General features: G+C 71.3%; 114 protein-coding genes, 1 tRNA gene, 1 other RNA gene and 1 pseudogene (1 of these 117 running past the window's edge). 50 read left to right on the top strand and 67 right to left on the bottom strand.

Annotated elements, in window-relative coordinates; genetic code table 11:
• The 3 genes from GUI43_RS10940 to GUI43_RS10930 form a co-directional block, all read right to left on the bottom strand.
• A protein-coding gene (locus GUI43_RS10940; RefSeq protein WP_112698728.1) for a glycoside hydrolase family 15 protein crosses the window boundary here: on the bottom strand, positions 1-1,626 show its 5' portion. It extends 174 nt beyond the left edge of the window; only the first 1,626 of its 1,800 coding nucleotides appear in the window; its start codon is at positions 1,624-1,626; the stop codon falls past the left edge of the window.
• A 42-nt stretch (positions 1,627-1,668) separates the two neighbouring features.
• Positions 1,669-2,061, bottom strand: a complete 393-nt coding sequence (locus tag GUI43_RS10935) for a cupin domain-containing protein (protein ID WP_091397116.1) — start codon at positions 2,059-2,061, stop codon at positions 1,669-1,671.
• 247 nt (positions 2,062-2,308) lie between these two features.
• The gene (locus tag GUI43_RS10930; protein WP_112698727.1) at positions 2,309-3,187 is read right to left on the bottom strand and encodes a sulfotransferase domain-containing protein; all 879 of its coding nucleotides are present in this window, start codon (positions 3,185-3,187) and stop codon (positions 2,309-2,311) included.
• A gap of 91 nt (positions 3,188-3,278) precedes the next feature.
• Here GUI43_RS10930 and GUI43_RS10925 point away from each other — a divergent pair, with 91 nt between their 5' ends.
• Positions 3,279-4,349, top strand: a complete 1,071-nt coding sequence (locus GUI43_RS10925; RefSeq protein ID WP_181541735.1) for a beta family protein — start codon at positions 3,279-3,281, stop codon at positions 4,347-4,349.
• A gap of 8 nt (positions 4,350-4,357) precedes the next feature.
• Here GUI43_RS10925 and GUI43_RS10920 read toward each other — a convergent pair whose 3' ends face one another.
• Entirely contained in the window at positions 4,358-4,639 is a 282-nt protein-coding gene (locus tag GUI43_RS10920) for an adhesin (RefSeq protein WP_091393621.1), read from the bottom strand.
• A gap of 192 nt (positions 4,640-4,831) precedes the next feature.
• Positions 4,832-5,890: an NAD(P)-binding domain-containing protein gene (locus tag GUI43_RS10915; RefSeq protein WP_249037715.1), complete on the bottom strand. Its 1,059-nt coding sequence runs from the start codon at positions 5,888-5,890 to the stop codon at positions 4,832-4,834.
• Between the two features lie 124 nt (positions 5,891-6,014).
• On the opposite strand from GUI43_RS10915, the gene GUI43_RS10910 reads away from it, so the two are divergent.
• Both GUI43_RS10910 and dacB read left to right on the top strand, forming a co-directional pair.
• Positions 6,015-6,731 (top strand): MIP/aquaporin family protein, encoded by a 717-nt coding sequence (locus GUI43_RS10910; RefSeq protein ID WP_112601802.1) that lies wholly within the window; start codon positions 6,015-6,017, stop codon positions 6,729-6,731.
• Positions 6,732-6,797: 66 nt separating this feature from the next.
• Entirely contained in the window at positions 6,798-8,381 is a 1,584-nt protein-coding gene (gene dacB / locus GUI43_RS10905; protein ID WP_112582256.1) for a D-alanyl-D-alanine carboxypeptidase/D-alanyl-D-alanine endopeptidase, read from the top strand.
• Positions 8,382-8,426: 45 nt separating this feature from the next.
• Here dacB and GUI43_RS10900 read toward each other — a convergent pair whose 3' ends face one another.
• The 3 genes from GUI43_RS10900 to GUI43_RS10890 all read right to left on the bottom strand — a co-directional run bounded on the left by GUI43_RS10900 (position 8,427) and on the right by GUI43_RS10890 (position 10,610).
• Entirely contained in the window at positions 8,427-8,756 is a 330-nt protein-coding gene (locus GUI43_RS10900; protein ID WP_030331319.1) for a hypothetical protein, read from the bottom strand.
• A gap of 117 nt (positions 8,757-8,873) precedes the next feature.
• Positions 8,874-9,734 (bottom strand): hypothetical protein, encoded by an 861-nt coding sequence (locus GUI43_RS10895; protein WP_249037714.1) that lies wholly within the window; start codon positions 9,732-9,734, stop codon positions 8,874-8,876.
• A 282-nt stretch (positions 9,735-10,016) separates the two neighbouring features.
• Complete coding sequence (locus GUI43_RS10890) at positions 10,017-10,610, bottom strand: pentapeptide repeat-containing protein (protein ID WP_112582257.1); 594 nt, start codon at positions 10,608-10,610, stop codon at positions 10,017-10,019.
• Positions 10,611-10,706: 96 nt separating this feature from the next.
• Here GUI43_RS10890 and GUI43_RS10885 point away from each other — a divergent pair, with 96 nt between their 5' ends.
• Together GUI43_RS10885 and GUI43_RS10880 are read left to right on the top strand one after the other, a co-directional pair.
• Entirely contained in the window at positions 10,707-11,939 is a 1,233-nt protein-coding gene (locus tag GUI43_RS10885) for a serine hydrolase domain-containing protein (RefSeq protein WP_112698726.1), read from the top strand.
• A gap of 52 nt (positions 11,940-11,991) precedes the next feature.
• Complete coding sequence (locus GUI43_RS10880; protein ID WP_112698725.1) at positions 11,992-12,633, top strand: NAD(P)-dependent oxidoreductase; 642 nt, start codon at positions 11,992-11,994, stop codon at positions 12,631-12,633.
• 23 nt (positions 12,634-12,656) lie between these two features.
• On the opposite strand, the gene GUI43_RS10875 is transcribed toward GUI43_RS10880, so the two are convergent.
• Both GUI43_RS10875 and GUI43_RS10870 read right to left on the bottom strand, forming a co-directional pair.
• The gene (locus GUI43_RS10875) at positions 12,657-13,121 is read right to left on the bottom strand and encodes a PPOX class F420-dependent oxidoreductase (RefSeq protein ID WP_112582263.1); all 465 of its coding nucleotides are present in this window, start codon (positions 13,119-13,121) and stop codon (positions 12,657-12,659) included.
• Between the two features lie 42 nt (positions 13,122-13,163).
• Entirely contained in the window at positions 13,164-13,802 is a 639-nt protein-coding gene (locus tag GUI43_RS10870; RefSeq protein WP_091393643.1) for a DUF6642 family protein, read from the bottom strand.
• A gap of 305 nt (positions 13,803-14,107) precedes the next feature.
• Between GUI43_RS10870 and GUI43_RS10865 the strand changes: the two genes are divergently transcribed.
• Positions 14,108-14,887 (top strand): D-Ala-D-Ala carboxypeptidase family metallohydrolase, encoded by a 780-nt coding sequence (locus GUI43_RS10865; RefSeq protein WP_112582264.1) that lies wholly within the window; start codon positions 14,108-14,110, stop codon positions 14,885-14,887.
• Between the two features lie 103 nt (positions 14,888-14,990).
• On the opposite strand, the gene GUI43_RS10860 is transcribed toward GUI43_RS10865, so the two are convergent.
• From GUI43_RS10860 to GUI43_RS10845, 4 genes are all read right to left on the bottom strand, one after another.
• The gene (locus GUI43_RS10860) at positions 14,991-15,344 is read right to left on the bottom strand and encodes a hypothetical protein (RefSeq protein WP_225855057.1); all 354 of its coding nucleotides are present in this window, start codon (positions 15,342-15,344) and stop codon (positions 14,991-14,993) included.
• Between the two features lie 145 nt (positions 15,345-15,489).
• A complete protein-coding gene (locus GUI43_RS10855; protein WP_283016229.1) occupies positions 15,490-16,914 on the bottom strand; it encodes an ATP-binding protein in 1,425 nt (474 codons plus the stop codon).
• A gap of 96 nt (positions 16,915-17,010) precedes the next feature.
• Positions 17,011-17,742 (bottom strand): response regulator transcription factor, encoded by a 732-nt coding sequence (locus GUI43_RS10850; RefSeq protein WP_112698723.1) that lies wholly within the window; start codon positions 17,740-17,742, stop codon positions 17,011-17,013.
• Positions 17,721-18,974 carry a sensor histidine kinase gene (locus GUI43_RS10845; protein ID WP_112601807.1) on the bottom strand — a complete coding sequence of 418 codons (1,254 nt, stop codon included), beginning with the start codon at positions 18,972-18,974 and terminating at the stop codon, positions 17,721-17,723. The genes GUI43_RS10850 and GUI43_RS10845 overlap by 22 nt, the downstream gene beginning before the upstream one ends.
• 132 nt (positions 18,975-19,106) lie before the next feature.
• Between GUI43_RS10845 and GUI43_RS10840 the strand changes: the two genes are divergently transcribed.
• Genes GUI43_RS10840 through GUI43_RS10825 form a run of 4 tightly spaced genes read left to right on the top strand, consistent with a single transcriptional unit; the run spans position 19,107 to position 22,145 of the window.
• Complete coding sequence (locus GUI43_RS10840) at positions 19,107-20,003, top strand: ABC transporter ATP-binding protein (RefSeq protein ID WP_091397128.1); 897 nt, start codon at positions 19,107-19,109, stop codon at positions 20,001-20,003.
• Positions 20,000-20,797: an ABC transporter permease gene (locus tag GUI43_RS10835; RefSeq protein WP_112582272.1), complete on the top strand. Its 798-nt coding sequence runs from the start codon at positions 20,000-20,002 to the stop codon at positions 20,795-20,797. The genes GUI43_RS10840 and GUI43_RS10835 overlap by 4 nt, the downstream gene beginning before the upstream one ends.
• A gap of 2 nt (positions 20,798-20,799) precedes the next feature.
• Positions 20,800-21,549: a YqeB family protein gene (locus tag GUI43_RS10830; RefSeq protein WP_112698722.1), complete on the top strand. Its 750-nt coding sequence runs from the start codon at positions 20,800-20,802 to the stop codon at positions 21,547-21,549.
• Positions 21,550-21,581: 32 nt separating this feature from the next.
• Positions 21,582-22,145: an SOUL family heme-binding protein gene (locus GUI43_RS10825; protein ID WP_112601809.1), complete on the top strand. Its 564-nt coding sequence runs from the start codon at positions 21,582-21,584 to the stop codon at positions 22,143-22,145.
• A 1-nt stretch (position 22,146) separates the two neighbouring features.
• Here GUI43_RS10825 and GUI43_RS10820 read toward each other — a convergent pair whose 3' ends face one another.
• Genes GUI43_RS10820 through GUI43_RS10810 form a run of 3 tightly spaced genes read right to left on the bottom strand, consistent with a single transcriptional unit; the run spans position 22,147 to position 26,366 of the window.
• Positions 22,147-23,157: a hypothetical protein gene (locus GUI43_RS10820; protein ID WP_112698721.1), complete on the bottom strand. Its 1,011-nt coding sequence runs from the start codon at positions 23,155-23,157 to the stop codon at positions 22,147-22,149.
• A 42-nt stretch (positions 23,158-23,199) separates the two neighbouring features.
• Positions 23,200-25,623: an FtsX-like permease family protein gene (locus tag GUI43_RS10815; protein ID WP_249037713.1), complete on the bottom strand. Its 2,424-nt coding sequence runs from the start codon at positions 25,621-25,623 to the stop codon at positions 23,200-23,202.
• Entirely contained in the window at positions 25,617-26,366 is a 750-nt protein-coding gene (locus GUI43_RS10810; RefSeq protein WP_167457660.1) for an ABC transporter ATP-binding protein, read from the bottom strand. Before GUI43_RS10810 ends, GUI43_RS10815 begins: the two co-directional genes overlap by 7 nt.
• Before the next feature lie 169 nt (positions 26,367-26,535).
• Here GUI43_RS10810 and GUI43_RS10805 point away from each other — a divergent pair, with 169 nt between their 5' ends.
• Genes GUI43_RS10805 through GUI43_RS10795 form a run of 3 tightly spaced genes read left to right on the top strand, consistent with a single transcriptional unit; the run spans position 26,536 to position 28,926 of the window.
• Entirely contained in the window at positions 26,536-27,693 is a 1,158-nt protein-coding gene (locus tag GUI43_RS10805) for a sensor histidine kinase (protein ID WP_225855059.1), read from the top strand.
• Positions 27,690-28,358: a response regulator gene (locus tag GUI43_RS10800; protein WP_112582280.1), complete on the top strand. Its 669-nt coding sequence runs from the start codon at positions 27,690-27,692 to the stop codon at positions 28,356-28,358. Before GUI43_RS10805 ends, GUI43_RS10800 begins: the two co-directional genes overlap by 4 nt.
• Positions 28,359-28,386: 28 nt before the next feature.
• Positions 28,387-28,926, top strand: coding sequence for a DUF1697 domain-containing protein (locus GUI43_RS10795; RefSeq protein WP_112698719.1), 540 nt, complete (start codon positions 28,387-28,389; stop codon positions 28,924-28,926).
• Between the two features lie 43 nt (positions 28,927-28,969).
• On the opposite strand, the gene GUI43_RS10790 is transcribed toward GUI43_RS10795, so the two are convergent.
• Together GUI43_RS10790 and GUI43_RS10785 are read right to left on the bottom strand one after the other, a co-directional pair.
• Positions 28,970-29,947, bottom strand: a complete 978-nt coding sequence (locus tag GUI43_RS10790) for an MBL fold metallo-hydrolase (protein ID WP_112582284.1) — start codon at positions 29,945-29,947, stop codon at positions 28,970-28,972.
• Positions 29,948-30,101: 154 nt separating this feature from the next.
• On the bottom strand, positions 30,102-31,025 hold the full coding sequence (locus GUI43_RS10785) for a serine hydrolase (RefSeq protein ID WP_112698718.1): 924 nt from the start codon (positions 31,023-31,025) through the stop codon (positions 30,102-30,104).
• A 52-nt stretch (positions 31,026-31,077) separates the two neighbouring features.
• Between GUI43_RS10785 and GUI43_RS10780 the strand changes: the two genes are divergently transcribed.
• The 3 genes from GUI43_RS10780 to GUI43_RS10770 all read left to right on the top strand — a co-directional run bounded on the left by GUI43_RS10780 (position 31,078) and on the right by GUI43_RS10770 (position 33,766).
• The gene (locus GUI43_RS10780) at positions 31,078-32,043 is read left to right on the top strand and encodes a LysR family transcriptional regulator (protein ID WP_112582287.1); all 966 of its coding nucleotides are present in this window, start codon (positions 31,078-31,080) and stop codon (positions 32,041-32,043) included.
• A 97-nt stretch (positions 32,044-32,140) separates the two neighbouring features.
• Positions 32,141-32,992 (top strand): aldo/keto reductase, encoded by an 852-nt coding sequence (locus tag GUI43_RS10775; protein WP_225855060.1) that lies wholly within the window; start codon positions 32,141-32,143, stop codon positions 32,990-32,992.
• A gap of 78 nt (positions 32,993-33,070) precedes the next feature.
• Positions 33,071-33,766: a hypothetical protein gene (locus tag GUI43_RS10770; protein ID WP_112582290.1), complete on the top strand. Its 696-nt coding sequence runs from the start codon at positions 33,071-33,073 to the stop codon at positions 33,764-33,766.
• 78 nt (positions 33,767-33,844) lie between these two features.
• Here the strand turns inward: GUI43_RS10770 and GUI43_RS10765 are convergent, their stop codons facing one another.
• Positions 33,845-34,375, bottom strand: coding sequence for a nuclear transport factor 2 family protein (locus GUI43_RS10765; protein ID WP_170158706.1), 531 nt, complete (start codon positions 34,373-34,375; stop codon positions 33,845-33,847).
• Positions 34,376-34,505: 130 nt separating this feature from the next.
• Between GUI43_RS10765 and GUI43_RS10760 the strand changes: the two genes are divergently transcribed.
• On the top strand, positions 34,506-35,513 hold the full coding sequence (locus GUI43_RS10760; RefSeq protein WP_112698715.1) for an ArsR/SmtB family transcription factor: 1,008 nt from the start codon (positions 34,506-34,508) through the stop codon (positions 35,511-35,513).
• Here the strand turns inward: GUI43_RS10760 and GUI43_RS10755 are convergent.
• Positions 35,471-36,313, bottom strand: a complete 843-nt coding sequence (locus GUI43_RS10755) for a helix-turn-helix transcriptional regulator (RefSeq protein WP_112698714.1) — start codon at positions 36,311-36,313, stop codon at positions 35,471-35,473. The genes GUI43_RS10760 and GUI43_RS10755 overlap by 43 nt on opposite strands.
• Positions 36,314-36,415: 102 nt before the next feature.
• Here GUI43_RS10755 and GUI43_RS10750 point away from each other — a divergent pair, with 102 nt between their 5' ends.
• Positions 36,416-37,168 (top strand): SDR family oxidoreductase, encoded by a 753-nt coding sequence (locus GUI43_RS10750; RefSeq protein WP_112698713.1) that lies wholly within the window; start codon positions 36,416-36,418, stop codon positions 37,166-37,168.
• An 82-nt stretch (positions 37,169-37,250) separates the two neighbouring features.
• Positions 37,251-38,237: an aldo/keto reductase gene (locus tag GUI43_RS10745; protein WP_112680430.1), complete on the top strand. Its 987-nt coding sequence runs from the start codon at positions 37,251-37,253 to the stop codon at positions 38,235-38,237.
• Between the two features lie 25 nt (positions 38,238-38,262).
• Here GUI43_RS10745 and GUI43_RS10740 read toward each other — a convergent pair whose 3' ends face one another.
• Positions 38,263-38,778 (bottom strand): GNAT family N-acetyltransferase, encoded by a 516-nt coding sequence (locus GUI43_RS10740; RefSeq protein WP_112698712.1) that lies wholly within the window; start codon positions 38,776-38,778, stop codon positions 38,263-38,265.
• A gap of 130 nt (positions 38,779-38,908) precedes the next feature.
• Between GUI43_RS10740 and GUI43_RS10735 the strand changes: the two genes are divergently transcribed.
• Genes GUI43_RS10735 through GUI43_RS10725 form a run of 3 tightly spaced genes read left to right on the top strand, consistent with a single transcriptional unit; the run spans position 38,909 to position 41,358 of the window.
• Positions 38,909-39,463 (top strand): NADPH-dependent FMN reductase, encoded by a 555-nt coding sequence (locus tag GUI43_RS10735; protein ID WP_112698711.1) that lies wholly within the window; start codon positions 38,909-38,911, stop codon positions 39,461-39,463.
• 27 nt (positions 39,464-39,490) lie between these two features.
• Positions 39,491-40,504 carry an ATP-binding cassette domain-containing protein gene (locus GUI43_RS10730; protein ID WP_112582301.1) on the top strand — a complete coding sequence of 338 codons (1,014 nt, stop codon included), beginning with the start codon at positions 39,491-39,493 and terminating at the stop codon, positions 40,502-40,504.
• Positions 40,501-41,358 carry an ABC transporter permease gene (locus GUI43_RS10725; RefSeq protein ID WP_112582303.1) on the top strand — a complete coding sequence of 286 codons (858 nt, stop codon included), beginning with the start codon at positions 40,501-40,503 and terminating at the stop codon, positions 41,356-41,358. Before GUI43_RS10730 ends, GUI43_RS10725 begins: the two co-directional genes overlap by 4 nt.
• A gap of 82 nt (positions 41,359-41,440) precedes the next feature.
• Here GUI43_RS10725 and GUI43_RS10720 read toward each other — a convergent pair whose 3' ends face one another.
• Positions 41,441-42,346 carry an AraC family transcriptional regulator gene (locus GUI43_RS10720; protein WP_112698710.1) on the bottom strand — a complete coding sequence of 302 codons (906 nt, stop codon included), beginning with the start codon at positions 42,344-42,346 and terminating at the stop codon, positions 41,441-41,443.
• A 157-nt stretch (positions 42,347-42,503) separates the two neighbouring features.
• Between GUI43_RS10720 and GUI43_RS10715 the strand changes: the two genes are divergently transcribed.
• Positions 42,504-42,809 carry a putative quinol monooxygenase gene (locus tag GUI43_RS10715; RefSeq protein WP_088946385.1) on the top strand — a complete coding sequence of 102 codons (306 nt, stop codon included), beginning with the start codon at positions 42,504-42,506 and terminating at the stop codon, positions 42,807-42,809.
• 49 nt (positions 42,810-42,858) lie between these two features.
• A complete protein-coding gene (locus GUI43_RS10710) occupies positions 42,859-43,827 on the top strand; it encodes an alpha/beta hydrolase (RefSeq protein ID WP_112698709.1) in 969 nt (322 codons plus the stop codon).
• A gap of 50 nt (positions 43,828-43,877) precedes the next feature.
• On the opposite strand, the gene GUI43_RS10705 is transcribed toward GUI43_RS10710, so the two are convergent.
• A complete protein-coding gene (locus GUI43_RS10705) occupies positions 43,878-47,225 on the bottom strand; it encodes an ATP-binding protein (RefSeq protein ID WP_112698708.1) in 3,348 nt (1,115 codons plus the stop codon).
• Positions 47,226-47,394: 169 nt separating this feature from the next.
• Here GUI43_RS10705 and GUI43_RS10700 point away from each other — a divergent pair, with 169 nt between their 5' ends.
• Positions 47,395-47,847, top strand: a complete 453-nt coding sequence (locus GUI43_RS10700) for a helix-turn-helix domain-containing protein (protein WP_112582309.1) — start codon at positions 47,395-47,397, stop codon at positions 47,845-47,847.
• Positions 47,840-48,208, top strand: a complete 369-nt coding sequence (locus GUI43_RS10695) for a DUF4180 domain-containing protein (protein WP_112582310.1) — start codon at positions 47,840-47,842, stop codon at positions 48,206-48,208. The genes GUI43_RS10700 and GUI43_RS10695 overlap by 8 nt, the downstream gene beginning before the upstream one ends.
• 5 nt (positions 48,209-48,213) lie before the next feature.
• Here GUI43_RS10695 and GUI43_RS10690 read toward each other — a convergent pair whose 3' ends face one another.
• Positions 48,214-48,792: an 8-oxoguanine DNA glycosylase OGG fold protein gene (locus GUI43_RS10690; protein ID WP_146765890.1), complete on the bottom strand. Its 579-nt coding sequence runs from the start codon at positions 48,790-48,792 to the stop codon at positions 48,214-48,216.
• On the opposite strand from GUI43_RS10690, the gene GUI43_RS10685 reads away from it, so the two are divergent.
• Both GUI43_RS10685 and GUI43_RS33465 read left to right on the top strand, forming a co-directional pair.
• Positions 48,791-49,861 carry a YwqG family protein gene (locus tag GUI43_RS10685; protein WP_146765889.1) on the top strand — a complete coding sequence of 357 codons (1,071 nt, stop codon included), beginning with the start codon at positions 48,791-48,793 and terminating at the stop codon, positions 49,859-49,861. The genes GUI43_RS10690 and GUI43_RS10685 overlap by 2 nt on opposite strands.
• Positions 49,862-49,939: 78 nt before the next feature.
• Positions 49,940-50,161, top strand: coding sequence for a hypothetical protein (locus GUI43_RS33465; RefSeq protein ID WP_030331398.1), 222 nt, complete (start codon positions 49,940-49,942; stop codon positions 50,159-50,161).
• Positions 50,162-50,226: 65 nt separating this feature from the next.
• Here the strand turns inward: GUI43_RS33465 and GUI43_RS10680 are convergent, their stop codons facing one another.
• On the bottom strand, positions 50,227-51,132 hold the full coding sequence (locus GUI43_RS10680) for a hypothetical protein (protein WP_146765888.1): 906 nt from the start codon (positions 51,130-51,132) through the stop codon (positions 50,227-50,229).
• A 206-nt stretch (positions 51,133-51,338) separates the two neighbouring features.
• On the opposite strand from GUI43_RS10680, the gene GUI43_RS10675 reads away from it, so the two are divergent.
• Positions 51,339-52,223: a cellulose binding domain-containing protein gene (locus tag GUI43_RS10675; RefSeq protein ID WP_112698704.1), complete on the top strand. Its 885-nt coding sequence runs from the start codon at positions 51,339-51,341 to the stop codon at positions 52,221-52,223.
• 76 nt (positions 52,224-52,299) lie between these two features.
• The gene (locus GUI43_RS10670; RefSeq protein ID WP_146765887.1) at positions 52,300-53,775 is read left to right on the top strand and encodes a peptidase M16 family protein; all 1,476 of its coding nucleotides are present in this window, start codon (positions 52,300-52,302) and stop codon (positions 53,773-53,775) included.
• A 68-nt stretch (positions 53,776-53,843) separates the two neighbouring features.
• On the opposite strand, the gene GUI43_RS10665 is transcribed toward GUI43_RS10670, so the two are convergent.
• Positions 53,844-54,947: an FAD-binding oxidoreductase gene (locus GUI43_RS10665; RefSeq protein WP_249037712.1), complete on the bottom strand. Its 1,104-nt coding sequence runs from the start codon at positions 54,945-54,947 to the stop codon at positions 53,844-53,846.
• Between the two features lie 219 nt (positions 54,948-55,166).
• On the opposite strand from GUI43_RS10665, the gene GUI43_RS10660 reads away from it, so the two are divergent.
• The 4 genes from GUI43_RS10660 (at position 55,167) to GUI43_RS10645 (ending at position 61,214) form a co-directional block, all read left to right on the top strand.
• Complete coding sequence (locus GUI43_RS10660; RefSeq protein ID WP_112698701.1) at positions 55,167-55,685, top strand: flavoprotein; 519 nt, start codon at positions 55,167-55,169, stop codon at positions 55,683-55,685.
• Positions 55,686-55,769: 84 nt separating this feature from the next.
• A complete protein-coding gene (locus tag GUI43_RS35210; RefSeq protein WP_502322460.1) occupies positions 55,770-57,326 on the top strand; it encodes a helix-turn-helix domain-containing protein in 1,557 nt (518 codons plus the stop codon).
• Complete coding sequence (locus tag GUI43_RS10650) at positions 57,323-57,883, top strand: GNAT family N-acetyltransferase (protein ID WP_112582317.1); 561 nt, start codon at positions 57,323-57,325, stop codon at positions 57,881-57,883. The genes GUI43_RS35210 and GUI43_RS10650 overlap by 4 nt, the downstream gene beginning before the upstream one ends.
• Before the next feature lie 247 nt (positions 57,884-58,130).
• Complete coding sequence (locus tag GUI43_RS10645) at positions 58,131-61,214, top strand: DEAD/DEAH box helicase (RefSeq protein ID WP_112698700.1); 3,084 nt, start codon at positions 58,131-58,133, stop codon at positions 61,212-61,214.
• A 59-nt stretch (positions 61,215-61,273) separates the two neighbouring features.
• Here GUI43_RS10645 and GUI43_RS10640 read toward each other — a convergent pair whose 3' ends face one another.
• From GUI43_RS10640 to GUI43_RS10630, 3 genes are all read right to left on the bottom strand, one after another.
• Positions 61,274-62,038 carry an alpha/beta fold hydrolase gene (locus tag GUI43_RS10640; RefSeq protein ID WP_112698699.1) on the bottom strand — a complete coding sequence of 255 codons (765 nt, stop codon included), beginning with the start codon at positions 62,036-62,038 and terminating at the stop codon, positions 61,274-61,276.
• A gap of 83 nt (positions 62,039-62,121) precedes the next feature.
• Positions 62,122-62,421, bottom strand: coding sequence for a helix-turn-helix domain-containing protein (locus GUI43_RS10635; protein WP_112582320.1), 300 nt, complete (start codon positions 62,419-62,421; stop codon positions 62,122-62,124).
• On the bottom strand, positions 62,418-62,756 hold the full coding sequence (locus GUI43_RS10630; protein ID WP_205780040.1) for a type II toxin-antitoxin system RelE/ParE family toxin: 339 nt from the start codon (positions 62,754-62,756) through the stop codon (positions 62,418-62,420). Before GUI43_RS10630 ends, GUI43_RS10635 begins: the two co-directional genes overlap by 4 nt.
• Positions 62,757-62,923: 167 nt before the next feature.
• On the opposite strand from GUI43_RS10630, the gene GUI43_RS10625 reads away from it, so the two are divergent.
• Positions 62,924-63,352: a VOC family protein gene (locus GUI43_RS10625; RefSeq protein WP_112698698.1), complete on the top strand. Its 429-nt coding sequence runs from the start codon at positions 62,924-62,926 to the stop codon at positions 63,350-63,352.
• A 31-nt stretch (positions 63,353-63,383) separates the two neighbouring features.
• Here GUI43_RS10625 and GUI43_RS10620 read toward each other — a convergent pair whose 3' ends face one another.
• On the bottom strand, positions 63,384-64,595 hold the full coding sequence (locus GUI43_RS10620; RefSeq protein WP_146765886.1) for a hypothetical protein: 1,212 nt from the start codon (positions 64,593-64,595) through the stop codon (positions 63,384-63,386).
• Positions 64,596-64,748: 153 nt separating this feature from the next.
• Between GUI43_RS10620 and GUI43_RS10615 the strand changes: the two genes are divergently transcribed.
• Entirely contained in the window at positions 64,749-65,447 is a 699-nt protein-coding gene (locus GUI43_RS10615; protein ID WP_112698696.1) for a hypothetical protein, read from the top strand.
• A gap of 71 nt (positions 65,448-65,518) precedes the next feature.
• Here GUI43_RS10615 and GUI43_RS10610 read toward each other — a convergent pair whose 3' ends face one another.
• From GUI43_RS10610 to GUI43_RS10600, 3 genes are all read right to left on the bottom strand, one after another.
• Complete coding sequence (locus GUI43_RS10610; protein WP_112698695.1) at positions 65,519-66,649, bottom strand: epoxide hydrolase family protein; 1,131 nt, start codon at positions 66,647-66,649, stop codon at positions 65,519-65,521.
• 129 nt (positions 66,650-66,778) lie between these two features.
• On the bottom strand, positions 66,779-67,306 hold the full coding sequence (locus tag GUI43_RS10605) for a WapI family immunity protein (protein ID WP_112582327.1): 528 nt from the start codon (positions 67,304-67,306) through the stop codon (positions 66,779-66,781).
• Between the two features lie 45 nt (positions 67,307-67,351).
• On the bottom strand, positions 67,352-68,503 hold the full coding sequence (locus GUI43_RS10600) for a DUF3761 domain-containing protein (protein WP_112698694.1): 1,152 nt from the start codon (positions 68,501-68,503) through the stop codon (positions 67,352-67,354).
• A 133-nt stretch (positions 68,504-68,636) separates the two neighbouring features.
• Between GUI43_RS10600 and GUI43_RS10595 the strand changes: the two genes are divergently transcribed.
• Positions 68,637-70,214 (top strand): gluconokinase, encoded by a 1,578-nt coding sequence (locus GUI43_RS10595; RefSeq protein ID WP_249037711.1) that lies wholly within the window; start codon positions 68,637-68,639, stop codon positions 70,212-70,214.
• Between the two features lie 21 nt (positions 70,215-70,235).
• On the opposite strand, the gene GUI43_RS10590 is transcribed toward GUI43_RS10595, so the two are convergent.
• Positions 70,236-70,568: a putative quinol monooxygenase gene (locus tag GUI43_RS10590; protein ID WP_181518477.1), complete on the bottom strand. Its 333-nt coding sequence runs from the start codon at positions 70,566-70,568 to the stop codon at positions 70,236-70,238.
• A gap of 104 nt (positions 70,569-70,672) precedes the next feature.
• Here GUI43_RS10590 and GUI43_RS10585 point away from each other — a divergent pair, with 104 nt between their 5' ends.
• The gene (locus tag GUI43_RS10585) at positions 70,673-72,040 is read left to right on the top strand and encodes a serine hydrolase (protein ID WP_146765885.1); all 1,368 of its coding nucleotides are present in this window, start codon (positions 70,673-70,675) and stop codon (positions 72,038-72,040) included.
• Positions 72,041-72,047: 7 nt separating this feature from the next.
• Here GUI43_RS10585 and GUI43_RS10580 read toward each other — a convergent pair whose 3' ends face one another.
• The 4 genes from GUI43_RS10580 to GUI43_RS10565 form a co-directional block, all read right to left on the bottom strand.
• The gene (locus GUI43_RS10580; protein ID WP_146765884.1) at positions 72,048-72,818 is read right to left on the bottom strand and encodes a hypothetical protein; all 771 of its coding nucleotides are present in this window, start codon (positions 72,816-72,818) and stop codon (positions 72,048-72,050) included.
• 53 nt (positions 72,819-72,871) lie between these two features.
• Positions 72,872-73,630 carry a MerR family transcriptional regulator gene (locus GUI43_RS10575; RefSeq protein ID WP_112698691.1) on the bottom strand — a complete coding sequence of 253 codons (759 nt, stop codon included), beginning with the start codon at positions 73,628-73,630 and terminating at the stop codon, positions 72,872-72,874.
• A 50-nt stretch (positions 73,631-73,680) separates the two neighbouring features.
• Positions 73,681-75,936, bottom strand: a complete 2,256-nt coding sequence (locus GUI43_RS10570; RefSeq protein ID WP_181518479.1) for a putative bifunctional diguanylate cyclase/phosphodiesterase — start codon at positions 75,934-75,936, stop codon at positions 73,681-73,683.
• 316 nt (positions 75,937-76,252) lie between these two features.
• Entirely contained in the window at positions 76,253-76,486 is a 234-nt protein-coding gene (locus GUI43_RS10565) for a zinc-ribbon domain-containing protein (RefSeq protein ID WP_112582338.1), read from the bottom strand.
• A gap of 105 nt (positions 76,487-76,591) precedes the next feature.
• Here GUI43_RS10565 and GUI43_RS10560 point away from each other — a divergent pair, with 105 nt between their 5' ends.
• Together GUI43_RS10560 and GUI43_RS10555 are read left to right on the top strand one after the other, a co-directional pair.
• Positions 76,592-76,957 (top strand): type II toxin-antitoxin system RelE/ParE family toxin, encoded by a 366-nt coding sequence (locus tag GUI43_RS10560; RefSeq protein WP_112582340.1) that lies wholly within the window; start codon positions 76,592-76,594, stop codon positions 76,955-76,957.
• Positions 76,954-77,271, top strand: coding sequence for a helix-turn-helix domain-containing protein (locus GUI43_RS10555; RefSeq protein ID WP_112582342.1), 318 nt, complete (start codon positions 76,954-76,956; stop codon positions 77,269-77,271). The genes GUI43_RS10560 and GUI43_RS10555 overlap by 4 nt, the downstream gene beginning before the upstream one ends.
• A gap of 106 nt (positions 77,272-77,377) precedes the next feature.
• Here GUI43_RS10555 and GUI43_RS10550 read toward each other — a convergent pair whose 3' ends face one another.
• The 4 genes from GUI43_RS10550 to GUI43_RS10535 all read right to left on the bottom strand — a co-directional run bounded on the left by GUI43_RS10550 (position 77,378) and on the right by GUI43_RS10535 (position 81,636).
• Positions 77,378-78,247, bottom strand: a complete 870-nt coding sequence (locus GUI43_RS10550) for an SRPBCC family protein (protein ID WP_112698690.1) — start codon at positions 78,245-78,247, stop codon at positions 77,378-77,380.
• A complete protein-coding gene (locus GUI43_RS10545; RefSeq protein WP_030490876.1) occupies positions 78,240-78,797 on the bottom strand; it encodes a winged helix-turn-helix domain-containing protein in 558 nt (185 codons plus the stop codon). The genes GUI43_RS10550 and GUI43_RS10545 overlap by 8 nt, the downstream gene beginning before the upstream one ends.
• Positions 78,798-78,898: 101 nt before the next feature.
• Complete coding sequence (locus tag GUI43_RS10540; RefSeq protein ID WP_112582345.1) at positions 78,899-80,242, bottom strand: class I SAM-dependent methyltransferase; 1,344 nt, start codon at positions 80,240-80,242, stop codon at positions 78,899-78,901.
• Positions 80,239-81,636, bottom strand: coding sequence for an FAD-binding oxidoreductase (locus tag GUI43_RS10535; protein WP_112582346.1), 1,398 nt, complete (start codon positions 81,634-81,636; stop codon positions 80,239-80,241). Before GUI43_RS10535 ends, GUI43_RS10540 begins: the two co-directional genes overlap by 4 nt.
• A 93-nt stretch (positions 81,637-81,729) precedes the next feature.
• On the opposite strand from GUI43_RS10535, the gene GUI43_RS10530 reads away from it, so the two are divergent.
• Positions 81,730-82,200, top strand: a complete 471-nt coding sequence (locus GUI43_RS10530; RefSeq protein ID WP_181541348.1) for an aminoacyl-tRNA deacylase — start codon at positions 81,730-81,732, stop codon at positions 82,198-82,200.
• Positions 82,201-82,264: 64 nt separating this feature from the next.
• Complete coding sequence (locus GUI43_RS10525) at positions 82,265-82,978, top strand: RICIN domain-containing protein (RefSeq protein ID WP_112698689.1); 714 nt, start codon at positions 82,265-82,267, stop codon at positions 82,976-82,978.
• Positions 82,979-82,997: 19 nt separating this feature from the next.
• Here the strand turns inward: GUI43_RS10525 and GUI43_RS10520 are convergent, their stop codons facing one another.
• Entirely contained in the window at positions 82,998-84,353 is a 1,356-nt protein-coding gene (locus GUI43_RS10520; protein WP_373861180.1) for an MFS transporter, read from the bottom strand.
• 19 nt (positions 84,354-84,372) lie between these two features.
• Here GUI43_RS10520 and GUI43_RS10515 point away from each other — a divergent pair, with 19 nt between their 5' ends.
• Positions 84,373-85,362 carry a GlxA family transcriptional regulator gene (locus GUI43_RS10515; protein WP_428842205.1) on the top strand — a complete coding sequence of 330 codons (990 nt, stop codon included), beginning with the start codon at positions 84,373-84,375 and terminating at the stop codon, positions 85,360-85,362.
• Between the two features lie 231 nt (positions 85,363-85,593).
• On the opposite strand, the gene GUI43_RS10510 is transcribed toward GUI43_RS10515, so the two are convergent.
• The 8 genes from GUI43_RS10510 to GUI43_RS10475 form a co-directional block, all read right to left on the bottom strand.
• The gene (locus tag GUI43_RS10510; RefSeq protein ID WP_112601852.1) at positions 85,594-86,058 is read right to left on the bottom strand and encodes a hypothetical protein; all 465 of its coding nucleotides are present in this window, start codon (positions 86,056-86,058) and stop codon (positions 85,594-85,596) included.
• Between the two features lie 28 nt (positions 86,059-86,086).
• Entirely contained in the window at positions 86,087-88,039 is a 1,953-nt protein-coding gene (locus GUI43_RS10505) for a VWA domain-containing protein (RefSeq protein WP_112698686.1), read from the bottom strand.
• 2 nt (positions 88,040-88,041) lie between these two features.
• On the bottom strand, positions 88,042-89,502 hold the full coding sequence (locus GUI43_RS10500; protein WP_112698685.1) for a magnesium chelatase ATPase subunit I: 1,461 nt from the start codon (positions 89,500-89,502) through the stop codon (positions 88,042-88,044).
• A gap of 55 nt (positions 89,503-89,557) precedes the next feature.
• Positions 89,558-90,634 (bottom strand): hypothetical protein, encoded by a 1,077-nt coding sequence (locus GUI43_RS10495; protein WP_112698684.1) that lies wholly within the window; start codon positions 90,632-90,634, stop codon positions 89,558-89,560.
• A 76-nt stretch (positions 90,635-90,710) separates the two neighbouring features.
• Entirely contained in the window at positions 90,711-91,361 is a 651-nt protein-coding gene (locus tag GUI43_RS10490) for a response regulator transcription factor (RefSeq protein WP_112582359.1), read from the bottom strand.
• Positions 91,358-92,602, bottom strand: coding sequence for a sensor histidine kinase (locus GUI43_RS10485; protein WP_112698752.1), 1,245 nt, complete (start codon positions 92,600-92,602; stop codon positions 91,358-91,360). Before GUI43_RS10485 ends, GUI43_RS10490 begins: the two co-directional genes overlap by 4 nt.
• Before the next feature lie 54 nt (positions 92,603-92,656).
• Positions 92,657-93,163: a hemerythrin domain-containing protein gene (locus GUI43_RS10480; protein WP_112698683.1), complete on the bottom strand. Its 507-nt coding sequence runs from the start codon at positions 93,161-93,163 to the stop codon at positions 92,657-92,659.
• Positions 93,160-94,140, bottom strand: a complete 981-nt coding sequence (locus GUI43_RS10475) for an aldo/keto reductase (RefSeq protein WP_112698682.1) — start codon at positions 94,138-94,140, stop codon at positions 93,160-93,162. Before GUI43_RS10475 ends, GUI43_RS10480 begins: the two co-directional genes overlap by 4 nt.
• A gap of 70 nt (positions 94,141-94,210) precedes the next feature.
• Here GUI43_RS10475 and mgrA point away from each other — a divergent pair, with 70 nt between their 5' ends.
• On the top strand, positions 94,211-95,206 hold the full coding sequence (gene mgrA, locus GUI43_RS10470; protein WP_112698681.1) for an L-glyceraldehyde 3-phosphate reductase: 996 nt from the start codon (positions 94,211-94,213) through the stop codon (positions 95,204-95,206).
• A gap of 27 nt (positions 95,207-95,233) precedes the next feature.
• On the opposite strand, the gene GUI43_RS10465 is transcribed toward mgrA, so the two are convergent.
• Positions 95,234-96,157 (bottom strand): lytic polysaccharide monooxygenase auxiliary activity family 9 protein, encoded by a 924-nt coding sequence (locus GUI43_RS10465; RefSeq protein WP_112698680.1) that lies wholly within the window; start codon positions 96,155-96,157, stop codon positions 95,234-95,236.
• Positions 96,158-96,281: 124 nt separating this feature from the next.
• Here GUI43_RS10465 and GUI43_RS10460 point away from each other — a divergent pair, with 124 nt between their 5' ends.
• Positions 96,282-96,404, top strand: coding sequence for a 50S ribosomal protein L36 (locus tag GUI43_RS10460; RefSeq protein WP_030490864.1), 123 nt, complete (start codon positions 96,282-96,284; stop codon positions 96,402-96,404).
• 134 nt (positions 96,405-96,538) lie between these two features.
• Positions 96,539-96,799 (top strand): YciI family protein, encoded by a 261-nt coding sequence (locus tag GUI43_RS10455; RefSeq protein ID WP_112698679.1) that lies wholly within the window; start codon positions 96,539-96,541, stop codon positions 96,797-96,799.
• Positions 96,800-96,849: 50 nt separating this feature from the next.
• Here GUI43_RS10455 and GUI43_RS33820 read toward each other — a convergent pair whose 3' ends face one another.
• From GUI43_RS33820 to GUI43_RS10440, 3 genes are all read right to left on the bottom strand, one after another.
• A complete protein-coding gene (locus tag GUI43_RS33820; protein WP_279636249.1) occupies positions 96,850-97,119 on the bottom strand; it encodes an SdpI family protein in 270 nt (89 codons plus the stop codon).
• 158 nt (positions 97,120-97,277) lie between these two features.
• Positions 97,278-97,350, bottom strand: a tRNA-Ala gene (locus GUI43_RS10445).
• 88 nt (positions 97,351-97,438) lie between these two features.
• Entirely contained in the window at positions 97,439-98,029 is a 591-nt protein-coding gene (locus GUI43_RS10440; RefSeq protein ID WP_112582369.1) for a YqgE/AlgH family protein, read from the bottom strand.
• Positions 98,030-98,351: 322 nt separating this feature from the next.
• Between GUI43_RS10440 and mdlC the strand changes: the two genes are divergently transcribed.
• Positions 98,352-99,947, top strand: a complete 1,596-nt coding sequence (gene mdlC / locus GUI43_RS10435; RefSeq protein WP_112698751.1) for a benzoylformate decarboxylase — start codon at positions 98,352-98,354, stop codon at positions 99,945-99,947.
• Positions 99,948-99,953: 6 nt separating this feature from the next.
• On the opposite strand, the gene GUI43_RS10430 is transcribed toward mdlC, so the two are convergent.
• From GUI43_RS10430 to pruA, 10 genes are all read right to left on the bottom strand, one after another.
• Positions 99,954-100,907, bottom strand: coding sequence for a hypothetical protein (locus GUI43_RS10430; RefSeq protein ID WP_112698678.1), 954 nt, complete (start codon positions 100,905-100,907; stop codon positions 99,954-99,956).
• A gap of 45 nt (positions 100,908-100,952) precedes the next feature.
• Positions 100,953-101,462, bottom strand: a complete 510-nt coding sequence (locus tag GUI43_RS10425; protein ID WP_112582374.1) for a hypothetical protein — start codon at positions 101,460-101,462, stop codon at positions 100,953-100,955.
• Positions 101,463-101,635: 173 nt separating this feature from the next.
• A complete protein-coding gene (locus GUI43_RS10420; protein ID WP_112698677.1) occupies positions 101,636-102,313 on the bottom strand; it encodes a hypothetical protein in 678 nt (225 codons plus the stop codon).
• Positions 102,314-102,382: 69 nt separating this feature from the next.
• Positions 102,383-102,758: a transfer-messenger RNA gene (ssrA, locus tag GUI43_RS10415) on the bottom strand.
• Between the two features lie 104 nt (positions 102,759-102,862).
• Positions 102,863-103,342 (bottom strand): SsrA-binding protein SmpB, encoded by a 480-nt coding sequence (smpB, locus tag GUI43_RS10410; protein WP_112582503.1) that lies wholly within the window; start codon positions 103,340-103,342, stop codon positions 102,863-102,865.
• A gap of 149 nt (positions 103,343-103,491) precedes the next feature.
• Complete coding sequence (gene ftsX, locus GUI43_RS10405; RefSeq protein ID WP_112582377.1) at positions 103,492-104,367, bottom strand: permease-like cell division protein FtsX; 876 nt, start codon at positions 104,365-104,367, stop codon at positions 103,492-103,494.
• A gap of 67 nt (positions 104,368-104,434) precedes the next feature.
• Positions 104,435-105,115: a cell division ATP-binding protein FtsE gene (ftsE, locus tag GUI43_RS10400; RefSeq protein ID WP_030331491.1), complete on the bottom strand. Its 681-nt coding sequence runs from the start codon at positions 105,113-105,115 to the stop codon at positions 104,435-104,437.
• A gap of 118 nt (positions 105,116-105,233) precedes the next feature.
• On the bottom strand, positions 105,234-106,355 hold the full coding sequence (prfB, locus tag GUI43_RS10395) for a peptide chain release factor 2 (RefSeq protein WP_091393964.1): 1,122 nt from the start codon (positions 106,353-106,355) through the stop codon (positions 105,234-105,236).
• 64 nt (positions 106,356-106,419) lie between these two features.
• A complete protein-coding gene (locus tag GUI43_RS10390) occupies positions 106,420-106,935 on the bottom strand; it encodes a PadR family transcriptional regulator (RefSeq protein WP_091393967.1) in 516 nt (171 codons plus the stop codon).
• Between the two features lie 178 nt (positions 106,936-107,113).
• Complete coding sequence (gene pruA, locus GUI43_RS10385; RefSeq protein WP_112601859.1) at positions 107,114-108,742, bottom strand: L-glutamate gamma-semialdehyde dehydrogenase; 1,629 nt, start codon at positions 108,740-108,742, stop codon at positions 107,114-107,116.
• Between the two features lie 291 nt (positions 108,743-109,033).
• On the opposite strand from pruA, the gene GUI43_RS10380 reads away from it, so the two are divergent.
• Complete coding sequence (locus GUI43_RS10380; RefSeq protein WP_249037710.1) at positions 109,034-110,161, top strand: hypothetical protein; 1,128 nt, start codon at positions 109,034-109,036, stop codon at positions 110,159-110,161.
• Positions 110,162-110,290: 129 nt separating this feature from the next.
• Here GUI43_RS10380 and GUI43_RS10375 read toward each other — a convergent pair whose 3' ends face one another.
• Positions 110,291-110,800, bottom strand: coding sequence for a DUF6912 family protein (locus tag GUI43_RS10375; RefSeq protein WP_112582380.1), 510 nt, complete (start codon positions 110,798-110,800; stop codon positions 110,291-110,293).
• A gap of 215 nt (positions 110,801-111,015) precedes the next feature.
• Between GUI43_RS10375 and GUI43_RS10370 the strand changes: the two genes are divergently transcribed.
• Positions 111,016-111,243: a helix-turn-helix domain-containing protein gene (locus GUI43_RS10370; RefSeq protein WP_112582381.1), complete on the top strand. Its 228-nt coding sequence runs from the start codon at positions 111,016-111,018 to the stop codon at positions 111,241-111,243.
• A gap of 172 nt (positions 111,244-111,415) precedes the next feature.
• A pseudogene (locus GUI43_RS10365) lies at positions 111,416-111,548 on the top strand (erythromycin esterase family protein); the annotation flags it as partial.

Raw genomic sequence — 111,548 nt, 5'->3', positions numbered from 1 at the left:
CTGCTCACCCGTCATCACCAGGCACTCCACCAGCCAGAACGAGCACAGCAGGAATCCGGCCCCGTCGGTCGTCCAACGCCGCAGCAGGCCGTCCTCGGTGCCCAGCTCGCGCTCGACCATCGCGATGGTCGAGCGCATCCGTGGGTCGGTGGCCGGCAGGAAGTGCGTGACCGGCAGGGCGAGCACCGAGGCGTCCAGCTCCGCCGAGCCGAACGCGCCGGTGAACGCCCCGATCCGGTCGTTCCACCCCTCGCGCAGCACGGTGTCGCTGATCTCGTCGCGTACCCGGGCCCAGCGACGGGGGTCGGCCCGATCACCGAGCCGGTCGGCGAGGCCCACCGCCCGGTCCATTGTCAACCAGCAGGACACCTTGGACGAGACGTAGTGGCGCTCCTCGTCGCGGGTCTCCCAGATCCCCCGGTCCGGCAGGTGCCACGTCGCCGCCACCTGCTCGGTCAGGCCGAGCACCATCTCCCGCAGCTCGTCCTCGAACCGCGCGCCCAGGTAGTCGCGCAGCCGCCACACCGCCGACATCACCTCACCCGGCACGTCGAGCTGCCGCTGCCGCCAGGCGTCGTTGCCGACCCGCACGGGTCGACTGTCGCGGTAACCGCGCAGGTGGGTGCAGTGGTGCTCGGAGAGGTCGCGCTCACCCTCCAGCCCGAAGAGCACCGGCACGGGCTCATCGCCGAACCGGCCGATCGAGCGGGTCGCCCAGGCGAACAGCCGGGACGTCTCGTCGGGGCAGGCCGCCACCCAGAGAGCCCGCATCGTCAACGAGAAGTCCCGCAGCCACGAGTAGCGGTAGTCGTAGTTCCGGTCGCCGCCGATCTGCTCCGGCAGCGATGAGGTCAACGCGGCGGCGACCGCGCCACTGCGGGCGTACGTGAGGCCGGTCAGGACCGTCGAGCTGTGTTTGACGAGTTCGGGGTAGCGGCCGGAGTACCCGTGCGTCTCCCGGAACGCCTGCCACGCCTGCGTCGTCTCGGCGAGCGTGGTCAGCGGGTCCATCCGGGCCGGCGGGTCGCCGTACGCCTCGCCGAACGCGAGGTCCATCCCGACCACCTGACCGGCGGAGACCTCGAACTCGTGGGTCACCCGGTCGGTGCCCGCCCGCAGGTGCAGACCCCCGGCGCGCAACATCAGCACCACCGGGCCGGCACCGGCCAGCACCCCGCCGTCCGGCTGCTCGTGCAGGTACGGCGTGAGCAGGCCGTACTCCGGGCGGGGTGCGAAGTCCAACGCCATCCGTACCCGCCCGGAAAGCCCCTCGACCACCCGGATCAACACGGCGGGTGAGTTCTTGCCCAGCTCGTGGGCGCGTGCGCCGACCTCGGCGGCCAGCGCGTCGGTGACCGCCACGCTGCCGTGTCGGGTGTGGTGCACCGTCCGCAGCACCAACGTGTCCGGCAGGTACGCGCGCTCCACCCGGTGACCCGGCCCGCCGACCCCGACCGGCGCCAGCCGGAAGTGGCCGGCTCCCGGGTCGAGCAACCGCGCGAACACGGACGCCCCGTCGAACCGGTTCGGGCACCACCAGTCGACCGAGCCGTCCTTGCCGACCAGGGCGCCCGAACGAGAGTCCGAGAGAAACCCGTAGTCGGAAATCTGCGGCTGCTGCTCCACCCGCCGGGGGTACCCGCATCGGCCCGGATCAGGCCGTACGCATCACTCGGTCGGTGGCTCGTCCTCGCCCGCCGCCTCGGCCGCGTCGGCCTCTTCCTTGGTCTTGTGCACGGCCTTGTCGGCGTGCTCCGGCGGCCCGTAGACCGTGTACAGCACCAGCGGGTTGGGACCGGTGTTGACGAAGTTGTGCTTGGTGCCCGCCGGCACCACAACCAGGTCGCCCGCGACGACCTTCCGCTTCGCGCCAGCGACCCGCGCCTCGCCGACGCCGCTCACGAAGGTGAGGATCTGGTCGATGTCCTCGTGCACCTCCTCGCCGATCTCCCCATCGGCGGGGATGGTCATGATGACCAGCTGGGTGTGCTCACCGGTCCACAGCACGCGCCGGAAATCCGGGCTCTTCTCGGCGACAGTCGCGATAGTGAAATGCTCCATGTCCACGCTCATACCCCGTCCGGCGGCGCGTCACGCCGGGACTGGCGAATGGTGCAATTCCCCACGGCTGGCGGGTTTGGATCCACGCGGACCGGGGATCGACAACGCTGACCGGCGCGAACGGCCGGTCGAGCCAGGTCCCCGCCGGCGTACCGCCGAACGGCTGCGGTGGTGGGAGACGGCCAGAGCACGGCGACGTTCCGACCACTGTCGAAACGGCGCCGTGCGCTCTTGTCCGCCTGGGGGCCTAGCGGTGCAGCCAGCTGAGCAGGTCGGGCGGCGCCAGCGCCGCGACCCGTTGCTGGTAGCGGGCGAGACCCGCCTCGTCCAGCAGGTCACGTCCCTGACCCGAGCCTCCCCGGCGAAAGAACGCCTGCCGGTCACGCAGCACGCCGAGCGTGTCCGGTGCGAGCCGGTCGGCACGCTCCCGCATTCGACCGAAGGTGGCGGCCTCAACCAACTCCGGCCCTGGGCTCGGGAGTTGCCACCGGTCGGCCAGCCGGCGCATCTCACCAGCCAGATCGGCCAGCAGGTCGTCGTAGTGCACCAGCTCGACGTTCGGCTCGTGCCGGCGGGCCCACGCGTCGTTCAGGTGCATCAACACCCCGGGCAGCGAATCCAGCTCGACGCGGGGGTCCACCTCCCGGTCGACCCAGCTCAGCAACCACTCCCGCACCGGAGGCCGCTCTCGGGGTGGCCCGGCCGGGGCGGGTTGGCCGGTCAACTCGGCGATGCGCGCCCGGTCCAGGTTGGCGCTCTGGTGGTAGAGGGAGACCGCCATGTCCAGCGGGTGCCGGGCCACCACCACGTAGTGCGCCCGGGGGTCGAGCGGCACCCCGTCCAGCGGGGTGTGCGTCTTGATGAACCGCCGGTGTGGCTGGGCGGCCAGCCGGTCGTACACCGCGGCCTGCGGCTCGCCCAACCAGTCCAGCCACGGCGACAGCACGGTCAGCGGCGCCGGCAACTCCGGGGTGCCCAGCACCAGGAGCGCACAGATCATCTGCATCCAGGTGGTGCCGCTCTTCGACCGGGTGCTGATCACGATGTCGCCGTCACGGAACGGGAAACCGGTCCACCGCGCGCTGTCCTCTTCGTCGGATTGGTAACGGTGAATTGGCGTGGGCATCGGTGGATGGTAGTCGCCGAACCGACAGTGCAGCAGCCGAATTCCGGCTTACATTCCTGGGGGATGTGCGTATGCCTGGCTAGATTGAACTATGGTGCCCGCGCACGGGGGCCGGGCGGCGGCACCGGTCTACCGCCCCATCCTCGCCAGCCGACGAGGCGAGCTTGAGGCCCTGAGCCACCTCGATCCCGCGTACGCCGCACTGGTCGCCCCGATCCTGGAGATCGGCGCTATCGGTCGGTCCACGATGGACGCTGTTCGCCGGTTGCCATCCGGGCTGCTGCCCGCAATCGACGTCAGCGCACTGCCCGACATCCCCGAGGCGGAGCTGACCCGTTGGGGCGTACCGGTGGTGCCGGTGATCGGGCTCTCCGAGAGCGACCACCGGCTGGTCGCGCACGGCGCTGCGGCGCGGGCGTACGGCCGGCGCGCGCTCATCCGGCTGCGGGCCGGCCAGGACCGGGCCGGGCCGGACGCGAGCACCACCGCTGTGGAACGGATCTGGCGGTTCACCGGCCTCGCCCCGGAGGAGTGCGACCTGCTGGTGGACGCGGGAGACGTCTGCTGCCCGGCGGACGTGCGGACCGCCGAGCCCCGGGTACGCCACCTGCTGGACTGGGCGCGCCGGCACGCCTGGCGGTCGGTGACGGTGGCGGCGGGCGGTATGCCGCCGACGCTGTCCCGGTTGCCCATCGACGAGCCGGTCCAGCTGGAGCGTTGGGACTGGCAACTGTGGCGACGTCTGGCCGACGCCGGGGTCGACTACGGCGACTACGGCGTCCACCCGGCCGGGCCGGGCACCGGTGACCCTGGCGACCGGTTGCCGACCGTGCGCTACACCGACGACGGCAGCTGGTGGGTCTACCGCTGGGCGCGACGCGGCGGCCGGGGCGACGACCGGTTCGCCGACCTGTGTCGCACGCTGGTGTCGGCACCGCACTGGCCGACCACGGGTGCGGCCTTCTCGTGGGGTGACCATGAGCTGCTGCGCCGGGCCCGCCGGGGTGCCGGGGCCGGCTCGACCGCCAACTGGGCGGCGTGGAGCACCTCGCACCACCTGGCCCACGTGCTCGCCACGCTGTTGCATCCGGCCGGCGACGGCGCGCCGCGGTGGCACCCCGGGCAGGGGCCACCACCGCAGCGGGGACGATCGCTGCGGTGAAGCCGGATCTACTGCTTCTCGGTGAAGCCGAACTGGATGATGCCCTCGTCGTCGACGGTGGCGTCCACCGACGCGTCGCCGAGCAGCTCGGCGGCGTCCTCGTCCAGGAAGATCCGGGCGCCCTGGTTGTCGACCACCCGATCGCCCTGTACCGGTTCGGGCACCAGCTCGACGGTGAGCGAGCCCGCCTCGGTGTCGGCGGCGATACGTACACCGCCGTCCTGGGCGACGTCCTGTTGGTTGGCGAGGTCACGGATGACGAGCACGGCGTTATCGGTCATGGTGAGCATTGATGGAACTCCTCGTGGATTCTCGGCTCGCGGTCGGATACCGCGCGGACCGGACAGTCGGCCCGCGTACGAGCACACGTGGGAGGCGACAGAGGGGCGAACGGTCATCGCCGTCGCATCGAATCGGGGCAGCTGACGGCCCCGTCACTCCCACCGTGCCCGCTGGCGGGCCATCCGTCAAATAGAGCCAGGTCAGTGGAGAGCGGGGGCCGGCGCCAGCCAGGCGCGAATCTCGTTGACCGCCGCGCGACCGGCCCGGTTGGCCCCGATCGTGCTGGCCGAGGGGCCATACCCGACCAGGTGAACCCGCGCGTCGGCGACCACCCGGGTGCCGTCCATCGTGATACCGCCGCCGGGCGCGCGCAGCCCCAGCGGGGCGAGGTGGTCGATGGCCGCCCGGAAGCCGGTGCACCACAGGATCACGTCCGCCGGTACGGACCTCCCGTCCGTCCAGGCCACCCCGTCGGGCGTGATCCGGTCGAACATGGGTAGCCGGTCGAGGACGCCGCGCTCGCGCAGTCGGCGTACCTCCGGGGTGACCGGAAGACCGGTCACGCCCACCACACTGCCCGGCGGTCGGCCGGCCCGGACCGCCTGGTCCACCCGGGCCACAGCGGCCCGACCCAGTTCGGGGCCGAACTCCTCGTCGTTGAACGTCGGCGGCCGGCGGGTCACCCAGGTGGTGGTCGCCGCGACGGTGGAGACCTCGCCGAGCAGTTGCACGGCCGAGGTGCCGCCGCCGACCACCACCACGCGAAGGCCGCTGAACTCGGCCGGCCCTCGGTAGTCGGCGGTGTGCAACTGGCGTCCCCGGAACGTCGACCGGCCCGGGTAGTGCGGCCAGAACGGTCGGGTCCAGGTGCCGGTGGCGTTGATCAAGGCGCGGGCGGTCCAGGTGCCCCGGTCGGTGTGCACATCCAGCCGGCCGTCGGGGCGGGAGCGCACCGCCCGGACCCGCACCGGCCGCCGCACCGGCAGGTCGAAGGCCCTCTCGTACGCGGCGAAGTAGGCGCGGACCTGCTCGGAAGCCGGGCGCTGCGGGTCGGTGGGCGGGAGCGGCAGCCCGGGCAGGTCGTGGAAGCCGTGCACCCGGTCGAAGACCAGCGTCGGCCAGCGGTGCTGCCAGGCACCGCCGGGAGCCTTGTCGGCGTCGAGGATGACGAAGCCGCTGCCGGGCGCGAAGCGGGTGCGGTGCAGGTGATAGCCGGCGCTCAGGCCGGCCTGCCCGGCGCCGATTACCACGACGTCCACGGAGTGGGTGTCCACGTGTGCTGCAACGCCCCGGATGTCACCGCTGTGCCCGCCCTCGACCGTCGCGCCGATCACAGCCGGCCATTCCGACGTCGACCACCTGACCTGCACCTACGCTGAGTGAATGAGCGACTTCCGTCGGTACGCGGGCGAGTTCCTCGGCACCCTGCTGCTGGTGTTCTTCGGGGTGGGCAGCGCGGTCGCGGCACGGGTCCAGGGCGGCGTGGTGGTGGTGGCGCTGGCCTTCGGGTTCGTGATGGTGGCCCTCGTCTACACGATCGGCCCGCTCTCCGGCAGCCACGTCAACCCAGCGGTGACGCTCGGTGTGCTGCTCTCCGGCAAGATTTCGGTGCTCGGGGCGGTGGCGTACTGGATCGCGCAGTTCCTCGGCGCGACCGTCGCGGGCTTCGTGCTCTGGGCGCTCACCCGATGGGGTGACGTAGCGGACCAGACCGGGGCCCTGGGCACGAACGGTTACGGCGCGCACATCAACCGGGGCGGCGCGGCCGTGCTGGAAGTCGTGCTGACCTTCCTCTTCGTGCTGGTCGTGCTGGTGGTGACCAGTCGGAGCGAAAATCCGGGCACAGCCGGGCTGGCCATCGGGTTGGCCCTGGCCGTGACCCAACTGGTGGGCGTGACGCTGACCGGCGCGGCGGTCAATCCGGCCCGCGCGTTCGGTCCGGCGGTCTTCGAGGGCGGCGTGGCGCTCCGGCAGCTCTGGGTGTTCATCGTCTTCCCGCTGCTCGGCGGGGCGCTCGCCGCGTTGGTCGCACCACTGGTGATGGGGGCGCAGCGGCACTACTGGGGTGGCCACGAGAAGACGGTCGGCGGGCCGAAGTAGCCCAGACGGCAATATCTTTCGCCTGAGGGCCTTCTCCGGCGAATATCTCCGTGACAGCATCAGCAGATGCATCGCCGTCACTTTCCCCGGGCCCTCGCACTGCTCGCGCTGGTCGCCACCGCGGCCACCGCCGCCGCGCCCGGTGCCACGGCCGAGTCGCCCACCCCCGCGACGACCCAGCTGCGTGCCACCATCGACACGATCCTCGCCGACACCCGGTTGGCCGGCGCGCAGGCGTCGGTGGTCGTGGTCGACACCAGCACGGGACAGACGCTCTACGACCGCAACGGTGACCGCCGGCTGGTTCCGGCGTCCAACACCAAGCTGCTGACCTCGACGGCCGCCCTTGAGCTGCTCGGCCCGGGTCACCGTTTCAGCACCGACGTACGGGCCAGCGGCAAGCGCCGTGCGGGCCTGCTCTCCGGCAATCTCTACCTGCGCGGCGGGGGCGACCCGACCATGCTCGCCACCGACTACGACGCGCTCGCCGCGCAGGTCGCCGCCGACGGCGTGCGAGTGGTCACCGGAAACCTGGTCGCCGACGACACCCGTTACGACCGCACCCGGCTCGGCCCCGACTGGACCTGGGACGACGAGCCCTACTACTACGCCGCGCAGGTCTCCGCACTGACCGTCGCCCCGGACACCGACTACGACGCGGGCACCGTGATCGTGCACGCCGCACCGGCCGACCGGGCCGGCGCCCCGCCGGTGGTCACCACCACCCCCGCCACCGGGTACGTCCACGTCGACAACCGCGCCCAGACGGTCAGCGACGGCGAGACCTCGATCTCGATCGAGCGCGAGCACGGCGGCAACACCGTCGTGGTGACCGGTCAGATCGCCGTCGGCGACGAGCCCGCCAGCGACTGGGTCACCGTCTGGGAACCCACCGGCTACGCGGCCGACGTGTTCCGGGCGGCGCTGCACCGACACGGCATCCGGGTGCTCGGCCGGACCGTGCTCGGCCAGCCCACCCCGGAGACGGCCCAGCCGGTGGCGCGCCACGACTCGATGAGCCTGGGCGAGCTGATGACGCCGTTCCTGAAGTTGTCCAACAACGGGCACGCCGAGGTGTTGACCAAGGAGATCGGTCGGGTGCTCTCCGGCTCGGGCACCTGGACGGCCGGTCTCACCGCGATCAGCGAGTATGTCGCCGACACCGGAATGGACACCGGGAGACTCCGCCAGCGTGACGGCTCAGGGCTGTCCCGGCGCAACCTGATCCCGGCGACGGAATTCGTCGACCTGCTGAGCGCCGTTCGCGCCGAACCATGGTTCGCGACCTGGTACGCGGCGCTGCCGATCGCCGGTCAGCCCGAGCGGTTCGTCGGCGGCACCCTGCGCAGCCGAATGGCCGGCACACCGGCCGCGGGCAACGTGCACGCCAAGACCGGCAGCCTGACCGGTGTCTCCGGGCTCTCCGGCTACGTCACCAGCGCCGATGGTCGACTGCTGGCGTTCTCCATCCTGCTGAACAACTACCTCACGGCGTCGGTGAAGTCGCTCGAGGACCAGATCGCTGTGGCGTTGGCCGGCTTCCGCGAGGGTGGTGCGTCGACAGCACGGGTGGCCCGGCCGGCGGTGCCGGAGACGCCGCGCACCCCGGAGGGCGTCGAGTGCTCCTGGGTCAAACCGATCACCTGCTGAGCGACGGCCGGGAGGCGCGAACGCGCCTCCCGGCCCAGCGAGCGCTCAGGCCGGACGGTCCGGTGGGGGGACCACCGCCGTCGGGTCACCACGTTCGATGAGCGCGGCGATCTCAGCGGCCCGCAGCCCGCGCAACGCCAGCACCCGGGTGCCCCAGCGGTGCAGGCGGCACGGGTGCGGGCTGGCATCGTTACGGCAGACCACACCCCCGGACCACCGTCGGGGGGCGTGCACCACCACCGCCCGTACGGCGAACTGGGTGTCCTCGCCCGTCACGTACGGCGGCAGGGGGATGTCGCGAAGAACCTCCCCGGACGCTTCACCGGTGCCGGACGAAGCGGCACGACGGACGCGGTGGGCGGTGCTGCTACTCATCTCCGCTGCCTCCACACTGGATGGTCGGATGGGGACAGCAAAAAGTTACGACGCAATCGACGGTCCGCGACGGACAAACTGTCCCGCTGGCCGAACGCGCAGCGATCAGTCAGTCAGTCAACGCACCGTCACGGCCTGGAGGCCGACGTTGCCGCAGTGCGACGTGAAGACCTTCTCGACGGTCCAGCTCAGCAGCAGCCGGGCACCCTTCGGCACTGTGAAGCGGATGGTGAACCGGGCACTCTGACTGGTGTAGGGGTCTTCCAGTCGGGCGGTGCTGGCGGGCCCGCCGGTGGACAGCCGCGCTTCCAGTCGCCCCCGAGCCATCCATATGCCACCGTAGAGCTCGACGGTGCGCGGCTCACCACTGCCGGCGACGGCGAGGCTGAACCCGTTCCCGGCACCGCAGGCGTAGACGCCGTTGGAGCTGCCGCTTGTCGACCGCTCCGGCGTGCCGTCGGTCCAGCGCACGTACTCCTGGTTGCCGTCCCAACCGACCCGCCGGCCTGGGCCACCCCCGTCGATGATCTCGCCGGAGCCGGAGCGCTTTCGGTTCATCGACCCGCCGCCGCGCTCCCCCCAGTGCACCCAGTCCCGGGCGCCAACAGCGGTGAGGTTGACGATCGCGGGCATCTCGCCCCGGCTCACCGTCAGCGACGGCGGACCGGGCTTAGCCGGCGGCGGGGCAGGCGTGCTGGCCGACGGCGTCGGGTCCGGCGAGGGTGGGCGCTGGCGCGGACGCAGGCCGGGCGTCGCCGGCCCCGCCTCGCCGGTGCGCCCGTCGGCGGCCGGGAAACCGGGGGAACGGGCGGCACCGGCGGGCACGCCGCCCGGACCACGCGCCTGGTCGTCGTCCGGCGCCGGACCGGGCCTGGTGGCGAGGTACGAGATCAACACAACCAGGCAGACGAGTACGGCGGCTCCCTCCACCGCCCAGCGCCGCCGCTGTCGGGCGCGGCGCAACACCCTGCGGGTCACCCCGGCGGTAATGGCGCGCGGACGGTGCTTCGGCGGCCCGTCGCCAGCCCTCGAACCAGCCCGCGTGCGGTCTTCGTCCGCCACCGACCCCTCCAACTCCGCCGCCCGGCCGTTTTGCACCGCCGAGGACCACACCATCCACTGTGGGCAGTTTCACGTTTACCCGGGCGTGGACGACACGCTAGATCCGGACTACCGGACGTGTCCAGCCCACAATGGGACGCTGTCGGACAACCCGGCCCGCCCGGACGGGCACTTCGGCAGACCAGGAGCGCCTTCGGGTCAGCCGATCCGGAAGCCGAGCAGTTGCGCGACGACCACGGCCTGCTCGACGTCGATCACGGCGCCGGCCCGTTCGACGACCGTCGGGTCCAGCGCGGTGAGATCGCTGCCCCGCAGGTCGGCGCCGCCGAGCCGGACATTGGTCAACTGCGCCCCGGAAAGATCGACACCGGTGACCGTAGCACCGGTGAGGTTGGCCCTGGTGAGGTCCACCTCGCGCATGCGCACCCCGGTCAGCCGGACGCCACGCAGGTCGGCACCGGGCAACGCGACGAAGGACCAGTCACCGCCGTCCACCGTCAAGGGGCGCAGATCGCACTCGCTGAAGGTGCTGCCGACCAGCTTGCAGCCGGTGAACTCGGCCTCGAAGAAGTTGCACCGCCGAAAGACGCAACGGGTGAAGGCGGAGTCGACATGTCGGGAGGCGTTGAACGCCACGTTGCCGAACGTGCACCCGGTGAAGACAGCGCCCCTGCTCACCGCCTCGGTCAGGTCCACCCCGAAGAACTCGCAACCCACGAAGTGCCGATCGGTCAGCTCCTCGCCGTACCAGTCCTCGTTGCGGAAGGTCACGTCCTCGGTCAACTCCGGCATCCGGCCAGGCTAGTGGGCGCCGCCGGCAGCCGACGGCCGGCAGGCCGGCGGCGGCCCCCTTCCGGTGGCGGTGTACCGGCGAGTACGTTCGGCGTCGTGAGTGTGGCTCGGAGCAAGGACCCGGATCAGATCGGTTTCGACACTGCGCGGCTCGCGCGGATCGACGAGCACTTCGGCCGGTACGTCGACGACGGCCGGCTGGCCGGCTGGCAGGTGGTGGTCACCCGTCGTGGAGAGGTGGCGCACTCCTCGACGTACGGGCTGCGCGACCGGGAGTCGGGCGCACCGGTCGAGGCCGACACCCTGTGGCGGATCTACTCGATGACCAAGCCGGTCACCTCGGTCGCGGCGATGATGCTGTGGGAGGAGGGCCGGTTCGAGCTGACCGACGAGATCAGCCGCTGGCTGCCCGAGTTCGCCGACCTGCGGGTCTACTCCAAGGGGTCGGCGCTCAAGCCGTACACGGTGCCGGCGGTCGAGCCGATCCGGGTCTGGCACCTGCTCACCCACACGGCCGGCCTGACGTACGGCTTCATGCAGACCTCGGTGGTCGACGGCCTCTACCGGGCCGCCGGCTACGACCTGTACCCGCCGGCGGACGTCGACCTGGCCGGCGCCTGCGCGGCCTTCGGCGAGCTGCCGCTGCTGTTTCAGCCCGGCTCGGCGTGGGGCTACTCCGTCGCCACCGACGTGCTGGGCCGACTCGTCGAGGTGATCTCCGGGCAGAGCCTCGACGCGTTCTTCGCCGACCGGATCTTCGGCCCACTCGGCATGACCGACACCCGCTGGTGGGTGGAGGGCGACGAGGCCGAGCGGCTGGCCGCGCTCTACGTACCGGAACCGCGCGGCGGCCGGGCCGTCCGCTACGACAGCCTGGGGTCGCTCGCCTTCAGCAAGCCGACGCTGCTCTCCGGCGGTGGTGGTCTGATCTCCAGCGCCGCCGACTACCACCGATTCACGCAGGTGCTGCTGCGCGGCGGCGAGCTGGACGGCGTCCGGGTACTCGGGCCGCGCACTGTGCGGTTCATGACCCGCAACCACCTGCCCGGCGGTCAGGACCTGGGCACCCTGTCCACCGGCGGCTTCGCCGAGACCACCCTGGACGGGATCGGCTTCGGCCTCGGCTTCGCGGTGGTCGACGACCCGATCCCCAGTCGGGTGCCGAGCAGCGTCGGGGAGTACTACTGGGGTGGGGTGGCCAGCACCGCGTTCTGGGTCGACCCGGCCGAGGAGATCACCGCGCTGCTGTTCACGCAGCTGATGCCGTCGAGCACCTACCCGCTCCGCTCTCAGCTGCGCCAGCTCGTCTACGCCGCCCTGATCGACTGACGGGATCGTCGTTCCACCAACCGTGAGCTGGCCCAGTCCCTAGCCTGAGCTGGTGAGCACCATCGTCGTGTTTGGCGCGGGCGGCACCGCCGGTTCGCGGGTCGTTTCCGAGGCGGTCGACCGGGGGCACCGGGTGATCGCCGCCGTCCGCCGCCCGGAGGCCACCTCGTACCTACCGGCCGGGGTGCGGACGGTCACCGGCGACGCGACCAGCGAGCGGAGTGTCCGGGAGTTGGCGCCGGACGCCGACGCGCTGGTCGTGGCGATCGGCGGCGGCGAGCGCGAGCTGTGGCGGAACGCGGCGGAGAACCTGGTGAGCACGCTGCGCGGGATGCCGGCCGCACCGCGGATCATCCACCTGGGCGGCGGGTCCACCCTGCTCACCCCGGGCGGCACCCGCATTCTCGACGAACCGGACTTCCCGGCGGAGTACCGGGAATCGGCGCTGGGGCAGGCGGACGCGCTGGACTACTACCGCACGGCGGCCGACGGGGTGAGCTGGACGTATGTCTCGCCACCCCCGCTGGAGTTCCACCCCGGCGCTCGCACCGGGCACTACCGCACCGGCACCGACCAGCCGGTCACCGATGCTCAGGGCCGCTCGGTGCTCACCTATGAGGACCTGGCGGTGGCGATCATCGACGAGATCGAGCAGCCGCGACACCCGAACGCCCGCTTCACCGCCGCGTACTGACCCGGCTGCGGGGCCAGCCGCGGTCAGTCGGCGAGGCGGGCCGGGAAACCACCGGTGGCAATCGGACCCCAGGCGTCGATGGTGACCCGGATCAGCGACTTGCCCTGACGCACCATGGCCGCCCGGTAGTCGTCCCAGTCCGGGTGCTCGCCCGAGATGCTGCGGAAGTATTCGACCAGGGGCTCCAGTGCCTCGGGCAGGTCGAGCACCTCGGCGGTGCCGTCGATCTGCACCCAGGGGCCGTTCCAGTCGTCGCTGAGCACGCAGGCCGAGACCCGGGGGTCGCGGCGGAGGTTGCTCACCTTGGCCCGCTCGGGGTAGGTGGAGACGACCAGCCGCCCCTGCCCGTCGACCCCTGCGGAGACCGGGGAGGACTGCGGTCGCCCGTCGGCGCGGGTGGTCATCAGCACGACGCGGTGCCGCGGCCGGAGGAAGTCGAGCAGGCCGTCCCGGTCGACCCGGGTGTTCCTTGCGATGCTGCGTGCCATTCCCCGTTCCTACCAGGGTGCGGGCGCAGCGGCGGCGGCGGGTCAGCGGGGTCGGGCCGCGGCGCGGTGCACCGCCTGGGTGGGCACCCGCGGGCGGCCGGACGGACGCCAGGCCCGACCGTTGGCGTAGATCACCCGAAAGCCGAGGTACGACGCGAGCGGAGCCCAGTGGGCGGAGCCCATCCGCAGCTCGGCGGCATTGTGTCGCTGGCCGTTGGCGAGCACGTCGAGGAGCACGGTTTCGAAGGCCGCCGATTCGACCCAGTCGACTTCCCGGGTGAAACCGCAGATCAGAGCGGCTCCGGTGACCTCCAGGAACTCGCGCAGCACCGCGTCCGAGGCGCGCAGCACCGAGCAGCTGCCGAAATAGAGTCGCCGCCCCTCCGCGCGGCCAGCCATCAGCTCGGCCACCTCGTTCAACTCCACCGACTGCCAGTCGGTCAGGCAGAGCCGGCTCGGCTCACCGTGCATGGCGAAGAAGCCGACCCGGTGGTCGGCGTACTGCTTGAGCAGCCAACGGTCCAGGAAGTAGAACAACTCGTCGCGGGTGGCCGCGTCCTTGTGGATGAAGCGGATCTTGCCCAGCCGCTCCAGCAGCTCCAGCGTGGGCAGCACCGAGCCCCGCTCGTTGAGGTCACGGTGCCACTGACCCTCGACACAGAAGACGCCACCGCGTGCCACGCGCACCTCCGCCAGTCCGCCGCCCCGCAGCTGACGTTACCGGCCGCCATCGCCCCGGGAACATCACCCTCCGTGTGGCAGATTGCGACGTTCGGTGCCCTTGACCGCAGCCGGGGTGATCGGACGGAAATGGCTGTTTCGCAAATCAGCCGAATTCCCAGCCAATACCCAGGGACAGCAGATTGTGAGCACGATTCTCGTTAACCACCTCCAACGGCACTGATCAGTGCGAGGGTGGAAATCACGGGACTTCTCGGTCGATGTCCTGGTGCCACCCCATTCGCTCTCCTATCGGGAGGACTTCTGTGCGCGTAAACACCTTGAAGCGGGTCGCTGTCGCATTCGCCCTGGCACTGCCCGGGGCCGCAATCGCCACGGTGATCGCCGCACCGGCGGCGTACGCGGACGGCTGTTACACCTGGAACCGCACCCTGAGCCAGGGGCGCTCCGGCGACGACGTCCGCCAGTTGCAGATCCGGGTCGCCGGGTGGGCCGGTTACCGGGACATCGTGGAGAACGACGGCCGCTACGGGCCGAAGACCGCCGCCGCGGTCAAGCGGTTCCAGCAGGCGTACGGGCTGCGCGCCGACGGCATCGCCGGCCCACAGACCTTCGCCAAGCTGTACCAACTCCAGGACAACGACTGCACGCCCGCACACTTCACCTACGGCGAGCTGGACAACGGTTGCGGCGGGAGCGGGTGGAGCGGCGGCCCGCTGTCGGCGAACCAGACCAAGCAGAACGCGTTGCGCACCATGTGGAAGCTGGAGGCGCTGCGCAAGGGCCTCGGTGACAAGCCGCTCTACGTGTCGAGTGGGTTCCGCAGTCGCGCCTGCAACAACCAGGTCGGCGGCGCGTCCGACAGCCAACACCTGTACGGCAACGCGGCCGACGTGACCTCACGGACGTCCTCGCTGTGCCAGGTCGCCCGCGGTGCCCGTAACAACGGCTTCAGTGGGATCTACGGGCCGGGCTACCCCGACCACGACGACCACGTGCACGTCGACTCGCGTCGGGAGAACAACAGCGACGACAGCTCGAACACGACGAGCTGGTCCGCCCCGGACTGCGGGGTTGGCAACTGAGCCCACCCGCTCAGAGCGACGTCGGCCCGACGCGGAGGGGGAATCTTCGCGCCGGGCCGACGTCGTGTCGCCCCGGGTCGGATGGGCGGAGGGGGTAGCGCGCTCAGCTCGCCCGGGGCCAGCGCGGCGCGGTGACGGGGGGAGTCACCGGCCGGCCAGCAGCGGTGGGCCGTACCCCCTGGGGGACGACTCGCGCGGCCTGTTGCCGCGACGGCCCGGTCGCCGTGAACGGGAACGGCACGTGCACAAACGGATTGCCATGCCGGATCAACGCCTCGATCTGCCGCTCGTTGAGCCCGTGTGTCTCCAACACCCGACGCCCCCAGCGGTGCAGCCGGCACGGGTAGGAGGCGCCGTCGTTGCGGCACAGCGGCCCGGTGGGCCACTCCTCGGCGGTGTGCACGACCACCGCCCGGACCGCGAGCCGGACATCCTCCGGGGTCAGTGGTGCCGGCATTGGCACCTCACCCAGTACCTGATCGATGGGATCCGTCGACTGCTCACCAACTCGCACGGCAGGCCTCCCGCAGTTCGGCAGCGGTACGGCGGACCTACCGCACCGACATCCTCGGCCATGGGTACGGCGGACACCGGACGAAAGTTCAATTCCGGTACGCGGTAAGCAGATCCTCCGCCGACAGCACCCGGATGCCGTCGACGGCAGTGCCGCTGCGCGACACGGCGACGACCGGCACCGATTCGTCGGCGCCGGGAAGCTGGGACCGGTGCAGGAGCAGTCGGCCCAGGTCATGCGCGTCAAAGGGTCGGTTCTCCTGCCACTTGACCGATCCGACGAAGCTGATGCTCCGAGCGACGGGCGCACGGTCGGCGCCGACTATGTCGATCTCCGGGTCGTTGGTCCGGGTCCAGTAGCCGCCGATCGTCGCCGCCTCCGCCGGTAGATGGTCACTGGGCAGCCGGCGCAGCGCCTCCCGGACGACAGGTTCGATGGCTCGCCCTCGCCAGGACGTCCACGACCGGTCGATCCGGTCCAGGGTCAGGTCGCCCCGCCCCCGCTCGATCTCGGAGAGGTGCGGCCCCAGGAACGACAACCAGAAACGCAGGTACGGATCGGCCACCGAGTACCGGGTCTCCCGCGACGGCTTGGTCGACAGCGGAACGGTGACCTCCACGGCCCGTTTCTGGGTCAGCAGGCGCAGGGCGCGGTTGAGGGACGCCTGCGGAAGATCCCCTGCCGCGCGGGAGATCAGCGAGAAGGTCCGCTCACCGGAGCCGATGGCCCGCAGCACCAGCCCCGCCTGGGACTGGGGCGGGAACTCCGCCGCCAGTGCCCGCTCGCCGCTGACCAGCAGGGCAGAGGTCGGATCCCGTACCGCGTCGGTCAGATACTCGTGGACCGACGCACCGGTCGGCCACTCGTCGAGGATCAGCGGCAAACCGCCGGACACCAGGTAGGCGTCGAACGCGTCGGCGGCGGACAGGCCGAGCATGTCGCTGACGTCGGCCGGGCTCAGCGGCGGAATGACCATCTCCGTGGCTCGCTGGTGGAACGGCCGGCCGTAGTCGTTGAGGGCTTCCATCATGGCCAGGTCCGATCCGACGCAGATCAGGAGAACCGGTCGACGGGACAACTCGCGATCGAAGACCTTCTGCAACGTTCCCTCGAAACCCGGGTCGCCCGCGATGAGGTACGGCATCTCGTCCAGGACGACGACGCTCGGCCGGTCGGACGGCAGCGCGGCGGCGAGCAGGGTCAGCGCGGCGTCCCAGGTCTGTGGTTGCTGCTCCCGAAGGATCTGCGCACCCGGCAGTGTCGAGGCGGCCGCCTCCTCCACGAAGAGGGCGAGCTCGGCTGCGACGGTCGGCTGCGCCGAGGCGGTGAAGAAGAGGTACGGCACCTCGGCCCGCTCCACGAACTCCTCGACCAGTCGGGACTTGCCCACCCGCCGCCGACCGCGCATGAGAAGGGCCCGCCCAGGCCGACCAGCACGGCCGCCCCGTCGCACCCGAGAAAGCATGGCGCCCAGGAGGTCGAGTTCACGGTCCCGTCCGACAAAGCCGTCCACGATCACTCCTGACACAACCAACGATGGAACAACCAAAAATGAGTGTAACCTCATCCGCGTTGGTGTGTCCGGCCCTTGACCCCGGCGAAGGCCTCGTCAGACGAGGCCGGCGTCGTGCACGAGCAGCGCCACCTGGACCCGGTTGTTGAGTTCCAGTCGGGTCAGCAGCCGGGAGACGTACGCCTTCACCGTCGCCACGCTCATGAACAACTCCCCCGCGATCTCCGCGTTGGTGCGGCCCCGCCCCAACGCGACCGCCACCTGCCGCTCCCGCTCGCTGAGCCCGGTGAGCAGCCGCAGCGCCCGTTCGCGGCGCGGGTCCGGGCCGACCGGGCCAGGGGCGGCCGCGGTCACGTGGGCGATCAACGTCCGGGTCACCGTCGGCGAGAGCGTCGCCTCGCCCGCCGCGACCCGGCGTACGGCGCGCACGATCTCCGCCGGTGGGGTGTCCTTGAGCAGGAAACCGGCCGCCCCGGCGCGGAGCGCCCGCAGCACCTGTTCGTCGGCGTCGAAGGTGGTCAGCACCAGCACCTCCGGCGGGTGCGGTTGAGCACGCAGCGCCTCGGTGGCGGTCAGCCCGTCGACCCGGGGCATCCGGATGTCCATCAGCACCACGTCCGGGGCGTACGCGGCGACGGCAGCCGGCACCTCGCCGCCGTCGGCCGCCTCGCCGACCACTGTCAGGTCCGGCAGACCGCCGAGGATCATCGAGAGCCCGGCCCGGACCAACGCGTCGTCGTCCACGATCAGCACGCGTACCGGCGGCGCGGCCGCGTCGGCCGGCCCGGCCGCGCCGGCAGGGCTGGTCACGCCGGCCACGGCAGCCAGGCGGCCAGCCGGAAGTCACCGCTGTCGTCCCGGCCGTAGGCGAGTCGCCCGCCGGCCAGGGTCACCCGTTCGCTGATGCCGACCAGGCCGGTGCCGGCACCCGGCAAGGTGCCGCCGGCCGGTGCGCCGACCGGCCACCGGTTGCCGATCGCCACGGTCAGCCCGGCGCCCGGCCCGCCGGCCACGTCCACGGTGACTGCCGCGCCGGCAGCGTGCTTGCGGGCGTTGGTCAGCCCCTCCTGCACGATCCGGTACGCGGCCCGGCCCAACGCCGCCGGCACCTCCCCCGGGCTGGCGACGCTGTCGCTGACGTTCACCCGCACCCCGGCCGACCGCGACTCGGCGATCAGGGCCGGCAGGTCGGCGAGGGTGGGCTGCGGCGGCTCGGGGGCGTCGCCGGCACCGTCGTCCTCGGCGCGGAGCACCCCGATCACCTCGCGCAGGTCCTGGAGGGCGGCGTGCGCGCTGCCCCGGATCACCCCGGCGGCCCGGGCCACCTCGTCGGCCGGCGCGTCCGGGCGGAACTCCAGCGCACCCGCGTGCAGGCTGAGCAGCGAGATCCGATGGGCCAGCACGTCGTGCATCTCCCGGGCGATCCGGGTGCGTTCGAGGTGGCGGGCCTGGGTGACCCGCAGCTGCTGCTCCGCCTCGGCCCGCTCGGCCCGCTCCCGCAACGACACGATCAACTGCCGCCGGGCCCGCACGAACATCCCCCAGGCCAGCACCGCGAAACTGAGCACCACTCCCCAGGACACGGTGGCCCAGTAGGGCATGCTCGGGTCCGGGCGTGTCCAACTGAAGACCAGGTTGGTGACGAGACCGGCACCGGTGACCGCGATCGCGATGGCGGTCCGCCGGTGCACCACCACGGTGAAGTAGAAGATCAGCAGCGGGATGGCGGCGGCCATCGAGAACAGCGTCAGCGGTGTCGTCGCCACTATCAGCCCGAGCGGCCATCGGCGGCGCATCCAGAGCAGCCCGCAGCAGACCAACCCGATCACGGCGTCGGCACCGGTCATCCAGTCGTGCGGGAGCGGAGTGGCCATCGCCGGGTCGGGCGACAGGGCGTCGGCGGTGGCGAAGAGCACCCAGAGCAGGGAGACCAGGAACGCGACGCTGTCCACGATCCAGTCGCGGGTGGTGCGACGCGGACGCGTACGCCCGCGGTCAGCCGGCACCACCAGCTCCCCTGGCAGCAGCCAGGGGTGCTCCGGGACGGCGAGGCTGGTCACGCGCCCATGCTAGGCAGCATCGGGGCCCGACAACCAGCTACCAAAGTCGAGATCCGATGATCGACCAAGGTCGACGGGGCACCGACCGGTGGCCGCAGCGGATGGCCGGGCGGCGCGGGCAGGCTCAACCGCATGATCACCGTAGAGAACCTCACCAAGCGATACGGGCCACACCCGGCCGTGGACGACGTGTCGTTCCAGTGCGAGCCGGGCACCGTCACCGGCTTCCTCGGCCCCAACGGCGCCGGCAAGTCGACGACCATGCGCATGATCTGCGGGCTGACCACGCCGACCGCCGGCCGCGCCACGGTCTCCGGGCACCCGTACCAGGAGCTGCCCAACCCGGGGCGGGAGGTCGGGGTGCTGCTGGACGCCTCCGCCCAGCACGCCGGGCGCACCGGCCGCGAGGCGTTGACGCTGTCCGCGTACACCATGGGTCTGGACCGGCGCGAGGTCGCCGCGAAGCTCGACCTGGTCGGGTTGAACGCGGTGGCCGCGAAGCGTCGGGTACGGGCGTACTCGTTGGGTATGCGCCAACGGCTCGGGCTGGCGCACGCGCTGCTCGGCGACCCCCGGGTGTTGATCCTCGACGAGCCGGCCAACGGTCTGGACCCGGAGGGGATCTTCTGGATGCGCGGCCTGCTGCGCGACTTCGCCGACCGGGGCGGCACCGTGCTGCTCTCCTCCCACCTGCTGCGCGAGGTGGAGGCGGTCGCGGACCGGCTGGTGGTTATCGGGGGCGGCCGGATCGTGGCCCAGGGCGACAAGAACGAGCTGCTGGCTGGCGGCGGCACTGTGGTCCGGGCCCGCGACAGTGCGGCGCTGCGGCGGGCGCTGGAGGTGGCCAACCTGAGCGCCGCCGACAGCTCGGAGGGGCTGCTCGTGCAGGCCGACGCCGAGGCGGTCGGCCAGGCCGCCGCCGATGCCGGCGTCGCGTTGGCCGAGCTGCGCCCCGCCAGCGGCGGCGGCCTCGAACAGCTCTTCCTCACCCTGACCGCCGGCGAATCGACCAAGGAGGCCGTCCGATGACCACCACCACCGCGCCCGCCGCCGGCGCCGTCGCGCCCCGGCACCACACTCCGGTACGTCGACCGTCGCTGCTCCGGCTCACCGGCGTGGAGCTGCGCAAGCTCGTCGACACCCGGGCCGGTCGCTGGCTGCTGATCACCATCGGCCTGACCACCGCCGCGATCGTCATCCTGCAACTGATCTACGCCGGGGAGGCCGACCAGACCTTCCTCAACTTCTTCGTCCCCTCACTGCTGCCGGTGTCGGTGCTGCTGCCGGTGCTGGGCATCCTGTCGATCACCAGTGAGTGGTCGCAGCGCACCGCGCTCACCACGTACGCCCTGGTGCCCCGCCGGGAGCGGGTGGTCGCCGCGAAGCTGTTCGCCGTGATGCTCACCGCGCTCGCCTCGGTGCTGGCCAGCCTCGCGGTCGCCGCCGTCGGCACGCTGGTGGCGTCCGCCACCGGCGGGGCGGGCACCTGGGAGTTCGACTGGTCGCTGGTCCTGAACGCGGGGATCCTCCAGGTCACCAGCGTGTTGATGGGTGCCGCCTTCGGTCTGCTGCTGCTCAACCCGCCGCTGGCGATCGTCGGCTACCTGCTGCTGCCCACCCTGTGGGGGGTGCTCGGCGAGATGGTCAAGCCGCTGCGCGGTCCCTCCGAATGGTTGGACACCAGCAAGACCATGGAACCGTTGTTCAGCAGCGACGCCCTGACCGGGGGCCAGTGGGGACGGATTGTGGTGTCCCTGCTGGTCTGGATGGTCCTCCCGCTGGCCGCCGGGCTGTTCCGGACGCTCCGCCGCGAGGTGTCCTGACCATGGACATGGCCAGCTACCGTCCGCGCACCGTGGTCAGCGGCGGCCTGCTGGAGCTGGCGGTCCTGTGGGGTGGCTTTCCGCTGCTCGGCGCGGGCGCCGGATGGCTCCTCGCGGCGGCGACGGGCTGGCTCGCCCGGCTGCCCTGGGTGCCGTTCGGCGACCTGATCGAGTGGTTGGACCGGCTGCCCGAGCCGCAGGCCACCGCCGGCACCATCGGGGTGGGCGTCCTGGCCGGCCTGGTCATCGCCGGGATCGGCACCGCCGAACGGTTGATCGTCACCGTCGACGGGGCGCAGGTCCAGCTGCGCCGCTCCGATGAGAACCGGACCATCGCCCGGGTCGACACCCGGGTGGTCTTCCTCGCCGACAAGCACCTGGTGCTGCTGGACGCCGACGGCGCGGAACTGGTCCGGGAGTCGACGGACCTGCCGGCCGCCCAACTGGCGGCGGCGTTCCGGGCGCACGGCTGGGGCTGGGCGGACGACGACCCGCACCGGTCGGCGTACCGGCTGTGGGTTCCGGACCTGCCCGGGTTGCCGGCCGGCGCGGACGCGCTGCTGCGCGCCCGCGACCGGGCGATCGAGCGGGACCGCCGCGACGACGCCCGGGAGTTGCGCCGCGAGCTGGGCCAGATCGGGGTGGTGCTGCGCGACGAGGGCAAGCGGCAGTACTGGCGGTTGACCACCCGGGCCCTCGCCCCCGGGCCGGAGCAGCCGACTTCGGCCGAGCGGGAGCCGGACGGGCGGTAGCGTCTGTCCCAGCAGACCCTGGGAGCCGCGCGATGACCGAACAGCAGCCGTACCGGGTGGTGTCCCGACACCCCGGCTTCGAGCTGCGTCGGTACCCCGCCCACCTGGTGGCCGAGATGCAGATCCAGGCGTCGTTCACCAGGGCGCCGATCGAGGCGTTCCGGCCGCTGGCCGCGTACATCGGTGGCGCCAATCGGGCCCGGCACCCGATCGGCTCCGCCGCGCCGGCGACGGCGGCGGCCGGCGGCTCGGAGAAGATCGCCATGACGGTGCCGGTGGTGCAGATCGAGGGTGAGTGGCCGGGCGCGTACCTGATCCAGTTCGTCATGCCGGCCAGCTTCACCACCGCCACCCTGCCCGAGCCGGTGGACGCCCGGGTACGGATCCGCGCGGTTCCGGCGCGGCTGGCGGCGGCGATGCGGTTCTCCGGGCGGTGGACGGAGCAGGCGTTCAGCCAGCGGGCCACGATGCTCGGCCGGTCGGTGACCGCCGCCGGGCTGCAACCGACCGGCGCCATCCGGTACGCGCGCTTCGACCCGCCGTGGAAGCCGTGGTTCCTGCGCCGCAACGAGGTGGTGCTGCCGGTCGTCGAGTGAGCTACCTGAGCCGCCGACGGTCTTCGACGCTCGGCCGCGCCAGCAGCACTGCCATACCCAGCCCCGAGAGCAGCCCGGCCAGGGAGACCAGCAGATCGGAGTCGGCGGCGTTGATCGGGCTGTTGCCGGCCAGCGCTGTGAAACTCGCCCCGATCGGCAGCAGGAGCATCATCGGGACGGCCGTGGCCACCAGGAACACCAACGGGCCCACCAGCGCGACGAGCGCGGCCAGGGCGTGGTGCCACCAGATCGGCCGACCACCCGGCCAGTCCCAGGCCAGCACTGTGACCCCGGTGAGCAGCACCGCCCCGAGAGCGGCCTCCGGCAGGAGTCGTTCACCGGGCGCGGCGGCACGGACCAGCCCGACGCCGAGCAGGGCCGCCACGACGAGGCCGGCCGCCAGCCCGACGCGAACCCGGGTCCGCGCCGGAGCCGCCGCCAGCGCGGCGCCGACGGCCACTGCCACCAGCAGCGCCGCGGTGGCCAGGGCGCCCTGGTTCAGCTCCGGCTCCCGGTCGGTCGGTGACTCCATAGCGGCCGCCACCAGCGTCAGCACCCCGGCCACGCAGGCCGCCCCGGTCAGCACCCGCCGGTCGGCGGCCGGAGTCGTGCCAGGCTCCCGCGTCTGCGGCGCGGCGCGCTCCCACCAGAGCAGAAGCGCCACGACCACGGCGAGCGCGGCGTAGCCGGCGACGGCGAGCAGCACCGTCGCGTCGAGGCCGATCGGGTCGGCCCGGTCGACAGCCACGTCGGCGGCGATCCAGCAGCCGCCCAGCACCACCGCCGGGCCGCTCCACCGCACCTGCCCGCGCCCGGCCAGCACCAGCCCGAGCGGCACCGCCATGATCGCCATGAACCGCAGGTCGCGCGCCCAGTAGGCGTTGTTGCCCGGCAGGCTCTCCGACCACGGACCGAGCGGCTCGGTCAGCGGTTGCCACGTGGTCATGCCGTACGCCCAGAGCGCGACGGCGGCGGCGGAGAGGAGCAGCCCGACCGGGCGCGCGGATCGCATCCGTGGACGGTAACGGGCCCACCGCCCGTGCGGGGGGCGCGGTCATCCGCCGACCGGTGAGCGGGCGGGGCGGTAACGCAGCAGCCGCCACGTCGGCAACACACTGGACAGCACCGCGAGCAGCAGGCACAGCCCCACCACCCCGACGACCACCGACCACGGCATCACCAGATCGACGGGAGCACCGACCTGCTCGGCGAGGCCGGCGCTGATGCTGAGCAGACCAACGAACGCGACAGCCCCACCCAGCAGCGCGCCGATCAGGACCACCAGGGCGGACTCCGCCGTGACCAGCCAGATGACCTGCCGTCGGGTCGCCCCGGCCATCCGGATCAGCCGCAGGTCCGCGGCGCGGCCGGCGGCGGCCAGCAGCAGCGTGTTGGCCACCGCGATGGCCCCGTAGCCGGCGGACACCCCGATCAGCAGCACTGTGAAGAGCCAGACGAGGCGGTCCTCGGCGGCGTCCGCCTCGGCCGCCCAGCCCGGAACGTCGAGGATCCGCGCGCCGACCGGTGGATCGATGCGGTCCCGGACGTACACGGTGGACGTCAGCGCCGACGGGTCGTGCGCCCGCACCACGGCCCGCGGCACGAGCAGGTCGCCGGGGATCGAGGTGTCGTCGACCACGGCGACGACGCGCAACGACACAGTCGTCCCGTCGGCGAAGACCACCGGGTACGGCTCGGACGGCAGCCGGTTCGCCGAGGCGGTGACCACCACCGTGTCGTCGCCCCTCAGGTCGTTCAACGAACCGGCGACCACGGTGAGCACCCGGTTCGCTGCGGCGAAGCCCTCCGGATCCACGCCGAGCGCGGTCATCGGCCGGTCCGGTGGCGACGTTCCGGGGTCGGTGCGGTAGACGGTGGTCGGCAGCAGCGCGGTGCCACCGGTCGCGGCGACGGCCCGGTCGGACAGGCCGGGCGCGCGGTCCGGCACGACGATCCAGCCGGCGTTCACGTTGTCCGCCCGACCGGCCGCGTACGCGGCGGTGCTGGTGCGCACCATCCCGGACACCAGCACCGCGAACGCGACAGTGAGCAGTACCGGCGCGGCGATGGCGGCGGTCCGCCGGGTCGCTGTCAACGCCCCGCCCCGGACCAGCATCCCGATCGCGCCACCGGGCCGACGCACCGGAGAACGCAGCAGCCACACCAGCGGTCCGACCACCACCGGGGCGAGCACGGTCGTGCCGGCCACCAGCGCCATCACCGCGTAGAGCGCGTACTGCGCCCCCACCCGCGCCTCGTCGGCGGTCGCCGTACCCAGACTGAGAGCGGCCCCCGCCGCGAGGAGCAGCGCCCCGGTGACGGCACGCAGCCGGCCGATCGGTCGCTGTTCCACGGCGGCATCGCGTAGTGCCTCCAACGGGCGGACCCGCGCCGCTCGGCGCGACGCCGACCAGACGGCCAGCAACGCGATCACCGGCCCGGCGGCGAGCGAGACCGCGATCGGCCAGAGTTCGTAGCGGACCCGGAAGGTCGACGGTTCGTAGCCGACGTCGACCAGCAGCCGACCCAGCAGCGGGGCGAGCGCTGCGCCCACCAGCAGGCCGACGAGCCCCGCCGAGACGCCGACGGCGAGCGCCTCGGTGTGGACCATGCGGCGGACCTGGCGTCCGGTGGCGCCGACGGCGCGCAGCAGGCCCAGCTCACGGCGGCGCTGCGCGATGGTGAACGCGAAGGTGGAGGCGACCACGAACACCGTGACGAAGCCGGCGAGGGCCGCCGTGGCGGTGAGCACCTGCATGCCGATCCACCGGGTACGGGCGTCGCCGCGCGGCTCCAACGCACCACGGGCGTCACCGGTGAGCACCCGTCCGTCGACGCCGACGACTCCGCGAGCCGCCGTGGCGACCCGCTCGGCGTCGGCGTCCGGCGCGAGCACCAGCCCGATGGCCCGCACGCCGGGAGCGAGCGTGGCGGCGACAGCGTCCGCGACATGGACGCCCGGTCCGTCGACCAGGCCGCTGACGGTGTACGACTCCGGGCCCACAGCGGTCAGCACTGTGACCGGTGCGCCGGCGCGCAGTCCGAGCGCGCTGTCGACGACCACCTCGCCGGGCCGGCGGGGTGGCTCGCCGGCCGTGAGTCGCAGCCCACCCAGCTGGGCGCTGGACCAGCCGTGCCCCTGGTAGGCGTCCTCGCGCCGGGTTTCGGCGGCCGAGGGTCGGCCGTCGACGAGCGGCTGCGCGTAGAAGGTGCGGTCCGGCACCGCCGCCACCACGTCCGGCAGACCGGCCAGCCTGCCGACCAACTCCGCCGCCGTGGTGGCGGACCAGGGCCGGGTCGGCACGAACTCGTCAGCGGACGCACCCGCCTCGGGGCTCTGCACCACGACCGCCGCCCGCGCCAGCCGGTCCGGCACCTGCGGGCGGCCGGAGGCTAGCAGCAGGGTTGCCGCCGCGACCAGCGTGACCCCGATGGCGACGGCCACGAACGCGCTTGCCGACCGCCGGACGCTCAGCACGACGACTCCGCTACGGTTTCCCGCTCGGCGATCCGGGCGGCGACGGCGGCGGCGGTGATCCCGCCGGTCAGCTCGTCGACGACGCGCCCGTCGGCCAGCAGGAGGACCCGATCGGCGTACGCGGCGGCGGCGGGATCGTGGGTCACCATCACGACGGTCTGCCCGTGGTCGTCGACGAGCGCCCGCAGCAGCCGGAGCACCTGCCGGGAGGAGGCGCTGTCCAACGCCCCGGTCGGCTCGTCGGCGAAGACCACCGCCGGACGGGTGATCAACGCTCGGGCCACGGCGACGCGCTGCTGCTCCCCGCCGGACAGCTCACTCGGCCGGTGCCCGGCCCGGTCGGCGAGGCCGACGGCGTCGAGGGCGGCGGCGACGTCCCCGACCGGCGGGCGGCGGCGGGCCAGGCGCGACGGCAACTCGACGTTCTGCGCCGCGGTCAGCGTGGACACGAGGTTGAACGCCTGGAAGACGAAGCCGATCCGGTCCCGCCGCAGCCGGGTCAGCTCGTCCTCACCGAGGTCGTTGAGGTTGGTGCCGTCGATCGTGACGGTCCCCTCGGTCGGACGGTCCAGCCCCGCCGCGCAGTGCAGCAGGGTGGACTTCCCCGAGCCGGAGGGGCCCATCACCGCCGTGAACGTGCCGCTCGCGAAGCCGGTGGTCACGCCGTCGAGCGCCGTCACCCGCCGGGTTCCGGTGCCGTACACCGCGCGCAGCCCCGTCAGGGTCACCGTGTCTGTGGTCATGACCGTTACCGTGCCGAACGCGGCGGGTGCGGCGCGTCGGGCCGGGGCGGGCACTTTGCGGCCCTCCCCCGGGTGGAGTCGACGGCCCGCACACGCCGGTACGTCGTCCTGTGGGATGACCACCCGCAGGCGGACGCGGCCGACCCAGCCGGCCGTTACCGTTCGACGGGTGACCGCTCTCCTGCTGACCCGACGAATGCGGCCGGTGGATCTCTACACCGTGGACGCCCTGCTGGCGGTGGCCGTCGGTGGGCTGCTCTGCCCGTACGCGGCGCTGGAGTCGCCGCTGCACGGCGGCGTACGCGAGCCGCTCTGGGTGTCGGTGCTGGTCGGATTGGCCCTCGGGCTGCCGTTGGCCGTCCGGCGACGGTGGCCGATGACGGTGGCCGTCGTGATCAGCTCGATCGCCACCGTCGCTCTGATCACCGGGGTGATACCCAACTTCGCGGCCGCCGCCCCGGCGTTCGCCATCGGCCTGTCCTTCTACACGGTGGCCGTGGCGACGCCCACCCGCCGGTCGATGCTCTGCGCCGCCGGTTGTCTCGCGCTGGTGAGCGTCGGCCTGGTGCTGACCGCGGGCGACCTCTGGTCGCGGACCGGCGCTGTCGTCTACGCCGCCGTCATGGTCGCGCCCGCCTGGGTGATCGGTTGGCTGATCCGGGAGCGACGCGCCCTCGCCACCCGGCAGAGTGATCAGCTGGTCCGTCAGGCTGCCACCGAGGAGCGGTTGCGGGTGGCGCGTGAGCTGCACGACGTGGTCGCGCACACGCTCAGTCTCATCGTGGTGAAGGCGGCCGTCGCCAATCACGTCGCCGAGGCCGACCCGCGCGAGGCGGGCGCCGCGCTCCGGGTCATCGAGGAGACCGGCCGCACCGCGCTGACCGACGTACGTCGGGTGCTCGGCGTGTTGCGCGAGGACAGCCCGTACGCGCCGACGCCCGGGCTGGACGAGTTGCCCCTCCTCGCCCGGCAGGCGGCGATCGGCGGCGTCGACGTGCAGCTCGACGTGCGGCGGGACGAGCCGGCCGGCGCGGTGCCGGAGTCGGTGGGCCTCGCGGTGTACCGGATCGTGCAGGAGGCAATGACGAACGTGGTGAAGCACGCGGCGCCGGCCGCCTGCCGGGCCACGGTGACCGTCCTGCCCGACGAGGTGCGGGTGGAGGTGACCGACGACGGCCGGCGGCCGGTCCTGCTCGGCGGGGAGGGGCACGGGTTGATCGGCATGCGGGAACGGGTGGCGTTGCACGGCGGGGAGTTCCGTGCCGGCCCCCGCTCCGACGGTGGGTTCGCGGTGACGGCCAGCCTCCCCTACCGGGTGGCCGCGTGATCCGCGTGCTGATCGCCGACGACCAGGCGTTGCTGCGCGGCAGTTTCCGGCTGCTGGTGGATCTCAGCCCCGACTGCACCACTGTCGGTGAGGCGGGCACCGGCGTGGAGGCTGTCGCGTTGACCGAGCAGCACCGACCGGATGTGGTGCTGATGGACGTGCGGATGCCGGAGATGGACGGCATCGAGGCGACCCGGCGGATCTGCGCCGACCCGGCGACGGCCGACACCCGGGTCATCATCCTGACCACGTTCGACCTCGACGAGTACGTCTACGGGGCGCTGCGCGCCGGAGCCAGCGGGTTCCTGCTCAAGGACACCCCACCGGCGGATCTACTGACCGGGATCCGGGTGGTCGCGGCCGGGGAGGGGCTGCTCGCGCCGACGGTGACCCGCCGGCTGATCGACGAGTTCGCCCGGCAGCCGGAGCCGACCCGGCCGCTGCCCCGGCAGCTCGACGGGGTGACCGATCGGGAACGGGAGGTCCTCGCGCTGATCGCCCGGGGGCTGTCCAACGCGGAGTTGGCCGCGCACCTCAACCTCAGTCAGGCCACCGTCAAGACGCACGTCGGGCGGCTGCTGACCAAGCTGGCGGTACGCGACCGGGCGCAACTGGTCATCGTCGCGTACGAGACGGGCCTGGTGGGGCCGGGCGGCCTACGCTGAGCGGGTTGTCCGCACCCGAGGAGGAGCCATGACCCGGTACGTCGCCCTGCTGCGCGGGGTCAACGTCGGCACCACCCGGCTGGCGATGGCCGACCTGCGCCGGATCGTCACCGACCTCGGGCACGAGGACGTCAAGACGTACCTGCAGAGCGGCAACGTGGCCTTCGGCAGCACCGTACGCGACGCGGAGAAGCTGGCCGTGGGCATCGCGCGGGCGCTCACTGACGAGCTGGCGCTGACAGTGCCGGTGCTGGTGCGCAGCGGCCGGGAGTTGGCGGCGATCGCCGGCGGCAACCCGTACGCCGACCGGGAGGACGACCCGACGCGACTGCTGGTGGCCTTCCTCGCCACCGCACCCAAGAAATCCACGGTGGACTCACTGGCCGTGCCCGGTGGCGAGAACGTGTCGTTCACGGTGACCGGCCGGGAGGTGTTCCTGCACTACGTCGACGGCGGTTACGGGCGGTCGAAGTTCACAAACGCGTACCTGGAGAAGAAGCTCGGCGTGGTGGCCACCTCCCGCAACTGGAAGTCGGTGCGGGCCCTGGCGGAGATGACCGCCTCCTGACCTCAGGTGGGGGCCGCGGCTCGGCGACCCCCACCGACGGTGCTCAGAAGTGGTAGGCGGTCTCGTACTCGGGCACCAGCACCCGGCTGCGCGGCGAGATCCGGCGCACCGCCGCGATCATCTCGTTCAGCCGGGTGCGGTCGGTCGGGGCGACCGGCGGCGGGTTCTGCAACGCCGTCTCGAAGTTGTCGTAGTGCACCGGCACCACGACCTTCGGGTAGTCGAGGCCGGCCAGCAGCCGGGGCAGGTAGTCGCCGGTGGTGGTGGCGTTCTGCATGGCCACCATCGCCACGTCCGGCGCGAGGCCGGTGAGGTTCCGCTCGGCGACGTCGCTGGCCCCGGTGAAGTAGACCGACGGTCCGCCGTCGACCCGCAGCAGGTAGCCCAGCGTGTCACCCTCCGGCAGGTCGGCGATGGTGGCCGGCTGGGGCGGCGGGCTCACCCGCACACCGGGAAAGGCCACCGAGTACGACGGGTTGCGGCTGTGCAGCGAGCCGACCACCTCGACGCTGTGGTCGCCGAAGTCCAGCACCTCCCCACCCTTCACGGCGCTGAGCTGCGTCGACGGCAACCCGTAGGCCAATCCCAGGTGGTACGCGGTCAGCGTGCCGAACACCCGCGCGCCGGTGCGCTTGGCGATGTACGGCACGTCCATGAAGTGGTCCCAGTGGGTGTGCGTGACCAGCACCGTCGTGGCCCGGTCGACGCGCGGGTCGATCACGTCGGTGCGCACTGTCAACGCGGTGTCGGTCTTGAACGCCCCGGTGAACAGCCCGGTGTCGATCCGGCTGAGGAACGGGTCGACGAGAACGGTGCGGTCGCCGATGTCGACGCGCCAGCCGGCCGTACCCCACCAGCGGAAGCTGACCGCGCCCTTACGGCGAGCGGTCGGCGTGGGCGCGGCGGTCGAGGGCGCGGCCTGGGCCGGGGTGGCGACGCCGGCGGCGAGGCCACCGGCGGAGACCAGGGCGGTGGTGGCGGCGGCGTCGCGCAGGAAGCGTCGGCGGTCGAGACTGGGCATGCGGATCTACTCCCCGTGGTCGGGTGATGTGTCGACCACGAGCCAACCAGCGGCACCGGGCCGCAGTCCAAGATCAAGGGCCGTCGGCTTCGATACGCCAGCGGATATCGGTCCTGCTCGGCCGGGGTGCGGCGGCGCTCGGAGGGGCGCGAAATCAGTCGCCGCGCAGCGCCTCGACGGCCGTCCGGGCAGCCTCGCCCATGGCCAGGTCCACGTCGATGCGGCGCGGGGTCAACTGTTCGGCGCGGGCGAAGACGGCGATCGCGTACCGGCCGCCGTCGGGGTATTCGGCGACCCCGGCCTCCAGGTGGAACCCGGGCAGGGTGCCGGTCTTTCCGGAGACCCGCACGCCGGGCGGGAAACCAGCGGCCAGCCGGGTCCAGAAGATCTGCCGGGCCATCCAGGTGCGGACCATCGCACAGGCCGCCGCCGGCCCGGCCTCGTCCCGCCAGATCAGCGTGAGCAGCCGGGTGATCTCCCGGGCGGTGCTGGACGTGGTGTGCGCGGGGTCGAAGACCCGCATGGCCCGGACCCGGTCCGCAGGCAGCGTGGGGAAGATCCGGGCGAACTCCGCCTCGGTCCGGGCGCCCACGTCGGCGAGCATCATCTCGACCAGTTCCCGAGGGCCACCGAGGACGCGGGTACGGGTCAACCCCAGCTCGACGGCGAGCATCGGCAGCAGGTCCGGGCCGACCCGGCGCAGCAGCAGGTCGGCGGCCGTGTTGTCGGTGACCGACATGGCGAAGTACGCGAGGTCGCGCAGCGACACCTCGGCGTCGTCGTCGCAGCCGGCCAGACCCCACCCACCGAGCCGGTCGGCGGCGGTGACCAGTACCCGCTCGGTCGGGTCCAGCTGACCGGCCTCGACCTGCCGGGCGAACTCCAGCACCAGCAGAATCTTGAAGATCGAGGCGATCACCACCTGCTCGTCGGCCCGTACCCCGACCTCATGAAGAGCGCCGGCCGGTCCGCCGCCCTCGACGGCGCTCAGGTCGACGGCGTCCAGGTCCACGACGTGCAGGCTGGCCGTCACCCCGACGGCGGCGAAGATGGCCCCGATGCGTTCCTCCACGTCCACGCCAGCACGGTATCCAGCGCCGCCGTGGCGGCGCTGGCGTAGGGTCCCGGCCGTGGATCTGCTCCGGCACCTGCGGCACTTCGTGGTGGTCGCACACGAACTGCACTTCGGGCGGGCCGCGGAGCTGCTCGGGATGGCCCAGCCGCCGCTGAGCCAGTCGATCCAGCGGCTGGAACGGGAGCTGACGGTCGAGCTGTTCGACAGGTCCCGCCGCCAGGTACGCCTCACCACCGCCGGTGAGCTGCTGCTCGGCGAGGCGGAGGAACTGCTCGCCGGTGAGGGTCGACTCCGCAGCCTGATGGGGCAGATCCGCGCCGGTGAGCTGGGCGTACTCCGAGCCGGGGTGCCACCGGAGACGCCCGCCGTGACGCTGCGCTCGCTGCTGGACGGGCTCACCACCCGGGCGCCCGGCCTGGACGTGGAGTTGCACGAGCTGACCACTGCCGAGCAGGTGCGGATGCTCACCGAGCGGACCCTGGACGTGGGGCTCGTGCATCACCCGGTGGCGGCGGACGGGCTGCGCTTCGGCGCCCCGGTCGACGTACCCCTGGGGGTGCTGCTGCCGCGCACCTCGCCGCTGGCCCGCGGCCGCGAGGTGACGCTCGCGTCGCTGGCCGGTCTGGATCTGGTGGCCGCGCCCCGCGCCACCGCCCCCGGCTGGCACGACCACCTGCTGGCGGTGTGCCGGCAGCATGGTTGGCGCCCGGGGCGGGTGCGCCCCGCCCGCAACCCGGAGTTCCTTTGCGGGCTGGTGCTGGCGGGCGGCGGGGTGGCAGTGGAACCGGCGGCGGTGGCCCGCCGGGAACCCCGGATGGCCTGGCGGCCGATCACCGACGCACCGCTGGCCAAGCGCACCTCGGCGGCCTGGCCGGACCGGTCGGCGCACCCGGCGGCGGCGATGTTCGGCCAACTCGCCGCGGAGGTGCTGGCCGACGCCGAGCCCACCGCACCCGCGCAGCCCTCGACGTCGGTGCCGGCGGCACGGCCGTGGCCGGTGCTGTTCGACACGACCGGGTGAACCGGCCGGCCGTTGCGTTCGTCACCACCGATTGGGCGGTGGATCGTCCACCCACCCGGGTATGGATGACAGGAAACGAAGACGAGAAGGAGCCGCAGTGGCAATCACGATTCCCGACATCAGCCTGAACGACGGCACCACCATTCCGCAGCTCGGCTTCGGGGTGTTCCAGATCGAGCCGAAGGACACCGTCGCGGCGGTGACCACCGCCCTGGAGGTGGGCTACCGGCACATCGACACCGCTGAGATGTACGGCAACGAGGCCGAGGTCGGCGAGGCGGTACGCGTGTCCGGCCTCGACCGGGCTTCGGTCTACGTGACCAGCAAGCTGAACAACGGCTTCCACCGCCCCGACGACGCCCGCAGGGCGTTCGACTCGACACTGGCGGCGCTGAAGATGGACTACATCGACCTGTTCCTGATCCACTGGCCGCTGCCGACCCTGTACGACGGCGACTACGTCTCGACCTGGAAGGTGCTGGAGGAGTTCCAGCGCGACGGCCGGGCCCGCTCGATCGGCGTGTCGAACTTCCAGGTGTCGCACCTGGAGCGGCTGGCCGACGAGGCGAGCGTCGTGCCGGCGGTCAACCAGATCGAGGCGCACCCGTACTTCGGCAACGACGAGGTCCGCGCCTACGGCCGTGCGCACAATATTCTCACCGAGGCGTGGTCGCCGATCGCCCAGGGCAAGGTGCTCGACGACCCGACGGTCGTCGACATCGCCGGGCAGCTCGACCGGACCCCGGCGCAGGTGGTGCTCCGCTGGCACGTGCAGCGCGGCGACATCATCTTCCCGAAGTCGACCACCCCGAAGCGGATCGAGGAGAACACCCGGATCTTCGACTTCGAGTTGGACGACGCGGCGATGGAGCGGATCACCGCGCTGAACAAGGGCGAGGCCGGCCGGCAGGGCCCCAACCCGGACACCTTCGCCTACCTGCCCGCGTAACACCTGAGCTGGCGGCGGCGCTCAGCGAAAGGGGGCCTGGTCGGGCCCCCTTTCGCCGTGAAAGGACCGTCCCCGGCAATGTCGTTCCGCCGCACCACCCCGGCTCTGTTGTCGTTGCTTCTACTCGGGCCAGTGGCCTGCGCGCCGAGCCAGGCCGCCGAGGCCCCCCGCTGGTCCGAGCCGACAGTGTCGGCCTCCCCGACTCCGCCGAAGCCACGCCCGGCGCCGGCCTCCACCGGCGAGGTCCGCAGCCGGGTGACGGCGGCCATGTTGAACCTGGACGCAAAGTTCCACCCGGAGACCGCCCAGTACACCGACGAGAACACCGAGGCGTGGAAGCTGATCTCCCTGTGCAGGGCGAGCCTGCCGTCGGACATCAAGCGCACCGCCTACCGGGAGCGGATCTGGGACGGCGATTCCGTGTGGGTCCGGCAGTACGTGGTCGGCTACCTGAAGGTGCCGGGGCGCAAGCTCGCCGACGAATTGCGGTCCGTCCTCGCGACCTGCAAGCGGTACGAGGTGCCCGACGACGGGCGCACGTCGACGATCCTGCGGCCGTCGCCCCCGCCGCTGCCTGACGGCCCGGACGTGATCACCTTCTGCGAGCGGCTGAGCGGGAAGGCGATCCGACACCAGTGCACTCTCGTCCTGGTGCGCGGCAACTTCGTCATGGAGGTGGACGCGGCGGCGAGCAACGGTGACCTGGCGGCCGGCAGCGCCCTGATCGCGAAGATTGCGCCGCTGGCGGTGGCCGCCCTGCAGAAGGCCGCCTGAACGCCGCCGCCGGGGCGGGCGCCCATTGCGCTGGCGCCCGCCCCTCCCCCGGCTGGCGACCCTTGCCAGCCTCCGTGGTCAGATTCGGCCCACGGAGTCCTGGTTCTGCAACACCAGCCACCGGCCGTGCTGGTAGGTGTAGCTGACCCCGATCAACAGCGGCACCCTGGTGCCGGTGGCCGGCACCGCGTAGACGGAGTCGAACAGCACGAAGCCCGTCCGGCAGCCCACCACGGTCTGCTTCGCCACGCTGAAGGACTGGGTCCACGAGTCGTCGGCGAAGAACCCGCGCAGCCAGTCCACTGTGGCTCTCTTGCCGTCGAGCACCTCCCCGTCGGAGGCGAAGACGGAGGTGACATCGGGGTGCAGCAGCGCGGCGAAGCCGTCCAGGTCCCGCCGGGCGGTGGTCTCCACGTACGCCCGGACGGCGCGGTCGAAGGCACGTACGCAGCCGCGGACCGCCGCGTCCCCGGTTGTGGTGTCGCCCGGGCCGGGGGTGGCGGCCGACACCGCGGCCGGAGCGGCGGCGAGCAGGCCGGCGGTGAGCCCGAGCAGGGCGATCGTGCGGCCGAGCCGGCCGGCGGGACGGGCGGAGGCGGGTGGACGCATCGGGTTCTCCTTCGGACGAGTGGTTGTGCCGTCGCAGCCAACCCGGCCCGCCACGCGGTCGACCAGTGATTCGAACAGGCTCGAATGCGGACCACACATCGATGTCGCCGCTTGTACGATCCGCCGTGTGATGGTCGCTCACCTGGACGGTTCGAGCCTCGCGCGGCTCCGGTTGGCGATCTCGCCAGCGTCGGAGGTGACGTCCTGGCTGCGGGCCGCGCTGTCGCGCTTCGGTCACCCGGTGCATGGCGATCCCGGTCCGGCCGCCCGCGCCGCGCTGCGGCACCCCGACGTGTCCCTGGTCGCGGAGCTGGTGACGCCGCCCGGCCGGCTCGGCTACACGCCGGACCTGCTCACGCCGAAGCCGCCGCTGGGTCCGCTCGACGCGGCCTTCGAGCAGCAGTTGGCGGCCACGGCCGCGACGCCCGCCGACGAGGTGACGGCGCAGGTGAACGAGCGGTTTCCGGCGGGCGGGATCCCGGCGCGGATCCGCACGGCGGTCGAGGACGGCACCCTGGCCCGGCGGGTCACCAACGGGCTGCGCCACTTTTGGCGGGCCGCACTCGCCGAGCAGTGGCCAACTGTGCGGACCACGCTGGAGGCCGAGCTGGCCCTGCGAGCCACCACGATGGCCACCGCCGGAGTGGGCAGCATGCTCAACAGCCTGCACCCGAAGGTCGGCTGGACCGGCAGGTCGCTGACCATCGACAGCTCGTACCGGATCACCACCGCGCTGACCGGCGCGGAGCTGGTGCTCGCGCCGTCGGCGCTGGCCTGGCCTCAGCTCTCCACCCAGCTGTGCGACGAGGGCAACGCCGTGCTGGTCTACCCGGTCGGCGTCGGGCCGACAGTCCAGCGCCGGGCGGATCGGCTCGGTGACCTGGTCGGTGCGAGCCGGGCGGCGATCCTGGCGGACCTGGACGTTCCCCGGTCCACCGGGCAGCTCAGCGAGCGACACCGACTGGCCCCGGCCACCGTCTCCTACCACCTGGGGGTGCTGCTGCGCTCCGGCCTGGTGGTGCGCACTCGGGAGCGGCACAGCGTGCTCTACCGGCGGTCCGACCACGGGGACGGGCTGGTCGGGTGCCGGGCAGGTCAGGTTGCGACGCGCTCGGCGAGCTGGCGGAACACCGCCTGAGTGGGCGAGCCCGGCTCGGGGACGTAAACGATCATCCGCTGCTCGGTCTCCGGAACCAGCAGCACCCGGCACTCGAACTCCAACGATCCCAGCTCGGCGTGCGGCACCCGCTTGACGATGGGGCGGCGCTCCTCGACATCGTGCTCCGCCCAGAGCCGCGCGAACCGGGGCGAGGTACCGAGCAGCTCGGTGACCAGCTCGCGGATCGCCGGGTCGGCCGGGTAACGGCCGTAGGCGGCCCGCAGGTCCGCCACCGTGCTGCGGACGAAGCAGATGGTTTCGGCGTCGGTCCAGTGGCTGTCGGTCGCCGGACGCCGGAAGGTCCAGCGGATCATGTTGCGGTCGGCGTCCGGCACGGCCGAGAGGTCGCCCATGAAGTACGTGGCCAGCCGGTTCCAGGCCAGCACGTGGTACGCGGCGTCGACGAGGTACGCCGGGGTTTCGGTCATGGCGTCGAGCAGGTGCCGCAGCCCTGGGGTGACCTCCCGCCTCGGGCCGACGGTGCGCGGCGGGTTCTCCCCGGCGATCCGGAACAGATACTCGCGCTCGTCCCGACTGAGCAGCAGCGCCCGGGCCATCGCGGCGAGCACCTGCCGCGACGGGTGCGGCCCGCGGCCCTGCTCCAGCCGGATGTAGTAGTCGATCGACATGCCGGCGAGCTGGGCCACCTCCTGTCGGCGCAGCCCTGGGGTGCGTCGGCGTTCGCCCTCGGGGAGCCCGACCTCGGCGGGGCGCAGCCGGGCGCGACGGGTGCGCAGGAACGCCGCCAGTTCGTCACGCTGCAGGCCGCTGCTCGTCATGCCCCCAGCATGCCCCGGGCCGAGCCGACGAGGGTGGTACCACCGGTCCCAGCCTCGGCCCGGCTCTCCCCGGGCGCGGCCGGCCCGACGAGGCTCGACGGTATGACGAACATGATCGCCCTGATCACCGGGGCCAACAAGGGGATCGGCTTCGCCACCGCCCGGCAGCTCGGCGCCCTCGGGATGACAGTGCTGGTGGGAGCGCGGGACGCCGAGCGGGGGCAAGCGGCGGAGCGGGAGCTGCGCGACGGCGGTGCGGACGCCGTGTTCCTGCCACTCGACATCACCGACGCCGAGTCGGTGACGGCCGCCGCGAAGCGGGTGGAGGCGGAGTACGGCCGGCTGGACGTACTGGTCAACAACGCCGGCATCCTCCTCGCCGACGGCGCACGGGGGCTGCCCAGCGAGACGACAGTGGCGACATTGCGCCGGCTGTACGAGACGAACGTCTTCGGGGTGGTGACGGTGACCAACGCGCTGCTGCCGCTGCTGCGCCGGGCACCGGCCGCCCGGATCGTCAACGTCTCCAGCGAGGTCGGCTCGATCGCGGTGATGACCGACCCGAACGGCGCGCTGTTCGAGCTGACCTCCGTGCCGTACCCGTCGTCGAAGGCGGCGCTGAACATGCTCACCGCCATGTACGCCAAGGAGCTGCGGGACACCCCGATCACTGTGAACGCGGCGAACCCGGGCTACTGCGCCACCGACCTCAACGGCAACAGCGGCTTCCGCACTGCCGAGCAGGGCGCCGAGGTGAGCGTGCACCTGGCGACCCTGCCGGCCGACGGCCCGAGCGGGCTGCTGTGGGGCTTCCAGATGGACGCCGGCGGTGGGTACGGCGTGCTGCAGTGGTGACTGAGCGCTTGACCTGGAGTGCGCTCCAGCCGGCAGTGTGACTCGTGCGCCCACCGGTAAGGGCGCACGAGAGGAGACCCCCATGCGGTACCGCACGATCGGCGCAGACCCGGCGACCCGGCGCGAGGTCAGCGTGCTCAGCCTCGGCGCGATGCTCTTCGGCAGCGCCACCGACGAGGCCACCTCGTACGCGATCCTGGACCGGTACGTCGAGGCCGGCGGCACGTTCATCGACACGTCGGACAACTACGCGTTCTGGGTGGACGGCGGCCAGGGCGGGCAGAGTGAGGAGTTGCTCGGCCGGTGGCGGCGCAGCCGGGGCGTCGGCGCCGAGATCGTCATCGCCACCAAGCTGGGCGCCCGGCCGCTGGCCCCGGGGACCAGCTACCTGGACAACGCCGAGGGCCTCTCCGCCAAGGTGATCCGCGAATCCGCGGAGCGCAGCCGGGAACGGCTCGGGGTGGAGCGGCTGGACCTGCTCTACGCGCACATCGAGGACCGGACCGTGCCGCTCCAGGAAACCGTGGAGGGCTTCGCCGAGCTGGTCGCCGAGGGCACAGTGGGTCTGCTGGGCGCCAGCAACCACCGGGCCTGGCGGGTGGAGCGGGCCCGCGCGTTGGCCGCCGCCGCCGGCCTGCCGGGGTACGAGGTGCTCCAGTACCACCGCAGTTACCTGCCGAACCGCACCGACCTGATCAGCGAACTGGACCCGGACGGCGAGCCGGGCGGCGTCAGCGGTGACCTGCTCAGCTACCTGCGGGCCGAGCCCGAGCTGACCCTGGTGGCGTACTCGCCGCTGCTCAAGGGGGCGTTCACCCGGGCGGACAAGCCGCTCAGCTCGGCGTACGACCTGCCGAGCGCGCCCCGACGACTGGCCGCGCTGCGGGAGGTGGCCGGGCAGAGCGGCGCGACTGTCAACCAGGTGGTGCTCGCCTGGCTGCTGGGCGGTGAGCTGCCGTCCATCCCGCTGGTGGGTGCCTCCTCGGTGGCGCAACTGGAGGAGAGCCTGGCAGCGGTCGACCTGGAGCTGACCGCCGAGCAACGGCACCGTCTCGACACCACCTGGTGACCTGTCACCGGCTGCCCCGCCGACCTCAGCTTGCGGTCGGTGGGGCGGTCAGGTCGAGCTGCCAGTCGTTGGCCCGCATCATCCGCCCCGGCGGGTATTCGAAACCGGTCTCGCCGAGCAACGTGAAGCCGGCCTTGCGGCACACCGCGTTCGACGCCGGATTGTCGACCGAGGGGTAGGCGTGGGCGTAGTGCCGGTCCCGTCGAGCGCGGGCCACGTCCACCACCGCGCGCACCGCCGCGGTCGCCAGCCCCTGCCCCCGGTACTCGGGCAGCACCGCCCAGCCCAGCTCGTACACCGGCTGCTCGCGCCACTCGCGGGCCCAGTAGCCGACGCTGCCCGCTCGTGCCCCGCCCGGCAGCACCAGCGTGAACATGCAGCCCTGCTCGGTGCCGGAGAAGTGCACGTACCGGTCATGCCGGGCGAGCACCTGCTCGTCGGTCTCCGGGCCGCCGGTGTGCTTGCGGGTGTCCGGTGAGTTGAGCTGCCGCAGCAGGTCAAGGTCGTCCTCGTGCCACTGCTCGATGCGTACCTGTGCCATTCCGCCCCCGTTCGTCGACCCCCAGTCAAGCCGATCCCACCGACACTTCGCCCCCGAACCGGGCCCGCTAGATCGGATCTAGCGGGCGCGTGTCGTCACCTCGCGCCTTCAGTGTGGAAGGGGGGTGGCCATGGCACAGTTGCGGATCGCCGTGATCGTCGGCAGCACCCGGGAGGGGCGGGTCGGCGACCGGCTGGCCCACTGGTTCGTCGAGCAGGCCGCGCGGCACGACGACCTGGCGGTGACGGTCGTTGACCTGACCGAGTACGACTTCCCGGCCACCTACCCCGCCGAGCCGACAGCGTCCATCCGGGCGTTCGTCCGCGAGGTGGGCCGGGCGGAAGCGTTCGTCGTGGTCACCCCCGAGTACAACCACAGCTTCCCGGCACCCTTGAAACAAGCCATCGACTACGCGTACGACGAGTGGCAGGCCAAAGCGGTCGGCTTCGTGTCGTACGGCTGTCGGTCCACCGGCCTGCACGCGGTCGACCAGCTCCGTACCGTCTTCACCGCACTGCACGCGATGACCGTGCGCGACGTCGTCGGGATCGACCTGCTCGCCGGCGAGCCGACCGCCCAGTGCACCGACGAGCTGCACCGCGACGTCGGCGTCCTGCTCGACCAGCTGCGCTGGTGGGGTCTGGCACTGCGCGACGGCCGGGCGGCTCGACCCTACGTCTCCTGAACACGTCCAACACGAAAGGTAAGGATCATGAGTAGACGCACCACCGGCCTGGCCATCGAGGCCGAGGGGCTCACCCGCTCGTTCGGGGACACCCGGGCGCTGGCCGGCATCGACCTCCAGGTGCCCGCCGGCACCGTCTACGGTCTGCTCGGCCCGAACGGCGCGGGCAAGACCACAGCGGTCCGGGTGCTCGCCACGTTGCTGCGACCCGACGGCGGCTCCGCCCGCGTGTTCGGGCACGACGTGGTCACCGAGGCCGACAAGGTCCGTTCCCGGGTCAGCCTCACCGGCCAGTACGCCTCCGTCGACGAGGACCTGACCGGCACGGAGAACCTGGTGCTCCTCGCCCGCCTGCTCGGCCTGCGCAAGCCGGCCGCTCGGGAGCGCGCCGCGGCCCTGCTCGCCGCGTTCGGCCTGACCGACGCGAGCGACCGCCAGGTGAAGAAGTACTCGGGCGGAATGCGGCGACGCATCGACATCGCCGCCAGCATCCTGAACACCCCGGATCTGCTCTTCCTCGACGAACCGACGACCGGCCTCGACCCGCGCAGCCGCAACCAGGTGTGGGAGATCGTCCGGGCGGTGGTGTCGCACGGCACGACGGTGCTGCTGACCACCCAGTACCTCGACGAGGCCGACCAGCTCGCCGGGCGGATCGCGGTCGTCGACCACGGCCGGGTGATCGCGGAGGGCACCCCTGGTGAATTGAAGTCGTCGATCGGCTCCGGCACCGTCCACCTGCGACTGCGCGACCCCGCTCAGCGCCCCGAGGCGGAGCGGGTGCTCCGGGAGGCGCTCGACGTGCCGGTGCAGCTCGCCGCCGATCCGGTGGCGTTGACCGCCCGCGTCGGCGAGGCCGGCACCGACCTCGACGCCAGCGCCCAGGCCGCCCGCGTGCTCAGCGACCTGGCCCGCGCCGGCATCGTTGTCGACAACTTCTCCCTCGGCCAGCCGAGCCTGGACGAGGTCTTCCTGGCCCTGACCGACCACCCCGCCGTGCCGGCCGACGAGCGCGACGATGAGCTGGAGGCAGCCCGATGAGCGACACCACGACCACCACCACCGAACGGGCGCCGTCCGTCTACGTTCCGTCCGCTGAGGCGCTGGCTACAGTGCTCGCGCCAGGTTCCCGACCGCCCCGGCCGAGCGCGCTGGGCGCGTCGCTCACCTTCGGCTGGCGGGCCATGCTGAAGATCAAGCATGTGCCGGAGCAGCTCTTCGACGTGACCGCGTTCCCGATCATCATGGTGCTGATGTTCACGTACCTGTTCGGTGGCGCCCTCGCCGGCAGTCCGCGCGAATACCTGCAGTTCTTCCTGCCCGGCATCATGGTGACCAGCGTCGTCATGATCACCATGTACACCGGCATCGGCCTCAACACCGACATCGAGAAGGGCATCTTCGACCGGTTCCGGACGCTGCCTGTCTGGCGTCCGGCCGCCCTGGTCGGCATGATCTTCGGCGACGTGCTGCGCTACATCCTCGCCGCCGTGGTGATCCTGGGTCTCGGGCTGGTGCTCGGGTTCCGCCCCGAAGGCGGGGTGGTCGGGGTTGTCACCGGGATCGGGCTGCTGGTCATCTTCTCGTTCGCGTTCTCCTGGGTGTGGACGTTCTTCGGGCTGATCCTGCGCAGCGAGAAGTCGGTGATGGGGGTCAGCATGATGGTGCTGTTCCCGCTGACGTTCCTCAGCAACGTCTTCGTCGAGCCGAGCACCATGCCCGGCTGGCTCCAGGCGTTCGTGAAGGTCAACCCGGTGACGCAGCTGGTGGCCGCGATCCGGGGAGCGATGAGCGGCGACTCGGACCCGTCGGCAACGATGTGGCTGCTGCTCTGGAGCGCCGGCTTCGTCCTGGTCTTCGGCACCCTGACCATGTACAGGTACAACCGCCGCTGACAGTGATTCGAGCGACGGGCGCCGCCACGGCTGTGGCGGCGCCCGTCGGCTGTCGTCTGGGTGCCCGGGTGAACCCTGGTGGTCAGACGACCGCCGGCACCTCGGCTCGGATGGTCCCCCGCAGGCGGGTGGCGTCCTGACTGGGAGGCGCGCCGAACTGGCGACGATATTCGCGGCTGAACTGCGACAGGCTCTCGTAGCCAACCCGGATGCCCACCCCGGTGACGTCGTTGGGGTGCGTGGCGAGCAGGAGCCGCGCCTCCTGCAATCGGATCTGCTTCTGGAACTGGATCGGGCTCATCGCGGTCACCGCCTGGAAGTTGCGATAGAACGCCGACACGCTCATTCCGGTCAGCCGCGCCAGCTCCTCCACCCGGAACGGCTGCGCAAAGTGGTCGCGGATCCACCGGACCGCCCGGGCGATGTGACTGAGGCTGCTGTCGGCCAGACCGAGCTGCCGGACGGCCGCACCCTGCTCCCCGGTGAGCAGCCGCCACAGGATCTCCCGCTTGATCAGGGGCGCGAGCACCGTGGCGTCCCGGGGCCGATCCAGCAGCCGAAGCAGTCGGATCACCGCGTCGCCGAGCTCGTCGGGAGCGTCGCTGACCAGCAGCCCCGACGGCGTCGGCCCGGTCAGGGGCGGGAGGTCACCCGGCGCCGCCTGCAGCAGCAACTCCGCGACCATGGCCGGATGTAGCACCAGCCCGAAACCCAGAGCCGGCGCATCGGCGCTCGCCTGGGTGAAACGGCCGGTGACCGGCAGGTCGACCGACGCGACAAGGTACTGGCCGGCCCGGTACTCGTACACGCGGTCGCCCAGCGCCATCTGTTTGGCGCCTTGGGCGATGAGTGCCAGCACGGTGCCCGACATCGACGTGGTCGGTGCCGTCTGCTGCTCGACCTTGGAGATCAGCACGCCCTCAATGGTGGTGCTCACGTCCGGTCGGGCGTGCCTGGCCAGCAACACCCGCAGCTCGTCGAGGTCCACGACCCGATTGAAGCACAGGACCGATCCTCGCCACAACGAGAGGATCAGGCAAGTCTTAGCGAGCATCCTTCTAACGTTTCTGCTGGTAGATGCGCTTCCATAGGAGTGTCAGTTTCCCGAGGAGCGCAGCGCAGCTCAACGATTAGGAGTCTCAACAATGTCCGTCCACCACGGGTTCCAGGCCACCATGACCGCTCAGCCGGGCAAGGCGGACGAGCTGATCCAGTTGTTGCTCGACGCACCGTCCCTGCCGCACGACGACTGCGTGGTCTTCCTCGTGTCCCGCTCGGCGTCCGACCGCGACGTCGTCCACGTCATCGAAGGCTGGACCAGCGCCGAGGCGCACAGCGCGTTCTTCGCGGGCGAGCAGGCGCAGGCCCTGGTCGCGAAGCTTCAGCCGCTGCTGGCCGGCGACTCGGCGTACACCGACGCGGTGCCGGTCGGCGGCAAGGCGACCTTCTGAACCGGCGACCGCACCGATCACCCCTACCTGTGTCAGCGAAAGGATCCTGATGAACTTCCCCCGACCGGGCATCGACCCCGAGTTGCTCGTACCCCTGGCTGAACTGCCGTCGATGCCGCCCCTCGGTCCCGAGGTGATCGAGCAGCTGCGCCACTTTCCCCAACCGTCGATCGAAAGTCATCTGGAAGGCCGTGCGATCGAGCGGCGCGAGGTCGCCGTTCCCGCCACTGACGGAACGCCGATCCCGCTGTCCATCCTCAGCCCCACCGATCGTGCCGCCGGCGCACCCTGCGTCTACTGGATCCACGGCGGCGGAATGATGTGGGGCGACCGTTACTCGAACATCGATGTCCCGCTGGAATGGCTCGACCGGTTCGGCGCCGTCGTGGTCACCGTGGACTATCGGCTGGCCCCGGAGGTAACCGGTACGACCCTGGTCGACGACTGTTACCAGGGTCTGCTCTGGGTCGCCGAGAACGCCGTGGACCTCGGCATCGACCCGGCCCGCATCGTCGTTGCCGGTGCCAGCGCCGGAGGTGGCCTGGCGGCAGGAGTCACGCTGATGGCTCGCGACCGCAATACCCCGACCATCGCCGCCCAGTTGCTGTCGTGCCCCATGCTCGACCACCGCAACGACACCACCTCCAGCCGTCAGTACAGCGGGCTGGACGGCGTGTGGACCCGGGAGATGAACGAGTTCGGGTGGCGCAGCGTCCTCGGCGACAACATCGGCGACGACGTCTCCGCGTACGTCTCACCCGCGCTGGCGGACGACCTGTCCGGTTTGCCGACCACGTACATCGACGCTGGGACCGCCGAGGTTTTCCGCGACGAGGATGTCAGCTACGCGAGCCGGATCTGGGCCGCTGGCGGCCAGGCCGAGTTGCACCTGTGGGCCGGTGGCTTCCACGGATTTTCGGCGCTGTTCCCCGAGGTCCGCGTGTCGGCCGCGGCACGACGCGCCCAGACCGACTGGCTCGCCCGGGTTCTGGACCCCAGCCCCGATCTCAAGGACTGAGCCGCGGGGCCCGTGCCCGGCGCTGACCAGCCGGCGCGCCGGCCACGGGCTCAGAGCCGCCAGCGCAGCGGCTCCGGCGGCAGATAGCGGCAGGTGGTGCCGGTGGAGACGGCGTCGCGCAGGTGGCTCGCCAGTGCCGGGTGCCGGTCGTCGAGCTTGCGGAGCGTGTCGCGGATTCGCGCGGTCACCGTCTTGCGGGCCCGTTCGGCCTCGTCGCCCAGGCGGCGACTCCGGCCGGCGAGGCCCGCCGCGGCACGCAGCTCGTCGAGCAACGCACCCCGCTCGACGTCCAGCTTGGACACCTTCCGGTCGTCGTCGCGGGCGGCGGCCCGGTCGATCTCCTCGTCGAGGCGGGCCAGATGCCTCCGGTAGCGGGCCTTCGCCTCGTCGTCGAGGACCGGGTCGGCACCCATCCGGCGGGCGGCGACCAGCTCCGGCCCGGCCGCCGGGTCAAGCAGTTCGACCGCCGGTACGTCGCTGCCCGGGCGGTTGAGCAGCAGGTGCAGGTCGTGCAGGCCCTTGGCGTCGGGCAGGTGCACCACGACCCCGTCGTACGCGAGCTGCCAGACCGGCCCGTCGCGCCGAAACTCGTACCCCTCGATCGCAGTCGCGAGCGGCGCGGCCTGGCCGGGCACGACGACCTGACCCGACCCGACGGCCCGGCCCGAATCAGCAACCTGGCCCGGCGCGATGGCCTGGCCGGGCCCTACAAGCTGACCCGACCCAGCAGCCTGGACCGACATGACGGCCTGGTCCGGGACGTCGGCGTCGGGGGCCGTCGGTGCGGCGAGCCGGTGGAGCACCTGCGTCATGCCGAGGGCGGTCGCCTCCTGGACGGCGGCGGCGCGCAGCGCGGCCGACGTCACGGTGTCGCCTGGGTGACCTCGGCCGGCGAGGGCGTTCGCGAGGCCGGTGCGGGCGAGCAGCGACCAGGGCCGGGAGCCCAGCCGGTCGGCGGAGTCCCGAGCGGCGGTGAAGCCGGCGATGGCGTCGTCCCAGCGTTCCTGGGCGGCGTCGACCAGCGCCAGCCAGTGGTCGACGGGGCCACTGATATCGCAGCCGAAGAGCCCTACCGTCCACTCTCCACGATGCGGGGCCAGCGCGGCCCGCGCGGCGTCGCAGCGCTGCGGGTCGGCGGACGCGGCGGCGGCCTGCGCGCGTAGCCGTAGCCAGAGCGGTGACACCGGACGCGGGTACCGGATGCCGTCGGCCTCGATGCCGGCGGTCAGGCGGATCGCCGTCTCGCCGTCGCCCCGCTCGGCCGCGGTGATCGCCCGCAGCAGTTCCCGGTAGGGGTAGTCGATCGGGGCCAGCCCGTCCACCAGCGCGGCGGCCTCGGCGACCCGGCCCTGGAGCAGCAGTCGGGACCAGCGCAGGTGGTGGCCCATGAACCCGAACTCGGTGTGGCCCGGGTCGGTCTGGTCGGTGAGGATGGCGAACCGCTCGTCGGCAGTGGCGAAGTCACCCTGGAACGCCGCGATGATCCCGCTGTCGACGGCCGCGGCCAGCCGGTGCCGGGCGAAGTCGCCCTGCCGTTCGGCGTCGACGAAGGTGGTGAGCTCCTCGGCGAAGCGAGGGTCGCCCAACTCCAGCAGCGCCACCCAGCGCAGCGAGGTGGCCCACAGCTCGGTCTCCCGGTCGCCCGTCCGACGGGCCACGTCCCGGATCTCGGCGGTGAGTGCGGCTCGGGTCGCGGCGGTGCCCAGCCCCCAGGTCGTGTCGTGACGGGCCCAGAGGCTGAAGGTGAGCGCCTCGTCGTCCTGCCCTCGACGGGCGATCGTCTCGCTGGCGGTGATCAGGTCGGCGACCAGGGCGCCGACCGTCGCTGTGGCGTCCGGTTCGCCGATCAACCGGCGGTACGCCTCGCGCACCAACTCCGCCGCCTCGGTCGACTGGGCGGTGTCCACCTGGCGGGAGCGGTTCACGGTCAGCGCGACCCGGGCCAGCAGCACCGGTTCGTCGAGTGAGCGGGCCAGCCTGGCGGCCTCGGCCAGTAGTCGCGTGACCTCTTCCCGGCGGGCGTGGTGATAGTGCGACTCGGCGAACTCGACGAGGATCCGCACACGTTGTGCCGGGTCTTCGACGGCCTCGAGGGCTCGGCGGAAGTGCACCGCCGCCTCGTCGCCGGCCAGCCGGGCGAACGCGTCCCGCCCGGCGGCGACCAGCAGAGTCGCCACCCGGGCCCGGTCGAGCGCGGGGCCGGCCAGGTAGGCGTGGCGGGCAAGGTCGGCCGGGATCAGCCGGTCGGTGAGCTCCCGCAGGTCGTCGACCGCCCGGACGACCGCGCCGTGGCGGGCCCGCCGGTCGTCGTCGGTCAGCCCGTCGTAGAGGGTTTCGCGGACCAGGTCGTGGGCGAAGGCGAAGCGGCCACCGCCCCGGGCGACCACCAGTCGGGCGGTCACCGCCCGATCGAGCAACCGGTCGACCTGCGCCGCCGGTGCGGGCGCGCAGGCCGCGAGGACCTGGCGGTGGAACTCGCGACCCAGTACGGCGGCGACGGTCAGCGCCTCCACCACGGCGGCGGGCAGTTGGGCAAGGCGGCGGCGCACCGCCTCCCGTACGCCGGGTGCGATCGTGCCGACCGCGTCGTCGGCGTGCCACAGCCGCGCGGTCTGCTCGACGAAGAACGGGTTGCCGCCGGTGCGCCGGTGCACCTCGTCGACCAGGCCGGCCTCGGGCTCCCGGCCGGCGGTCCGGGTCATCAGTGCGGCCACCTCGTCACGGGTGAAACCGGTGAGGGTGATCGTGGTGGCCTTCGCGACCAGCGGCATCAGCAGCGGGCGCAGCGGATGCTCGCCCGACTCGACCTCGGCGTCGCGGTAGGTGCCGATCAGCAGGAGCCGCTCGAACCAGGTGTGCTGGGCGGCGAAGCTCAGCAACCGCAGTGAGGCCGGGTCGGCCCAGTGCAGGTCGTCGAGGACGACCACGACCGGCCGGTGCTGGGAGACGGCGACCAGGGCGGCGGTCACCGCGTCGTACAGCGCGAACGCCTCCTGGTCGGCGGCGTCCGGGCCGGGGTCGACGCCGGCCCAACTGACGAGGCGACCGGCCTGCTCGCCGCCGGCGCCGGACTGGCCGAGCAGTGCGGCGAGGGCCGGCTCTGCGGACTGCCGCGCCACCGCCCAGTCGTCGGCGGAGCGCCGCAGGGCACGCAGCACCTGCACCCACGGCCAGTAGCCGGGGGCGCTGTCGGAATCCCAGCAGGCGGCGCCGAGTACCAGCGCGCCTCGTTGCCGGGCCTCCCGGGCCGCCGACGTGACGAGGGTCGTCTTGCCGATGCCCGGCTCGCCGGTTACCAGGGCGAGACCGCCGTGGCTGGTGGTGGCGCGGTCCAACTCGGCGCGCAGCAGACCCGCGGGGTGATTCCGCCCGATGATGGCGTCGCCCAGCGCGTCCATGGTTCCCAGACGGTACTGGACCCGTCCGACAGCGCGAGCGAGTTAGCCGGCGGAACGCCTCGCGGGGTATCGCCGGTCCAGGTGGGTTCGGAGCCTTTGGAGCTGATGTCGCCAACGAGTCGGCCCCATCGTTCCCTATACTTCCCCCATTGGGGTAGCGTAGGGAGCGATGACGGAAGAAATGTACTCAGTTGAGCAGGTGGCCGACCGGCTCAACCTGCATGTGCGCACCGTGCGCGGCTACATCCGCTCGGGTCGGCTGCGCGCCGTGCGGATCGGCAAGCAGTACCGGATCGCCGCCAGTGATCTCGACGCCCTCACCGGACAGACCCCGACCGCGCCGAGCGTCGGCAGGCAGGCGGAGGTGTCGAGCATCGTCCAGATCGACGGTGTCGACAGGGCCGCCGCCGACCGGCTCGGCACGCTCGTGCTCACCAGCGCCAACACCGGCCACGATCAGGCCAACCCGCTGCGGGTGCAGACCGTGTACGACGAGGAACGCCATCGCATGAAGATCATCATTCTGGGTGACCCGGCCGCCACCGCCGAGTTGCTGCACCTGCTCGACGCCGTGCTCAACGCCGACAACGGCCTGCTCGACCGGGAGGTCCACGATGCCTGACGAGATCCAGGAACGCGCCGGAGTGCCGGTGCTGGTCTGCGACCCGGCGGGGCCGCCGCTGGCCACCGAGCAGGACGCGCTGGACCTGATCGGGGCGGCGTTCCTCGGCGCCCAGGTGGTCGCCGTGCCGGCCAACCGGCTCGACGAACGCTTCTTCTCGCTGGGCACCCGCTTCGCCGGCGACGTTATGCAGAAGTTCGTCAACTACCGGGTGCGGCTGGCCGTCGTCGGCGACATCTCGGCGCAGCTCGCGGAGAGCTCCGCGTTGCGCGCGCTGGTGCACGAGTCGAACCAGGGTGGGCAGATCTGGTTCGTCCCCGACCTCGACGCGCTCGACACCCGCCTCCGCGCGGCGCGATAGCCACCTCACCGGTCGGGCACGACCGCCATCTCCACCGCGTCCGGCTCCACTCCCCTGATCCGAGCCTGCTCGGCCGCCCACCGCAGATAGGCCAGCCACTCCTCGGACGACCACCCGTTGCGCCGGCCGACACCCGCCTCGGCGGGGAGTTGACCGGCCACGACACGGTCGAGGATCAGGGGCTGCACGCCGCCCACCCCGCGCCGGTAGCCGACGAAGTAGAGGACCTTCGTGCACAGGCCCGGCCCCAACCACGGCAGGCGAGCGTGATCGGGGTCGCGGAAGCGGCGGTACGCCGAACACAGCGCGTCCTCGTCGGGGGCGGGCGTGGACACCTCCTCCAGCGCGTACCCCAGGCGTTTGCCGTGCGGATCGGCGTCGAGCGACCTGGCGGCGCGCCACGGGCCGTACCCGATGGGTCCGTAAGCCCAGGCCAGCACGGCCGTCAGCAGGTGCCGTGGGCTCGCGGACCCCGCCCGGTACGCGTCGGCCACCGCGAAGACGTCCCGCCGCCAGAGCTCCCCGCTCGCTCGCAGCGTGTCGGGCCACGCATCCGGTGGTAGCCCGGCCCGCCACCTGTCCATGTTGAACCTGACCGGAGCCCGCTCCCCCGGTAACACCAGACCCTCGGTCGCCTGCATCGTCGCCTCCCCAGATCGCGCGCTCGCGGAACTCCGTGGTTCGGACGCTATGGTCAGGCGCTTCCACCTGCCGTCCGCCGACGGCAAATCGCGGTATCGACCGCAGGTGCTCCTGTCTTGCGGGCAACCGGCATCCGGCGGGGTCGAGAACGTCGCACTGTTGACCTACGGTGCTCCCGTGCTTCCCCGAAACGTGAAGATCATCGATCAGGTCCGCGCCGAGGCGCTGCGCCGCGGCATACCCGCCGCCGACGTGGAACGCTGGCTGGGGCTCGCCCGCCCGTCTGCCTTTCTGACACAGGGGGGTGACGGGCCGGTAGTGGGCGCCATCCGTGGGCCGGTGATGCTTCCGGCCGACGCCGAGGACCCCGAGTACCCCTTGATCGCCACCATCGACTGCGCTGCTCTTCCGGCAGACGTGACCGACCTTCCACTACCGTCCGACGGCCAACTGCTGCTGTTCGGCTGGCCCGAGGAAAGCGGCTGGGGCGAGGTCAGGTATGTGCCGGCAGGCGTGGCGGTCGAGGAACGAGAGCAGTATCCGCCTGACTTTCCTCCGGACGACGAGGAGTTCGCCGAGGTCTACACGGAGATCCCGCAGGGCGATCTGCACCTCACCGTCGACATCTCTCTGCCCTACGTCAAGACGATCCCGGGGCCCCCGTGGTCTCCGCCCCTGCCGGGAGATCCCCCGTTCGAAGAGCTGACCGAGGTGTGGAAGAAAGTCCTGGACGACGTGCCGGACGGCCCGTTCTCCTATGAGGACGGGACGACGCCGCTGCTGTTGGGCGGCTACGGCACTGACTGCAACGGTTTCAACCCCGCGTGGTTGGGCGCCAACCCCTCGGGCCGGTCCGGCCACGACGAGTCGGACCATGGTGACTGGGTCGTGCTGGCCGAGTTCCACGGCGGCAGACAAGGCGGGGCGAGCATCCACTGGGTGATCCAGCGTGCCGACCTGAAGGATCGCCGCTTCGACCAGGCCAGCGTCCTCGTCTACTGGAATCCGTGACTCCGCTCGCTCCCGGAGCGGCACTGGAGCTGACGAGGGGTCAGGACTAGCCGCACAGTGACCGGGTACGCGCGTTCCATGGGTAGCCACAAGCAGAACAAACACGACAGCGGCGGCGAGTCGGCGCGAGGGCGGCGGCATTCGGGCAGCGGCGCTCCGGGCCGCCAGGGCTCGCCCGTGGAGCACTCGCCCGACCAACGGCACCGCCGCACCGCGACCGGCCCGGCTGGCACCGAACGCGACCTGGGCCGGGCCAAGGTTTCGGGCGACGGGCGGATCCAGCGCCAAGGCGGCTCCTGAGCCGATCACTCAGCCGGTGCAGCGGCTCGCACGTTCGCAGGGCGGCTGCACCGGCTGAGCGGTTTCTACGGCGTTGCGCAGATGGCGTACGCCGTGTCGGACCAGTTCCCGGCGAACGCGTCCTCCTCGTACGCGCCGGACGCCGCGGACGTCGGGGCGGTCGCGGGGCCGCCGTTGGGGCGGAAGTCGTCGACGATGCCCTCGCCGGTCACCCCGTTCAGCTCGTAGCCGGCACCGGTCAGAACCTTCCCGACCGGGCAGGTCGCCGTGACGCTGCGGAAGTCGAGGGAGGTGCTGGCCCCCACGGCGGAGGTGCGTACCAGGCCCGCGAGGGGGTTGGCGCAGATCGCGTACGCGGTCGCGGACCAGTTCAGGGCCGTGGCGTCCGACTCGTACGCGCCGACGGTGACAGCGGTCGGCGCCGTGGCGACGCCGCCGTTGGGCCGGAAGTCGTCGACGACACCTTCACCGGTGACCCCGTTCAGCTCGTAGCCGGTGCCGGTCAGCACCTTCCCGACCGGGCACGTCGCGGTGACGCTGCGGAAGTCGGTCGAGTTGCTGACGCTGGTTGTGGCCACCCGGACCAGGCCCGCGAGGGGGTTGGCGCAGATCGCGTACGCCGTCACCGACCAGTTTCCCGCGAACGCCTCGGTCTCGTAGGCGCCGACGGTGACCGCGGTCGGTGCCGTGGCGACGCCACCGTTGGGGCGCAGGTCGTCGACGACGCCTTCGCCGGTGACGCCGTTGAGTTCGTAGCCGGTGCCGGTGAGCACCTTCCCGACCGGGCAGGTCGCTGTGACGCTGTGGTAGTCGGTCGAGTTGTTGACGCTGGTCGCGGCGACCCGCACCAGACCTGGGACCGCGGCGGACGCCGGGCTCGCCGGGGCGAGCACCGCTCCGGCCGCGACAAGACCGAGCACGAGTACGGACGCTCGGGCGCCGTACCGCCGGCTTTTGTTCTGAGCACGCATGTGTTTCTCCCGTCTGAGGCCCAGACGGGCGGCAGGTGAGACGCCGACGTCCAGGCCGTTCGTGATGACGGGTTCACGCTAGGTAGCCAGCTGACCAGGCATTATCTCCAAGCCGACTACGTCGCGTAACGGACTGGATCCGTTTTCGGCGCCACTGGCCTGACGGACGATGCACATGCATCGATGCTTGTGCATACCATTCGGCTATGCCTGCTCGCCGCGTCACCGCCACCATCGCCCTCGCCGCGCTGGCGAGCCTGCTCGCCGTGAACGCCGCCCGTGCCGACGGCCCGGCGATCAGCACCCCCGGCACCCCCACGGTGGTGGCCAACGAACCGCACGAGCTCACGCTCAGCTGGGCGCCCTCCGCCTGGGTCGAGCCCGGTGCGGAGCAGCCGATCAACTATGAGGTGCAGGTGCCGCTGGGGCCGAACACGTACCGCTTCCTCGGCTCCACCACCGACACCACGATCACGCTGACCGACCTCGCACCCGGCACGACGTACCGGATCGCGATTGCCGCCCGAGCGCTCGGCGGCTACTCCGACACGTCGCCCACCACCACAGTGCGCACCGCGGCCGGTCGCGCGACGGTCAGCTACCTCAACCTGGACTGGTCCCCCACGAACAACCAGATCCAGCACCTCCTGAAGGTGACAAACACCGGCACCGGACCACTCGACCTGAGCACGGTGCGGGTGCGCTACCACCTGCGCTTCGAGGGCGGCAACACCTCGCTGGTGCCGAACTGCGACTGGGCCACGCTGGGTTGTGACCGGATCCGGCAGAGCGTGCAGTTCTTCATCCCGCCGGGCGGGCCGCCCGGCGGGATGACGACGCCAGCGCCGCCGGGTTACCCGATCCCAGGAACGCCGGTCCCCGGCTGGGTGGAGCTGACCTTCACCGACGGCACGCTCGCGCCGGGCCAGTCGACCGGGCCGATCCAGCTGCGGCACCACCGGCACAGCTGGAGCGACATCGACGAACGCGACGACCCGAGCTGGCTCGCCGCGACCAGCCAGTGGACCGAGAACGACCGGATCACGCTGGACGTCGACGGGGTACGCGAGTTCGGCGACACCATCAGTTGACGCGCCAACGGCACCGCGTCCTCTGACTGTTGAACGCCTCAGCCCGTGGCTTGACCGGTCACCTTACGATCCGCTCATGCGGCGCGAGGAGATAGACGGAGTTGCTGTCATCCAACGCGATGTGCCTGGCACCTTGGCAGCGTCGCTGACGTTTGGGTGCGGTGCCCGCGACGAAGAGATCGACTCCATCGGCCTGACCCATCTCGTGCAGCACCTGGTGGACTGGACGGAGGATCACGTCGCGGAGAAGCACGAGGACAACATTTGGATGAACGACACGTCATTCCTCGCAGGCGGCCCACCGGGTCAGGTAGCGGAGCACCTCGCCACCATCTGCTCGGCCATCAGCAATCTTCCGCCCGAGGATCTGTCCGACGCGGTCGCGGACCTCAATGCGGACAGCCGGTACGTCTCGAACATCGAAGAAGGTCTGCGCGACCCGTGGGGAGCGCTGCTGTCGCGGCGTTTCGGGCCGAGCGGATACGGCCTGTCGCGCTGGCCCGCAGTGGACTACAAGCTCTTCACGGCGGACGAGATCCGACGGTACGTCGAAAGATTCTTCACCAGCGGCAACGCGGTCCTCACAGTGACGGGCGAACCGCCTCAGGCGATGCGACTCCCATTGCCCGCCGGCCCGCGAGTCACCCGCAGCACGCCAATCGTCAACAACCAAATGGGGCCGATCTGGTACGCCGACGAGGTCCGCGGCGTCGCGCTGACGGTCGGTGTCGAACCCAGCGCGGAAGCTGTCGTTCTCATGTGGGCACTGCGGTCGCGAGTCGCTGAGGCAGTAGACGAGGCCGGGGTGGCCACCGGTGCGGAATTCATGTGCGAGGTCGTCGACAGTACGCGGCACGAGCTCGGGTTGAGGGTCACACCAGACTTCGGCAGGAAGGGCAAGAATTTCGACGCCACCGTCGCGGCGGAGCTGCTCTGGGCCGAGCTGCAACGGCTTGCCGCCGATGGGATCGATCGAGTGGAGATCGCCGACCGGGTGCCAACGCAGCGCATGGCCATGGAGGGCGACAACGAATGGATGCAGTCGATCAGCGATCTTCAACCCTTGGCCCACCAGGAGTTGTTCGGCACGGCTGAGCTCTACGGCTCGGAATCACTCAGCGAGCTGACTGGGCTTACTCCGGACGCGACACGGGACATCGTGTCGGGCTGGCTCTCAAGCGCCATGATCGTCGTGCCGTACGGGTCGAAACCCGACCTTCCTCGCGCCACCGAGGATTCCTGCCCGACCACCCGCTTCGTGCCCGCAGGTGAGGTCGTCAGGCCGCCGTTCTCCAAGCGGTTCCACAACAAGGGCAAGCTGGTCATCGGCATCGACACGATCTCCACGGTGGATGGCGACGGGAACGTGCACACCGTCCCGCTGTCCCAGGCACTCGTGGTCGAGCGGTTTGGCGTCATCCGGCTCGCCCACCTCGGCCACGGCTGCGTCACCACGATCTCGGACTTCGCTGACGCTGCCGACAAGCTCCGGGCCGTCCTGCCGCCGCGGCGTTTCCGCCAGGCCGTCAAGCAGCTCAGTTCCAACTGGTAACCGAACGTCGGGGATCATGATCGGCGCGCGTAGGCCGGCCGGTCAGTGTGGGTCCGGTAAGCAAGCCATCAGCAGGTGAGGCCTTTGGGCAGGTGGATGCGTGCGGCGGGGATGCCGAGTGCGCACAGCCGTGGCCGCGCGTCGGCCAGCATCGCGGGTGGGCCGCAGAGGTAGATGTCCTGGCCGGGCCGGTGGTGTTCGAGGGCGATGGTCAGGGCGTCGCCCTGCTCGGCCGGCTCCGCGCAGGGGTCGTCGGAGAGGGCCGGCACGATGGTCAGCCAGTCGTGGGCGCATTGCAGCTTGTCGAGGGCGATCGAGTCGTACAGGTCGGTGAAGGTGCGCGCGCCGACGATCAGCGTCACCCGCCGACCGTTCGGTACGGCGGCGACCTGCTCGACCAGGGCGCGCAGCGGCGCCAGGCCGGTGCCACCGGCGACGAGCAGCAGATCGTTCGCGCTCGCCGGGTCGAGGCTCAGCCCGGTGTCGCCGGGTGGGCCGAGCCAGAGCAGCTCGCCGGGGCGTACCTCATCGACCAGGCGGTGGGAGACGGTGCCGGCGGGTACGGCGCGGACGTGCAACTCAACGGTGCCGTCCGCACGTGGGGCGTTGGCCGGTGAGAGCCAGCGCCAGTGCCCTGGCAGGCGCGGCGTGCAGACCGGCACGGCCTGACCTGGCTGGAAGGGCAGTCGTCGCCACTGACGTACCGTCAGGATGGCGATGTCGGGCGACGGCCGATCGTGGCCGATCACCTCGACGTGCCACCAGGCCCGGCCGTCACTGGCCTGCGCGGCGGCGCGGTGGATAGCGTGCGTGGCGCGGTACAGGGCGCGCTCGGCGGCGACAGTGAGCCGCGGCGTCCACAGTGGGCGCGCATGGCGGGCCACGGTGGCGAGCAGCGCGTCGCCGATTGTGGTGGCGTGCGGGAGCAGGTCGAAGTGACGGTACGCGTGGCCGAGCACCCGGAGCAGCGCCGCCCGGTTCGCCGGGTCGTTGCCGCCGACCAGGAGGCGGCCCAGCGCTGTGAAGAACAGCGGCGCGTCGCGGTGTGGGAGCAGCCCGGGTCTTCGGTCTTCGACTGTGCACCAGAAGTCGGCGGCGGCCCGCATGTCGACCGACTCCCAGACGGCGGCCAGGCCCACGCGAGCCGGGTGGTCGTCGTTAACGGTGGGCATGCAGGCTCCAAGTTGTTGATTCATGGGCTGGCACCGGGGCGGGCGAGAGGAGCTGCGCCGTTGAGGGCCGGCGCAACTCCGGGACAAGGCACCCGCCCCGGGCCATGCGTCGACTGTCGCGGCTGACCAGGCACAACGGCATGTCACGGCGATCATGGGCGGCATGCGTGATCGGTATGCGCTCGACGCCGCGATGGTCGAATCGGGCAGACTGCGGGCATGACGGAACGCCCGGTGCTGTATCTGGTCGTCTGCGCCGCGGGTCCGGCGGAACACATCGACGAGCTGGTCGACCTCCTGATCGCCGACGGGTGGCAGGTGTGCATGATCGTCAGCCCGACCGCCGCGACCTGGCTCGACCGGGCCGCGCTGCAAGACAAGACCGGCTATCTCGTACGCGTGGAGTGGCGGATGCCCGGCGACCCGGAGCCGCACCCGCCGGCTGATGTGGTGGTGGCCGCGCCGGTCACCTTCAACACGGTGACGAAGTGGGCGCTGGGCATCAACGACACGCTGGCGCTCGGCGTCCTCAACGAGTCGCTGGGGGCGAGGCTGCCAATCATCGCGTTTCCGCACACCAAGGCGGAGTTGGCCGCCCATCCCGCGTACGCAGGTCACCTGGCGGTGCTGCGCGCTGCCGGCGTGGTCATGGCGGACGGGAAGCCGCTGGAGTCGGTGAACGGGCCGGGGCGCTGGAGCGTGGTCGTCGAGGCGCTGCGGGCGGTACGCCCGGGCTGAGGAGAGCTGCCGTCCGTTCCCCTGTCCGGCGGTCCTTTGACGATATGCGTCGCGCGTATACCAGCGCTCCACGCAGCGTGTTCAATGGATACGCTCGATGAGGCGAGATGGACGGAGCCGCCGGTGACCCATGCGAACTGCCCTCGGTGCGGCGGACGGCTGGCCCGGGACAACGACAGCGGACGGTGTACGCCGTGCCAGGCCGCCGAGCGGGACCGGCTGAGCTCGCCGCCGAAGGTCCCGGCAGGCTTCTGGGAGCACGAGCCGGTACGACTCGCGCTGATGGAGCGGCATCTCGGGCGGGTGATCCGGGCGTACCGGTGCCATCCGTACCACGGGCGGGTCGCCTTGCCGCAGTCAGTGGTGGCGGGGTGGCTGGGGATCACGCAGGCGCAACTCAGTCGGGTGGAAAACGGACCACCGCTGGTGCATCTGGACCGGCTGGCGCACTGGGCACAGCTTCTGCGGGTACCCGCAGAACACCTTTGGTTCCGCCTTCCTGGTCAGCCTTGCTGGACCGATACGAGCCTCATCCCAGACGGCACCGACCGCGCATATGGCGAGGATCTGCCAACCGAGCAAGGCGGACGGGCCGCCGTGGCGGTTAGCGTGGAGGAGGCATCAAGCCAAGGGGGTGGCGCTACGGACCGTCGACGATTCAACGTACTGGCTGCGCTCACGGGACTCGCTGCGAGTGGTCACACGTACCTACTCGCGGGGCCCGCCGAGGTGCCCAGGACAATCGGCATGGAGCAGGTGCAGCTCGCCAGCTCCCTGGTCGATGACCTCCGGCGGGCAGACGCGGTAGCAGGCGCAGACCTGCTCTGCGACGTCGCCATCCAAGTGCACACCAGGCTGTCGGCTTGGGCGGCGCGGGCCAGCTACAGCAGAGAGGTCGGCGACGCGCTCCAAAGCGCCCTGGCCGATCTCTCCATCGAGGCGGCCTGGCTGGCCATCGACGCCGAACGCCGGTCTGCGGCGAGGCCGTACCTCAATGAGGCAATCACTCGTGCCCGAATCGCGGATGACCCACGAGTGGAAGTTCGTGCCCTCACGCATCTGTCCCTACTGATCCGCGAGAGCCAACCTGGCGAGTCGTTGCACTGCGCCGAAGCCGCTCTACGGGTGTCCGCTGGTTGGGCAACACCTCGGCTCACCACCTTGCTGCACCTGCGCAGGGCGCACGCCTACGCCGTCCTCAGGGATGCCAGTGGCTTCAGCCGCGAGATGACCAAGGCGCGCCGGGAGTTGGACCGGGGCACTCACGAGGATGACCAGGGTTTCGTCCACTTCGTGAACCACCAAGAGTTGATCGGGATCGAAGGACTCTCTTATCTGGCCCTCGACAGACCCGAGCGCGCTGTTCAGTCGTTACGCGCGATCACCGACAACCCATCACCTGGCCATCGACGGAACCAGGTCTACTACGCGGTGCGGCTCTCAGAGGCGGCATACCGACAGGGCGACGTCAACGAGGCGGCACGTATCGCTCTGGATGTCCTGCCTGCCGTGGGCCAGATCAGCTCGAAACGAGTGAGCCAGCATCTCGCGCAGGTGCGCGGAAGTCTGGCGACGCCACGGCAGGCGACCACGACGACCCGCCAGTTCGTCGACGCCTACGACCAGGCGGTGAGCCTGTGATCGAGGGCCTGCAACTTCGTCATCACAGCGCCGACGAGGCTATGGAAATCCTCGATCAGCTCGTGGGCCTCTACCTGGAGGTCTACGCGGGTGGCGGCGAGTTCTACAGCGAGGACCGCTACCGGCGTCAGCTTGGCCTACATATGCAGCGAGTTGGATGGGAATTGATTACCGCATCGGTCGATGGGGCCCTGGTCGGCTACATCTATGGCTTTCCGCTACCTTCGCAAACGCGGTGGTGGGAGGGCATCCATGAGCCTGTCCCGCCCGGGTTCACCGAGGAGGACGGGAAACGCACCTTCGCGATCAGCGAGCTGCTGGTACACCGCGCCTGGCGACGTAAGGGCATTGCGGCGGCGCTGCACGACGAGCTGGTCGCAGGCCGGGCTGAACCGCGATCCACGCTCTTGGTCCGTCCGGACAATGCTGCCGCCCAGATGGCGTACCGCTCCTGGGGCTGGAGCAAGGTCACCAAGCTGCGCCCCCACTGGGAAACCGCACCAACCTTCGATGTCATGGTCCGCACCGCCCCGATTTGCCCTCGTCCTTTTGGCTAGCCGCGGAGCCGCCGGGTTTGACGCTCGATGCGAGCCGAGGAGCATCGACGATAGATGCACAGACCCATCCGCCCTGATTAGCATCCTGGCCGCGCGAACGTCGAGAGCCAGAGCACCATCGGCTGGTTAAGGCATCGGTTCCATCAGGCTTGGACACCGATATATTCATCTCCCGATGATCCGACGCGCGGAATTCCTCGCCTAGTCAGGGCAACGCCTCAGCGCCACGACCGATTAGATTGCGTGGATGACGGATCTTGAGCGGGGTGTTTACGAGCACCTGATCACCCGTGAGCTGGCCACCCGCCTCCAGCACGTTGACCCCGCCCTGATCCAACACCACAAACTCGACCCCGCCGACGCCCACCAAACCCTCGCCCGCCACATCGCCACCCTGGCCGCCCGAGCCCTTCAGTCCGTCCCCAACGGCGACGACAAGCTCCACCACCAGATCGCAATGGCGAACCAGATCGCCGAAGCCATCGCCACCCTGAGCCCCAAGGCAGCGACCCAACAGGACCAGGTGACCGACGCCAAACACCTGCTCCACGCCATCGCCGCCCCACCAATCCCACCCGCGGAGGCCACCTTCCCGCAGCGCCCCACCACTCCCCTCTCCACAGGCGCGCTACTGGTCAACGGCCGCCACCAGCCCCGCATCGGCCACGAGGTCAACCACGAGATGGCGTCGGCCGAGAGCGTCGACCTGCTCTGCGCGTTCATCAAGTGGTACGGCCTGCGCATCGTCGAGCCAGCGATCCGCGAGCTGATCGCCCGAGGCGGCAAGGTCCGCGTCATCACCACCACCTACCTCGGCGCGACCGATCAGCGAGCGCTAGACCGGCTCGCCGAGCTGGGCGCCGAGATCAAGGTGTCGTACGAAACGAGGACCACCCGCCTGCACGCCAAGGCGTGGCTGTTCCGCCGCCGCAACGGCACCACCACCGCGTACGTCGGCTCGTCGAACCTGTCGAAGACCGCACTGGTGGATGGCGTGGAGTGGAACGTCCGCATCTCGAACATGGAGCAGCCGCACGTCATCGACACGTTCACGGCGACGTTCGAGGACTACTGGAACGATCCGGCGTTCGAGACCTACGACGCGGCCCGGGACGCCGAACGGCTACGGCACGCGTTGAGCGGGGAACGCCGCGACGAAGCACCGACCGCGATCTCGAATCTGGACGTACGCCCGTACCCCTATCAGGCGGAGATCCTGGCCGACCTGGACGCCGAGCGGTTGGTGCACGGGCGCTGGCGCAACCTGGTCGTGATGGCGACAGGCACCGGCAAGACGGTGGTGGCCGCCCTCGACTACCGCCGACTGCACAAGGCGGGCCGTGCAGACTCGCTGCTCTTCGTCGCTCACCAGGAGCAGATCCTGCGGCAGAGCCTGTCGACGTTCCGGCAGGTGATGGGCGACGGCAGCTTCGGCGAGACGCTGGTCGCGGGCGAGAAACCGAACGGCTGGAAGCACGTTTTCGCCTCCATCCAGTCGCTGCACCGCCGGGAGGTCGACCCCGAGGCGTACGACATGGTGATCGTGGACGAGTTCCACCACGCGGAAGCGCCGACGTACACGCGGCTGTTGGAGCGGCTGCGTCCCCGCGTACTCCTGGGCCTCACCGCGACCCCCGACCGGGCCGACGGCGGCGACGTTCGCCGGTGGTTCGACGGGCGCGCGGCCGTTGAGCTGCACCTGTGGGACGCGTTGGAGCGGCAGTTGCTGGCGCCGTTCCAGTATTTCGGGCTGCACGACGACGTTGACCTGTCGCACGTCACCTGGAAGCGCGGCCAGGGTTACGACCCGACGCAGTTAAGCACCATTTACACCGGCAACGATGCTCGGGCGCGGACGGTCTTGCGGGCGGTCCGCGACAAGGTGGACGTCGGGCGGATGCGCGCGCTCGGATTCTGCGTGAGCATCGGGCACGCCGAGTTCATGGCCGCCTGGTTCAGAAAGCACGGTGTCGAGGCGGCGGCGGTGACCTCAAAGGCCGGCACCGATCGGGCGGGGCTGTTGCGGGACTTCAAGGCCGGCAAGCTGCGGGTGCTCTTCACCGTGGACCTCTTCAACGAGGGCGTCGACCTGCCAATGGTCGACACGATCCTGATGCTGCGGCCCACCGAGAGCGCCACGATCTTCCTACAACAGCTCGGCCGTGGCCTACGCCTCGACGACGACAAGCCCTGCCTCACGGTGCTCGACTTCATCGGCGGGCAGCACGCCAACTTCCGCTTCGACCTGCGGTGGCGCGCCCTGACCGGGGTGAGCCGGCGGGCGATCACCGAGGCGGTCCGCGACGACTTCCCGAACCTGCCCAGCGGCTGTCACGTCGAGCTGGACCGGGTAGCGAAGGAAGTCGTGCTCGCCAACCTGCGATCGGCCCTGCCTACCTCGAAGGCCGGCCTCGTTTCTGAGCTGCGCCAACTCGGCGACGTCAGCTTGGCAACGTTCCTCCGCGAAACCGGCCTGGAGATCGAGGACGTGTACCGATCGGCCAGCTTCGGCGGCTGGGCCGGGCTGCGCCGGCTCGCCGGCATCGAGACGTCCGCGCCCGGACCCGACGACCGGGAGTTGGGCCGGGCCATCGGTCGCATGCTGCACACCGACGACATCGACCGGCTAGAGCTACTCACGAGGGTCGCTGCCGGACCGCCCGCGCCAGGTCAGCAGGTGTACGCGGGCAACAGCCGACTGCTGGACATGCTGCACTTCAGCCTCTGGGGACCGAACGCCCCCCTCGCGACGCGGGACGAACGGCTGACGCGACTGTGGAAAGAGCCGGCTCGCTGCGCCGAGTTGCGGCAAGTCGCCGAGGTGCTGCGGGATCGCATCCACCGGGTCACGCCGACCGCGGCTCCGGGAGTGGTGCCGCTGCGGGTGCACGCCCGGTACAGCCGCAACGAGGCTTGCGCCGCCTTCGGGATGACCAACCCGGGGTCGCTGCGCGAGGGGGTGAAATGGCTGCCGGACGCCCAGGCCGACCTCTTCTTCGTCACCCTGGTCAAGTCAGAGGCCCACTACTCCCCCACCACCATGTACGCCGACCGCGCCATCACCGACACCCTGTTCCAGTGGGAGTCGCAGAGCACCACCTCTGCGGCGTCGGCGACCGGGCAGCGCTACACGTCGGGCGGCTCGACGGTGCACCTCTTCGTGCGGGAGACCCGCATCGCCGACCGCGACCTGGGCGCGCCGCCGTACCTCTACGCCGGCACGATGACGTACGAGTCGCACACCGGTGACCGACCCATGCGCGTCCTGTGGCAACTCCACCACGCCCTACCCGCCGACGTGTACGCCACCGCCCGAACGATCGCCGCATAATGCCTTCGCGGACCTCGACCGTCTCGCAGCTCACGAGGCAGGGCCGAAACTTCCCTGGCTCAATCGAGCTCGGACAGGAAGGCACCGACCGTAGCGGCGAACTGTGCTTGAGCATCGTGATGCACGACGTGACCTGCTGGCAGCTCGACGAGCCGAGCCTGGCCGGGGCGACGGGCGATCATCTCGCGGGCGTGATCGGCCGCCAGTTCGTCACTGCGTGTTCCGCGGATCAGAAGGGTGGGGCAGGTCAGCGCTACCCAGTCCGTCCAGTGGTCACCGTTGAGCGCCTTCTGGGACGCCACCGTGTCATTGATGTCGAACGAGAAGCCCCAGCCGTCCTTCCATTGACGGAAGGAGCACTCCAGATAGGGCGCCGCCCCGCCCAGGGCCGAGGTCAGCGCATCACGGGATGGCGCGCGGCGAGGAAGGCTGGTGGTGAACGACCAGTCGCAGTCCACGACCGCGCCGATGTCCTCGACGATCAGCGCGGTGACCCGATCGGCGTGCCGGCTGGCGTACTGGTAGGCGTTCACCCCGCCCAGTGAGTGACCCAGCACCACGGCAGGGCCGACCTTCAGATGATGGTGGAGCGCGGCGACGTCGGCAACGTAATCGTCCCGCTCATAGCTTTCGGCACGGTCGGACTCTCCATGCCCACGCTGGTCGAGCGCGATCACCCGCCATTGCGGTGCCAACGCCTCAGCCAGCGGCGCGAAAGCCGACGCTTCGTTGTAGTGCCCGTGTAGAGCCAGGAGGGGAGAACCCGAACCGCCAAAGTCCAGATACGAGAGCCTCCGGCCCTCAACCGTGAAGAACTCCCGCATGACCTGGAATCCTAGATCAACGACCGTTGGCTTCCGTGACGCGAATACGTCTGGCGTTGATCGCGATAGGCCGGCGGAGGCGGTCAGGCCGCGTCCGCGTTCGAGGCGAACCTGACGTCCAGCCTTCGGTCCAGGGCCCGGGCTAGCCGCTCCAGAACCGGCAGGGTCGGCACTGTCCCGCCTGCCTCGAAGCGGGCCACCGCGGACTGAGTCATCCCCGCAGCGCGCGCCAACTGGCTCTGACTCCAACCGTGCCCTTCGCGCAGGTGGCGCACCTCTTGACCAAGCTCGAAGGCGATCCGAGTGGCCTCGTAGGTCTCGGCTGCCCCTGGCTCCGCCATCCGGCGCTCACGCAGGTCGTTCCAGTCCAGGCGATCACTCATCGCTCTGCCCCCTCGTTCACGATGTGCCGCTCCGCCACACACCGCTCAAATGCGCGGCGGGCCCGCTCGACTTCCCGGTCCTCCCGCATTCGCGTCTTGCGAAAGACCGTGAGCAGGATGATCCTCCGGTCGGAGGCTATCCAGTACGTCACGCGAACCGCGTCGCGCTCCAGATAAAACCGCAGCTCACGCAACTTGCCGTCGAGCTGTCTGCTGTGAGGCTCTCCGAGCAACACACCTCGGCCAGCCAATAGATCGATGTAAAACGCCGCTCGGGCGAAGTCGGCAGTTGGCAGTTCCTCCAGCCAGTCTCGGACCTCTGGTTCCAGCTCCACGCTACCCCAACCCATAGCACCGATGCTATGGGTTGGATCGTTCCCCCCGAACTTTCATCGAACGCGTGTCGGCGATGACTTCGGCGATGCTCTTGCCGCGCCTAGAGCTGCAACAACGTCGGGGCCGCCTGCCACGCCCCCGACCGACTGCGGGTTAGGTTGAAGGGATGGAGCAGCGGATCAGTCTGATCACCCTGGGAGTCACGGACGTAGCGCGCGCGAAGGCGTTCTACGAGCAGCTCGGCTGGCAGGGCCAGGAGGTCGAGGAGACGGTCTTCTTCCAGGCCGGCGGCTTGGCACTAGTCCTCTGGGGCCGCGACAAGCTCGCCGACGACGCCGGCATCGAAGGGCCGGGCACCGGCGCGATGACCCTGGCCCAAAACGTCCGCTCCCGAGCCGAGGTCGACGAGGTCATCGCCACCGCGACCAAGGCCGGTGCCACGGTCACCAAGCCGGCCCGGGAAACCTTCTACGGCGGCTACGCCGGCTACTTCGCCGACCCGGACGGTCACCTCTGGGAGATCGCCTGGAACCCCGGCTTCACCCTCGCCGAGGACGGCACCATCACTGTCCCCGACTTCAGCGCCACGAACTGAGCCGAGCCGGGCAGGAGAGAGAAAACCCAGTTCAGGGCGCCGGAGACGGGCAGAGCAGCGGGTCCAGCAACGGCAGTTGAAGAGGATCCAGGCAGATCGCCAGCAGTCCCGGATCCGGCGAAGGCGTCGCCGTAACAGCCGGCGTCGGCGTTGGCGAGGCCGACACGACGGGCGGCGTCGGCAGGGTCGACGCGGGCGGGTCGGCAGTGGGGACCGGACCAGGCGTCGGCACCGAACTGGCCGACGGCGCGGGAGCGACGGACGGCGGAGCGGCCGGCGGCAGGGCCACCGCAACAGCGGCTTCCACTGTAGAGACAGCCGACGGACGTACAGCCGGGACATTCGGCGGGCTCCATACCGCACTGTCGGCCGAGCCGACCCGCGACCTGGGCACCACCGGCCCGACGGGACCGGTCGGAACGAGGGCCGCCCCGGCCCTCGGCACGTCCAGGGCGACGACCTCCGCCGAGGGCACCGGCGCGCGAGGACCCCACGCGCCAGGCCCCAGAGCGCCGGGGCCGAGCGTCACGAACACCACGGCAGCGACGGCGGCAGCGCCGAGCGCCCGCCGGTCGGGGCGTACCGCCGTCAGTGGTGCGTCGTCGGGGTCCACCAACAGAAGAGGCGCGGGCGGGGCGGCCCGGTGCGCGGCCAGCAGCGCGTCGACCTGCGCGATGACGGCGCCGCGATCGTCGGCAGCCGCGACTGTGAGATAGAAGCGGAAGTTCACCACGGCATTCGCCGGGACCAGCAGCCCCTGCAGTCGACAGCGGTCGGGCAGCAGGGTGACCGGCACGTCGGGGTGGTGGGCGGGGCCGACCATGTCCGCGTACCGCCACTCGCGCCGGTGCTCTCGGCCACCGAAGGCCACTCGCCGACTGGTCACGACGGCCATGCCGGTGTCGACGACACGCAGGCCCGCCGGCAGCGTCTGGGAAGAAGCGTCAGCGAAGGAACAGAAGCCGTCCGGCCTGGGCAGGCCGGGGATGTGCCGCGCCTCGGCCTCGACGAGCTGGGCGACGGGGAGGACGCGGAAGACGAGTTCGTCGTCGTCGAGCTCCACCGGCAGGCCGGAGCGTGGCTGCGTACACCCGAGGAAGCTGGCGGCTTCGATGCGGAGCCGGGCCAGGTGGTCGTCGCGGTGCCGCCAGGCGTCGGTGGCGTCGCGGTACGCGCGCTGCCGGCGCTCGTTCTCGCGCTCGGCCCAGGCGATCCGCCAGGGGGCGCAGGACACAGAGGTCACGGTCACACGCGGTACAACCGCTCACGTACGTGACAGGCAACGCGACCGGGATCGATGCATCCCGTTGCGCCCGAAAGGAGAGTATTGACGGACACCAGAGTCGGTGCGGCGAAGCTAGCCTGCCCAGGACCCCTGAGGCCGAGGAGCTTCCCGATGCTTGATGACATGCCCGTGCTGCGCGACGCGGTACGCGGCTATCGCCTCGCGGCGACGGCCGCCGGCCTCGACTGGCCCGACCAGGACGAGTCGCCGACCGGGCAGGCGCCGGACGTGGTCCACCGGATCTTCGGCGTGGATCACATCGCGGAGCAACTGACCTGGTTGCAGTCGCAGCGCTGGCCCGAGCGGCGGTTGCTGCCCAACGGCGGGTGGCTGATGTCCTGGCCGGAAGGCCCGGACGTGCTGGACTATCTGTGGCTGGCGGTCGGCACGCCGTTCCCCTGGCGGCAGCAACTGCCACTGTTCCATTTCGAGTACGCCATCTTCACCTTCGTCCTGGCGGGCGAGCACGAGGGTGAGATCTGGCGCTATGAGATCTCGCCCGACGCGTGGGACTCGGTGCGTGCCGCCACCAGCCTGGCCACGCTCTTCGACCAGTGGACCCGGGGCATCGAGGCCGGTCTGATCGTCTACGAGGGCGAGTACAACAAGTGGCTCCAGATCCAGGACCTGGAGCCTGCCCCAGGTCTCGACCCGCTGGCTTTCCCGGTGGCCCCGGTGGAGGAAACCCTGCTGCGGGCGCGGCAGCGCGAGTGCGGGGTCAACATGGCCATTGTCGAGGACGGCTTCCCGTACAACGAGGAACTGTCCGACGCCATCGACGCCGCCAAGGCGTCGCTCGGCAGCGCGTAGCCCGGCGCCGGCGGCCGCTCAGGGAAATCAGAGCAGCCGCCGGGCAGGACAGCAAAGGCGAACTACAGCAACTACGGGCGCAGCGAGGTGAAGAACTGCCTCATCTCACTGGCCAGCAGACCCGGCTCCTCCAGCGGCATGAAGTGCCCGCCCCGGCCCGGCTCGCTCCAGTGCCGGATGTCGGTGCAGGCCCGCTCGGCGATCTCCCGGGGGAAGTTGGCCATCGAGGGTTCGGTGCTCACAGTGAACGCGGCCGGCACGGTGATGTCGGGTCGTGGCGTGTTGTGGTCGAAGTCGGCGTACTGCCGAAACGACGAGCCGATCGTGCCGGTCGCCCAGTAGAGCGTGATGATGGTGAGCAGGGTGTCGGTGTCGATGCTGCTCGCCAGGTCCCCGTGGTTGTCGCTCCAGTCGCGGTACTTGTCGACGAGCCAGGCGGCCAGCCCGGCGGGCGAGTCGGCGAGCGCCGCCGCCAGGGTGTCCGGGCGGGTGCCCATGATGGCGCTGTAGCCGCCGTCGGTCTCGTCGTACGCGGCTTCGGCGTCCAGGTACGCCTGCTCGGCCGCCGACAGTGGTCGGGCGTCGAAGCTGGCCGGGAACGGTGGATGGATCATGTGGATGCCGGCTACCTGCTCCGGATAGAGGGCACCCAGCCAGCCGGTGACCACTCCCCCGACGTCGCCGCCGAAGGCGCCGTACCGCTCGTAGCCGAGCACGTCGGTCATCAGCTCGTGCAGGGTCCGGGCCAGCAACGCCCGGGTGACCGGCTCGTCCGGGACCTCCGAGAAGCCGAAGCCGGGCAGCGAGGGCACCACCACGTCGAAACCGCCGCCGGCGGGGCTGGTCAGCCGGTCGACCAGCGGCAGCATCTCGACGAAGCTGCTGGGCCAGCCGTGGCTGAGGATCAACGGCAACGGCGCGGGTGTGCCCGCCGGGCGCGTGGCCCGGACGTGCAGGAAGTGCAGCTTCCGGCCGCCGACGACGGCCAGGTGCTGGGGGTACGCGTTGAGTTCCGCCTCACGGGCTCGCCAGTCGTATCCGTCGTGCCAGTAGGACACCAGGTCCCGCAGGTAGTCGGGGTCGACGCCGCCCTGCCACGGCTGGTTGCCGCTGCGGTCGGTGAATCGGGTACGGGCCAGTCGGGCCCGTAGGTCGTCGAGGACCGCATCGGGAACGTCGATGCGGAAGGAAGATAAAGACATTGGTCCTCCGATAAGGAGGGCGCTCCCCGACGCGAGAGGTCAGCTGCGGGGGACGGCCGAGAGGAGCGCCCAGGAATGACGATGGGTGGTCACCGGGCTCACCTCCTCTCGTGGCTGACGAAGATCACTCTAGCCGAGTGGGTCGGGGAGCCGGCCCCGGGTCGGAAACCGCGACCGGGTCCGCGGCGGGTACGCCTCGCAGTGCTCGGCCCAGTGCTGGGCGGCGGTGGCGAGGGCGTCCGCGGAGACGGTGAGGATCAGCGGGTAGATCGCTGTGGACGGGCGGCGCATCCACGGTGGCAGTGACTCCGCGGAGAACTCCACGATCAGCTCCAGCCGGCGGCGGCGCAGCACCCGGCTGCGCAGGGCCAGGTTGGGTTCGGTGAAGCGGACCATCGCCGGTGGCGCGCTCAGCCCGAGTGCGGCGGTGGCCTGCCCGTGCAGCCAGCCGCCGAGCGCGCGGGCCTCCTCCACCATGAGGCTCGGGTAGTGGTGCGACCAGGTCTGGCCGTCGGCGGTGCGGGCGTCCACCTCGATGAGCAGCCAGTCGTGCCAGCCGGGCGTGGCCCCGTCGAGGTCGTCGGGCGGGTCGATGCCGGGCTGGTAGCCGACGGGGCGTACCCGCACCCGAGCGCCATCGTCAGACCGGATCTCCACTCGATCATTCTGGCCGAGCGAAGCGGACTTCAGGGCCCGAATCGGTCACTTCGTGATGGTCCGCCGCACGCCTCGGTGCTCGGCGCAGGCGTTGGACCGGCCGCCGGCCAGGCTCACCGAACCGTCGCGGCACTGCACGAGGTAACCGCGTCCGGCCCAGAACTGCGGTACGCAGTCGAACCAGTCGCACACCTCGGCGGCCGGCTTACGGATCCGCGTGCCGCCACAGAAGCCGTACCCCAGTGGGTTCTCCGGTGCCCCACAGCGCGGGCCCTGGGTCGCGCTGGGTGACGGGCGTGGCGACTTTGTCGGCTTGGGCGGCGGGTTCTTCAGCGCGAGCGCCGGGCCGGCCGGGCGGACCAGCGCGGGTGCCACGCTGGCGGTGGGCGCCGGGGTGGCGGCGACGGCGACCTCCGCGCCACCGGTCGGGTCGGACGGGTCCGACTCGATCAGCGCCGCCGGCACCAGCAGCGCGATGGCCGCCACCACCGCGATGGTCCTGCGGCCACCGGGCACGAACGACGACAGCCGGGCCTGCCCGGGGGTGGCCGCGGCCGGCCGGAACGGCTTGAGCTGGGCGTGCTCGGCGATCAGCTCGTCGAGTTGGGCGATCACCGCGGCGCGCTGTTCGATCGCGTCGGCGAAGGCCAGGGTGAGCTTGAACCGGAAGTCCGCCGCGGCGGCGGTGGGCAGCAACAACCCGGAGGTACGCCGCCGGTCCAGCACCTGGATCACTGTGACCGGTGCCGCCGGGTCGTGGGCCAGGCCGGTTATCCGGCCGTACGCCCAGTCGCGCCGGCCCCGCCCGCCGAGCAGCACGAGTCGACGGCTGGTGATCACGGCCATGCCGGCGTCGGTGACGCGTACGCCGTCCGGGCGGCGCGGGCGCAGTGGCCCGGTTCCCGGGGCGACAGTGAGGTCCGGTGCGGGCAGCACTGTGGTGTGCCGCACCTCGACCAGTTGCGCAGCGGGTAGTGCCCAGAGCACCACCTCGTCGGCGGCCAACTCCAACGCCAGCCCGGCGCCGGCTGCCGCCGAGCCCTGGAAGTCGGCGGCCAGGGCGCGCAGCCGCCGTAACTCGTCGTCGCGTCGCCGCCACGCCGACTCAGCGCCGCGGTACGTGCTGACCCGCCGCACGTTCTGCCGGTGCGCCCACCGGTACCGCCATGTGGAACCCGTCGAATCAGTCTTCGCCACGCCGACTCCTTCGCCGCGCTGGCCACCAATCTGGGGTGTCACGAGGTTTAACAGGTCCGGCGCGGCGCCCGGACACGCCGAAACGGGCGAACTACCCGATCGGCGGAGCAACCAGCACGATAGGGGGATACTGGTGTCGACGTTCATGTTCTCCGAGGGGGTGGCGGTCGTGCCGGCAGTCACGCTGCCCGGGGTCGTGATCGGGGTCGACATCGGCACCACCAGCACGAAGGCCGTCGCGTACGACACCGACGGGCGGCAGCTCGGCAGTCACCTGGTCGGCTACCCGCTGAACAACCCGCAACCCGGCTACGCCGAGCAGGACCCGCAGCTCATCCTCGAAGCGGTGCTCAAGTCGATCAGCATCGTCGTGGCCGAGCTGGTCCAGCCGGTGTCGGGGCTGTCGTTCGGCTCCGCCATGCACAGCCTGATCGGGTTGGACAGTGACGGCAATCCGCTCACCCCGTCGGTGACCTGGGCCGACTCGCGGTCCACCCGGCAGGCCGAGCGGTTGCGGGCGGTGCCGTCGGGGCTGGCCCTGCACCGACGTACCGGCACGCCGATGCATCCGATGTCGCCGCTGCCCAAGCTGCTCTGGTTCGCCGAGCAGGAGCCGAAACTCTTCGAGCGGGTGGCGCACTGGGTGGGCATCAAGGAATGGGTGCTGCTGCGGCTCTGCGGCACGCTGGTCACCGACCACTCGATCGCCTCGGCCACCGGCCTGCTCGACATCCACAAGCTGGAGTGGGACCGCGAGGCGTTGACCATCGCCGGCATCACCCCGGAACAGCTCCCGCAGCTCGTCGTCACCACCGCCGTGCTGCCCAGCCTGACCCCGCAGGCCGCCGCACAGACCGGCCTGCCGGAGCGCACCCCGGTGGTGGTCGGCGCGGGCGACGGACCGCTGGCGAACCTGGGCCTGGGCGCGGTGCACCCCGGCATGGTGGCCTGCTCGATCGGCACCAGCGGCGCGATGCGGGTGATGGTCGAGCGCCCCGGCGTGGACCCGCTCGGCGGGGTGTTCTGCTACGCGCTGACCGAGCATCGCTGGGCGGTCGGTGGCGCGATCAACAACGGCGGCATCGTGCTCAAGTGGGCCGGCGCGGCGCTCGCCCCGGACCTGGGCGAGCACTCCGAGGAGGACCTGGTCGCCCTGGCGGCCCGCGCGCCGGTCGGTTCCGGCGGGCTCATCATGCTGCCCTACCTGCACAGCGAACGGGCACCACACTGGAGCGCCCTGCCGCGCGGCGCGTACGTGGGGTTGACCCACGCACACCGCCGCGAGCATCTGGTGCGGGCGGCGTTGGAGGGCGTCTGCCAACAGCTCGCGCTGGTGCTCAGCTCGGTGCGCGCGGCGGGCAACGAGGTCCGGGAGGTCCGGGCCGGTGGCGGCTTCGCCCGCAGCGGCCTGTGGCGGCAGATGCTGGCCGATGCCCTCGGCCTGCCGGTGAGCTTCCCGGCCGCGCACGAGGGGTCGAGCTTCGGGGCGGCGCTGCTCGGCATGGAGGCGCTCGGGTTGATCCCCAGCATCGACGTCGCCGCCGACCTGGTGCGCATCGAGGAGACGGTCCGCCCGGACCCGGCCGCCGCCGCCACCTACGCGGCGCTGCTGCCGCTCTTCGCCGAGCTGTACGAGGCCCTCACGCCCACCTTCGCCTCGATCCGTCGGATGGCACCCGGCCTGCCCACCGGCCCGGAACCACAGGCGTGAGCGGTGCCGGCTCGCGGCGGGTCAGGGCGCTTCGACGCCGGCGATCAGGTAGCGCTGCACGTCGGCGTCGAGGATGGCCACTTCCTGCGCGTCGTCCGGCCCGGAGCCACGGAACGCGGCCAACTGCTCCGGTGACTCCCAGCGTTCGTAGACGTGGATCCGGCCGGGCTCCAACGGGTCGGCCGCCAGCAGGAAGTCGAGGCAGCCGGCGGTGGCGCGCGCCCGCGCGATGACCTGTTCGCAGTCGGACAGGTACGCCTCACGGGTGGCCGGTTCGACCTGCAGACTGCCGGCGATGATCAGCAAAGGGTCCTCCGGGGTGAGTGGCTGGGAAGCCTGATACCTGTGGGTCATATTTATACCTGTGGGTCATGACGCTCGCCGGGACATTGCCGCCCGGACGGGTGACGCCGGTCCCGTCGGTCTCACCAGCCTCCGGCGCTTCATATCGTGCAAACGTGAGAAAAAGCGACAAGAGGCGCTCATCTTCCCTGCTGGGGAACTCTGCCCGCGTACCACTGAAGGTGCTGACGACGGCGGTCGCGCTCGCGGTGCTCGCGACGACCGGGCCGGCCACCGCGGACGGCCCGGGCCGCGCGCCCGTCGCGGACCCGGCGCAGACGACCGAGCCGGGGTACGGGGTTGAGCCCGGCGACGGTCAGAGCCACGAGCCCGGGGTCGACCCGACGCCGGAGCGCCCGCCGACCAGCGAGGTGTCCTGGCTGTCTTTTCCCGGCGGGGTGTTCGCTGTGGACTCGCTCGGGCGCACAGTGCGCTACCGCGCCTGCGACGGCGACACCGGTCGGGTCGCCGACCCGACCATGCGGGTCGCCACCGGGGTGGCCAGCGGCGCGGTCGTCGTCGGAGGCACCGCCTACCGCTACCGGGTGCCGCTGGTCGGGCGCAGCGAGGGCACGCTGGAGGTGATCCAACGGCACCGCCCGCCGACGACGCTGACCGGCGTGGTGGTCACCAGCCCGCAGCCGCCCACCGACCCGGTCGCCGGGGCCCGGCTGTTCCCGCTCAGCGGGCAGCTCGCCCGGGTGGTCGCCGACGCGAGCCTCAACCCGGCCGGGGTCACCGTCCGCGACCTGTCCGGCCGCTACGGCGACCAGCAGATCGCCGTCAACGGATCGCTGCGCCCCAAGGCGGCCAGCGTCATCAAGCTGTGGATCCTCGTCGAGCTGCTGCGCCGGGTCGACTGTGGACAGGTCTTCCTCGACGACGGGGTGCTGGTCACTCCGGAGGACGTGGTCGGCGGCACCGGCCAACTGCAGTTCGAGACGTTCCCGCAGGTGGTCACAGTGCGCCGGCTCGCCCAGTACCTGATCAAGTACAGCGACAACGTGGCCGCGAACGTGCTGATCACCTACCTGGGTGGGTTCGCCCCGGTCAACGCGCTGATCGACTCGATGAACCAACGGTCCACCATCCTGGCCCGCCGGATGCTCGACAGCGCGGCGGCGCAACGCGGCGAGGAGAACTACACCAGCCCGGACGACGTGGTGTCACTGCTCGGCGCGGTCTGGGACGGCGAGATCCTCACCCCCGCCTCCCGCGACCTGATGATCGGGTTCATGCGGGAGCAGACCCTGAACACGAAGATTCCGGCGGCGTTGCCACAGGGTGTGCCGGTGGCCCACAAGACCGGTGACCTGCCGGACGCCTCACACGACGTCGGCTACTACCTGATCCCGGGCACCGAGACCGCCGTCGCGTTCCTCACCGCCGGCCCCATGGCCACCGGCGACGAGACGGTCCGGCGGATGGCCCGCACCGTCTACGACTTCCTGGTCCCCCCGGTCGAGGGAGCGGTCGAGGAGTGAGCCGACCTCAGGCGCCGGGGATGTTCGCCGGCGGGTCCTCGCCCACCAGGTCGGCCGCCGGCGGGTCCGCCGACACCGGCAGCCCGAAATCCGAGTACGTCAGGTCGAGCTGGGCGGTCTGCGACTGCTCGCTGGCCAACTCGATGCGGTAGCGGACCAGCCGACCCTGCTCGTCCACTGCCGCGGTGAAGGGCACCGCCGCGGCCCGGTCGCCGAGCACGCTGCCGATGCCGCTGCCCAGCACCGCGCCGCTCTGGCGCAGGTCCAGCGTGCCCGCGTACTCCCGCTCGGCGGTCAGCCGGGCCCCCGTCGGCGCGCCCAACGTGCTGGCCAGGCGGGTGTTGTCCAGGCCCTGCTTGGCCGGCGGGGCACCCGGGGCGCCGACGTGCCACCAGGTCTTACCGTCCCAGACCGGGACGCGGCGGTCCGGGGCGGTGACCCGCACGTACACGTCCGGGCCGGTGGTCAACCGCTCGATCTTCACCACACCGGAGGGCACCTTCAGCGAGGTGGTCTCCAGACCACGCTTCGCCTTCGGGTCCCAGAGCAGCACCGTGGCGTCGCCGTCCGCGCCGCCGGTGCCAACTGTCAGCTTGTACGGCTGCTCGTCGGCCTTCGCGGCGGCGGCCTTCAGCACACCGACCGGGTCGGCACTCGCCGACGCCGCCGGACGACCCGCGTCCGGTTCGTCGTCGCCGGCGGCGACCAGCGCCCACGCCCCGCCACCGACCCCCACCACGAGCACGGCGACAGCGGCGATCAGCTTCGGTTTCTGCACTGTCATCTCCCCCGGGCGGTGCGGTCCGGCCAGACTAGCCGGACCGCACCGTGTCACGCCCGGCTGATCGCGTTGGCGTGGATCGCCTCGTGCAGGTAGGCGGCCAGCCCCACGGCGATGTTCTCGTAGTACGCGGTGAACCGCTCGTCGGCCAGGTACATGTCGGCCAACCCGGTCTGCATCTCGTACGAGCACTCGTAGAACCAGCGGCTGATGAGCTGCCGGTGCTCCTCGGCCAGCTCCATCACCTCCGGGCTGTCCGCCGACGCGCCCGAGGCCATCAGCGCGACGATCCGCCGCCCCCAGTCCTCGTTCTCCGCCTTGATCCGCAGCCAGTCGTCCTTGCCGTAGCGGGAGGCCCGCCGGTTCGACTCCCGGTACGCGTCGGTGTCACCCCACCGCTGCTCCGCCTCGGCCTCATGCTCTTCCGGACTGAAGTCGCCGAAGACCTCGAACCGCTCCTCCGGCGTGAGTTGGATGTTCATCTTGCTCGCCTCCATCGCGAACTCGATCGCCGTGACCATCTCCTGCAACCGCTTGAGCCGTACCGTCAGCAGTTCGTGCTGCCGGCGCAGGTGCGCGGCCGGATCGGCCGCCGGGTCGTCGATGATCGCGGTGATCTCCTCAAGCGGGAAACCAAGCTCCCGGTAGTACAGGACGAGCTGCAGCCGTTGCAGGTCCGCGTCGTCGTAGCGGCGGTAACCGGCCGAGGTGCGCCCGCTGGGCGAGAGCAACCCGATCTCGTCGTAGTGGTGCAGCGTCCGCACCGTCACGCCGGCCACCTTCGCGACCTGACCCACCGTGTACGCCATGGTCCCCCTCCCTTCCGGGAACCAGGCTCCTGCCTGCCGTTACGTGAGAGTCAACTCCGATTCTGGCCCACCATGGCGGGGGCGTCCGGCCGCCCGTACAGATAGCCCTGGCCTCGTGGGCAGCCGATCGCGGTGACCGCCTCGTGCTGACGCTCGGTCTCCACCCCCTCGGCGACGACCGCCAGGTCGAACGCGCCGGCCAGGCGGGTGACCATCTCCACCGTGGCGTACGCCCGCTCGTCGGTGCCCAGTCGGGCCACGAACGACCTGTCGATCTTCAGCTCGGTGGCCGGGATGCGGTGCAGGTAGCTCAGCGACGAGTAGCCGGTGCCGAAGTCGTCGATGGCGATCCGGATGCCCAGCTCCCGGAGTTGGTGCAGCCGCTCCAGCACCGCCTCGGTGCCCTCGATCAGCGCCGACTCGGTCAACTCCAGTGTCAACGCCCGTGGTGCCAACCCGGCGGCGCTGGTCGCCGCGGTGACAGTGGCGATCAGGTCCGGCCGACGCAGGTGCGCGGCGGCGATGTTCACCGCGACGGTCGCCTCCGGCGCACGCTCCCGCCAGGTCGCGGCGGCCCGGCACGCCTCGTGGATAACCCAGCGGTCGATCGGCAGGATCAGCCCGGTCTCCTCGGCCAGCGGCAGGAACTTCGCCGGTGGCAACATCCCCAGCCGGGGGTGCCGCCAGCGCACCAACGCCTCGGCGCTGCGTACCGCGCCGGTGGTCAGGTCGACGATGGGTTGGAACTCCAGGTGCAGCTGGTCCTCGTCGACCGCGCGGCGCAGGTCGGCGATCAACTCGGCGCGGGAGACGGCCGACTCGCGCAACGCCGCCGTGCACGTGCGGTACGCGGACTTCCCGGCCGCCTTCGCCGCGTACATGGCGATGTCGGCGTCACGCAGCAGGTCGCTGTGGGAGGCGTGCTGCGGGCCGTACTCGGCGATACCGATGCTCGCCGACGGGTGCACCCCGACGTCCTCCTCATCGTCGGAGGGCCGCAACGCGTCCAGCAGCCGCTCGGCGAGCCGTTCGGGTGACACCGGCCGGCCGCCGTCGACCAGCACGGCGAACTCGTCACCGCCGAGCCGGGCGATGGTGCCGTCGCCGTTCACGGCGGTGTGCATCCGGGCCGCGAGCCCGGTCAGCAAGGTGTCACCGGTGGCGTGTCCGAACCGGTCGTTGACCTGCTTGAACCCGTCCAGGTCGAGCAGCAGCACGGCCACCGGCCGTCCGTCGCGCAGGGCCAGGCGCAGCCGCCGGTTGAACAACAGGCGGTTGGGCAGCCCGGTGAGCTGGTCGCCGTACGCGAGCAGGCGCAGCCGGGCCACCAGCCGAAGGTTCTCGTTGGCCGCCAGCCCCTGCCGGACGGCGAGGGCGGCCAGCAACACCATCATGGTCACGAACACCAGCTGCGGGGTCTGCCCGGTGGGCCGACGGGCCAGCACCACCGCGATGATCGCCCCACCCACCGGCAGGTACGGCAGCGCCACCCGCCACCAGGGCGGCAGCGGCGACTCGGCGGTGTCGTCGGTGCCGTCGCAATCCGGTGGCGGCGGGTTCCGGGTGGCCAGGCCGATCAGCAGGTAGCTCAACGGCCAGCACAGGTCGATCGGGTGACCGGCGGTGTAGTCGGCGCGGGCGACCAGCGACACGTAGACGACGTCGGCGACGACCCGCAGGGTGAGGCTCGCCGCCAGGACGGTCATCGGCCGCCACATCGGCCGGGCCGGCCCGGAGACCGCGACCAGGATGGTGAGCTGCATCAGGTCGAACATCGGGAAGAGCAGCCCCAGCGTGCGCGCCGGGTCGGCCAGCTCGGCGGCGGCGACCCCACGGAAGACCAGCACCCAGCCGATCGGCACCAGGGCCAGGGCGACGATCACCCCGTCCAGCAACGTACGGGCGCGCCCGACAGCGGTCCTCGGTGCGGACGGCGAGCTGAGCAGCGCGGCAGTGCCGGTGAGGATGCCGGCGGTGAAGACCACCCCGACCACCGGCGTGTGCGGCAGGTCATCGCCGACGAGCCGCTGCACCGTCCAGATCGCCCGGCCGATCGCGGCGAGCCCCATGGTGAGGGCGAGCAGCGTCCAGAACCGGCGCAGCGGCGCCGGATGTCGACGGGCCACCCCGACGCACGCGAGCGTCGCCCAACCGGCGACCAGCATCGCGCCGATGTCGCTGACCAGCGCGGCACCGGGCAACGCGGCGACCAGCCAACCCGCCTCCAGCAGGATGACCGCAGCCGCGACGAACGCGCCGGCGGGGTTGAGCGTCCCCGCAGCCTGCTTTCCGTCCTGTCGGGACACGGTCGCTCCGGCTCTTTCGTCGTGCGTGCACCCTCGGCGGCGCCGGTCCACGGCAAACCCCGAAAGCCTAACCAGCGCTCAGAAACGCCGCCAGAGCCGAACGTGCACCCGCGCTGCGGCTTGCGCCTCTGGTCAGCGGCCCGCGGATCGGTTCCAGGGTGAACGGGGCAGTGCGGTGCCGGCCAACGGACGGCGTGCGCGGCGGCGTCTGCGCCGGCCAGGGGTGCAGGGCGGGCGGGCAACGGTGTGCACGGCCACGTCGGCCGAGGGCGTCGGTCGGCCGATCAGCCAGCAGAGGAAGCGTTCCATCGTCGGATCAGCCGACCGGGAGGCGCTCGGCGTCGGACTTGGAGATCTCGTACTCCGCCCCGCAGAACGTGCACTGCTGCGCGTACCGGGTGCGGATCGGTATGAGCGGAATGAAGAAGAGTGTGAATTTCGTCGAGCGGCGGGTGATCACCTGCGCGGCTTGGTTGCCGCAGTGGCGGCAGACCTGCTGCACGACACCGGACCGGTCGACCTTGGTACGCAGACCAAAGATGAAGAACATCGCCCGGCAGTACCCACTCAACCGCGAAAAGTCACCAGATCCCGCCATCGGATCAGGACAACCAACGGCCAGTGTTGGAGGTATAGCTATTGGTATACTCTGCTCGTGAGCCGGGAAGAGTGGGATGTCTTCGTCGTCGACGAGGTTCGCGCCTGGATCGACAGCCTGGACGAGCCGACGTTCGCCCGCGTGGTCCAGGCCATCGACGCCCTCTCCGAAGCTGGCCCCGGGCTGGGACGACCCCTGGTCGACACGATCAGCGGGTCGTCGATAGCCAACCTGAAGGAGTTGCGTCCCGGCACTGTCCGCATCCTCTTCGTATTCGACCCTTGGCGCGCGAGCATTCTGCTGGTTGCCGGCGACAAGTCAGGCCAATGGACGAGCTGGTATCGACAGGCCATCCCGCTCGCCGAGCAGCGGTACGAGATTTACTTGAAGGAACGTGCACAGCAGGAGGGGGGACAGCGGTGAGTGGTCACGTGCGGTGGGCGGACATCCGAGCGGATTACGTGCAGCGTGCCGGCGGCGAGGCGGCTGTCGAGGCGGGCAAGGAAGAGCTGCTCGCGCAGGTCGTCGGGCACCGCCTTGCCGAGGTGCGACGCTCTCGCGGCTTCACCCAGCAGCAGATCGCTGAGCGGATGGGCGTGACCAAGGGCCGGGTGTCCCAGATCGAGCAGGGCAGGATCTCCGGTCAGGATGTGGTGGCACGGTACGCGGCCGCCCTGGGTGGCCGGCTCCATCAGGCAATCTATTTCGACGATGGTGACATCGCCGCCATCGCGTGAGGCCGCGCCAGCACAAGATCGTGCTCGATCCAGGATGTAGTGGCCTCCTGGGTGAACGAGGCCACTAGATCCCTGATCGAGCACGATCAAGGCGAGATGATCAGTTTCAGCTGGCCGGCGCGGGCTCCAGGCCGGGGATCTCCTCGGAGATCCAGATCGGCTGCCAGTTCGGCACCTCGTGGAAGCGACGCAGCTCGGACAGCCCGGCAACCGACCCGCTCCAGGCCCCGTACGGGGGGTTGGCCTCGTCGAAGCCGCTCTGTACGAAGGTCAGCGTGGTCCGGCCACCGGACTCGGCCAGCTCCCAGCTCGTCACACCGGTCGGACCCCAGTCGACCGACATCCGCCGGCCGGGCTCCAGGTCGACGACCTTGGCCGCGTAACCGGTCTCGAAGCCGCCCATGGCGTACCGGCCGCCGACCCAGGGCTCGATGCCGATCGGGTAGCCGAACCAGGCGCTGGCCTGCTCGGAGTCGGTCAGCGACTCCCACACCTTGTCGGCGGGGGCGGCGATGACCAGCTCACCGCGCATGTCGGCGGAGGTGAAGTCGGTGCGCGGCAGCAGTGGCTTGCCCTCCAGGTGGGCGGCCAGGTTGGCGATGGACAGCGCCCAGAACGTCTGGAGCACGCCCCGGATGGTGGAGCCGCTCATCGCCTCGGCGAAGTCGAAGTGGCTCTGGATCAGCGTCAGCACGGTGCTGTCGGTGCCCTCGGCGGTCAACTGGAACTCGGTGGTGGTCTCCACGCCGTCGAGCAGCCAGCCGAAGCGCAGCGTGTCGTCGTCGGCGTGCAGCAGCCGCTGGTGCGGGGCGTCGCCCTCGGGCGTGTAGCGACCCCAGAACTCGTACCGCTGGGGCAGCTCGACCTCGGCGTGCTCGGCCAGCCAGAGACGCAGCTCGGCCGGGTCGGTCAGGGCCTGGCGGACGCGCCCGACGGGCGCGGCGAGACGGACCTGGACCTTCATCGGCTCACTCATTGTCGTTCCCTTTCGGATAGCAGGCGACGGCCAGCTTGAAGGCATCTCCTTCGCTGCCGCCGTAGCGGGTGAACAGGTCCTGAAGTGCGGTTTGCAGGTCGTGCAGGAACTGCTGGCGCTGCTCGGCCGGCACCCGGATCTCGCCGGAGACCCCGATTGAGGGCAGCTCGGGTGCCGCCCGGTCCAGGCCGGCGATGTCGGCCTGGACCTCCTCCATCAGGTCGAGCAGGTAGCCCAGGCTGAGCTCGTCGCGGGCCCGGCGCAGGCCGATCCGGCCGACGAGCCGCGGGGAGAGCCAGTAGGAGCGGGCGGCGGCCTGGTAGATGCCTTCGGTGATGCCGCGGACCTTGCGTTCGTTGACCAGCTCGACGAGGCCAGCCGCGACGAGCTGCTTGACGTGGTAGTAGACGCGCTGCGGCGTCTGGTCGAGTCGGGCCGCGACCTCGGTGCAGGTGCGAGGCTCGGCCAGTTGCCGCAGCACCTCGACGCGCTGCGGCTTGAGCAGGACTTCGGCCTGCTCGATCTGCTCCAGGTACAGGACATCTCTCATGGCAAAATCAGTTTGTACGTACAAAACTTCTTTGTCAATCGCTTCGCGAGAAGCCGCGCCGACTTTTTTCGACGCGGCTTCAGGCGGCGGTCAGCAGGTGATCAGGGCAACCAGTCCGGTCGCAGCGGGTAGCCGCTCACGCCGTTCGGGCCGTTGTGGGTGGCCAACACCTGGTGCAGCTGGATGCCGTTGCGTTCGAACGCCATCCGCGACCCGGCCATGTAGAGCCCCCACACCCGGGCCGTGCCCGCGCCCACCTCCGAGACGCAGAAGTCCCAGTGGTCGACGAGGTTGCGACACCAGGCCGCCAACGTCAGCGCGTAGTGCTGGCGCAGGTTCTCCTCGTGGTGCACCTCGAACCCGGCATCGTGCACCTCACTGATCAACCGGCCCGGACCGGCCAGCTCACCGTCCGGGAAGACGTACCGGTCGATGAACGCGCCCGAGCGGTGCGGCGCCCGGTTGTCCGCGCGGGTGATGCAGTGGTTGAGCAGTCGCCCGCCCTGCCGCAGCCGACTGCGCAGCGACCCGAAGTAGGCCGGGTAGTTGCGCACCCCGATGTGCTCGGTCAACCCGATCGAGGAGATGGCGTCGAACTGCTCGGCCGGCGCGTCCCGGTAGTCGAGGTACCGCACCTCCGCCAGCTCGGTCAACCCCTCCCGCTCGATCGCGGCCTGCGCCCACTGCGCCTGCGCCTTCGACAGGGTCACCCCGAGCGCCTTGACGCCGTACTCGCGGGCGGCGTGGCGCACCATGCCACCCCAGCCGCACCCGACATCCAGCAGTCGCATCCCCTTCTTCAGCGCCAGCTTGCCGGCAACCAGGTCGTACTTCGCAGCCTGGGCCTGTTCCAGCGTGTCGTCGGGAGACCGGAAAACCGCGCACGTGTACGTCATCGACGGGCCGAGCACCTTCTCGTAGAAGGCGTTCGAGACGTCGTAGTGGTGCGAGATGGCAGTGCTGTCACGCACCCGCGAGTGCCGCAGCCCGTTCATCACCCGCTTCCAGCGGGGATGCGCCTCCTGCGGCGGTGCCGGTGGCGGCATCAGCCGCTCCCAGCCCAGCCCACGGACCAGCGCCAGCCCCTCGGCCAGCGACGGTGGGCGTAACCGCAGCTCGTCCTTGAGCACCCGCAACGCCTCGTACGGGTCACCCGGGTGCACGCCCTGCAACGCCAGGTCACCACTGACGTACGCCCGGGCCATGCCCAGGTCGCCGGGTGCGGTGAGCAGGTACGACAGCCCACGCTCGGAATGGATCGCCAGGGTGATGCCGGCGTCGGACGGGCCGACGGCGCTGCCGTCGTACCCGGTGATCCGCACCGGCAACGGCCCAGTGGTGACCGCGCGGATGACATCCGCGACGGTCGGACCCGTGTGCCGGCCCCCCGCCGGCGGGGTGGCGGGGACGCTCGCCGCCCCCTGATCTCTGTCGGTCAGGCTCATGCTCGTGCTACCGCCTTTTCGTACAGTCCCGTCAGCCGGTGGTCCGGGTCGTAGCGGTCTTTCACCGCGCGCCACGTGTCGCCGCCGTAGAGGCGATCGAAGGCGTCCCGGTCGTAGTACGCGTCGGAGTAGAGCGACTTGTGCCCGCCCGACTCCGACACCCTGCGTTCGATCGTGCGGTTGACGTCGCCGTCGGCGGCGCCCGGCGCGATCGGCACGCTCCCCCAGAACCCGATGTTGACGTAGTCCTGCCCGGGCCGCAGCGGATACAGCGGCCAGGACCGCGCCGAACCGGGCCCCGCCGGTTCACGCAGTCGCAACGGACACAGCCACACCGGGTTCATTCCCACCGCGCCGGCGAACCAGCGCAGGAAGTCGGCCGTACGGTCCAGCGGGATCTCCACGTCCTGCACGACCCGCTCCCGGGCCGGTTGCCCGCGCAGCCGGTCGATCCGGGACGCCACCTGGTGGCGGTGCTCCAGCCGGACCAGTCGGTGGTAGAAGTCGCTGCGCCGGTAACGCGCCGGCCAGAGCCTGCGCACGACCGGGTGCTGCGCACCGAACGCCGATGAGCACCAGAACCAGTCGGTGTCCCAGCGCCACAGATAGTCGTACGCGGTGAGCACGTCGCGGGTGCGCTGGCGCAGCGACCGGTAGTAGATCGCCTGGCCGGTGTAGTCGCTGGGCGGGCCGGCCGCGTCGGTGAACGTGGCGAAGACCAGGTACGCCTCGCCGGGGCTGAACATCACCCCGTCCATCGCGTCCACCGGCTCGCCGGCCCAGGACCGGGTGGCGGTCACCTCCGCGATCGCGTCGGTCAGCGCCTCCAGTTGGGTGAACCGGACGTTGCGCAACGACACGTACCGGCCGACCGGTTGCAGCTCGATGCGCAGCCGGGTGGCGTACCCGAGGCTGCCCAGCGAGTTGGGGAACGCGGTGAACAGGTCGGCGTGCTCGCCGTCGGGTCGGGCGGTGATGATCTCGCCGGAGCCGGTGAGCACGTCCAACTCCTGGACGGACTCGTGCGGCAGACCGTTGCGGAACGAGGTCGACTCGATCCCGAGGCCGGTAACCGCGCCGCCCAGCGTGATGGTGCGCAACTGCGGCACCACAAGCGGCATCAGGCCGTGCGGCAGCGTCGCGTCGACCAGGTTCTCGTAGGTGCACATGCCCTGCACGTCGGCGGTACGGCCGGCCGGGTCGACCGACAGCACACCGTTCAGGCCACTCACGTCGAGCCCCGGAGTCCGGGGAGCGGACCGGGGACGGAACAGGTTGGAGGTTCGTTTGGCCAGCCGGACAGGCTCGCCCGTGGGCACCGCGGCGTACGACCGCCGCAGCGTGTCCACCGCTTGATCATGGTCAATCGGTTGATCCACACGCTCAGCGCGCATGTGATCACCTTACGCTCGCCGTTTGAAAACCGTGGGATGTCGGCCGTGGCAGTTTCCCGTCCGGTGGCAGGCCCGACGGCTACCGTGGCGGGCATGCCATCGCCAGCGATCACCGCCCTGGACGCCGCCCAACTGCCGTATCGGCTGGTCAGCCACGGTGCGGTCGGCAGTCTCGCGGAGGCCGCCGCGGTCCGCGGTGTGGCCGTTCCCGACGTGGTCAAGACGATCGTGGTTCGCCGTGGTGAAGACGATCACCTGTTCGTGCTCACCCCCGGCGACCGGGTCATCTCCTGGCCCAAGCTGCGTGCCCTGCTCGGGGTGCACCGGCTCTCCATGCCGGACGCGGCGGGCGCCCTGGCCGCCACCGGTTACGAACGCGGCACCATCACCCCGTTCGGCGCGAGCACGGCCTGGCCGGTGGTCGCCGACGAGCGACTGCGCGGCCGGGAGATCACCCTGGGCGCCGGCGAGCGCGGTCTCGCCATCGCGATCGACGCCGACGCCGCGATCGCCGCTCTCGACGCCACAGTGGCCGACGTCACCGACCCGCAGCCCACCCGCTGAGCCTCGCCGACCCCCGCACCGCCGGGCTGGCTCCGGCGCGACGTCGTGGGCGAGGATGGCGCGTATGTCAGCGCCCGAGGAACGTCCCGACCCCGCCGGCACCGTCTACGGCGGTCACCGGGCACCGCGCTCCGGCCCGCTGGCTGATCCGTTGCTGCGGGTCGCGGTGGCGGTCGGGGCCGTCGGCGTACTCCTGGGGGTCGTCTTCGCCACCGGGCTGCTCGACGGTGACGACGAGCCGTCGGTGCCGGCGTCGGTCGGTACGCCGTCCAGCGCGGCGCAACCCAGCGAACCGGCCGGCGAGCCGAGCCCTACCGCACCGGCCGAGTCGTCACCTACCCCGTCGGCCAGCACGCCGGCCGCCCCGCCCACCGGGCCCCGGGTGCTGCGCGCCGCCTCGGGCCTGTGCCTGGGGCTCGACGGTGACGGTAAGGAGGCGGAGGCCGAGTTGGCCGTGTGCACCGGCGCCCCGGAGCAGCAGTGGGTGGTCAGCCCGGCCGGCACGGGCGTGCTGACGTTGACCAACGCCGCGTACGGGCAGTGCCTCGACGTCGAGGGTGGCAGTCGGGACGACGGCGCGCGGTTGCTCCAGTTCCCCTGCCACGGTGGGGCCAACCAGCAGTGGCGGTTCGGCGGGACCGGCACCAGCGCGGTGCTGCTCATCGCCGCGCACAGCAACAAGTGCGCCCAGGCAGACGACGACGCCGTCGAGGCCGGCGATGACATCCGGCAGCGTTCCTGCGACGGCCGGCCGGCCCAGCAGTGGACAGTGAGCTGACCGGCCGACGCATCGCTGTTCAGCCGCGGAAGCTCCACGCCCTGGGGGCGGTCGCGGCGACCAGCACGGCCTCCGGCACGCCTCGGCCCGGTCGGCGGCGCAGCAGCAACGACAGTCCGGCCGCGCCGATCGACAGCGCGCCCGCCACGTACCAGGCCATCGCGTAGTCGCCCAGCCGGTCCCGGACCAGCCCCGCGCCGGTTGCGGCGACCGCCGCGCCGAGCTGGTGCGCGGCGAACACCCAGCCGAACACCACCGCTCCGGCGCCACCGAAGTACTCCCGGCACAGAGCCACCGTCGGCGGCACTGTGGCCACCCAGTCCAGGCCGTAGAAGACGATGAACACCAGCATGCTCGGCTCGGCGGTGCCGGAGAAGAGGCTCGGCAGCACCAGCAGGGACAACCCGCGCAGCGCGTAGTACATGCCGAGCAGCAACCGGCTGTCCACCCGGTCGGTGAGCCAGCCGGAGGCGATCGTGCCGACGATGTCGAAGAGCCCCACCAGGGCGAGCAACCCGGCCGCTGTGGTCTGGGCCATGCCGTGGTCGTGCGCGGCCGGCACGAAGTGCGTACCGACCAGGCCGTTGGTGGTCGCCCCGCAGATCGCGAAACCTCCGGCCAGCAGCCAGAACGGTCGGGTCCGGGCCGCGGTGGCCAGCGCGCCGAGCGCCCGGGTCGCCGCGCCGCCGGTCGCCGGCGGCGCCGCGACGACCTCGGTCGCCCCATAGGCGGGCAGGCCGAGATCCGCCGGGTGCTCGCGTAGCAGCCACACCACCAGGGGTACGACGGCCAGCGCCGCCACGGCCACCACGAGTGCGGCGCTACGCCAGCCGTGGTCGCGTACCAGGATGGCGACCAGTGGCAGGAAGACCAGTTGCCCGGCCGCCCCGCCGGCGGTCAGCACTCCGGTTACCAGGCCCCGTCGGTGGACGAACCAACGGCCGGTGACGGTGGCCACGAACGCCAGCGCCATCGAGCCGGTGCCCAGCCCCACCAGCACACCCCAGCAGAGCAGGAGCTGCCAGCTGGCGGTCATGAAGACCGTCAGCCCGCTGCCCGCGGCGACCAGCAGCAACGCCACCGAGACCACCCGGCGGATGCCGAACCGGTCCATCAGGGCGGCCGCGAACGGCGCGGTGAGCCCGTAGAGCAGCAGGTTGACCGAGACGGCCGCGGAGATCGTGGCCAGCGGCCAGTCGAACTCCTCGTGCAGCGGGTGCAGCAGCACCGACGGGGTGGCGCGGAAGCCGGCCGCGCCAACCAGCGCCACGAAGGCGACGGCGGCGACCAGCCAGGCGGGATGCAGACGTCGGTTCTTGGTCACGGGACCAGTCTGAGCCGGGCCACACACCTCGACGAGTGGCCGGAAAGCCATCATGCGCAATAATCGGGCCATGAGCACTGGCCCGCACCGGATCGCCGTACTCGCCCTGCACCAGGTGGTCGGCCTGGACCTGGGCACCCCGTCCCAGGTCTTCAGCACGGCCCGGGCCGCCGACGGGACACCCTTCTACGACGTCCGGGTGTGCACCCCGGGCGGGCGGCCGGTGCGCAGCACCGCCGGCTTTCAGGTGATGCCCGACCACGGTCTGGAGCTGCTCGACACAGCGGAAACCGTGATCGTCCCGGGCATCCACGACGGCACCGCGTTGACAGCGGGCACCGTCGAGCCGGAGGTGACCGAGGCGCTGCGCGCGGCGTACGAGCGGGGCGCACGGATCATGTCCATCTGCACCGGGGCGTTCGTGCTCGCCGCCGCCGGGCTCCTCGACGGACGGCGGGCGACCACCCACTGGGCGTACGCCGAGCGGTTCCGCCGCCTGCACGACCGGGTGGACCTCGATCCGGGTGTGCTCTTCATCGCCGACGACCGGGTGCTCACCTCGGCCGGAGTCGCCGCCGGCATCGACCTCTGCCTGCACGTCATCCGCCTCGACCATGGCAGCGAGGTGGCCAACCGGGCGGCCCGCCGCTGCGTGATGCCACCGTGGCGCGACGGCGGTCAGGCGCAGTACATCGAGCAGCCGGTGCCGAAGGCGACCGACACCAGCACGGCGGGAGCCCGGGAGTGGGCGCGGCAGCGGCTGCACGAACCGATCGCGCTGCGCGACCTGGCCGAGCAGGCGCGGATGAGCGTGCGTACCTTCACCCGACGCTTCCGGTCAGAGACCGGCCTGAGCCCGGCCCAGTGGCTGCTGCAACAGCGCACCGACCACGCGAGACTGCTGCTGGAGACGACCGACCTCACCGTCGACCAGATCGCCCACCGCTGTGGTTTCGGCACCACCGCCGCCCTGCGCCAGCAACTCCACCAACGCATCGGCGTGGCCCCGTCCACCTACCGCCGCACCTTCCACCCCCGCCCCGAGCTGGTCGAAAGCTGATCCGCCACCCGCCACCCGCCGCTCGCAGGGCCAGCCACTCGCAGGGCCAGCCGTCCAGGCCGGGCATTCGATGCTGCCGGCTCCCTCCCGCCGCCCACACCGGCAAGGCACTGGCACGTGACCCGATGGTCCTGCCGGAGGCATCACTGCGACGAGCGGTATACCTGTGAGTCATATTTATGACTCACAGGTATACCGCTCATCAGACCTACATGCCGGCGGCCGGCACTCTTACGAGCGGAGCAGGTGCAGTTGGGACTGGTGCTTGGGCAGGTGCACCCGGGTGTGCAGGTCCAGGGTTCGGGACCAGGGCAGTGGCTCGTCGACGATGAGGTCGAAGCCCTCGCGTAGGTGCGTCTCGACCGGGGTCTCCGCCGCCAGGCCGAGCTGGTCGACCAGCCCGCACAGCCGGTCGCTGGTGCCGTGCAGCAGCGCGGTCAGGCCACGCAGACCACCCTGTTCGGCGGCGAGCGCGTCGAGCTGCGGGCGGTGCATGTCCTCCGCCAACTCGTAGTAGGCGAACGGCGACCCGGCCAGCAACGCCTCGGTGGCCTGGATCATCAGCTCGTCGTTGGCGACCAGATGCGCGACGATCTGCTCGGCACTGAGCTGCCCCTCCGGAGCCGGACCGAACCCGCCAGCGTCGACCTCCGCGAACAGGGCACCGTAAGCCCGCCGCATTCCCCCGCTCTCCATCCCCCCAGTCAACCTGTCCCACCGGGAGTTAGCGGCGGGATTGGCGGGAGCGGAGGTAGTCGCTGACCACGTACTCGCCCAGGTCGTCGGTGTCCGGGGTGAACATGCGGCCCCGGCTGCGGCGGGCCACCGCGTCGACGAAGCGCCGCAGGCCCGGGTCGTCGCCGAGCATGAACAGGTTGAGCGTGGCACCGTAGCGGCTCAGCCGGTCCACCTCGCGGACCGTCGCCTCGATCGTCTCCGGCAGCGGCGGCCAGTGGAACAGCGCCTCCCCGTCGTTCGGGTCCAGGTGCGCGGTCGGCTCGCCGTCGGTGACCACCAGCACGATCGGCTCGGCGTCCGGGTGCCGCCGTAGGTGCCGGCCCGCCAACCGCAACGCGTGCTGGAGGTTGGTGCCCTGCTCCATGTCCGGCTCCACGGCCGCCAACTCCTGCTGGGTGAGCGTCATCGCCTCCCGGCCGAAGCCCACGATCTGCAAAGCGTCCTGAGGGAAGCGCGTCTCCATCAGGTGTGCCAGCGCCAGCGCCGTCTGCTTCATCGGCCCCCAACGACCCTGAGAGATCATCGAGTACGACAGGTCGACGCAGAGCACCACAGCGGCCGAGGCCCGCCTCTCGGTCTCCACCACCTCGAAGTCGTCCACCACGAGCTGCACCGGGACCGTCGGCCCGGCCCGACTGACCGCCCGGGTCAACGTGCGGACCACGTCCAACGGTTGCTCATCGCCGTACTGCCAGGGCCTGGACGCGCCGCTGACCTCGCCCGCCGCACCGGCCGAGCGCAGGTCGTGCTGGCCGCGTGGCCCGGCGGTCAGCTCCGCGAAGACCTGCCGCAGCGCGGTCCCGCCGAGCCGGCGCAGCGCCTTCGGGCTCAGTGTGAGCCCCTCCGCGTCCCGGCTGACCCAACCCTGGCGGCGCAGCTCCCGCTCCAGATCGCGCAGCCGGCGAACGTCGTCGGCCGCGTCCCGGCCCAGCGTGCGCGCCACCGCGTCGACGTCCACGTCGTCGAGGGTCGCCCCCGGGTGTTCCTGGTCGAGCTGGTCCAGCAGGTCGTCCAGGTCGCCGATCTCACCCAGCGCGCCGGCCGCGTCGGCGTAGTCCAGCGGCTGGTCGCCGCGGACCCGCTCACCCCGCCCCCAACGCAGATCGGGTCGCAGCGCGCGCAGGTTCGCGTCGAGCGCTGACAACTCCCCCGCGAGGCGGTCGCCGAGCGACTGCTGCATGAGGCCGGCCAGCTCGGCGCGCTGCCGCTCGGAGAGCGAGTTCATCAGCCGCTCACCGGCCGCCGCCCGGCGGGCCAGCACGTCGATCAACTCGTCGACGTTCTCCGGCCTCTCCGGGAAGAAGTCGCCATGTCGGCGCATGAACTCGGCGAACGCGTCGGTGGTGTCCTCCGCGCGACCGTGCCGGGCGAGCAGGTCGTTCAGGTCGCCCATCATCTCGGCGAGCCGCTGCTGGGCGGCCGGATCGGCGGAGGCGCGCACCGCGTCGCGCAGCCCGGCGAAGCGCTGACCGAGCACGTCGTCGCGGAGTTGATCGAGGATCTGCTGGTACGAGCGGCGGGCGTCGTCGCTGGCCCACTGGTAGCCGGACAGCTCCTCCACCGCCCGCGCCGTCGAGCGCGGCAGATTGTCCAGCACCGCCTCGGCGAACCGCGCGGCGTCGTCGTCGCGACCCCGCAGCTCGTCCCGCTCGGCGGCGAGGGCCTGGTCGAGCAGGGCCTGGGCCCGGGTCACCGCCCCGTCCAGGTCGCCCCTGCGCAGCGCCTCCCGACGCAGCCGCCGAGCCCGGGCCGCCAGGTCGTCCAGACCACCCCGTCCCTGCGGGCCACGGCGCAGCAGGTCACGCAGCGCCTCCCGCAGGCTGCCGCCGGCCAGCACCTCGGCACCGACCGCGTCCACCGCCTCACGCACGTCGTACGGGGGTGCGAGCGGATCGGGCCCGCCGTTCCACTGCCCGTAACGGAACCGGTTGCCGGCCATGGTCAGCCCCGGCCGCCGTAGACGGTGCGCCCCGAGTCGGTGACGTCCTTGCCGAGCCGGCGGGTGAGGTGCAGCCCTTCCAGCACGAACTCGATGGCGGCGGCAGCCTCCTCGGAGGTGGGCGCGTCGCCCAGGTCGAGCCGGTCCAGAACCTTCGCCAACCCGGGTACGGTGCCGACCTGGCGCAGCAGCTCGGCGGCGCTGACCAACTCGCCGGTCTCGATCGCGGCGCCGTCCTCGACCAGGGCGGTGAACCCGGACAGGTCCAGCCCGGCCAGGTGGGCCCGGAACGTCTCGGCGGTCGCGGTACGCAGCAGGTGCGCGAGGATCTCGGTCTCCCGGCCCTCCTCGCCGCTCTCGAACTCGACCTTGCCGCGCAGCGTGCTGGTCACCGACACCGCGTCACCGATGCGGGCAACGGCCGCCTCGGAACGTCCGTCCGGCGTGTCGGAGGCGGCGAGCAGACCGGCGCGGCGCAACGCGGCACCGGCCACCGTCTCGGCGGCGGCGATGGCGAATCGGGCGGAGACACCGGAGCGCGGGTCCACCGACGGCGACTCCCGGACGGCGCGGGCGAAGCGGGCCAGCACCTCCAGCACGTGCCCCGGCACCTCGGCGACCAGGTCGGCCTCCTGGCGGATCAGCGCCAGCTCCAACTCCAGGTCGACCGGGTAGTGGGTGCGGATCTCCGCGCCGAACCGGTCCTTGAGTGGGGTGATGATCCGGCCCCGGTTGGTGTAGTCCTCCGGGTTGGCGCTGGCCACCAGGAGCAGGTCCAGTGGCAGGCGCAGCTGGTAGCCGCGGACCTGGATGTCCCGCTCCTCCAGCACGTTGAGCAGCGCCACCTGGATGCGCTCGGCCAGGTCGGGCAGCTCGTTCACGGCGAAGATGCCCCGGTTGGTGCGCGGCACCAACCCGAAGTGGATGGTCTCCGGGTCACCGAGGGTACGACCCTGGGCGATCCGGATCGGGTCAACGTCACCGATCAGGTCGCCGACGCTGGTGTCCGGTGTGGCCAACTTCTCGCCGTACCGCATCGACCGGTGCAGCCAGCCGATCGGCAGCTCGTCGCCGGCCTCGGCGACCTGGGCGCGGGACGCCGGGGTGAGCGGGTGCATCGGGTGCTCGTTGAGCACCGAGCCGGGCAGCACGGGGGTCCACTCGTCGAGCAACGCGCCCAGCGAGCGGATCAGCCGGGTCTTGCCCTGGCCGCGCTCGCCGAGCAGCACCATGTCGTGCCCGGCGAGCAGGGCCCGCTCGACCTCGGGCAGCACTGTGTCGTCGTAGCCGACGATGCCGGGGAAACGGGTCTCGCCGGAGCGCATCCGGGCGAGGAGGTTGTCGCGGAGTTCCTGCTTGACGGTGCGGTACTGGTGACCGGCCGCCCGTAGCGCGCCGAGCGTGCCGGGCAGGTCGGCCGGTGGAACCGGGATTACCGGGGTAGGCGCAGTCACCCGACCCACGCTAGCTCACCTTCGCAGGGGTGCCCCGGGCATCAGGGGGCACCCCCGCTCCCGCTCAGCCCCGGTCGCACCGCTGGCAGGTGCCGCGGCGGCGCAGGTGGTACGCGTAGGTGGCCGCGCCGAGCGCCACGCCCCACACCGGCCAGAGCAGCATCGGCGCCCCGGTAATGCTGAGCCCGCCGGTGAGTTCCCAGAACTTCGGGTTGCTGAGCAGCCCCAGCGAGGCCGCGGTCACGGAGATGGCGACCAGGGTGGCCGGCACCACGGCCAGCTTCACTGGCACCCGCAGGCCGGCGAGCCCGAACATCCAGCGCGGGAACCGCTCGCCCCAGCGTTGCACCAGGCCGAGAGTGAGGATCGCGCCGACGGTGGCGAACGCGGCCAGCCCGAACCCGGCCCAGACCAGCCCGCTGTCCTGCATCTCGGTCAGGAACTCGCGGGAGATGCCCAGCGGGATGCCGGCCGCCCAGGCGAACCGGGTCAACGCGTACGTGAATGGGATGGCCGCGGCGATGCCGGCGGCCCACCGGCCCCAGCGGCTGGCGCCGGCCGGGGTGGTCCACCGCTGGCCGGTCTCGGCGCGGCCGCAGCCGACGCAGGCCCCGGCGGTACGTCGCTGCCAGGTGAGCACCGCCCCGACCAGCAGCAGCCCGCCGGCCAGCGCCGCGAACCTGCCGAACAGCGCCCAGTTGAAGACGTCGGAGTAGTCGATCGGTGGCCAGCCGAACGGCGCCCCGCCGATCAGTATCGGCAGGTAACCGAGAACGATCAGCACTCGGACATCCGGCACGACCAGGACGAGCACGAACGCGACCGCCCAGCCGTAGCCGGCGAGCAGAGCCCGCAGCGGGCCGGGTGGCCGCGCCGCCGGGCGGCTCATCGCCAGGGCGGCCACCGCGGCGGTGAGCAGCACGCCGGCGAAGAGCGGGGTGGCCACCTCCACCGGCACCAGGCGGAGCAGGCTGACGTCGCCGCCGTGGGGGTCGTTCGGGCCGAACGGGTAGCCGGCGCCGGTGAGCGTGCCGATCAGGGCGAGCACGCCCCACAGGCCGAGCCAACCGGCGGCCAGTGGGGCGAGCCGGTCCGGCCAGCGGGAGTCGGTACGGGACGGGGAGGCAGTGATCGTTGTCATGCTCTCAGCCTCGGCGGACAGCCGCCGGGTTCCCTCCCGGCCGGCGGTGAACCCGCTCCCCCGGCGGAGGGACCGATCAGCCGGACGGGGTGACGAAGCCGGACTCGTAGGCGGCGATGACCGCCTGCGTACGGTCGCGGACGCCCAGCTTGGCCAGCACGTTGCCGACGTGCGTCTTGACCGTCTCCACCCCGACCACCAGGTGCGCGGCGATCTCCGGGTTGGACCGGCCGGTGGTCATCAACCGCAGCACCTCGGCCTCGCGTTCGGTGAGCCGGGCGGCGCTCAACCGGTCGCCGCCCGTCGGCCCGTACGCGCCGACCAGTTGGCGGATCGCGGCCGGGAAGAGCAGTGACTCGCCGGCCGCGACCACCCGGACCGCCTCCACCACCTCGGCGGGCCGGGCCCGTTTGAGCAGGAACCCCGAGGCGCCGGCGCGCAGCGCCTCGTAGACGTACTCGTCGTTGGCGAAGGTGGTGACCACCAGCACCCGGGGCGGGTCGGCGGAGGTGGCCAGCAGGTGCCGGGTGGCCTGGATGCCGTCGATGCCGGGCATCCGCACGTCCATCAGCACCACGTCGGGCCGGTGCCGGGCGACCAGCGGCGGCACCTCGGCGCCGTCCGCGGCCTCGGCGAGCACGTGCAGGTCGGGTTGGGCGTCGATGATGGCCCGCAGCCCCACCCGGATCAGCTCGTCGTCGTCGACGATCAGCACCCCTGTGGTCATGTCGTCTCCTCGTACGGCAGGCGGGCCCGGATCAGCCACCGGTCGCCGTCGGGGCCCACTGTGAGCTGGCCGCCGAGCAGCAGCACCCGCTCCCGCATGCCGTCCAGGCCTCGACCGCCGCGCCCCCGCTGGCCTCGGTCGGGGTGGCGCACCGCGTTGACCAGCTCCAGCTCCAGCGCGTCGCTGTGCAGGTCCAGGCGTACCGTCACCGGCCCGTGGCCGTGCCGGGCGGCGTTGGTCAGTCCTTCCTGGACGATCCGGTAGCCCTCCCGGGAAACCACAGCGGGCACCCGGGTCGGGTCGCCGGCGCGTTGCGCGTGCACGGCCAGGCCGGCCGCGCGGGCGTCGGTGACCAACCGGTCCAGGTCGGCGAGGGTACGCTGCGGCGCCACCACGGGCCGGTCGCGTCCGTTCTCCCGGAGCAGCCCGAGCACGTGGTCGAGGTCGTCCATCGCGGTCCGCCCGACGTCCTCGATGGCGGTGAGCGCCCGCCGGACGAACTCCGGGTCGGTGTCGAGGACCTCGCGGGCGGCCCCGGCCTGGAGGGTGGCCACGGTCAGCGCGTGACCGACCGAGTCGTGCAGCTCCCGGGCCAGCCGGTTGCGTTCGGCGAGCCGGGCGGCCCGTGCTTCGAGGGCGGCGATCCGCTCCGCCTGAGCCGGGCCGAGCAGGACCGGCGCCATGGATCCGGCGAGCGCGCCGAGCCCGGCGACGGCGTAGCCGAGGCCGACCAGCAGGAGCACTCCGGTCAGTGTCAGCCAGCCGCTGTCCTGCCCGTCCAGTGGCCCGAACTGTTCCCGGCTGGTCAGCTCGGTGCCAATGCCGAACTGTTGGGCGATGAACGCCAGCGCCATCGGCAGGGCGCTGAACAGCGCGATCATCACCAGGGCGCCGACGATGAGGTGGGTGGCGATCCAGAGGGCGCTACGCAGCCGGGTCTCCCGGTCGCCGTGATGCCCGGGCGCGGGTTCGGGCAGGTCGACGCCGAGCAGCGCCCGGACGGCGGCGATCTCCAAGGCCCGGCTGCCGTCCACCAGCAACGGGACGACGGCGATCAGCACGGCGATGACCAGTAGGACGTAGACCAGTGGGCGCGGGATCGCCGAGTCGGCGAGCAGTTGGGCGAAGGTCACCACGAGCAGCCCGTACGGCAGCGCCAACACTCCGCCGAGCAGCAGGAACACGCCGCGTCGCCAGGTGGTGCCGGCGACCAGCGGGGCCAGCGCCGCTCGGAGGGTCACCTCGTCATTCTGCTGCCCGGACGGTGCCGGCAACTCCCCCGTGCCGGGGAGATCTCAGCGGTGGTCGGCGACGTACTGCTGCGGGTCCTTGTCGCGGAACGGAAGGTTGCGGCCGTTCTTGTGCTCGCCGTAGAAGGTCAGCCAGCGTTGGCCCAGCTCGGCGCGGAGTTCGGTGCTGGCGTGCCGGCGGAAGTCGGGCAGCGCCTCGTCCTCCTCTTCGGCGAGGTGTTCGCTGTTCTCCCGGCGGGCTGTGCCGACCGCCTCCCACCACTGATCCGAGCCGACCGGGTGCAGTTTCGCCTCGGCGATGGCGTCGCGGATCTTGTTGTGGTCGCCGATCGCGTCGGCGGTCTCGTCCTCGCCGTCGTCGCCGTGCTTGACCAGGTGCGGGTAGAGGATCGCCTCTTCCGCCTCGGCGTGGATGTCCAGGTGCAGGGCGAGGGCGTCCCAGACGGCGAGCATCTCCTGCTCGTCGCGGGCGTCGTCGAGGCGGGCGAAGCCACGCCGGAAGGCGGCGTGGTCGTCCAGGATCAGCGCGGTGATGTCGTCCACTGTGCTCACTTTCCGGTTGGTGTGCTGAACCGGGCACGCAGCATCGCCGGCATCGCGGCGAGTCCGGTGATCGGGCGGAAGCGTCTCGCTGCCTCGGCCAGCGCCGTGTACTCGTCGTCGGCGAGGTCGATGTCGGCGGCGGCGGCGTTGCGTTCCATCTGCTCGACCCCGGACGCCCCGGGGATGGCGAGCACGTTCGGGTGGCGCAGCAGGTAGGCCAGCGCGATCTGGCTGGGGGTGGCGTCGTGGGCGTCGGCGACCTGGCGCACTGTGTCGATCAGGGCCGCGCCGCGTTCCAGGTTCTCCGGCAGGAAGTACGGGTTGGCGCGCCGGACCGCACCGGTCGGCGGGTTCCTGGCGTCGTAGCGGCCGGAGAGGAAGCCCTGCGCCAGCGGGCTGTACGCGATGACCACCCGCCCGGCCTGCCGTGCGTACGGCAGCAGGTCCTGCTCGGGTGCGCGGTCCAGCATGCTGTAGCGGACCTGGTTGCTGAGCACCCGCCGGCCGAGCGCGGCTTCGGCGACCTGCCAGCGGCGCAGCCCGTAGTTGCTCACGCCGACCTCGCCGACGAGCCCGACGTCCTGCAGGGTCCGCATGCCGCGCATTGTGGTGTGGTCGGCGACCAGCGGGTTGGGCTGGTGCACCTGGTAGAGGTCGATGCTGGTGACGCCGAGCCGGGCCGCCGAGGCGACCGCCCGTTGCTGCACCACAGCTGCCACCGGCAGCACCGGCAGGATCTTGCTGGCGACCACGACCTTCGGCTGGTCTTCGCCGAGGGCCGCGCCGAGGATGCGTTCGCTGCGCCCGAAGCCGTAGATCTCCGCGCTGTCGAAGACCGTCACGCCCAACTCCACGGCCCGCCGGACGATCTGCGCCGCCTGCCGCTCGAAGTCCGGGCCGTACCCCCATTCCCGGGAGCCGAACTGCCACGTGCCCAAACCGATCTTGGACAACGGTTTCGGGGTGTCGAGCGCAATGAAACGCATGGCGTCGAAACTACCCCGATGTCCCGGTTTCCACGCCCGATCCGCACCACAGTGGGCCGGAGCTAGGCTCATGATCGTGACTTACCTCGCCGCGGATGACCGCTACGACACCATGACCTACCGGCGCAGCGGACGCAGTGGCCTGCGGCTGCCCGCCGTCTCGCTCGGGCTGTGGCACAACTTCGGTCCGGACCGCCCGTTCGAACGGCAGCGCGACATCGTGCGCCGCGCCTTCGACCTGGGTGTCACCCACTTCGATCTGGCCAACAACTACGGCCCACCGCCCGGTTCGGCGGAGGAGAACTTCGGCCGGATGCTCGCCACCGACCTGAAGCCGTACCGGGACGAGCTGGTCATCTCCAGCAAGGCCGGGTACCTGATGTGGCCCGGCCCGTACGGCGAGTGGGGCTCGCGCAAGAACCTGATCTCCTCGCTGGACCAGTCGCTGGGCCGGATGGGGCTGGACTACGTCGACATCTTCTACTCGCACCGGTTCGACCCGGACACCCCGCTTGAGGAAACGATGGGGGCGCTCGACGCCATCGTCCGCTCGGGCAAGGCGCTCTACGTCGGCATCTCGAACTACAACTCGGAGCAGACCACGCGGGCCGCCGCGATCCTGCGCGAGCTGGGTACGCCGCTGCTGATCAACCAGCCGTCGTACTCGATGCTCAACCGCTGGACCGAGTCCGACGGCCTGCTCGACACGCTGGAGCAGGTCGGTGCGGGCTGCATCGCGTACAGCCCATTGGCCCAGGGCCTGCTGACCGACCGTTACCTGGGCGGCATCCCGGCCGACTCGCGGGTTCGCACCAGCGTCTTCCTCAACGAGAGCGACCTCAGCGAGGAGAAGATGGCCACCATCCGTGGGCTCGGCGCGGTCGCCGAGCGGCGCGGCCAGTCCCTCGCTCAGCTCGCGTTGGCCTGGGCGCTGCGTGACCCGCGGATGACCAGCCTGATCATCGGGGCGAGCAGCGTCGAGCAGTTGGAGACGAACATCGCCGCGCTGGACAACCTTGACTTCACCGTCGACGAGTTGGCCGAGATCGAGCGCCACCTGGGCTGAACGCCGTCGGGTCCCGGGCGGGTCGGATCACCAGATCCGGCGCCGCCCGGCCCGGTGGTTGCGCACCTCGCACTGCCGGCCCACCGGTGCGGCGGCGCTGCGACGTCGCCGTCCGGCACCGATCAGCAGCAGCGCCAGGACCAGCACGGCGGCGGCACCGGCCAGCACCGGCCACCGGCCACCGAGGTTGGTCACCGACGCCACCGGCACGCCCGGGTCGGCCGCCGCCGCCACCGCCGGCTCGGTGGCGACCGGCTCACTCGCAGCGGTACCCGCCGCAGCCGGCGCGCTCTTCGTCGCGCCAGCTTTCGCCGGGGTGGCGGTGGCCGTGGCACCACGGAACACCACGTCGGAGCAGGAGTAGTAGGTGTCCGGGGTGTTGGAGTTCTGCCAGATCGTGTAGATCAGGTGTCGGCCGCTGCGGCCCGCCGGCAGCCTGCCCGCCAACTGGTACGCCCCGGCCCGCACCGGCGGGTCGGTCAGCGTCAGAAACGGGCGCGATTCCAGATCCCCCCAGGTCAGCTTCTTGCGGGGGTCGTAGTCGGGCGTGGTGACGTAGAGCCGGAAGGTGCCCCGGTGCTCGATGGTGGTCCGGTACCGGAAGGTGAACTTCGCGCCGGCGGTCAGCGTGGTGCTGGGCCAGTCGGTGCGAGGCAGGTCCAATCCCCGGTACGCGGACAGCCCGCCGCTGCACAGCTCACCGTCCGGGATCCTTTCCCGATCTCGCCCATTGATCGTGGAAACACGCACGTTGTCCCATTCGCGTACCGCCGCGCCGGCCTGGATCGCCGCCCGGCAGGCGCTGGTGGCCGCGTACCGACCCTCGGGGCCGCAGGCCGCCGCGCGACTGATCGGGTCGGTCGGGGCGCCGTGGGCGGCGGCGGGCGTGGCGCCCACGGGCACGGTCGCGGCAGCGACCAGCACCGTGGCGAGGAGCCGGCGTACGGGCATGAGGATGACCTCCAGCCACTGGTACGGCCGGGAGACGGCAAAGGTTCGACGCTGACCGGCCGGGAATCCTGCGGGTGGGTGTGGCGTTTCGATACTCGGAACCGCTTGCACCGAGGAGGCAGAGATGAAGGTACGTAGCTCGTTGCGTGCACTGAAGCAGAAGCCGGGTTCGGTGGTGGTCCGCCGTCGCGGCCGGGTGGTCGTGGTGAACCGCGCCAACCCGCAGTGGAAGAGCCGTCAGGGCTGATTTAGCCCTTACCGGACATCTAGTCGCCAACGCCCTGACCGGGTCATCCGGTCGGGGCGTTTTGCGTGCTGAGGCGGTTCGGCGGATGGATCGACTAGGGTGCTTCGAAAGGTCGACCCGATGAGGAGGAACCGGTGTTCATCTTGGAGCTGTCCTTCGGCGACGAACCCGACCGGCTCGCCGCCCGGCCGGCGCACCGGGAGCGCCTCCAGGCTCTGCACCAGGAGGGCCGGCTGGTCATGGCCGGGCCGTTCGCCGACGACTCCGGAGCACTGCTGATCTTCGACGTCCCCGACGCCGAAGCGTTCGCCACGATCGTCGCCGAGGACCCCTATTACCGAACCCCCGGGGTGACGATCGCCAGCCAGCGGGAGTGGTCACCGATCGTTCGTTAGCCAGGGCTTCGACAATGTCCTGGCTGCCACTGTCCGGGTGGCCGGCCGACTCACGACTCGTCGTCCACCGCGAGCGCAGCACGGTTGCCGACATGGCCCAGGTAGAGCAGGTAGGGCACGACCAGCACGGCGAGCACCAGGACCGCCGCGATCACCGGCGGATCACCGAAGGCGGCGCCGAGGATGACCGGCAGCGGGGACACGACCGCCAGCAGCATCCCGGTCCGGCGGAAGGGGCGCTCGACCCGGCGGTGTGCCGCGTACCAGTGCTCGGTCGATCTCATGGTCGCGGTGGTCCGCACCCCGGGGCTGCGGTACATGTCGACCGACGGCCGCACTGACGCTCTGGCGGTGAATGCGACGAGCCATCCGAGGAATGCGTAGACCACCGAGATGAACGCCCCAGCCAGCAAGGGCCACCTCCTGACGCATCAAAACGCCCTGGTCGGATTATCCCGACCAGGGCGTTTCTCAAGGGTGGAGCCGAGGGGACTCGAACCCCTGACCCCCACACTGCCAGTGTGGTGCGCTACCAGCTGCGCCACGGCCCCTTGCTGTCGTCCCGGTCGCCCGGGCACTGGGAAACTATACACAGACCGGCCCGCATGGTCATCTCGCGGGGTCCCCCGCCGGGCCGGGTCAGTTGAGCGCCACGTCCGGCGGGAAGTGCGCGACTGCGGCCATCATCCCGCCCTGCCGGCGCAGCACCATCGGCCACAGGTCGTCGGGCCGGTCGACGAAGGCATCCCCGGGCAGCCCGTCCAGCACGAACCAGGATCCGTCGGCGATCTCCTGCTCCAACTGGCCGCTGCCCCAGCCAGAGTAGCCGGCGAAGACCCGGATGCCGCCGATGCTCTCCCGCAGCCGCTCCGGGTCGACCGAGAGGTCGATCGTGCCGACCGCCCCGGAAACCTGGTGAAAGCCCTTCACCCGGCGCATCGGGTGCCGCATCCGGGCGAGGCAGATGGCCGAGTCGGGCTGCACCGGGCCACCCTCGAAGAGCACCGCCGGGTGGCGGGCCAGGTCGCTCCAGTCGCCGAGCACCTCGGCCACCGGCACCTCGGTGGCCCGGTTCAGCACCACGCCGAGCGCGCCGCCCGGCTCGTGGGCGACCAGCAGCACGACCGTACGGTCGAAGTTCGGGTCCTTGAGCGCCGGAGTCGCGACCAGCAGCCGCCCGGTCATCGACTCCATCGCTCGTCCGCCGATCGCCTGGCCCTCTCCCTGCATGCCACACACCCGTCAACCGTGAGCCCGCGCCAGGGGCCGGTCATCGACCGGATCCGCCCGCCGCATCGGGTTCAGCCGCCCTGTCAACGCCATGCCTGGCACCATAGCCTGCGTGCTGGGTGCTGGCTAAGGTCTGACCGGCGGGTGATCGGACAGTTAAGACGAAGGGCCGACGCACCCGACGGTGGACCTCCCGGTGATCGACCGATCGGGGCCACCGACGGCCGAGAAACGCCCGAAACGTCCGTCACATCCCGATAGATTCGGCTGATCGGGAGGGCGACCGCGGTTGCCCCTGCCCGCGACACGGAGGCGGGTGGCGATGGCAACTGTCCGGGACGCGACGTACGACGTGCTCCGCACCCTCGGTATGACCACTGTCTTCGGTAACCCCGGCTCCACCGAGGAGCCGTTCCTCCAGGACTTCCCGGCCGACTTCCACTACGTCCACGCGCTGCAGGAGGCGACGGCCGTCGCGATGGCCGACGGCTACGCACAGGCCAGCGGGGTGCCCGCCCACGTCAACCTGCACACCGCACCGGGCACCGGCAACGGCATGGGCAACCTGGTCACCGCCTGGCACAACAAGACCCCGCTGATCGTCACCGCCGGCCAGCAGACCCGGGAGATGCTGCTCCTGGAACCCCGGCTGGCCAGCCGCCGACCCACCGAGCTTCCGCAGCCGTACGTGAAGTGGGCCTACGAGCCGGCCCGGCCGCAGGACATCCCCGCGGCGATGCTGCGGGCGTACGCGACGGCGGTGCAGCCACCGGCCGGGCCGGTCTTCCTCTCCCTGCCGATGGACGACTGGGCCCAGCCAGCCGACCCGCCGCCCGCGCAGCGAACGGTGGCCACCCGGTTCGCGCCGGACCCCGAGCGGTTGGAGGAGTTCGTCCGGGTGCTGGCCGGCAGCCGCAACCCCGCGCTCGTGTACGGGCCGGGTGTGGACCGCTCCGGAAGCTGGTCGACCGCTGTCGCGCTGGCGGAGCGGCTCGCCGCGCCGGTCTGGTCGGCTCCCGCCCCCGAGCGGGCGGTGTTCCCCGAGGACCACCCGCACTTTCGCGGCGTGCTGCCGTACGCGATCGGTCCGCTCGCCGAGGCGCTGGGCGGGCACGACACGGTGCTGGTCGTCGGCGCCCCGGTGTTCCGCTACTACCCGTACGTGCCGGGCGGGCACCTGCCCGACGGCGCTCGACTGCTGCACATCACGGACGACCCCGACGAGGCAGCGCGAGCCCGGGTCGGTGACAGTCTGCTCAGCGACCCGGGGCTGGCCCTGGCCGCGCTGGTCGAACGGGTGCCGCCGAGCGACCGGCCCGCACCCACGCGACGGGACGCACCGCCACCGCCGGAGGTCGGCACCCCACTGAGCGCCGACGCCATGTTCGCCGCGCTGGCCGCACACTGGCCGACCGACGGCGTGCTGGTCCAGGAGTCACCATCCAACCTGTCCGCGCTGCGTCGTCAGCTGCGGATCACCCGCCCGGCGTCGTACTTCACGATGGCCAGCGGTGGCCTCGGCTACGGCCTGCCGGCGGCGATCGGCATCGCACTGGCCGAGCGGGACACCGGGCGCGGTCGCCCGGTGGTGGCGGTGATCGGCGACGGCTCCTTCCACTACTCGGTGCAGGCGCTCTGGACGGCCGCGCGCCTGGCACTACCGGTGGTGATCGTCGTCCCGGTCAACCAGCAGTACGCGATCCTCAAGGCGTTCGCCGAGCTGAAGCACACTCCCGGTGTGCCCGGCCTGGACCTGCCGGGGTTGGACGTCATCGCGATCGCGGCCGGCTACGGCTGTGCCACGCAGGTGGTGGAGGCCCCCGATCAGCTCGGCGCGGCGCTCTCCGCCGGGCTGCGCGCCGACCGGCCCACTGTGTTGCCGGTGCCGATCAGCACCGACGTGCCCAGCATCCTCTGAGCCGAGTCAGCGCGGTGCGATCGCCAGCGGGGCACCGGTGAAGACGTCCAGCACCGGCCGGCTGCCCATCGGCGCCGCGAGGGTCACGGTGACCGGCTCCAGTTTCAGCAGGGCGATACATTCGCCGGTGGCCCGGGTGACACCGCCACCGACCACCACGACGTCCGGACGTTCCCACACCAACGGCGTGATCCCGGTGTCGCACGCGCCGACGCCGAGGCGCACGGTCAGCCGGGCGTCGTCGACGGCGGCCAGGTTCTGGGCCGCCACCAACCCGTCCGGCAGTGGCCGGGCCGGCGTGGTCGGCTCGGGGACGGGGGTGACCGCCGTCGGCGCGACGGCGAGCCGGACCACCGGGGTGGCCAGCTCCTTGATGGTGAACAGCCAGGCCGGGACCTGTGCCACGCCCCGGCTCGTGCGCACCGGCACGGCGCCGAACGTGACAGCGGTGACGGTGAGCGGAAGACAGGCGGTCTGCGTGCTGCTCGTGCTCCACCCGTCGGGCCCTGGTTCGACTGTGGGGCCGCCGGGGGTGGGACGCCCAGGCCGCTTTGGCCGCCCCGGGCAGGGCAGTGGGTCACCCTGGTCGAGCTGCCGGTACGCCTCGGCGGCGCTGACCAACGGCAGCGTCAGCCGCCCGTCCGGGAATTGAATCTCGCCGCCGACCCGGGTGGGCGGTATCCCGACCTGCGCGCGGTACCACCCGGCCCGGAAGGCCGCCTCGGTCTCGGGGGTGAAGCCCGGGTCACCGGTGAGCACTGTCGGCCCCTCCAACGGCACGTAGCCCGTGCGCCAGTCGGGGCCGGGCCGCCACGCCTCGGCGACCTGAGCGGCCCGCCGGTCGAACGCCTCCGCCCCGTGCGTCGGGCCGGGCGGGCCGTCGGCCGGGCCGGCGTCGGTCGCGGCACAGCCCGTCAGGAGCAGCAACGGGAGTACGAGCAGCAGGGCAGGCCGATTCATGTACGGTTCGACGCCTCCGCCGACCGGCCGGTTCCCGACCTGGGCTCAGGTCTCGCCACCCAGATCCGTCTGGTACGCCTCCCAGAGCAGGTCGGCGCCGCGCCGGCGATGCCGGGCCAACCGCCGCAGCAGGTGCCCGGCCCGGTGTCGCAGCTCATCGGGGTGCGACTCGGGCCGCTCAGCGATCTGCTGAACCGCCAGGATCGCGGCGACGATCGCCACGTGCTCCCGGGTCAGCAGCCGCACGCCGTGGTCCAGTCGCGGTGACTGGGTGAGCAACTCCCGGTAGAGGCCGGCGGGGCCTTCGGTGACCCGGACGTGCTCGGCGAAGCCCTGGCGCACCGGACGCAGCCGAAGGAGAACCTCTTCGCGCCAGCACGGCTCGGTGCTGGCGACGGCGACGGCCCGGCCGAGGGCGTGCACGTCACCGGCGAGGCCGGCCGGGCGCGGCGCGCCGGGTAGACCGCTGGAATGTGGATCGGCGGGGAGCCCCGCCGGATGCGCGACGCGCGGTCGGGCGACGAGTGACGGCTGCTGGACCGGACCGGTGACCATTGGCACCTCCCGCGCGGCGGCTCTGCTACCCCATACCGCGATGGTGAGGCCGCCCGGCCCGCCCTGTCCAGGGCCCTGAGCCGTCTCATCTGCCCCATTGGACCCACTCACCCCACCAGCCACGTTGGTGGCCCTGGAGCGCCGCACAGGCCTCCTGGGGACGTACGACCGCCTCAGTCGGTCGACGGAGGCTCTGCCAGCCGGCGCAGGTGGTCGGCCACGGCGCGCGCGTCGTCGGCCCGCTCGTCGCCCGGTCGGCCCGTCGTGATCGCCTCGGCCAGCGCCCGCAGCTCGGACGGCGGCAGGACGGGCAGCCCCATGCCGCGCAGTGGGATGGTGACCCCCCGGGCGCTCCCCGGATCGGTCGCGAGGATGGCCCGTACCTGCGGTTCGCCAGCCGGACCGTCGTCGACCGCCTCGCGGTACGACACCGCGCCGGACTCGATCCGGGCGGTGGCGAGGTCGACGGTGCGCGTGCGCAGCGCACCGCGTACCCGCGCCCGGCTGCCGTCCAGCCAGGCAGCCGTGCGGAGCACCCGCAGCACCAGGTAGAGGCCGAGCAGGACGAAGGGCAGGCCACACAGCCCGACGAGCGGGCTGGGACCGGACTGGTTCGGGTCGGCGGAGTCGCGTAGGCCGGGCGGCAGCAGCCCCGGTGGCAGGTCCCGAGCCTCCTCATAGGAGGCGAACGCGTCACCCGGGCCGGTCAGCCGACGCAACAGCCCGTCGGCGACGAGAGGCAGTGCCACGAACGCCGCGCCCACGGCCGTGAGCAGGACGCCGAACACCAACGCCACGACGCGCTGGCCGGGTGACGCGCCGACCGACAGGCGCAGCTCCTGGTTGGTCACAGGGGGCAGCGTAAGACCCCGCGAACAACGAAGCGCCCCGGCTGGTGGGCCGGGGCGCTTCGTTCGAGGTGGTGGAGGTGCCGGGAATCGAACCCGGGTCCTTCGCCGGTTTGTCAGGGCTTCTCCGAGCGCAGCTCGCTGTGCCTCTACTCGGCCCCACCGCTCACGCGAGCAAGTTGGTGTGACGGGCCCAGTCGCTGATTAATCTCGCCGCACGGACCCCGCGACCGGGTCCGATTGGCCAGCCTCCTAGCTGATGCCGGCTACTGGGACGAAGGCGTTCCCAGGCCGACAGACTTAGCTACTCGCCTCAGGCGGCGAGAGCGAAGTCAGCGCGATTTTGCTTGGCGCTTATAAGTTTCCGACGACCGATTCTCGAGACGACGTCGGCTTCCTCGGCTCGCTTCCCCTGTCGCTGCGTACGAAGTCGAAACCAGTCACCCCCTCGACAGGCCGCCGATGTGGCGGCACTGACAAGACTAACGCCTGCCGCAACCGGTTTCATCCCGAGCCCCGGGCCGGCACGCCGACCCGGACAAACAGGATGAATTAGTCGTCCATTCCCTTGCCGCGCCGACCGGACACCCGGGCGATCTCCCGGTCCGCGTCCCGCTTGGCGAGGTCCTGACGCTTGTCGTACGACTTCTTGCCCTTGGCCAGGGCGATCTCGACCTTGGCCCAGCCGTCCGAGAAGTAGACCTGCAACGGGACGATGGTGTAACCGCCCTCGCGGGTCTTGCCGAGGAGCTTGTCGATCTCGGCCCGGTTGAGCAGCAGCTTGCGGGTACGCCGGGGCTCATGGTTGGTCCAGGTGCCCTGGGTGTACTCCGGGATGTGCATCGAGTGCAGATAGAGCTCGCCGTCACGTTCCTGCGCGAACGCGTCGACAAGCGACGCTCGCCCGGCCCGCAGCGACTTCACCTCGGTGCCGGTCAACGCCATGCCCGCCTCGTACGTGTCGAGGACGGCATAGTCGTGGCGCGCCTTCTTGTTGGAGGCGACCACCTTGCGCCCCTTTTCCCGTGGCATCGGTGCCACCCCCTCTCCTGGCGTCCGCGGCCGGGCTCACCCCGGCCGGACAACCGATCATGCTACCCGAATCACAAGGACCCTCCCGCGCCGTTTATTTCCGGCTGCGGGAGGGTCCTCGGGAGACGACGGGACGACCCGTACGGTGCCTAGACCCGCAGGTAGAAGCGCAGGGTGATCCAGGCGGTGCCCGCGCTGACCAGACCACCGACGCCGGCCATCAGCGGGAAGATGAACAGGATGTCGCCCCAGGTGATCGGCGAGAGCAGACCCTGCAACGCGCTCAACGACCCGTCGAAGAGCAGATACTTCGCCGCGACCAGGGCCACCAGACCGAGCAGTGAACCGATCAGGCCGGCCACCACGGCCTCCAGCACGAACGGCGCCTGGATGAACCAGTTGGACGCGCCGACCAGCTTCATGACCGCAACCTCACGCCGCTTGCTGTACGCGGCCACCTGAATGGTGTTCGCGACCAGCAGCAGGGCGGCGACCGCCATCACGATGGCGGCGGCCAGAGCGATGTTCTGGATCGCGGTGAGGATGTTGAAGATCTTGTCGAGCAGTCGACTCTGGTCGACGATCTCCTCGACACCCTCAGTGTCCTTGTACTGGTCGTAGACGTTCTTGTACTGCTCCGGGTTGTTCAGTGTGAGCCGGAACGACTCGGGCAGCTGGTCCGGCTTGACCGCGTTCACCAGGTCCGGCGCGTCCTGGTACATCGACTTGAAGCGCTCGTACGCCTGGGCCTTGTCGACGTAGATGACCTCCTTGACCAGGGGGTCGCCGTCGAGCTTGGTCTGCAGGTCGGTGCGCTGCTGCTCGCTAACCTCCTGCTCCATGAAGATCGAGACCTGGATGTTCTTGTAGTAGAGGTCCTTCATGTCGTCGACCTGGCGGTACATGAGACCGCTGGCGCCGAGCATGGTCAGCGAGACCGCCATCGTGATGATCATCGCGATGGACATGGTCACGTTGCGCCACAGTCCGACCAGTACCTCGGACAGGACGTATTTCACGCGCATCGGGATTTCCTCCGGGTCTCCGGCATGAGGTGTTCGTCGTCAGGCTGCGCAGGGGTGGAGCGCCGGCTCACCCGTAGACGCCGCGGGCCTGGTCACGCACGATGCGACCGCTCTCAATCTCAACGACGCGGCGGCGCATCTGGTTCACGATGTTGGAGTCGTGGGTGACCATCACGACGGTCGTGCCGGTGCGATTGATCCGGTCCAGCAGGCGCATGATCTCAATCGAGGTGTCCGGGTCCAGGTTTCCGGTGGGCTCGTCCGCCAGCAGGATCAGCGGACGGTTCACGAACGCCCGGGCGACGGCGACCCGCTGCTGCTCACCACCGGAGAGCTCGTGCGGGTAGCGGTGCTCCTTGCCACCGAGCCCGACCAGCTCCAGCACCTCCGGCACGACCCGGCGGGCAACCGCCTTCGTCTTGCCGATCACCTCGAGGGCGAACGCCACGTTCTCGTAGGCGGTGCGGTTGGGCAGCAGCCGGAAGTCCTGGAAGACGCAGCCGATCGAGCGCCGGAAGTGAGGTCGCTTCCAGGAACGCATCGACGTGACGTCCTTGCCGTTGACGACGACGCGCCCCTTGTTGGGGGCCACCTCGTGCAGCAGCATTTTGATGATCGTGGACTTGCCGGAGCCGGATGGACCGATGAAGAAGACGAACTCGCCCTTCTCGATCGAGACGGACACGTTGTCGAGCGAAGGCCGGGACGCCTTCGGGTACGTCTTCGTCACTTGCTCAAGCTGAATCACGGGTGGTGAGTCTACGCGGTGTAACAACTGAGCCAAGCCCCACGCCCCGCCGATCCGGCACGAGTCGTCGAATCAGGCTTCTACCTGGAGATCGATGACGCGCTCCGCCCGCGCGCCGTCACGCACCGTCGCCAGCGAGCTGACGCTGCTTGCGCCAACGGATGCCGGCCTCGATGAAATCGTCGAGGTCGCCGTCGAAGACCCCGCTCGGATTGCCGGTCTCCTGCTCGGTTCGGAGATCCTTCACCATCTGATACGGGTGCAGGACGTAGGAGCGCATCTGGTCGCCCCACGAGCTCGTGCCGCCGCTCTTGAGGCCGGCCATCTTCTCTTCCTCCTCCTGGCGCTTGCGCTCCAGGAGCCGGGCCTGGAGCACCCGCAGCGCGGAGGCCTTGTTCTGCAACTGGGACTTCTCGTTCTGGCAGGTCACCACGATGCCGGTCGGGATGTGCGTCAGGCGCACCGCCGAGTCTGTGGTGTTGACGCTCTGCCCACCCGGCCCCGAGGAGCGGTAGACGTCGACCCGAACCTCGTTCTCCGGGATGTCGATGTGGTCGGTCTGCTCGGTGACCGGCAGAACCTCCACACCCGCGAAGCTGGTCTGCCGACGACCCTGGTTGTCGAACGGGCTGATCCGGACCAACCGGTGCGTGCCCGACTCGACGCTGAGCGTGCCGTACGCGTACGGCACCTTGACCGCGAAGGTGGCCGACTTCAGGCCCGCCTCCTCGGCGTACGAGGTCTCGTAGACCTCGGTCGGGTAGCCGTGCCGCTCCGCCCAGCGCAGGTACATCCGCAGCAGCATCTCGGCGAAGTCCGCGGCGTCCACGCCACCCGCGCCGGCCCGGATGGCGACCAGCGCCTCCCGGGAGTCGTACTCGCCGGAGAGCAGGGTGCGGACCTCCATCTCCTGGATGGCCTTGGTCAGCCCGGTGATCTCCGACTCGACCTCGGTCAGCACACCCGGGTCGGCCTCGGCCTCGGCCAGCTCCAGCAGCACCTGGGCGTCGTCGAGCCCGGAACGCAGGCTGCCCAGCTTGCTGATCTCGCCGTTGACGTACGACAGCTGCGAGGTCACCTGCTGGGCCTTGGCCTGGTCGTCCCACAGGTCGGGGGCGGAGGCCTCCTGCTCCAGGCGGGCCTTGTCCTCGTGGAGCCGGTCGAGGTTGAGGACGGCCTCGATGTTTCGCAGGGTCGCGTCGAGTTCCTTGAGCTGTTCGGCGTAATCGGCAGCGGTCACGACAGACAAGCGTACTGTGCCGGGAGCGGAGCAGCTCGTTCCCTATGCGCGAACCCGCTGACCGTCACCCGACGGGGGCGGACTTCAACCACGACAGGGCCGCCCGGTGGTAGGCGACGGCGAACTCCAGCGCGCTGGCGTCGTACGTCTCGCCGTCCCGTTTGGCGTTCTTCACCTGCTCCCGGACCTGGGCAAGGGCCTCGGTGTGGTATTCGTTGGCCGAGGCGTACAGGCCCTTCAGCTGGCTGGCGGAGTGCAGGTTGCCGAAAGCCATCCGGAGAGCTATCGGGTTGCGGATGGTGTCCCGCCCCGGGTTCTCCGCGAGCCAGCGGGAAAACGTCCGTTTTCCGCTGGCGGTAAGTGCGTAGGGCTGGCTCATCCGCGGGCCCGGCTTGCCGAGCCGCACGAAACCCCGCTCAGCCAGCACCGGCAACTCGCGGTACACCTGACTGCGGGTCATCGACCAGTACGGCGCCAGACGGCGCTCAGCGGCGGCCATCAACTGACCGCCTGTCATCGGGCCCTCGTGGAGGAGGCCGAGCAGGGCCGCCGCCGTAGGGTTGACTCCGGAATCCGCCATGCCCACTACGCTGCCACTTTGCGCACCCGGCGTCCAGGATTTGCCGGTTTGCCACCCAACAGGACTTCCTAAGTGCACTGTCGGCGGCAGACTGTCCGTTGAGGACTATCGATGGATTGCCACATTCCGGGCGTCCGCCGGCGGCGTCGCACGCGCGCCGCCGGCGGGTCATCGCCGGTCAGCCCATGTGGGGGTACGTGTGGTCGGTCGGCGGCACGAAGGTCTCCTTGATCGTCCGCGGGGAGATCCAACGGACCAGGTTCAGCCAGGAGCCGGCCTTGTCGTTGGTGCCGCTGGCGCGGGCGCCACCGAAGGGCTGCTGCCCGACCACCGCGCCGGTCGGCTTGTCGTTGATGTAGAAGTTGCCGGCCGCGTACCGCATGCGCTCGCCGACCGACTCGACGACCCGACGGTCCGTGGCGAACACCGAGCCGGTCAGCGCGTACGGGGCGATCGACTCCGCCTGCGCGACCACCTCGTCGAACCGGGCGTCGTCGAACACGTGCACGCCCAGGATCGGCCCGAAGTACTCGGTGGTGAAGGTCTCGTGAGCGGCGTCGCCGCACTCGAAGAGCGTCGGTCGCACGAAGTAGCCGACCGAGTCATCGGCGGTGCCACCGGCCAGCACCCGGCAGCTGTCGTCACCGGCGATCAGCTCCAGGGCAGCGGTGTGCCGGGAGAACGCCTTGTCGTCGATCACCGCACCGCCGAAGTTGCCGAAGTCGGCCACGTCACCGTAGGTCAGCGAGTCGGTGGTGGCGGCCAGCCGGTCCCGCAGCCCACCCTCCCAGATCGAGCGCGGCACGTACGCCCGCGAGGCCGCCGAGCACTTCTGGCCCTGGTACTCGTACGCGCCACGGATCAGCGCGGTGTGCAGCGCGTCCACGTCGGCGCTGGTGTGCGCGACGACGAAGTCCTTGCCGCCGGTCTCGCCAACCAGGCGCGGGTAGCCCCGGTAACGGGAGATGTTGTCGCCCACGGTCCGCCACAACTGCTGGAAGACCTTCGTCGAACCGGTGAAGTGGATGCCGGCCAGATCCGGGTCGGCGAGCACGACGTCGGAGACCTCCTCGCCCCGGCCGGTGACCATGTTGATCACGCCGGGCGGCAGGCCGGCGGCCTCGAACAGCCGCATGGTGAAGTGCGCGGCGAACTGCTGGGTCGGGCCCGGCTTCCAGACCACCGTGTTGCCCAGCAGGGCAGGCGCCGACGGCAGGTTGCCGGCGATGGCGGTGAAGTTGAACGGGGTGACCGCGTAGACGAAGCCCTCCAGCGGGCGGTGGTCGAAGCGGTTCCAGACGCCGGGCGAGGACGCCGGCTGCTCCTCGAGCAGGCGACGCGCGAAGTGCACGTTGAACCGCAGGAAGTCGATGAACTCGCACGCCGCGTCGATCTCCGCCTGGATCGCGGTCTTCGACTGACCGAGCATGGTGGCGGCGTTGAGCGTGTCCCGCCAGGGACCGGCGAGCAGTTCGGCGGCGCGCAGGAAGATCGCGGCGCGCTCCTCGAAGGGCAGCGCCCGCCACATCGGCGCGGCGTCCTTGGCCGCCTTGGTCGCGGCGCGCGCGTCGTCGTGGGTGGCGTGCGCGGTCACCCCCAGCACGTGGGCGTGCTTGTGCGGCTGCACCACGTTGATCGGGTCACCGCCGGCCATCCGCTGCTCACCGCCGATGGTCATCGGCAGGTCGATGCGCTCGGCGGCGAGCTCGGTCAGCCGCCGCTGGAGCCGGTCCCGGTCGGGGCTGCCCGGCTCGTAGTTGCGAACCGGCTCGTTGCGCGGCTCGGGAACGGAGAACACGGCATCCATCAAGGCTCCTGGCGATCTCGACAGCAGTGGCGAAACCGGACCCGCGGGCACCGACCGGATGGCCGGACACCGGACGCCGCACCGGAGGCCGGGCAGCGGCGGGACCTCCCCTGATTCTCCCACGACGGGCCGCGCGACCCACCTCCGCCACCGCCCCGCGCCAAGGACCGGCCTACCCTTCCTCCCCTTACCGACCGGTCTCGATCCGTCCCGCTGTCCCGGGGCGACAGGCAGCCCAGCGGGCCCGCGTACCCTGAATGGTCGGTGACCTGCCGCCTCGAAGGGGAGACGATGACCAAGCAGCCCGGCCGCGTCCCGGCCGCTGAGTCGGACGAGCCGGCGGTCGACGCGGCCAGCGCCGGCAGTCGTCCGCTGCCCGCGCGCGGCGCCGCAGTGCTCGCGCTACTGGCGCTCGGTTGGCTGGCCGCCATGCTCTGGTCCACCCGGGAGGCCATCACCTCGGCCGCGGCCGGGGTCACCGCGATCAGCCTCTCCGCGTTCGCCCTGCCCGGCGTGATCTCGGCCGCGCTGGTGGCCGGGGCGGCCGTCGCGCTGGCCGGTGGCAACCTGCTGGCCCGCCGGTACGGCGACTGGGCCACCCTGCGCTTCGCCGGGGCGATCGGCGGCGGAATGCTGGTCGGGCTCGCTGCCGCCGTGGCCATCAACCTCACCTACTTCGACACGTCCACCACCAACGTGATCGCCGGCACCACGGCGGCCGCGGCGATCATCGGGGGCGCGCTGGCCGGCGCGCGGACCGCCCCGGCGGTCGGTGCCGTGGTCACCGCCGCGCTGGGCACGTTGATCTTCGTTGTCGCGTTCAGCCGCGCCCGGGACCCGCTGTTCGACCTCTTCGGCTCCGGCGACAGCCAGGAATCGTTGATCAACGCAGCCAAGTGGGTGTCCCGTACCGAATCGCTCGTCGCCGGGCTGCTCGCCGGGCTTCTGGCCTTCGGCTACCTGACCTGGGCACGGCGTCGAGCCGTCCGCCGCGATCCTGAGGCCCCGGCGCTGCGCTGGCCGGCGTACCTGCTCGCCGGCGCCGGGCCGGGGCTCCTCCTGCTGCTCGCCGAGGTGATCATCAGGGTTGGCGGCCGGTCGCTGCTCGACCTTGCCAGCGCGCTCAGTGAGGCGGACGCGGTGGCGCAGACCTCGCTGGGCACCTCCCGGGTGGACAACGGCATCTGGGTGCTCTTCGTGGGGGCGCTGACCGCGCTCATCGCGTTCGGCCGCACGCTCAGCCCGGCCCCCAGCGACGACGACGAACCGGCCCACGGCCCGAACCCCGTCGCGGACCAGGTCGACCCGGCGGACGACAAGCCGGGCTACGCCAAGGCGTTCGACGCGGACCCGGCCGAGACGTTCGACGCAGCTGAGACGTCCGAAGCGGACCCGGCGAAGGCGGACCCCGCTCGCTGATGCCTCACCGGGGCCGGCGTTCGGCGCAGGTGGCCGGCGCAGGCGGGCGTGCCCGGTGCGGCGGCCGGGGCCGCGTTCGGCGCAGGCGGGCGAACCCGGTGTCCGGCTGGTGTCGGGGCGCTGCCCGGCTCAGTCGGTCGCGCTCAGCAGCTGGTCCATCTCCGTCACGTCGTACCACTCCAGCTCGTGATCCTCGGCGCCGTCGACGGTGAACTGGGCGTCCGGGTCACCAGCCGCCGCCTCTGCCACCACGTCGGCCGCCGCGCCGACCTCCTCGGCCGCGTCCGTGCCGTCCACGTGGATGGCCGCGACGGCTCCCACCGGCACGGCGTCGGTCAACGTCACAGTGCTGGAGCCCAGCTCACCGTCGCCACGCCCGATCACTGCCGACGGCAGGTCGACCGAGATGACGACGCGACGGCGGGGAGCGCTCGGATCGGCCCGGAGCAGGTGCAGGGCGTCCTGGGCAGCCCGGGTGAAGGCGACGTACTCCAACTCCTCCTCGTCACCCTCGGCGTACCACTCGCGCAGCGCCGGAGTGACGGCGTGCGCCTGGTCGACGTCCAGCCCCTCCGCACGCAGCCGGGCCAGCATCGGTACGGTCGCCGGCACGTACACCCGGACAAGCTCGTCGGTCACCGGTCGTCTCCCCGCGTCGTCCTCCACCGGCGGCCGCCGGCACGGGCGCAGATCATGCCGCACGCCGTGACCGTCATACACCCCGCCTCCGGCCGGAGGAAGTTCCCAGCCGGTGTGTCCCGCGTGGTTGGTTCGCCACCGACCTGGTCCGGTGCTGGGCGGCGGGGGCTGTCGGTGGCAAACTGAGCCAAACGACATCAACCCCGGGAGTTTCTGTGGAGCCGAGGTTCCTGCTGCTCTCCGACGTGGCCGCCGAGCTCAACGTGTCGGACTCGCAGGTCTACCACATGGTGCGCAGCGGCGAACTACCGGCGATCAAGATCGGCGGACGCGGCCAGTGGCGCGTCGAGCGCGCTCGACTGGAGGAGTACATAGCGCGCAAATACGACGAGACGGCAGACTGGGTGCAGAGCAACCCTCTGATCGACCGCGACCCCGAGTAGTAGAAGCCCGACCCGTTCTCCAGCCTGACCCGCCTGCGCCGCTCAGCCTGCGCCGCTCAGCCTGCGCCGCTCAGCCTGCGCCGCTCAGCCTGCGCCGCTCAGCCCTGCGCCGCTCAGCCTGCGCCGCTCAGCCCGGCCCACCTGCCCGGCCCGTCCGCCCGCCTGCCCGGCCCGCGAACACGCCCTCTCCGACGGGCCGGACCGCTTCTCGGCCTGGCAGAACGCGGCGGTGGTGGCCGGCGCCGAGCGGTACTACCGGGCGATGGTGGCCGGCGGGCCGGACTCGTGGAACATCCGCGACACCC

This window comes from Micromonospora noduli (assembly GCF_003264365.1).
In the GTDB taxonomy this organism is placed as follows: domain Bacteria; phylum Actinomycetota; class Actinomycetes; order Mycobacteriales; family Micromonosporaceae; genus Micromonospora; species Micromonospora noduli.
This window is presented reverse-complemented; position numbering and strand designations above follow the sequence as displayed.

Bases quoted from the DNA above. Each gene is read 5' to 3' on its own strand.
- GUI43_RS10935 (WP_091397116.1), bottom strand. From the start codon at position 2,061: ATGGAGCATTTCACTATCGCGACTGTCGCCGAGAAGAGCCCGGATTTC.
- GUI43_RS10930 (WP_112698727.1), bottom strand. From the start codon at position 3,187: ATGCCCACGCCAATTCACCGTTACCAATCCGACGAAGAGGACAGCGCG.
- GUI43_RS10925 (WP_181541735.1), top strand. From the start codon at position 3,279: ATGGTGCCCGCGCACGGGGGCCGGGCGGCGGCACCGGTCTACCGCCCC.
- GUI43_RS10920 (WP_091393621.1), bottom strand. From the start codon at position 4,639: ATGCTCACCATGACCGATAACGCCGTGCTCGTCATCCGTGACCTCGCC.
- GUI43_RS10910 (WP_112601802.1), top strand. From the start codon at position 6,015: ATGAGCGACTTCCGTCGGTACGCGGGCGAGTTCCTCGGCACCCTGCTG.
- dacB (WP_112582256.1), top strand. From the start codon at position 6,798: ATGCATCGCCGTCACTTTCCCCGGGCCCTCGCACTGCTCGCGCTGGTC.
- GUI43_RS10900 (WP_030331319.1), bottom strand. From the start codon at position 8,756: ATGAGTAGCAGCACCGCCCACCGCGTCCGTCGTGCCGCTTCGTCCGGC.
- GUI43_RS10890 (WP_112582257.1), bottom strand. From the start codon at position 10,610: ATGCCGGAGTTGACCGAGGACGTGACCTTCCGCAACGAGGACTGGTAC.
- GUI43_RS10875 (WP_112582263.1), bottom strand. From the start codon at position 13,121: ATGGCACGCAGCATCGCAAGGAACACCCGGGTCGACCGGGACGGCCTG.
- GUI43_RS10860 (WP_225855057.1), bottom strand. From the start codon at position 15,344: ATGCCGGCACCACTGACCCCGGAGGATGTCCGGCTCGCGGTCCGGGCG.
- GUI43_RS10840 (WP_091397128.1), top strand. From the start codon at position 19,107: ATGATCACCGTAGAGAACCTCACCAAGCGATACGGGCCACACCCGGCC.
- GUI43_RS10835 (WP_112582272.1), top strand. From the start codon at position 20,000: ATGACCACCACCACCGCGCCCGCCGCCGGCGCCGTCGCGCCCCGGCAC.
- GUI43_RS10830 (WP_112698722.1), top strand. From the start codon at position 20,800: ATGGACATGGCCAGCTACCGTCCGCGCACCGTGGTCAGCGGCGGCCTG.
- GUI43_RS10825 (WP_112601809.1), top strand. From the start codon at position 21,582: ATGACCGAACAGCAGCCGTACCGGGTGGTGTCCCGACACCCCGGCTTC.
- GUI43_RS10820 (WP_112698721.1), bottom strand. From the start codon at position 23,157: ATGCGATCCGCGCGCCCGGTCGGGCTGCTCCTCTCCGCCGCCGCCGTC.
- GUI43_RS10810 (WP_167457660.1), bottom strand. From the start codon at position 26,366: ATGACCACAGACACGGTGACCCTGACGGGGCTGCGCGCGGTGTACGGC.
- GUI43_RS10795 (WP_112698719.1), top strand. From the start codon at position 28,387: ATGACCCGGTACGTCGCCCTGCTGCGCGGGGTCAACGTCGGCACCACC.
- GUI43_RS10790 (WP_112582284.1), bottom strand. From the start codon at position 29,947: ATGCCCAGTCTCGACCGCCGACGCTTCCTGCGCGACGCCGCCGCCACC.
- GUI43_RS10770 (WP_112582290.1), top strand. From the start codon at position 33,071: ATGTCGTTCCGCCGCACCACCCCGGCTCTGTTGTCGTTGCTTCTACTC.
- GUI43_RS10765 (WP_170158706.1), bottom strand. From the start codon at position 34,375: ATGCGTCCACCCGCCTCCGCCCGTCCCGCCGGCCGGCTCGGCCGCACG.
- GUI43_RS10760 (WP_112698715.1), top strand. From the start codon at position 34,506: ATGGTCGCTCACCTGGACGGTTCGAGCCTCGCGCGGCTCCGGTTGGCG.
- GUI43_RS10755 (WP_112698714.1), bottom strand. From the start codon at position 36,313: ATGACGAGCAGCGGCCTGCAGCGTGACGAACTGGCGGCGTTCCTGCGC.
- GUI43_RS10750 (WP_112698713.1), top strand. From the start codon at position 36,416: ATGACGAACATGATCGCCCTGATCACCGGGGCCAACAAGGGGATCGGC.
- GUI43_RS10745 (WP_112680430.1), top strand. From the start codon at position 37,251: ATGCGGTACCGCACGATCGGCGCAGACCCGGCGACCCGGCGCGAGGTC.
- GUI43_RS10740 (WP_112698712.1), bottom strand. From the start codon at position 38,778: ATGGCACAGGTACGCATCGAGCAGTGGCACGAGGACGACCTTGACCTG.
- GUI43_RS10735 (WP_112698711.1), top strand. From the start codon at position 38,909: ATGGCACAGTTGCGGATCGCCGTGATCGTCGGCAGCACCCGGGAGGGG.
- GUI43_RS10730 (WP_112582301.1), top strand. From the start codon at position 39,491: ATGAGTAGACGCACCACCGGCCTGGCCATCGAGGCCGAGGGGCTCACC.
- GUI43_RS10725 (WP_112582303.1), top strand. From the start codon at position 40,501: ATGAGCGACACCACGACCACCACCACCGAACGGGCGCCGTCCGTCTAC.
- GUI43_RS10715 (WP_088946385.1), top strand. From the start codon at position 42,504: ATGTCCGTCCACCACGGGTTCCAGGCCACCATGACCGCTCAGCCGGGC.
- GUI43_RS10710 (WP_112698709.1), top strand. From the start codon at position 42,859: ATGAACTTCCCCCGACCGGGCATCGACCCCGAGTTGCTCGTACCCCTG.
- GUI43_RS10705 (WP_112698708.1), bottom strand. From the start codon at position 47,225: ATGGACGCGCTGGGCGACGCCATCATCGGGCGGAATCACCCCGCGGGT.
- GUI43_RS10700 (WP_112582309.1), top strand. From the start codon at position 47,395: ATGACGGAAGAAATGTACTCAGTTGAGCAGGTGGCCGACCGGCTCAAC.
- GUI43_RS10695 (WP_112582310.1), top strand. From the start codon at position 47,840: ATGCCTGACGAGATCCAGGAACGCGCCGGAGTGCCGGTGCTGGTCTGC.
- GUI43_RS10685 (WP_146765889.1), top strand. From the start codon at position 48,791: ATGTTGAACCTGACCGGAGCCCGCTCCCCCGGTAACACCAGACCCTCG.
- GUI43_RS10690 (WP_146765890.1), bottom strand. From the start codon at position 48,792: ATGGACAGGTGGCGGGCCGGGCTACCACCGGATGCGTGGCCCGACACG.
- GUI43_RS33465 (WP_030331398.1), top strand. From the start codon at position 49,940: ATGGGTAGCCACAAGCAGAACAAACACGACAGCGGCGGCGAGTCGGCG.
- GUI43_RS10680 (WP_146765888.1), bottom strand. From the start codon at position 51,132: ATGCGTGCTCAGAACAAAAGCCGGCGGTACGGCGCCCGAGCGTCCGTA.
- GUI43_RS10675 (WP_112698704.1), top strand. From the start codon at position 51,339: ATGCCTGCTCGCCGCGTCACCGCCACCATCGCCCTCGCCGCGCTGGCG.
- GUI43_RS10670 (WP_146765887.1), top strand. From the start codon at position 52,300: ATGCGGCGCGAGGAGATAGACGGAGTTGCTGTCATCCAACGCGATGTG.
- GUI43_RS10665 (WP_249037712.1), bottom strand. From the start codon at position 54,947: ATGCCCACCGTTAACGACGACCACCCGGCTCGCGTGGGCCTGGCCGCC.
- GUI43_RS10660 (WP_112698701.1), top strand. From the start codon at position 55,167: ATGACGGAACGCCCGGTGCTGTATCTGGTCGTCTGCGCCGCGGGTCCG.
- GUI43_RS35210 (WP_502322460.1), top strand. From the start codon at position 55,770: ATGGATACGCTCGATGAGGCGAGATGGACGGAGCCGCCGGTGACCCAT.
- GUI43_RS10645 (WP_112698700.1), top strand. From the start codon at position 58,131: ATGACGGATCTTGAGCGGGGTGTTTACGAGCACCTGATCACCCGTGAG.
- GUI43_RS10640 (WP_112698699.1), bottom strand. From the start codon at position 62,038: ATGCGGGAGTTCTTCACGGTTGAGGGCCGGAGGCTCTCGTATCTGGAC.
- GUI43_RS10635 (WP_112582320.1), bottom strand. From the start codon at position 62,421: ATGAGTGATCGCCTGGACTGGAACGACCTGCGTGAGCGCCGGATGGCG.
- GUI43_RS10625 (WP_112698698.1), top strand. From the start codon at position 62,924: ATGGAGCAGCGGATCAGTCTGATCACCCTGGGAGTCACGGACGTAGCG.
- GUI43_RS10615 (WP_112698696.1), top strand. From the start codon at position 64,749: ATGCTTGATGACATGCCCGTGCTGCGCGACGCGGTACGCGGCTATCGC.
- GUI43_RS10610 (WP_112698695.1), bottom strand. From the start codon at position 66,649: ATGTCTTTATCTTCCTTCCGCATCGACGTTCCCGATGCGGTCCTCGAC.
- GUI43_RS10590 (WP_181518477.1), bottom strand. From the start codon at position 70,568: ATGACCCACAGGTATCAGGCTTCCCAGCCACTCACCCCGGAGGACCCT.
- GUI43_RS10575 (WP_112698691.1), bottom strand. From the start codon at position 73,630: ATGGCGTACACGGTGGGTCAGGTCGCGAAGGTGGCCGGCGTGACGGTG.
- GUI43_RS10565 (WP_112582338.1), bottom strand. From the start codon at position 76,486: ATGTTCTTCATCTTTGGTCTGCGTACCAAGGTCGACCGGTCCGGTGTC.
- GUI43_RS10550 (WP_112698690.1), bottom strand. From the start codon at position 78,247: ATGAGTGAGCCGATGAAGGTCCAGGTCCGTCTCGCCGCGCCCGTCGGG.
- GUI43_RS10545 (WP_030490876.1), bottom strand. From the start codon at position 78,797: ATGAGAGATGTCCTGTACCTGGAGCAGATCGAGCAGGCCGAAGTCCTG.
- GUI43_RS10540 (WP_112582345.1), bottom strand. From the start codon at position 80,242: ATGAGCCTGACCGACAGAGATCAGGGGGCGGCGAGCGTCCCCGCCACC.
- GUI43_RS10535 (WP_112582346.1), bottom strand. From the start codon at position 81,636: ATGCGCGCTGAGCGTGTGGATCAACCGATTGACCATGATCAAGCGGTG.
- GUI43_RS10530 (WP_181541348.1), top strand. From the start codon at position 81,730: ATGCCATCGCCAGCGATCACCGCCCTGGACGCCGCCCAACTGCCGTAT.
- GUI43_RS10525 (WP_112698689.1), top strand. From the start codon at position 82,265: ATGTCAGCGCCCGAGGAACGTCCCGACCCCGCCGGCACCGTCTACGGC.
- GUI43_RS10520 (WP_373861180.1), bottom strand. From the start codon at position 84,353: ATGGCTTTCCGGCCACTCGTCGAGGTGTGTGGCCCGGCTCAGACTGGT.
- GUI43_RS10515 (WP_428842205.1), top strand. From the start codon at position 84,373: ATGAGCACTGGCCCGCACCGGATCGCCGTACTCGCCCTGCACCAGGTG.
- GUI43_RS10510 (WP_112601852.1), bottom strand. From the start codon at position 86,058: ATGGAGAGCGGGGGAATGCGGCGGGCTTACGGTGCCCTGTTCGCGGAG.
- GUI43_RS10505 (WP_112698686.1), bottom strand. From the start codon at position 88,039: ATGGCCGGCAACCGGTTCCGTTACGGGCAGTGGAACGGCGGGCCCGAT.
- GUI43_RS10495 (WP_112698684.1), bottom strand. From the start codon at position 90,634: ATGACAACGATCACTGCCTCCCCGTCCCGTACCGACTCCCGCTGGCCG.
- GUI43_RS10490 (WP_112582359.1), bottom strand. From the start codon at position 91,361: ATGACCACAGGGGTGCTGATCGTCGACGACGACGAGCTGATCCGGGTG.
- GUI43_RS10475 (WP_112698682.1), bottom strand. From the start codon at position 94,140: ATGCGTTTCATTGCGCTCGACACCCCGAAACCGTTGTCCAAGATCGGT.
- mgrA (WP_112698681.1), top strand. From the start codon at position 94,211: ATGATCGTGACTTACCTCGCCGCGGATGACCGCTACGACACCATGACC.
- GUI43_RS10465 (WP_112698680.1), bottom strand. From the start codon at position 96,157: ATGCCCGTACGCCGGCTCCTCGCCACGGTGCTGGTCGCTGCCGCGACC.
- GUI43_RS10460 (WP_030490864.1), top strand. From the start codon at position 96,282: ATGAAGGTACGTAGCTCGTTGCGTGCACTGAAGCAGAAGCCGGGTTCG.
- GUI43_RS33820 (WP_279636249.1), bottom strand. From the start codon at position 97,119: ATGTACCGCAGCCCCGGGGTGCGGACCACCGCGACCATGAGATCGACC.
- GUI43_RS10440 (WP_112582369.1), bottom strand. From the start codon at position 98,029: ATGCAGGGAGAGGGCCAGGCGATCGGCGGACGAGCGATGGAGTCGATG.
- mdlC (WP_112698751.1), top strand. From the start codon at position 98,352: ATGGCAACTGTCCGGGACGCGACGTACGACGTGCTCCGCACCCTCGGT.
- GUI43_RS10430 (WP_112698678.1), bottom strand. From the start codon at position 100,907: ATGAATCGGCCTGCCCTGCTGCTCGTACTCCCGTTGCTGCTCCTGACG.
- GUI43_RS10425 (WP_112582374.1), bottom strand. From the start codon at position 101,462: ATGGTCACCGGTCCGGTCCAGCAGCCGTCACTCGTCGCCCGACCGCGC.
- smpB (WP_112582503.1), bottom strand. From the start codon at position 103,342: ATGCCACGGGAAAAGGGGCGCAAGGTGGTCGCCTCCAACAAGAAGGCG.
- ftsX (WP_112582377.1), bottom strand. From the start codon at position 104,367: ATGCGCGTGAAATACGTCCTGTCCGAGGTACTGGTCGGACTGTGGCGC.
- GUI43_RS10390 (WP_091393967.1), bottom strand. From the start codon at position 106,935: ATGGCGGATTCCGGAGTCAACCCTACGGCGGCGGCCCTGCTCGGCCTC.
- pruA (WP_112601859.1), bottom strand. From the start codon at position 108,742: ATGGATGCCGTGTTCTCCGTTCCCGAGCCGCGCAACGAGCCGGTTCGC.
- GUI43_RS10380 (WP_249037710.1), top strand. From the start codon at position 109,034: ATGACCAAGCAGCCCGGCCGCGTCCCGGCCGCTGAGTCGGACGAGCCG.